This is a genomic window from Rhodobacter sp. 4.3.4, from assembly GCF_058724655.1.
Genome location: NZ_CM178967.1, coordinates 1,521,311 through 1,633,054 on the forward strand (window position 1 = coordinate 1,521,311; position 111,744 = coordinate 1,633,054).

Here is a 111,744-nt window from a genome sequence, read left to right on the forward strand (position 1 = left end):
GGCACCAGATAGCCCGCCCAGGTGATGGCTTTTGCGGTGATCGCCGCCTCGGGCTGGGATTTCGCGCCCAGAAGCCGCGGCGCAAAGGCCTGCACCGCGCCGTAAGCGATGATCCAGAGCGCCATGAAACCGCCGGTCAGAAAGAAGGCCTCGCGTCGGCCCTCGGCGGTGCCGTCGGACAGAACCGCCTGAAAATAAACGGGAAGCCCGACGACGAACCAGACATCGCGGGCGCCAAAGAGGAACATCCGCGCCAGTGACAGCCGGTTCACCTGCGGGTTTTGCGACCGCCAGCCGCCCCAGACCTCCGAAGATCTCATCCGCCCGGGCAGGCCCCTGGGCAGGAAGGCCACGACCGCAATCAGGATCAGGGCCAGCAGCGCCGCCATGCCCCAGATCGCCGGTTTGAAGCCGACAAGCGCCAGCAAGGCCGCGCCAAGGAAGAAGCCGAGCCCCTTCACCGCGTTCTTTGAGCCGGTCAGCACCGCCACCCAGCGAAAAAGCCCGCCGTCCCCGCTGGGCGCCAGAAGCTTGACGGCGGATTTCGACGACATCTTCGCCAGATCCTTGGCCACGCCCGAGACGCCCTGCACCGCCATCACGAAAGCGACCGAGGCGGGGATCGACCAGCCGGGGTCAAGTTGCGTCAGCGCGACCAGTGCCGCGACCTGCAGGCCAAGCCCGCCGTAAAGCGTGGCGGCCAGGCCGAAGCGCGCCGCCAGCCAGCCCGCGCCAAGGTTGGTGGCAATGCCCGCGACTTCATAAAGCAGGAAAAGCCAGGCAAGTTGCACGGCGCTGAAGCCCAGCCCGTTGAACTGCAACAGCACCAGCATCCGCAGCGCGCCATCGGTGAGCATGAAGGCCCAATAGGCGGCGGTGACGGCGGCATAGGCGCGGATCGGATTGTCGGACATGGCGGGTTCCAGTTCGGGCCGCCGGGGGCTGTCTGCCCCCGGACCCCCGAGGATATTTGAAGCAAGATAAAAGGAATATCAGAGGTTTGCGGCGACCATTCGGGCGATATCGGCGAGGCGGCAGACATAGCCCCATTCGTTGTCATACCAGGCGTAAAGCTTCAGCTGCGTGCCGTTCACCACCATCGTCGAGGGCCCGTCGATCACCGCCGAGCGCGGGTCGTTGGTGAAATCCGACGACACCAGCGGCCGGGTCTCGAAGCCGAGGATGCCTTTCAGCGGCCCCTCGGCGGCGGATTTGAGCAGGCTGTTCACGTCTTCGACCGTGGTCGGGCGCGCGAGTTCGAAGACGCAATCGGTCAGCGAGGCATTGAGCAGCGGCACCCGGACGGCATGGCCATTGAGCCGCCCTTTCAGCTCGGGATAGATCAGCGTGATCGCCGTGGCCGAGCCGGTGGTGGTCGGGATCAGGTTCATCAGCGCCGAGCGCGCCCGGCGCAGGTCTTTCGCGGGGCGGTCGACGATCGTTTGCGTGTTCGTCACATCATGCAGGGTGGTGATGGATCCGTGTTTGATTCCAAGCGCTTCGTGGATGACCTTCACGATGGGGGCCAGGCAGTTCGTGGTGCAGGACGCCGCCGTGATCAGCCGCTGGCTGCCATCGTAAAGCGCATGATTGACGCCATAGACAAGGTTCAGCGCGCTTTCGTCCTTGACCGGCGCCGAGACGACGACCTTGCGCACACCGGCATCGAAATAGGGCTGCACCTTCGCCGCGGTCTTGAAATGGCCGGTGCAGTCCAGCACCAGATCGACGCCCAATTCCGCCAGCGGCAGGGCTTCGAGCGTCTTTTCCCGCGTCAGGGAAATGCGCTGCCCATCGATCATCAGCCCGCCTTCGGAGGCGGAAACGGGGGTCGGCCAGCGGCCATGCACCGTGTCAAATTCCAACAGCAGCGCATGGGCCTCGGTATCACCCACCGCGTCGTTCAAAAGCACGATCTCGGCCCCCCGGCCCAGATCGACCAGCCGGCGCAGCAGCAGTTTTCCCATCCGGCCAAGGCCGTTGATCGCAAGTCTGGCCATGGCTCAGCCCTTTTCAAGCGCGATGCCGATCGCATCGATGCGGCTTTGCAGCGCAAGCCGGTCGAGCGTGTCGAAGGGCAGCGCGACAAAGGCGGTGATCCGCGCCCGCAGCGCGCCGTAGGTCTGCGCGAAGACGAGCGCCTTTTCCGCCTCGGTGCCGGTGGCCTTCACCGGATCGGGCAGGCCCCAATGGCCGGTGATCGGCTGGCCGGGCCAGGGCGGACACTCCTCGGCGGCGGCGGTGTCGCAGACGGTGAAGACGAACTCCATCCGTGGCGCGGCCGGGCCTTGGAATTCTGACAGATGTTTCGCGCGCAGCCCCGCGGTGTCATGGCCATTGCGGGTGAGCACCGCGAGCGCGAAAGGGTTGATCGTGCTGCCGGGCCTTGTGCCAGCGGAATGGGCGCTGAACTTGCCCGCCCCCAGATCGCGCAACAGCGCCTCGGCAAAGATCGAGCGGGCGGAATTGCCCGAGCAGATGAAGAGCACGTTGAACGGCGTATCGGGCATGAGATGTGCCTTTTGGAAGAGGGCTTTTGGCATGAGGTCGGGACGGGCCCGGCCCAGATCGAGGGCGAGATAGCCGATCAGGGCTTCGGTTTTGTGAAGGTCGACGGCGTAGAACAGCGACCGCCCTTGCCGGGAGACTGTGACCAGCCCGCAAGCGGTCAGATCGGCCAGATGATGCGACAGGGTGTTTGGCTTCAGCCCCAGCGCCGCGGCGATGTCCGTCGGGCGCACGCCCCGCGGCGCGAAGCGCATGAGCAACCGGAACACGGCCAGACGGCCGGGGTGGCCAAGGCAGGCGAAGGCCGCGGCGGCCTCGGGGGTGGGGTAAGTTTTTTCCATACTTCCTGAATAAAGGAAGTAATGATCCGATCCAGTGAAGTTTTCATGACAGTCGGGCGACAGGCGCCGCCGGACTGTTCAGATTGCGCCCGTTGCGGGGGCAAGGGCGTTCAGGCAGCTTTGCAGACGCAAGCCGGAGATCGCGTCACAGCGCGGCCCGGCCCGCCAGCAGCGCGGCTTCGAAACGGCGGGTGAAATCCTCGGCATCGCCAAGGGTGCGCTCCCAGGCGCCGGTCGCCAGATGCGCCTTGAGTGCCCCGAGCCGCGCCGGATCGGTGCCGATCGCCACCGCCAGATCCTCATAGCCCGCCAGATCCTCGGCAATGCAGTCGGGCAGGCCGATCGCGGTAAGCAGGCTTGCCCCCATCCGCGCGGCAAAGGCCCGGCCGCGGGTGGTGATCAGCGGCAGCCCCATGCGCAAGGCATCCGAGGCGATGGTGCCCGCGTTGTAAGGCGTGGTGTCGAGGAAAAGATCGGCCAAGGCCAGCCGGGCGCGATAGCGCGCCGGATCGGTGCGGGCGGCAAAGATCAGCCGCTCGGGCGCCAGCCCCGCCGCGGCCCAGCGCTCCGTCAGCGCCGCGCGCGATTGCGGGTTGTCGTCGATGATCCAGAGCACCGAACCGGGCACCCGGGCGACGATGCGGCACCAGGCGCCCCAGACCGCCTCGGTCAGCTTGTAATGATGCGAGACGCAGGTGAAGACCACGGCATCTTCGGGCAGGCCTTCCTCGGCGCGGCTGACGGCGGGCAATTGCGGCATGACGCCATCATTGGCCTGATAGCAGCCCGCGATCCGCAGCGGGCGGGGGCTGTAATCGGCCTCGCACTCGGGCGGCACGGTGACCGCGTCGCACAGCAGATAATCGAGTTCGGGCAGCGGCACCGGGCCGATATAGCCCAGATAGGTGACCTGCATCGGCGCCGGTTTCGCCCGCAAGATCGCCGGACGCGCGCCCTTGGTCAGCCCGTTCAGATCGATCAGGATGTCGATTTCATCGGCGCGGATGCGCGCGGCGGCGGCCTCGTCGGTCATCTCCTGGATCGGCACGTGATGGTCGAGCGCCGCCAGCACCCGGGCGCGCACGTCGCTGCCATCGTCGCGGGTCAGGTCATAGCCGTAAACCTCGAAGCGCGTGCGGTCATGGCGTTCCAGAAGCTCGGCGATCAGATAGCTCATCGCATGGCGGCAGAAATCCGAAGACAGATAGCCGATGCGCAGCCGGTCATGGTCATAACCGCCCGCGGGCGCCAGAAGCTGCGGCGCCGCAGGGATTTTGCGGCCGATCCAGCTGGCGCAGATTTCGGCCTGCCGCGCCGGATCATCGACCAGCGCCAGCGCCGCGAGGGGACCGGCATTGAGTGCCGCCATCTCCTCGGACAGGCCGGGCACGGCAAGCCCGGTCACCGGCCAGGCGGTGGTGCGCTGGCGGTTGTGCACCAGATGCTGGATCACGTCGGGCTGGTCGGGGTCGATCAACAGCGCCGCCCGCGCCTCCTCGATCGCCTCGCCCAGACGGCCGCGATCTTCGAGCAGCCGTGCCATCTGAATATGGATCTGCCGTCGCGCCTCGGCGGGGGGCAGGATCTCGCGCCAGACATTCAGCGCCGCGTCGGGGGCGCCTGCCGCCTCGAAGGCCAGCCCGCGGCCAAGCCCCGCCTGCCACAGCCCGGGCCGCAGCCTTTGCGCGGCCTCAAGCGCCGCCGTCGCCTCGACAGGTTTGCCCAGCCGCTGCAGCGCGACGCCCAGATTGTACCAGGCCGCCGCCGAGTCCGCATTCTGGCCATGCTGCAAAAGCCAGGCGCGATAAAGCGCCACCGCCTGCGCCGGGACCACGGCCTCGCCGATGCCCACCAGCCCCTCAAGCCCGAGGGCCGCCACCGCCCGCGCCAGATGCGGCGCCAGATCGCCCTCGGCGGTGAAGCCGCCGGGCTGGTGCAGCGCCGCGGCGATCGTCTGGGTGTCGCCGGGCAGGGGCAGGAACGGAACGACGGATGGCAAGGGCAAACTCCTTCTGGATGCCGACCTTCGCAGAGGCCTCGGCGCGAGCCTCGCATCGCAAGGTAAATACGCGGTAAAGAGCGGCGCTTTTCCCGCGGTTGAATTGAATGTGACCTAATTTTGCAAGGGTGCGCGCGCTGCGAAGGGGCGGATTTAACCGCTTCGTAACGGCTTGCGCGCAGGGTCCGGTGACATGCGTGGCCGAGAACCGGCCGATGCCCGTCGGCAAACGTTCCGACGGTGCAGAATGTTGATCCTTCAACCCGGGAACCTACCATGACTGCCATTTCTCTCATGACGACGGCCCAGATCGCGGCGCTGGAGACCTCCGCGATCGCGGCGCTGACGACGGCCGATGTCGCCTCGATGACGTCGGCGCAACTCGGCGCGCTGACCAGCGATCAGCTGCCGGTGCTTGGCACCGCCAATCTGCGCGTGCTGACCTCGGCGCAGCTGGCCGGTTTCTCCGCGACCCAGATCCCGACGCTGCTCGACACCCAGGTCGCGGTGCTGTCCACCGCGGGCATCAAGGGGCTGACCGCGGCGGCGATCGGCGCGCTCGGCTCGGATCAGGCGGCCGCTCTCTCCTCGGGCCAGCTGGCCGCGCTGACCACGACGCAGCTTCCCAACATCACCACGACCACCCTTGCGGGGCTGACGGCCACCGGCCTTGGCGGCTTCTCCTCGGCGCAGATCGCCGCGCTGAGCAGCGCCGCCGCCGCCGCGCTGACGGCCGAGCAGATCGGCGGTCTCACCACCGCCGCGGTCAAGGGGTTCGAGTCGGCCGAAATCGCCGCCTTCACCTCGGCGCAGCTGGCGGGCTTTTCCACCGCGCAGATCGCGGCCCTTGGCTCGACGCAGCTTGACGATCTGGCCACCACTCAGGCCTCGATGCTGAGCACCGCGCAGGTGGCTGCGCTGAACGCCGCGGCGGTCGCCGGGCTGTCCTCGGGCTTCATCGGTGCGCTGGACAGCGCCCGGGTCGCGGCGCTTTCGTCGAAGCAGGTTGCGGCGCTGACCTCGACGCAGATCGATGACATCACCACCACCGCGATCTCCAGCCTGACCACCGAGGCGGTGAAGGGGCTCGGCTCGGCCCAGGTGAGCGCGCTGACGAACGCCCAGGTGGGCCAGCTGACCACGGCGCAGATCGCCAACATGAGCGCCACCGCCGTCAAGGGCCTGTCCTCGGCGGATCTGGCCACCAACATGAGTTCGACCCAGGTTGCGGCGCTGACCACGGCGCAACTGGCCGCGCTGTCTTCGGCGCAGCTCGCGGGCGTCAGCACCGCCACCGTCGCCGGTCTGACCTCGGCGCAGGTCGGCGCGCTGAGCGCCACCGCCATCGCCGGGGTGACCACCGCGACCGTCGCCGCCCTCACCACGGCGCAGGTCAAGGGCCTGAATGACAAGCAACTTGCCGCCATGAGCACGGGTCAGATCGCGGCGATCGGGACGGCGGCGATCGATGATCTGAGCACGGCGGCGATCAAGGGCCTCGGCTCGGTGCAGGTCGATGCGATGACCACCACCCAGCTTGGCCAGCTGACCACGGCGCAGATCGCGCAGCTCACCACCGCGGGGATCAAGGGGCTTGCCTCGGCCGACATCACGGCGCTCAGCAGCACGCAGATCGGCGCGCTGACCTCGACGCAGATCGCGACGATGACCACCGCGCAGGTGGCCGGGATCGAAAGCGCCGATATCGCTGGCCTGAGCACCTCGGCGGTGAAGGGCCTGACCTCGGCGCAGATCGCGGCGCTCTCCGATGCGCAGGCGGGGGCGCTGAGCTCCACGCAGATCGCCCAGCTCTCGACGGCGGCGGTCAAGGGGCTGAGCACGGCCGACATGGCGGGGCTGACCACGGCCGAAGCGACGGTGCTGACCTCGGCGCAGATCGGCGCGCTCAGCTCGTCGCAGGTCCGGGCGATGACCACGGCGCAGATCGCCGCGCTGGGCACGGCGCAGATCAAGGGTTTCATCGCTGGCAACATGGTCGGCTTCGAAACCGCCGACATCGTGGCGCTGACCACCGCCCAGGCCGGGGCGCTGAGCTCGGTCCAGGTCGCGGCGCTGAGCACCGCGCAGCTGGCGGCGATGGAAACGGCTGATTTTGCCAAACTGTCGAGCGCGGCCGTCAAGGGCCTGACCGCGGCGCAGGTCACCGCGTTGACCACCGCGCAGGCGGCAGCGATCGGCACCGGTCAGATCTCCCAGCTCTCCACGGCGGCGATCAAGGGGCTTGAGACCGCCGATATCGCCGCCCTGGCGGGGGCCACGCTGGCGAAGATGACGACGGCGCAGATCGGTGCCCTGTCCTCGGCGCAGCTGACCGGTCTGACCACGGCGCAGATCAACGGCTCGCTGACGACGGCGCAGGTCAAGGCGCTGGGGACGGCCGCTCTGGCGGGGCTTGGCACCGATGATATCGTGGCGCTGACCGGGGCGCAGGCCGCCGCGCTGGGCTCGGCCCAGGTGAAAGCGTTGAGCACGGCGCAGATCAAGGCGCTTGAGGTCGCGGATTTCGCCCAGCTTGCGACGGCTTCGGTGGCGGCGCTGAGCACCGCTCAGATCGGCGCGCTCAGCACGGCTCAGGTCGATGCGCTGACCACGGCTCAGGCGAAGGTGCTGACGGCGGTGCAGGTGGCCGCGATGTCGACGGCGCAGATCGGCGCGCTCGAAAGCCAGGATTTCGGCACGCTGACCACCGCGGCGGTGAAGGGGCTCAGCTCGGTTCAGCTGGCGGCCTTGACCTCGGAACAGGGGGCGGGCTTCACCACGGCGCAGATCGCCAGCCTGAGTTCCACCCAGATCGGCGCGATGTCCGTTGCGGCGCTGAACGAGCTGACCACGGCCGCCGTTGCGGCGCTGGGCACGAGGCAGGTGGTGGCGCTGACCACGGCCCAGCTCAAGGATCTCGACGCCGGGATGCTTGGCGCGATGGAAACCGCGGATCTTGCGGCGCTGACCTCGACCCAGGTGGCGGCGTTCAGCGCGACCCAGCTCGGCTATCTGACCGACGAACAGCGTTCGGCGCTGCTGCTCTGATCCGATCCGACATCGACCGCTTCCGTTTCGGCGGAAGCGGTTTTCCCGATCCGGGGCTTCCGTCAGGAGGCCCCGTTTTCATATCCGGCCCCGACGGCGCCCCGACACCATCCGGCGCGGCGCTTCGGATCAGAATGCCGAAAGGCCCGGATCGGTTGATCCGGGCCTTCGCGGTCCTGAGGCTTCGCTTTCCGGCGCCGGGCGGGTCAGGCGGCGGCAAGCCGGGTGCCAACCCCCCAGAGCGCAAAGCGGCCATCGCGCTCGACGGTGACACCGGCAAAGCCGGCGCGGGTCAGGTGTTCGGTCAGCGAGCGCGCAGTAAAGCCGGTGCGGTGGCCCATGAAGATATTGCCCTCGGCCAGGGCAGGGCGGTAGCCGTAAAGGATGTCGAGCGGCGAGATCGGGCCGAGACCCGACATATAGGCGGGCTCTTCGAGCTGCCCCTCGGCGATCAGCGTCGCGACCTGCTGCAGATCGGGCATCGTCACCAGCACGAAGCCGCCCGGTTTCAGCACCCGGATGAACTCGGCCAGCGCCACCGGAACTTCATGCGGCGCCAGATGTTCAAGGTTGTGCGACGACCAGACCGCATCGACGCTGGCATCGGCGACGGCCGACATGTCGGTCAGGCTGGCGACGATATCGGGGGCCACGTCGGGATCGATGTCGAGCCGCAGCTCGCGCCAGCCAGAGAGCGGGAAATAGGCCTCGGGCAGTTTCGCCGGATGGGCAAGACCGCAGCCGACATGCAGCACGGTCCGGGTTTCGGTCATCGGCACCGCGGCGGCGGTTTCGATCGGGGTTGCGTCGGTCATGGGGTTCTCCTTCATGGGCGATCTGAAAAACGGGGCGGTGAGGCGATCACGGATCGCGCAGGGCTTCGGCCAATCCGCGCAGGATCGGTTCGAAGAAGGTGGACAGGACAGAGCGGGTGCCGGTGTGGATCTCGGCCGAGAGCGTCATGCCGGGCAGCAGCGTCGCCGAGGGCGGCAGGTTCTGCAGCACCGCGGCGGGATCAAGCGCCACATGCGCGGGATGTTGCGCCTCCGAAGCGCCCTGGGCGCGGTAGCTGGCATGGCCGACCTCGGTCAGGGTGCCGGTCAGCTGGCCATGTTCGCGCCAGGGAAAGGCGTCGATCTTGATCGAGACCGGATCGCCCGCCACGACCCGCCCGGCATCGGTCGAACGCAGCCCGATCTCGGCCAGCAGCGGCACATCGGTCGGCACCAGAACCACCACCGGATTGCCCGCCGCGATCAGGCTGCCGACGCCGCCCTCGGCGACGCGCAGCACCACGCCCGGACGGGGGGCGACCAGATCGGCCATCTGCCGCAGCGCCCGGGCCTTGGCGATCTGCTCCTTGACCACCTGCAGCCGCGGCTGCGCCTCGGCCAGCTGTTCGGTGGCGGTGCGTTTCAGGCCGGTCAGGAACATCCGGTGTTCGGCAATGGCGCGGTCGCGGCGGTCGCGCAATTCGGCCAGACGGCTTTCATGGGCGCGCTGATCGGCCTCGGCGCGCAGCCGCATCAGCCGCGCATCCAGCACCGCAAGCTGCGAGCCGCTTTGCCGTTCGGCGAGCGTGTTGCGCATCGCCTCGACCTCGCGCAAGATCGCAAGCTGCTCGCGCAGCCCCGCGCCATCGCGGGTCTCGGCTTCGATCAGCGCCTCAGCCGAGGCGATCTCGGCCTGCAGCGCCTCGGCTTTGGTGCGGCTTTCCAGCCGCCGCTCGGTCAGCACATCGGCTTCCGCGGCCAGCGCCGGGCCGGTTCCGGCCAACACGCCGCCCTCAAGTTCCGCCGTCAGCCGCGCGATCCGGGCCGCAAGCGCATCGCGCTCGGCCTCAAGCGCGGCCAGATCGGCCTCGGGCTGGGTCGGATCGAGCCGCGCCAGCAGTTGCCCCGCCACGACCACATCACCCGGACGCACCAGAAGCGCATCAAGCCGGGTGCTGGCAGCGGGGCGCAGCAGCAACGGCGGCTCGGCCGCGGCCAGCTGCCCCGGCGCCGTCACCACGACATCGACGCGCAGGATCGCGGCAAGCCCGATCAGCCCCGCCAGCAGCGCCGCCGCCAGAAACGGCCAGAGCCGCAACAGCACCGGCACCGGCTCGACCTGCACCCGGTCAAGCTCTTCCTGAAAGGCGATGGCCTCGCGGTCGATGGAGCCAAGCTGGATCATTCCGTTTGCCCCGCCTGTTGCAGCCACAGATGTCGATAGGTCGGCGAGCGCGCCAGAAGCACCGCATGGGGTGCGAAATCCTCGATCCGGCCACGATCCAGCACCAGGATCGCATCCGAATGCGCCAGCGAACTCATCCGGTGCGAGACCACGATCACCGTGCGCCCCTGCGCGATGGCGGCGAGATTGCGGTTCACCACCGCCTCTGATTCGGGGTCAAGCGCGCTGGTCGCCTCGTCCAGGATCAGGATTGGCGGATCGGCCAGCAGCGCCCGCGCCAGCGCGATGCGTTGCCGTTGCCCGCCCGACAGGTTCGCCCCGCCTTCCTCGACCGGGGTGTCCAGCCCCTGCGGCAGCCGGTCGATGAATTCCGCCGCCCCCGCCAGCGTCGCGGCGCGCAAGACCGCCTCGTGGCTGGCATCGGGACGGGCGAGCGCGATGTTTTCGCGCAAGGTGCCGCGGAACAACACGTTTTCCTGCAGCACGATGCCGACCGAGCGGCGCAGATGGTCCAGGTCGATGTGGCGCGCGTCGTTGCCATCGTACAGGATGCGGCCCGATTGCGCCGAGCCGATCCCCTGCAGCAGCCGCGTCAGCGTGGTCTTGCCCGAGCCCGAGCGCCCGACAATGCCGATCACCTGCCCGGCGGCGATGTCGAGGGTCAGATGATCCAGCGCAGGCGTCGCGGTGCCGGGATAGGTGAAGCACAGATCCTCGATCCGGATCGCCCCGCGCAGCGCCGGGCGGATCGGCCGCACCTCGGGGCCGCGCTCGGGCGGGTGGTCCATCACGCCGCGGAGCGTGCGCACGGCCAGCGCGGCTTCCTGCCATTCGTTGATCAGCCCGACGATCTGCACCAAGGGGCCGGTGACCCGCCCGGAGAGCATCATGAACGCGACCAGCGTGCCGACGCTGATCGAGCCCGACAGCACCTGTTCGGCGCCAAGGCCCAGAACCGCGACCTGCATCAGCCGCTCCATCAGCGAGGTCAGCGCGCTGACGGTGGCGGAAAGTTCCCCCACCTGCCACTGGCTGCGGATGGTGCGCGCCAGCGCCGTTTCCCAAAGCCCGCGCCGCGTGCCCTCCAGCACCAGCGCCTTCACCGTGCGCATGTTGTGCAGCGTCTCGACCAGATGCGCCTGCCGCCCCGCCTCGGCGTCGTAAAGCGCCGAAAGACGGCGCTGCAGCGCGGGCAGGAACAGCGCCAGAAGCCCCGCGATGGTCAGCGCAAAGCCCAGAACGACCAGCGTCATCAGCCCCGACAAAAGCGCCAGAAGCGTCAGCAGAACCGGCAAAAGCGCGGCATCCAGCATCGTCTGAAACAGCCGCCCGACCAGAAAATGCCTTATCTTTTCGGTCAGTTGCATGTTGCGGGCCAGAACGCCCGCGGCCGTCGTCTCAAACACCGACAAAGGCAGCGACAGCAGATGCGCATGCACCGCCGCCCCGATCCGCGCATCCAGCCGCCCGCCGCAGATCTGCATCAGACGCTGGCGCACATAGCTGAAGGCGGCATCGAACAGCACCAGAAACACATAGACCGAGAGCACCGCGGCCAGCGTGTTCCAGCTGTGCGAGGAAATCACGCTGTCGATCATCACCTGCATCAGGAAGGGCAGGGCAAAGGCGATCAGGTTGCCCGCCACCACCGCCACCGCGACGCCGCCAAACAGCGCGCGTTGCTCCAGCAGCGCCGGCACGAACCAGCCCAGGCCAAAGGGCCGCCGCGCCGAGGTTTCGGTCTTGCGCAGCCGCGCCAGAATCAGCCGCCCCGACCAGCGCGCCTCGAATTCGGCCTGCGGCAGGAACAGGATGCCCTCGCCCTCGCGCGCGGGGTCAAGGATGGCGGCATGCGGCCCGGTGGGCAGATCGATCGTATGGGCAAGGATGAACCAGCGGCCGTCCTTGCCCTCGCACAGCGCCGGATAAGCCGAGCCGAGCCCCTTCGCCGTGCGCCAGCTGCCGCCGCTGATCTGGCGGCTGCGAAAGCCCGCGCGCTGAAAGGTCGCCTCAAGCCGGGGGGCGATGCTGCCCTCCTCCAGCGCGGGGATTTCGGTGACCGGCAGGGTGACGCCGTGGTGCAGGCAGATCAGGAACAGGCCCCGCAACGCCGTCATCTGCGGCGAGCCGAGGGCGATGTCTTCCTGTTGGCGGGGCGAAAGCGCGTGAGTCATGCGGGCAAGCTACGCCAGCTTGATTAACAGCTTCTTTCTGCAAAAGAGATTCCGCCGCGATTTCGGGGGGCTGGCCGGGGCTGATTGCGGCGCCATGGGCCTCTTGCGGCTCTGGCCGAACCCGGGCCAATCGCGCTATGAGGGCGCAACCCCGACCCGCGTACGGCCAGGGATATCGACAGGACGGGAGGAACGCGATGACAGAGGATACGAGCAGGCTGGTGCTGACCTTGGCCACGATCGCCGCGATGGCGCTTGGCGCGGCGGCGCATTGGCTCTTTCCGGGGCTGGGCAATGGCTGGGTCGAGACGCTGGCGCTCGTCTCGGTCTTTCTGACCGGCGGGGTTCCGGCGGCCTATCGGGCGGTCGGTGCGCTGATCGAGGAACGCCAGCTGGACATCGACCTTCTGATGGTGGTCGCGGCGCTGGCCGCCGCTGCGGTGGGGGCGGCGCTGGAAGGGGCGGTGCTGCTGACGCTGTTCAGCCTGTCGACCACGCTTGAACACCGGGCGATGGGGCGGGCCCGCCGCGCCATCGAGGCGCTGATGGAACTGCGCCCCGACCGGGCGCTGAAGCGGCGCGGCGAGGACCTGGTCGAGGTGGCGGTGGAAACGCTGGTGCCGGGCGATGTGGTGATCTTGCGTCCGGGCGCGCGGGTGCCGGTCGATGGCGTCATCGTCCTGGGCGAGGGGGCGATCGACGAAAGCACGATCACCGGCGAATCCGTGCCGGTTCACAAGACCCCGGGGGCGCAGGTCTTCGAGGCCACGGTGAACCTGCATGGCGTGCTGGAAATCGAGGTGCGGCGCGAGCTGGGCGAAAGCACCGTGGCGCGGATGATCGCGCTGGTGACCGAGGCGCAGGCGGCGCGCTCGCCCTCGGAGCGGTTCTCGGCCTGGTTCGGCCAGCGCTACACCGTGGCGGTTCTGCTGGCCGCGGTCTCGGCCTTTGCCGCCTTCTGGGCGATCGGGCATGGCTGGAACGCGGCGCTTTACAAGGCGGCGACGCTGCTGGTGGCGGCCAGCCCCTGCGCCATCGTGATTTCGGTGCCCGCGGCGATCCTCTCGGCGCTGTCGGTGGCGGCGCGGGGCGGCGTTCTGTTCAAGGGCGGCGCGGCTTTGGAGACGCTCGCCAAGGTCGAGACCTTCGCCTTTGACAAGACCGGCACGCTGACCACCGGCAAGCAGGAGATCGTCGATATCCACTGCGAGGGCGAGGAGGCGCTGTTCCTGGCCCGTCTGGCCGGGATCGAGGCGCAATCCGAACATCCGATCGCCGCGGCGATCCGCGCCCATGCCGCCCGCCTCGGCATCACCCCGCTGCCGGTGCGCGAGGCCCGGGCCGTCCCCGGCGAAGGCATGGTGGCGGTCGATGACGAGGGGGTGATCTGGGCGGGCAATGCGCGGCTGGCGCAGCGGATGGGGGCGCGGGCGGCCGAGACGCTGGCGCTGCCCGAGGTGCTGGAAAACGCGCCGCGGACGCTGGTGCTTCTGGGGCGGGGCGCGAAGATCCTCGGCGGGGTGACCTGCGAGGACCGCCCGCGCGACAGCACCGCGGCCGGGCTTGCGGCGTTGCGGGCGGGCGGGGTCGGCCATGTCGCGATGCTGACCGGCGACCGGCGCGCGGTGGCCGAGCGGATCGGCGCCGAGCTGGGCATCGGCGCGGATGAAATCCACGCCGATCTGCGCCCCGAGGACAAGGTGAAGATCGTCGCCGATCTGACCGCGCGGGGCCGGGTGGCTTTCGTCGGCGACGGGGTGAACGACGCCGCCGCGCTGGCGCGGGCCGATGTCGGCATCGCGATGGGGGTTGCGGGCTCGGATGTGGCGCTGCAGGCGGCCGATGTGGCGCTTCTGGCCGATGACATCTCGCGGCTGTCGGAAGCGCACCGGCTGGCGCGGCGCACGGCGCGGATCATCCGGCAGAACCTGATCTTCGCGATGGGCGCGATGGCGGTTCTGGTGCTCTCGGGGCTGTTCTTCGAGCTGCCCCTGCCGATCGCGGTGATCGGCCACGAGGGCGGCACGGTGCTGGTGGTGCTCAACGGGCTGCGGCTTCTGGCCGATCCGATCCGCAAAAGCCGGGGCTGAGCCCGCGCCCTGATTCGGCGCCGCGCCGCGCGACCTTGCCGCGACCGGCCCGCCCGGTCCCGGGCGCGGTTTGGCCGCGGCCGTGCCGCGCCCCCGCCACCCTGTCGCCGCAGCGATGAAGAAAGCCGGGTCCGGGCAGGGCCGCGCTAAGGCTCTGTTCACCACGCCGCGGAACTTGCCCCGCAATCCCGGCGGTCCCGGCTTGTCGCACCGCCCCGCGACCGGCTAGGATCAGCGCCGGAAGCGGATCCTCCGGTGGCCATGAAGGCCCTTTCTTCCGCCGCGCCGAAGGCGTTCGCCCCTTTCCGTCGTCGTTGCCGACCGCCCGTCGGTCGCCCGGTCGCGTGCCGCACGCGCCCGGTCAGGAGTGCCCGGATGCCCCTTCCCACCTTCACCGAGGACCAGGCGGTCCAGCAGCTCATCCGCGGCTATTTCGGCGGCTACACCTATGGCTGGGCGCTCGATGCCTCCCGCACGCTGACCTATTCCTTCACCGCCTCGGTCAGCACCGCCGAGCGCGCCCTGATCGAAACCGCGCTGGACAGCTGGTCCGCGGTGTCGGGGATCACCTTCCTGCGCGTCACCAGCGGCGGCCAGATCGGCTTTCAGAACAGCGCCGCCGGGGCCTATTGCGCGATGAGCGGCACCGGCATCAACATGGTCGCCGCCACCGTCAATGTGGCCTCGTCCTGGTTCAGCACCTATGGCGGCACGCCGGGCAGCTACAGCTATCAGACCTATGTCCACGAGATCGGCCATGCGCTGGGTCTTGGCCATACCGGCAATTACAACGGCTCGGCCCGGTTCGCCAGCGATGCGCTTTACGCCAACGACAGCTGGCAGACCTCGGTCATGTCCTATTTCGCGCAGAGCGAGAACCCGAACACCGGCGCGAGCTATGCCTATCTGCTGACGCCGATGGCCTTTGACATCGCGGCGATGCGGGCGCTTTACGGCGCCCCGGCTGCCGTGCATGGCGGCAACACCACCTATGGCAGCGGCTCGACCGCGGGCGACGGGCTCGATTATCTGGGCACGGCCAACCACCGCGCCAATGTCGCCTTCACCCTGATGGACACCGACGGTATCGACACGCTGGATTTTTCCGCCCGAGCCGAGGCGGCGCGGATCAATCTGACGCCCGGGGCGATCTCGGATCTGTTCGGGCAGCGCGGCAATATGGTGATTTATACCGGCACGGTGATCGAGCATGTCCGCAGCGGCGCCGGGGCGGACCGGATCACCGGCAACACCGCCGCCAACCGCATCGCCGCAGGGGCGGGCAATGACACGCTTGCGGGTGGGGCGGGCGATGACACGCTCTCGGGCGAGGCGGGCGACGACCGGCTTGCGGGCGAGGGCGGCAACGATCTGCTGACCGGCGGCGCCGGGGCGGATATCTTCGCTTTCGGCACCGGCTTTGGCACCGACACCGTCGCGGATCTGGTCGCCAGCATCGATTATGTCGATCTCTCCGCCATCGCCGCGATCGCCGACTGGAGCGCGCTGCTGGCGCGGATGGCCGACACCGCCGCGGGCGTGCGCATCGCCACCGCCGAGGGCACGATCCTGATCTCGGGACTGCTGATCTCGATGCTGGACCCGACGCATTTCCTGTTTGCTGGCGGCAGCGGGGCCGGGGGCGGTAGTGGCGGCTCCGGCGGCAGTGTCGGGCTGGTGCTGGCGGGCAGCGCGGGCCGCGACACGCTTCTGGGCGGGCAGGGCGCCGACACGATCGACGGCGGCGCGGGCAATGACAGCATCACCGCGGCGGCGGGCAATGACAGCGTCACCGGCGGCGCGGGCAATGACACGATCCAGCTGCAGGACGGCGATGACATCTTCATCGACGGCACCGACACCGGCGCCGATCTGGTCTGGGGGGGCGCGGGGGCGGATGTGCTGACCAGCCGCGGCGGCGCCGACACGCTTTACGGCGAGGCGGGCGACGATCTTCTGCAGGCGGGGCCTGCGGGCGGTCTGCTCTCGGGCGGGCTGGGCGATGACACGCTGCAAGGCGGGACCGGCGCCGACCGGGTCAGCGACAGCGGCGGCGCCGATGTGGTGAGCCTTGGCGCGGGCAACGACAGCTACATCGGCACCGGCGACACCGCGACCGGGGGCGACAGCGTCTCGGGCGGCGACGGCAACGACCGGCTCGAGACCGGCGCGGGCCGCGACACGATTCTGGGCGGGGCCGGGCGGGACACGATCCTTGCGGGCGCGGGCAATGACAGCGTGAATGGCGGCGCCGATGCCGACAGCATCGATCTGGGGGCGGGCGACGACATCTTCACCGACAGCACCGATGCGGGCGCCGATACGGTTCTGGGCGGGCTTGGCAACGAGGTGCTGACCAGCCTGGGCGGGCGCGACAGTCTGGACGGCGGCGCGGGCAATGACAGCCTGACCGCCTCGGCGGCGGGGGGCGTGCTGCAGGGCGGTCTGGGCGATGACACGCTGCGCGGCGGCGCCGGTTCCGACAGCGCGGCCGATAGCGGCGGCAACGATCTGGTCGATCTGGGCGCGGGCAATGACAGCTATACCGCCAGCGGCGACAGCGCCGGCAATGCCGATACCGTGCGGGGCGGCGATGGCAATGACGTGATCAGCGGCGGCGCGGGCGCCGACAGTCTGGACGGCGGCAGCGGCGACGACCGGCTGGCGGGCAATGACGGCGCGGATGCGATCCTGGGCGGCGCCGGGCGCGACACGATCCTCGCGGGCGCGGGCAATGACACTGTCAGCGGCGGCGCCGATGCCGACAGCATCGATCTGGGGGCGGGCGACGACATTTTCACCGACACCGCCGATGCGGGCGCCGATACGGTTCTGGGCGGGCTTGGCAACGAGGTGCTGACCAGCCTTGGCGGTATTGACAGTCTGGATGGCGGCGCGGGCAACGACAGGCTGACCGCCTCGGATGCGGGTTCGCGGCTGGCGGGCGGGCTGGGCAATGACACGCTGCAGGGCGGCGCCGGGATCGATGCCGTGACCGACACCGGCGGCAATGATCTGGTCGATCTGGGCGCGGGCGACGACAGCTTCACCGCCTCCGGCGACAGCAGCGCCAATGCCGATACGATCTCGGCCGGGGCGGGCAATGACCGGCTCCTGGCCGGGGCCGGAAACGACCTGCTGCTGGGGGGCGCGGGCAACGACAGCCTGAGCGCGGGCGCAGGCAATGACCGGCTGACGGCGGGCACCGGCAATGACACGCTGACCGGCGGCCTTGGCAGCGATGTCTTTGTCTTCGCGACCGGCGACGGCGCCGACCGGATCACCGATTTCCGCATCGGCACCGACGACATCGACCTGCGCGGGGTGGCGGGGCTGGACAGTTTCGCCGATCTTGCGGGGCAGATGACGCAATCGGGCCGCGCCGTGGTGATCCAGCTCGACGGGCTGGTGATCACGCTCGACAATGTCACGACGGGCGCGCTGTCGGCGGGGGATTTCCTGCTCTGATCCGGGCCGCGCCCGCCCCCTTGCCAGAGCAGCCGAAACCCTGTAGCGGGCCTCTTTTCGTCAAAGGGGCCTGCGATGACCGACCTTGCGCTTGCGATCGACTTCGGCACGTCGAATTCCGCCGCCGCCCTCGTGCAGGACGGCCGGGTGCGTCGCCTGACGCTGGACGGCACCGCCGACACCCTGCCCACCGCGGTCTTCTTTCCGGCCGAGCCGGGGCCGATGCGGATCGGTGCCGCCGCCGTTTCGGCGCTGGTCGCGGGCGAGGAGGGCCGCTTCATGCGCGCGCTCAAAAGCGTTCTGGGCACGCCCCTGTTCCATGAACCCCGCCCGATCGGCGGGCGCCGCCGCACCCTGGCCGAGGTCGTCACCGCCTTTCTGGCGGAAACGAAAACCCGCGCCGAGGCGCAGACCGGCCTGTGCTTTTCCCGCGTGCTTTCGGGCCGTCCGGTGCATTTCCACGCCGATCCCGGCCGCGATGCCCGGGCGCTGGCCGATCTGACCGGCTGCCTCTCGGCGGCGGGCTTTGCCGAGATCGGTTTCTGCCCCGAGCCCGAGGCCGCCGCCCGCGCCTGCGCCGATCTGACCGGCACGACGCTTGGTCTGATCGTCGATATCGGCGGCGGCACCTCGGATTTCTCGCTGTTCCGGGTCAGCGGGGCCCGGGTCGAGATCCTGGCCAGCCACGGCATCCGGCTGGGCGGCACCGATTTTGACCGCGCCATCGCGCTGGATCACGTCATGCCGCTGCTGGGGCAGGGCGGGCAGCTCAGGCGCGAATTCGGCCCCGGTCTGCTGCCGATGCCGAACGAGATTTTCGTCGATCTGGCGACCTGGGCGAAGATCCCCTTCCTTTACACGCAAGACACCCGCAAAGCCGTGGCGCATCTGGCGAAATTCGCCGTCGCGCCGCAGCCGATCGCGCGTCTGGCGCGGGTGATCGAGGACGAGCTGGGCCATGATCTCGCCTTCGCGGTCGAGCGCGGCAAGATCGAGGCGAATGCGGGCAAACCCGGTGCGATGATCCGTCTGGGCAAGATCGAGCGCGGCCTTTACGCCGAGATCGACGCCGCCTCGATGGCGGCGGCGCTGGCGCGGGCGCGCGCCGAGCTGGATGCGGCCTTGGCGGAAACCTGCCGTCTGGCGGGCATCGCCCCGGCGGCGGTCGAGACGGCGATTCTGGTCGGCGGCTCCAGCCTGATGGGGCTGGTCGGGCAGGCTGTCGCGGCCGCCTTTCCGCAGGCCCGGCAGGCGCAGGGCGACGCGTTCACCGCGGTCGTCGACGGGTTGGCGCTGACGGCCGCGGGGGGATGATGTTTTGCCCGCTTGACCGTTTCGCCCGGCGGTCGCACAATCGTCACATACTGCCCGGTGTCTTGCCGGGCCGCGCGCGTGGGGCCACCGATCCCTGCCGTCGCGACCTGAGCAGGATGTCGTTCCGTTCCCTTGTCACAGGAGCCGTCCGATGCCCGAGGTCATGGTCCTGCCCGAACTGACTGCGACACCGATTGCCGGGTCCGATCCGGCTTTGGTCGCAGCGCTGGCCGCGGCGCATCTTCCGGTTGACGACCTGACCGATCCGGGGCGGAATTTCTTTGTCTTTACCGATGCTTCCGGGGCGATCTTCGGCTTTGGCGGCTATGAGCTGCCGGGCGATCAGGCGTTGATCCGCTCGATGGTCGTGCCCGAAACGGCGCGCGGGCGCGGCGTCGGCGCGGCGATTCTGGCGGCGCTGCTTGAGCGGGTCACGGCCGCGGGCGCGCGCGAGGCCTGGCTTTTCACCAAACATGCCGCGCCGTTCTTTGCGCATCGCGGCTTCCACGCCCGCGCCCGCTACGAGGTGCCGCCGCCGGTGCTGGCGACGAAACAGGCCAGCTCGGTCTGCCCGATCACGGCTGTGGTGATGAGCCGCCAGCTGCCGGTCTGACCCCGCCCCGCGCAAGCCTTTTGCGCGTTTTTTCGCCATGCACAGGCATGCAGGCAGGCGTCGTCGGCCCACGCCCCAATTTCGCCATATTTCTTAAGTTTCTTTTAACGAGAAGTTAAAGAGGAAACCACCCTTCCGCAAGTCGGCGGGCGGGCGGGCGCGGGCGAGGCCCCGCAACAGCAAGTCAGGCGGCGGACCCGCACACGGGCATAGCAATGACAACTTACAGGATCAGCGGTTACAGCGCCAGCTCAATCAGCTTCAGTGGCGGATCAAGCTTCAGGCTGGATCCGGGCTACGAATCGGCGATGCAGGCGATCACCATCACCGTCAACGACGATGACGCCTATTTCCAAGGATCGGCGACAGGCCAGATGGACCCCGGTCAGACCGCGGTGGTGACGACGGCGAGCGGCTCGGTGCTGGCCTCGGGGGCGGTGCGGCTGGGCACGGCCACCAGTTTCGCCACCACCTCGGGCAACTGGGCGCAGATTTACGATGTCTATGTCGGCAATACGCTGGTCGGTTATGTCTCGACCTCGGCGCTGACAGCGGGCGTGCAGATGTTCGTCACCGGCAGAGCCTCGGCGAATGCGATGGCCTACGACAGCCTTGCCAGCTCGAGCTACAATTCGGCGGCCTCCTCCTCGCTGGTGGGGGGCGCGGGCGATGATTCGATCCGCGCCGGGGCGGGCAATGATACGGTCACCGCCAATGCGGGCAACGACACGATCGATGGCGGCACGGGCAATGACCTGCTGTGGGGAAATGCCGGCAACGACCTGATCCTGGGCGGCGCCGGCAATGACATGCTGGACGGCGGCGCGGGCGATGACACTTTGGCGGGCGGCGCCGGGGCGGATTGCATCAACGGCGGCACCGGCATGGATTATGTCGATTATTCCGCCAGTTCCGGCGCGGTGACGATCGATCTGTCGCGCTGGACGGCGGCGGGGGGCGATGCGGCGGGCGACAGTCTGACCGGCGTCGACGGGGTGATCGGCTCGGCCTATGACGATTCCCTCGTCGGCTTCGACGATGCCGTCTACAGCGGCAGCGACGTTTACACGAACATCTTTTACGGCGGCGGCGGCAACGACACGCTTGATGGGCGTGGCGGCAACGACATCCTTTATGGCGGCGACGACAACGATCTGATCCTGGGCGGCAGCGGCGACGACACGCTGTCTGGCGATGCGGGCGATGACCGGCTTGCGGGCGGGACCGGGTCGGATGTGCTGACCGGCGGCAGCGGCGCCGATACCTTCGTCATTGACGGGCAAAGCGGCACCGACCGCATCACCGATTTCGATTTCGTCAAGGTCGGAGCCAAGACCCGCGACCAGCTGGATGTTTCGGAGCTGCGCACCGATCAGGGCAAACTGGTGAACTGGGACGATGCGGTGATCGTCGCCGATGCCAATGGCAATGCGGTGATCACCTTCCCGTCGGTGACCGGCGGGCCAAGGATCACCCTTGTCGGCACCCCGGCCGATCAGATCAGCCGACCGCTTCTGCATGCGATGGGGGTGCCCTGTTTCACCGCTGGCACCCTGATCGAGACGCCGCGCGGCCCGGTTCCGGTCGAGACGCTGCGCCCGGGCGATCTGGTGGTGACCCGCGATCACGGCGCGGTGCCGGTGCTCTGGTCCGGGGGGCGGAGGCTTGATGCGGCCGATCTGGCGGCGGAACCGGGGCTTTTGCCGGTGACGATCCGCGCAAATGCGCTGGGGCGGCACGGGGCGCTGCTGTTGTCGCCGCAGCATGCGGTTCTGGTGCTGACCGATCAGGGCGAGCGTCTGGTCCGCGCGCGGCATCTGGCCGAGCTGAACGACCCGCGCTTTCGCATCGCGCGCGGCAAGCGTCGCGTCAGCTATCACCATATCCTGCTGGAGCGGCACGGCATCGTCACCGCGAACGGGCTGGCCTGCGAGACGCTTTACCCCGGGTCGATGGCGCTGGCGGCGCTGGGGCCGGTGGCGCGGATCGAGATTGCGCTGGCGCAGCCCTGGCTGGCCGGGGTGGTGCTGGGCACCGCCGATCCGCTGGCGGTCTATGGCCCGACCGCGCGGCCTTTGGCGCTGCGGCGGGGCCTGCGGCTGCTCGATCCGGCGGCACGGGCCGCGCGGTGCGTCGCCTGAGCCTCAGGCGAAGGCCGCCGCCAGCACCAGCCAGCCGCCGATTTCGGCCAGCTGCTGCGCCGCGCCCAGCACGTCGCCGGTCTGCCCGCCGATCTTCGCCCGCGCGACCTGCATCAGCCCAAGCACCAGCGCACCCTGCACCACAAGCAGCGGCACGACCGGCAGGCCCAGACCGAAAGCGGCGCCCATCGCCATCGCGCCGCCCGCCAGCACCCGTTGCCAGGCCGCGCCCGAGGCATAGCGGCCCATGCCCTCGGGCCGGGCCGCGGGCAGCGCCGCCATCAGCACCCCGCAAGCCGCCCGCGACAGGATCGCAAGCCCGATCAGCCCCGCCATCGCCAGCGCGGGCGAAGCCGCAGCCAGCGCCGCCACCCCCTGCCAACGCAGACCGAGCGACAGCACCAGCGCCGCGACGCCATAAGAGCCGATGCGGCTGTCGCGCATGATCTCGAGCCGCCGCACCCGCTCGCGCCCGCCCCAGAAGCCGTCGGCCACATCGGCCAGACCGTCTTCATGCAGCGCGCCGGTGATGATGACCTGCAGCGTCACCGCCAGACCCGCCGCCAAAACGGGCGGCAGGCCAAGCGCCAGCGTGGCGAAAAGGGAAAGGGCAGAGATCGTCCCAACCACCAGCCCGGCCAAGGGATAGGCCCAGACCGATTGCGCCAGCGTCGGCACCGGATCGGCCAGGCGCGGCATCGGCAGGCGGGTGAGCAACAGCACCGCCAGATGCGCCTCGGCAAGCCGCGCCCTGAACCAGCCCCGCTCCATCAGGCGCTGATGCCCGCTTCGGCATAGGTCACCATGCCGTTGTGGCATTCGAGCGCCGCCCGCACGATGCCAAGCGCCAGCGCCGCGCCGGTGCCTTCGCCTAGCCGCATTTCCATCTGCAACAGCGCGCGCTTGCCCATCGTGGTCAGCACCTTCTGATGCCCCGGCTCGGCCGAGGTATGGCCGACGACGCAGTGATCCAGAAGCCGCGGATCGACCTTGAACAGCGTCGAGACCGCGGCGGTCGAGATGAACCCGTCAAGGATCACCGGGATCCGCGCCGCCCGCGCCCCCAGAACCGCGCCGCACATCGCGGCGATCTCGCGCCCGCCAAGCGCGGCGAGCGTCTCCATCCCGCCCAGACCGCCATGCAGCGCCAGCCCCTTGTCGATCGCGGCGATCTTGCGCGCGATCCCGGCCGCATCCGAGCCGGTGCCCGGGCCGACGAAATCCTTGGCGGTGCCACCATAAATCGCCGCCGCCAGGGCCGCCGCGATGGTCGAATTGCCGATCCCCATTTCGCCGATGATCAGCGCATCCGCCGTCGGGTCCACCGCGCCCGCGCCCACATTCAGCGCCGCCACCGTCTCCGCCTCGGTCATCGCCGGACCTTGGGTGAAATCCTGCGTCGGCCGGTCCAGCTCGAGCGAGATCACCTGCAGATCCGCCCCCGCCGCACGGCACAGCTGGTTGATCGCCGCCCCGCCCATCTCGAAATTCTTCACCATCAGATGCGTGACTTCCTGCGGGAAGACGTTCACGCCCTGCGCGCAGACGCCATGGTTGCCCGCAAAGCACAAAGCCTGCGCCTTGGTGATCGTCGGTTGCGCCGTCGCCCGCCAGGCCGCCCAATGCAGCGCCAGCTCTTCAAGCCGACCCAGCGAGCCCACCGGCTTCGTCAGGCTGTTTTGCCGTGCAAGCGCCGCGGCGCGGGCGGTCTCATCGGCCATGGGCAGCCGGTCGGCCAGGGTGGAAATCTCGGCAAAGGAATGGAGTTGCAGCATATTTATTTCACCTTCATTGGCAGGCCCGCGACGGTGAAGACGACTTCGTCCGCCGCCGCCGCGACCCATTGGTTGAGATGGCCCGCATGGTCGCGGAACGTCCGGGCGAGGCGGTTGTCGGGCACGATGCCCAGCCCCACCTCGTTGGTGACAAAAACCACGGGTGCCCTCAGTTCGGGCAGAACCGCAAGAAGCCGCTTTGCCGCAGCCTCCCAGTCATGATCGCCCAGCATCAGGTTCGTCAGCCACAGCGTCAGGCAATCGACCAGCCGCGGCGCATCGTCGGTTTCGCGCAAAGCCGTCACAAGATCGAGAGGTTCCGCCCGCGTCACCCATTCCGGGCCGCGCCTTGCCTGATGCGCGGCGATCCGCTCGGCCATTTCGTCATCCCAGATTTCCGAGGTGGCGATGTAATGTGCGGGCTGACCCAGCGCCAGCGTGCGGGCCTCGGCGTAGCTGCTTTTGCCCGAACGGGCGCCGCCGGTGACGAGAAGGGTGAAAGCCATGAAGCGTTGCCTCTTGTTCCTTGCGGCGGAAAAAAGCAGAAACGGCGGCGGACCGAAAGGAGAAATGCGACGATGGCGGCGGATGTCACGACCGAGCTTTGGCTGATCCGCCATGCGCCCGCGGTTCATGGGGGGCGGCTGGCGGGGCGGCGCGATGTGCCCTGCGATCTGCCGGGCGACGAGGTGCTTGACGCCGTGCGGGCCGCGGTGGGCATGGCAAGCGTCGTGTGTTCGCCCGCCTTGCGCTGTCAGCAGACGGCGGCGGCGCTCTGGCCCGGGGTCGAGCCGCGGCTTGATCCGCGGCTGTGGGAGCAGGATTTCGGCGCCTGGGAAAACCGCCCGTTCGAAGAGCTTCCCGACATCGGCCTGATGCCCTTGGCCGAGGTGGCCAGGCATCGCCCGCCGGGCGGCGAGAGCTACGCCGAGCAATGCGCCCGCGTCGCGCCGGTGCTGCGCGAGCTGGCGGGGCAGGGCGGGCGGGTGGCCGTGGTCGCCCATGCGGGGGTCGTGCGCGCGGCGCTGTCGCTGGCGCTTGGATCGGTGCCTGCGGGGCTGGCCTTTCAGGTGGCGCCCCTTTCGGTGACGCGGCTGGTTGCGGTGCCGGGCGGGCTTTGGTCGATCGCGGGCGTGAACCGGGTTTTCGGATGAGACCCGCGCTGCACATTCCCGGCCATTTCGGCGAGTGGCTGCAGGGCCGCCTTGGCGCCGGGGGGCCGGTGGTTCTGGCGACCCTGCCTGCGCCCGCGCTGGGGCTTGATCTGTGCTACCGGCCCGGCCCGGGGCTGTCGCTGCGGGGCGCGGGGCTGACGCCCTGGCGGGCGCGGCGGTTTCTGGAGCTGCTCGGGCTTTCCTTGCGCGGGCGCATCGTGCTGCGCCCGCTGGTGGCGCCGGGGCTGGGGACCGGGGTCTCCACCGCCTCGCTGGTGGCGCTGGCGCGGCTGGCGGGCTGGGACGGGGCGCCCGGGATCCTCGCGCGGGCCTGTGTGCGCGCCGAGGGGGCCTCCGATCCGCTGATGTTTGCCGCGCCGGAACGGCTTTTATGGGCCTCGCGGCAGGGGCGGGCGCTGGCGGCGTTGCAAGCACTGCCGCGCTATGAGGTCTTGGGCGGATTTCAGGGCGGCCCGGCCCGGACCGAGGCCGCCGACAGCGCTTTTCCTGATGTCAGTGACCTTGTGGCGCGCTGGCAGCGGGCGCAGGGTCTTGCCGATTTTGCCGCAATCGCCACCGAAAGTGCCGCGCGCTGCAGCGCGTTGCGCGGCCCCGCGGGCGAGGTTGCGCCGCAGCTGGCCGCCGATCTGGGCGCGCTTGGCTGGCTGCGGGCGCATACCGGGGCGGCGCGCGGGCTGATCTTTGCGCCCGGCACGGTGCCTGCGGGGGCAGAGGCGGTGTTGTGCGCGGCGGGCTGGCGCGGTTTGCTGCGGATCAGGGGGGGCGGGCGATGAATTTTGCCGCGATGATGGTTGTGGCGCTGGTGATCGATCTGGCCTTTGGCTGGCCCGACGCGCTTTACAAACGCATCGGCCATCCGGTGACCTGGATCGGCGCGCTGATTGCGCGGCTGGAAAAGGGCTGGAATTTCAAGGGCCGCCTGCGCCGTCTGCGCGGGGTGCTGGCCGCTTTGGCGGTGATCGGAACCACGGTGGTCATCGCATTGGCGGTCCAGCTTTGGCTGCCTGCGGGCTGGCCGGGGGTGCTGATCGGCGGCCTGCTGGCCTGGCCCTTCGTCGCGCTGCGCTCGATGCATGATCACGTTGCGGCGGTGGCAAAACCGCTGATCGCGGGTGATCTGCCCGGCGCGCGGCAGGCCGTCTCGATGATCGTCGGGCGCGATCCGAGCCAGCTGGATCAACCGGGCGTCGCCCGTGCCGCGCTGGAAAGCCTGGCCGAGAACAGCTCGGACGGCATCGTCGCGCCCTTGTTCTGGGGCTGCGTCGCGGGGCTGCCCGGCATTGCCGGCTACAAGGCGATCAACACGCTCGATTCGATGATCGGCCACCGCACCGACCGCTATGAGGAATTCGGCTGGGCCTCGGCGCGGATCGATGATCTGGTGAACCTGATCCCGGCGCGGCTGACCGGGCTTTTCTTCGTGCTCGCCGCGCCCTGCCGGGGCCGCGCGCTGGCGGTGATGCAAAGCGACGCCCGCTCGCACCGCTCGCCCAATGCGGGCTGGCCCGAGGCGGCGATGGCCGGGGCGCTGGCGATCCGCCTGTCGGGGCCGCGCATCTATGCCGACCGCGTGGCCGAGGAACCGTGGCTGAACGGCACCGCCCCCGATCCGACGCCCGCAGACCTGGCCCGCGGGCTTGCGCTTTATCGCCGGGCAATGGCAGGGATGGCGCTGGCTATCGGCCTTGTGGCCCTTTTCTGGAGTGTCTTGTGATGCGCGATCATGGCGGAAACTGCGACGCGGCCAAGGCGCAGTATGGCGGCGCGGACTGGATCGATCTGTCCACCGGCATCAACCGCCAGCCCTGGCCGGTGCCCGATCTGCCCGCCCATGTCTGGACCGATCTGCCGACCGCGACGGCCAAGGCGGCGCTTCTGGACGCCGCGGCGGCGGCCTTTGGCACCCCGGCGCCCGGGGTGGCGCTGGCCGGGGCGCAACAGGCGATCCAGCTCATTCCGCGGCTGTGGGCGCCGGGGCGGGCGCGTGTCCTTGGCCCGACCTACAACGAACATGCGGCGGCGCTGCGCGCGGCGGGCTGGCAGGTCGAGGAGGTCTCGACCCTTGGCGCGCTGGCGGGGGCCGATCTGGCGGTGGTGGTGAACCCCAACAACCCCGATGGCCAGCGCCATCCGGCCCCGGCCTTGCGCGCGCTGTCGCTGCAGGTCGGGCGGCTTGTCGTGGACGAGAGCTTCGCCGATGCCTCGCCCGAGGCTTCGGTCACCGCGAAAGCCAGCCGCCGGATGCTGGTGCTGCGCTCGTTCGGCAAGTTCTACGGCCTGGCCGGGCTGCGGCTGGGCTTTGTCTTTGCCGATGCGGCGACGGTCGCGGCGCTGTCCGAGATGGCCGGTCCCTGGCCGGTCTCGGGCCCGGCGCTGGAGATTGGCCGCCGGGCGCTCCTCGACCGCAACTGGGCGATGGCGACGGCGCTGCGGCTGGGCGGGGAAACGATGCGGCTCGATGCGCTGGCGGCGCGGGCGGGCTGGCGGCTTGTTGGCGGCACGGCGCTCTTTCGCACCTATGCCACGCCCGATGCGGCGGCGGCGCAGGACCGCCTGGCCCGCGCCCGGATCTGGTCGCGGGTCTTTCCCTATGCGGCGGAGTGGCTGCGCCTGGGGCTGCCGGGCCATGAGAGTGAATGGATGCGACTGGAAAAGGCTTTGACGGATGAACTTTGAACAGACCCACCGCGACGCGCTGACCGAAGTGCTGCGCTGGCGCCGCGACGTGCGCCATTTCCGCCCCGATCCGATCGCCGAGGAGGTGATCGACCGGCTGCGCGCGGTGATGGACATGGCGCCCTCGGTCGGCAATGCCCGGCCCTGGCGGGTGATCCGGGTGGAAAGCCCGGCGATCCGCGCCGAGGTGCTGGCGAATTTCAACGCTGCGCGCGATGCGGCCGGGTCAGCTTACGCGGGCGATCAGGCCGAGGCCTATGCGAAGCTGAAACTGCAAGGCATCGATCAGGCGCCGTTGCAGCTTGCCGTCTTCACCCATCGCGATCCGCAAGCGGGGCATGGGCTTGGCCGCGCCTCGATGCCGGTGACGCTGCAGCAATCGACGGCGATGGCCATTCATACGCTCTGGCTCGCCGCGCGGGCAGAAAATCTGGGGCTCGGCATGGTTTCGGTGCTCGATCCGAAAGCGGTCGAGCGGCTTCTGGACACCCCGCCCGACTGGGAATTCGTCGCCTGGCTCTGCATCGGTGTGCCCGAATTCACCGATGACACGCCGCTTCTGCACCGCGCCGGCTGGCAGGAAAACCTGCCGACCGAATGGGAGCTGCGTTAACGCGCGAGCCGCAAAAGCCCGGTCACGTCCAGATGCGTCTCGACGTGATCGGCCAGTGCGTCCAGCGCCGCCTCGACCCCCGCGGCATGGCTTTGCCCCGAAGCTTTCACGCCCAGACCTTGCAGGAAGGCGGCGCGGAACGCATCCGCCGCGAAAAGCCCGTGCAGATAGCTGCCGATGACCCGGCCACTGGCCGAGATCGCCCCCTCGGGCTGACCGTCGACGATGGCGAAGGGCCGGGCGCGGTCGGGGCCGTCGGTGCGGCCGATGTGGATTTCATAGCCCTCGACCGCCAGCCCTGACCCCGCATGGGTGGCCCTGGTGCGGGTCAGCCGCTTGTCGGGCGTCATCACCGTCTCGACGTCGAGCAGCCCCAGACCCGGGGTGGTGCCCGCGGGCCCCTCGATCCCCTCGGGATCGGCGACGGTCCGGCCCAGCATCTGATAGCCGCCGCAGATGCCCAGCACATGGCCGCCGCGCCGGACATGCGCCATCAGGTCGATGTCCCAGCCCTGATCGCGCAGGAAGGCCAGATCGCCGCGGGTGGATTTCGAACCGGGAAGGATCACCAGCCGCGCCTCGGCCGGGATCGGCTGGCCGGGCTGCACCATCACCATCCGCACGCCGGGCTCGGCCGCGAGCGGGTCGAGATCGTCGAAATTCGCGATGCGCGAGAGCGTCAGACAGGCGATCACCGTGCCTTCGGTCGCGGGACCCGAGGCAATGTCGAGCGCATCTTCGGCGGGCAGCCTGTGGGCGAGCGGAAACCACGGCAGCGTGCCGAAGCCGCGCCAGCCGGTGCGGGCCCCGATCAGCCGGTAGCCGTCGTCGAAAAGCGTAACATCGCCGCGGAACTTGTTGATCAGAAAACCGGAAATCATCGCGGCATCGGCGGGGTCAAGCACGGCCTGCGTGCCGACGATCTGCGCGATGACGCCGCCGCGGTCGATATCGCCCACCAGCACGACGGGCACATCGGCGGCGCGGGCAAAGCCCATGTTGGCAATATCGCCCGCGCGCAGATTGACCTCGGCCGGGCTGCCCGCGCCTTCGACGATCACCAGATCATGCGCCGATTTCAGGCGCTGGAAGCTTTCCAGCACCGCGCCCATCAGCTGCGGCTTGAGTGTCGCATAGTCCCGCGCCCGGGTGGTGGCGAGCCGCTTGCCCTGCACCACGACCTGCGCGCCAACGTCACTTTCGGGCTTCAGCAGGATCGGGTTCATGTCGGTCACCGGCTCCAGCCCGCAGGCCAGCGCCTGCAGCGCCTGCGCGCGACCGATCTCGCCGCCATCGGCGGTGACGGCGGCATTGTTCGACATGTTTTGCGGCTTGAACGGCGCCACCGTCAGCCCGCGCCGCCGCGCCGCCCGGCACAGCCCCGCCACCAGCATCGACTTGCCGACATTCGAGCCCGCGCCCTGGATCATCAAGGCGGTCACGAGACCCTCCCGGCGCGCGTGCTGAGCTTGCGGGAGCCTCCGGCGGGGATACTTAGGGGCAAGATAAATGAAAGATCAGAAGCGCAGGGGCGCCGCGCCTTGGGCCGCTTGCGCGGGGAAGACGCGGCGCTTTTACCTTGCACGGTCATCGGGATCCCTCCCTGTACCGTAAGACAAGTCTGCCAGAACATGGTTAGCAATTCCTTAACGTCTCCTTAACGTCCGGCCTTTATCTTGCCACAAATATCCCGGGGGTCCGGGGGCAGCGCCCCCGGCCTTGAGATCAGAATTCAACCCCCGGCTGGCCCTTGATCCCTGCCCGGAACGGGTGCTTCACCTGACCCATCTCGGTCACCAGATCGGCCGCCTCGATCAGCGCCTCGGCGGCGTTGCGGCCGGTCAGCACCACATGGGTCATCTCGGGCCGCTCGTCGCGCAGGAAGGCCAGCACCTCCTCGACATCCAGATAGCCATAGCGCAGCGCGATGTTGATCTCATCAAGCAGCACCATGCGGATCTGCGGATCGCGGATCAGCTCCTTCGCCTTTTCCCAGCCCGCGATGGCCGCCGCGATGTCGCGCTCGCGGTCCTGGGTTTCCCAGGTGAAACCCTCGCCCATCGCATGGAACTGGCACAGATCGCCGAAATGCGTGGTCAGAAGCCGCCGCTCGCCGGTATCCCAGGCGCCCTTGATGAACTGCACCACCGCGCAGGGCATCTGATGTGCAATGCAGCGCAGAATCATCCCGAACCCGGCCGAGCTTTTGCCCTTGCCCGAGCCGGTATGAACGATGATCAGCCCCTTTTCGCCGGATTTTCCCGCCATGATCTTGTCGCGGGCGGCTTTCTTCTTCGCCATCTTCACCGCATGGCGGGCCAGTTCGTCCGGTCCAGTCTCGGGGCTGTCGTTTTCGGGCGTCATCGGGGCGGTCCTCGCGCTTGACAATAGATCGCGTCTTGGCCACTCAGGGCAAGCGCTGGTTTCTGTCCTATGACAGGCGAAGAGGGAATGTGAAGGGAATTGCGACGGCTTGGCCGCGAAACCCGACCGCAGCCGCCCCCGCGACCGTGACCGGAGAGGGCGCCCCGAGGCCACTGGCAACAGCCGGGAAGGCGGGGCGACCGTGAGGGGCCCCCCTCGCATCCGCAAGCCGGGAGACCTGCCAGCGCATGGATTTCGGGCGGACGGGGTGTTCCGCGACCGGGGGCAGGGCGCGTGCGCTCTCACTCTGGCCGTTCCCCCAAACCCATCAGGAGGGGCAATGGCCACCACGCTGCATGTCTGCACCACCTGTCGCGGCACCGCCGCGGCCGATCTGACGCCGCGCCCGGGGGAGAGCCTGCATGCCGCGCTTTCCGCCTTGCCCTGCCCCGAAGGCGTCACCGTGGTCCCGGTCGAATGCCTTTCGGCCTGCACCCAGGGCTGCGCCGTCGCGCTGTCCGGGCCGGGCAAATGGTCCTATGTCTATGGCCGTCTCGACGCGCAGGACGCCGAAACGATCCTTTCCGGCGCCGCCCGGTTCGAGGCCGCCGAAAAGGGCCTGATCCCCTGGCGCGAACGCCCGGAGATCTTTCGCAAGCAATGCCTTGCCCGTATTCCGCCGCACATCATCCCCCCGCAGGAGTGACCCATGTCCGATCTGACCAAAATCCCCGTCACCGTGATCACCGGCTTTCTGGGCGCGGGGAAGACCACGCTCATCCGCCATCTGATGGCGAACCCCGAGGGCCGCAAGCTTGCCGTTCTGGTCAATGAATTCGGCACCGTCGGCGTCGATGGCGAGATCCTGCGCCAATGCGCCGATGAAAACTGCCCCGATGAAAACATCGTCGAGCTGGCCAATGGCTGCATCTGCTGCACCGTCGCCGATGAATTCATCCCGACGATCGAGGCGCTGCTGGCCCGTCCGACCCGTCCCGACCATATCCTGATCGAGACCTCGGGGCTGGCGCTGCCGAAACCGCTGCTCAAGGCCTTCGACTGGCCCGCGATCCGTTCGAAGATCACCGTGGATGGGGTGATTGCTGTGGCCGATGCCGAGGCCGTCGCCGCGGGCCGCTTTGCCCCCGATGTGGCCGCCGTCGATGCCCAGCGTCAGGCCGACGAGAGCATCGACCATGAAACGCCGCTCTCCGAGGTCTTCGAGGATCAGATCGCCTGCGCCGATATCGTGCTTCTGTCGAAAGCTGATCTGGCCGGGGAGGCGGGTCTTGCGAGCGCCCGCGCGCTGATCGAGGCGGAACTGCCGCGCAAGCTGCCGATCCTGCCGCTGACCGAAGGGGTGATCGATCCCAAGGTGATCTTGGGCCTTGGCGCCGCCGCCGAGGATGATCTGGCCGCGCGGCCCAGCCATCACGACGATCACGGCGAGCACGAGCACGACGATTTCGACACGGTGGTGATCGAGTTGCCCGAAATCTCCGATCCGGCGGCACTGGTGGCCGCGATTGAACGGCTGGCGCGCGAGCAGAACATCCTGCGCGTCAAGGGACACATCGCGGTTGCGGGTAAGCCGATGCGGCTTTTGGTGCAGGCCGTGGGCGAGCGGGTGCGGCATCAATATGACCGGCCCTGGGGCACGGAGGCCCGCCGTTCCGCACTGGTGGTGATCGCGGAACATGACGATGTCGACGAGGCCGCGATCCGCGCCGTGCTGCTGGATGGGGTTTCCGCCTGATGCATGTCGTCTTCCGCGAAAGCCATGGGCTCGAGGAAACCGCGGTGCCGACCGATCTGGGTCAGCGCCCGGCGGATCTTGTGGTGCTGTCGCTCTCCGACAGCGATCTGGGGGCTTTCGCGGCGGGCTGGAAACGCGCGGGCGGGCGGCTGCCAAGCCTGCGGCTGGCCAATCTGGTGGCGCTGAAACATCCGATTTCCGTCGATACCTATGTCGAAAACACGCTTTCCGGCGCCAAGGGCATCCTGATCCGGCTGATCGGCGGCGAGGCTTACTGGCCCTATGGTCTGGCCTCGGTGCAGGATCTGTGCCGACGCAAGGGGATCGCGCTGGCCGTCCTGCCCGCCGATGGCCGCCCCGATGACCGGCTGGATGCGCTCTCGACCCTGCCGGTCTCGACGCTGCGCCGGCTCAAGGAACTCTGCGATGCGGGCGGCGCGGTGGCGGCGCAGGCGGCCCTGGCGCAGCTGGCCCTGGCCTCGGGCCTTTATGCGCCCCCGGTGCCGGGCGAGAAGCGCCTGCCCGACTGGGGCTTTTACGACCCCGCCGAAGGCGTGATCCCCGCGCCCGAGGGCGATGGCCCCCTGGCGCTGGTCAGCTTCTACCGCTCTTATCTGACCGCCGCCGATACCGCGCCCATTGATGCGCTGATCCATGGCCTGCGCGCGCGCGGTTTCGCGGCTTGTGGCCTTTTTGCGCCCTCGCTCAAATCCGAGGGGCTGGGCGATGCGCTGCAGGCCCGGCTTGACGGTCGCCGCCCGGCGCTTGTCGTCAACGCGACCGCCTTTTCGGCGCAAGGCGCGGATGGCACGACCCCTTTTGACCGCTACGATGTGCCGGTGTTTCAGGTCGCCCTTTCCACCGCCCGCAAGCGCGACTGGGCCTTGGCCGACCGCGGCCTCTCGCCTGCCGATCTGGCGATGCATGTCGTGCTGCCCGAGGTCGATGGCCGTCTTTTCGCCGGGGTCGTGTCGTTCAAGGCGCCCGAGCCGCGCGACCCGGATCTGGAATTTTCCCGCTTCGCCCATCGACCCGATCCGGCGCGGGTGGCGGCCGCGCTCGATCGCATCACCCTTTGGCACCGGCTGGCTGAAACGCCCACTGCCGCGCGCAAACTGGCCGTCGTGCTGTCCACCTATCCCGGCCGGGCCTGGCAGATGGCCCATGCGGTGGGGCTGGATGCGCTCGCCTCGACCGAGGCTTTGCTGGCCCAGCTTGCGACCGAAGGCTATGCGATTGCCCCCGGTGCCGCGCTTGAGACCCTGGCGAGCGAGCGTCTGACCTGGCCGCTTTCCGACTATCGGACCGCGCTCGACACCCTGCCCGAAAAGCTGCGCGCCGATCTGACCGCGGCCTGGGGGCCGCCCGAGGCCGACCCTGCCTGCGCCGACGGTGCCTTTCACTTCGCCGCCCTGCGCCGCGGCGCCGCGCTGATCGCGCTGCAGCCCGAACGGGGCCATGTGCAGACCCGCGACGGCGAGTATCACGACCTGTCCCGAGTGCCGCGGCATGGCTATGTCGCCTTTTATCTCTGGCTGCGGGCCTTGGGCATCGACGCGCTTGTGCATATGGGCGCGCATGGCACGCTCGAATGGCTGCCGGGCAAGGCCGTCGCGCTGTCGGACAGCTGCTGGCCCGAGGCACTTTGCCCGCTGCCGGTGATTTATCCCTTTATCGTCAATGACCCGGGCGAGGCTGCGCAGGCGAAACGGCGCCTCTCGGCCGTGACGCTTGGCCATCTGCCGCCGCCCTTGTCCACCGCCGCCGTGCCCGAGGGGATGGCGCGGCTCGAACGGCTTTTGGACGAATATTCCACCGCCGACGGGCTGGACCCGGCCCGGCGCGACCGGCTGATCTCTGACATCCGCGACGAGGCCCGCGCGAGCGGCGTCGAAGACGATCTGGGCATTCCCGCCACCGCCTCGGCCGCCGAAGCGATCACCCGCATCGACCGTTTTGTCTGCGATATCAAGGAGAGCCTCTTTGGCGACGGGCTGCATGTGCTGGGGCAGGGCGCCTGCGGGGCCGAAGAACAGGCGGGGCTTTCGGCGGCTTTGGCGGGCAAACGGGTGCCCCCCGGCCCCTCGGGCAGCCCGGCGCGCGGGCGCGCGGATGTGCTGCCGACCGGGCGCAACCTGTTCTCGGTCGATCCCCGGGCGGTGCCCAGTCGTGCCGCTTACGCGCAAGGGGTGAAACTGGCCGAGGAGCTGCTGCGAAAGCACTTGCAGGATCATGGCGACTGGCCGAAGGGGCTGGTGGTCGATCTTTGGGGCTCGGCCACGATGCGCACCGCGGGCGAGGAATTCGCCATGGCGCTGCATCTGGCGGGGCTGAAACCGGTCTGGGACGAGGGCGCGGCCCGGGTCTCGGGCGTCGAGGTGATCCCGCTTGCGCTTCTGGGGCGCCCGCGCATCGATGTGACCCTGCGCGTCTCGGGCCTTTTCCGCGACATCTTCCCGGGCCTTGCGCAGCTCTTCGAGACCGGCGCCGAGGCATTGGCGACGCGCGAGGAAACGCCCGAGGACAACCCCTACCGGGCTGCGGCCCCGCGCGTCTTCGGGCCGCGTCCCGGGCAATACGGGCTGAACATGGGCCCGGCACTGGACGCCTTTACCCCCGAAGCCCGCGCAAGGGCCGGCGAGGCCTGGCTCGCGGCCTCCTCCTACACGATTGACAAGAAAGGCGAAATCCGCTCCGACCGGGCGGGGCTTGAGGCCCGCCTGCTGGGGGCGGACAGTTTCGTGCATGCGCAGGATCTGCCCGAAAGCGATATCCTGCTGGCCTCGGATTACGCCGCGCACGAAGCCGGGTTTGCCGCCGCCCTTGCGCGTCTGGGCGCCGAGGCCCCGGCGCTTTATCATCTGGACGCCACCGACCCGAACCGGCCCCGCGCCCGCTCGCTGCCCGAGGAAATCGCCCGCGTCGTGCGCGCGCGCGCCGCGAACCCGGCCTGGGCCGATGGCATGATGCGGCACGGCTTTCGCGGCGGGGCCGAAATCGCCGCGACGCTCGACCACATGGCGGCTTTCGCGCATCTGGCCCAGGTCGTGCCCGCGCATCTTTTTGACCTTTACCACGAGGCGACGCTGGGCCGCGACGAGGTGCGCGACTTTCTGGCCCGCGAAAACCCCGAGGCGCTGGCGGCGATGCGCGATCTGTTCCAACGCCTGGCCGAGGCGGGCCTCTGGCTGACGCGGCGCAATTCGATTGCGGCAAGCCTCGAGGAAAGGCTAGAAGCGCGCCAACCCGAAGGATGACCCCGATGCCCCATGAGTATGAAAAGGACGGCGCGAAGATCTACGTGCAATCCTTTGCCACGATCCGCGCCGAGGCCGATCTGGCCCGCTTCACCCCCGAGGAAGAGGTGGTGGTGGTTCGCATGATCCACGCCGCCGGGATGGTCGGGCTGGAGCGCCACGTCCGTTTCGCGCCCGGCATGGCGATTGCCGCCCGCGCGGCGCTGGAGGCGGGGGCGCCGATCCTGTGCGATGCGCGGATGGTCTCGGAAGGCATCACCCGCGCCCGTCTGCCCGCGGGCAACGAGGTGATCTGCACGCTGCAAGACCCCCGCGTGCCCGCGCTGGCGCAGGAGATGGAAAACACCCGCTCGGCTGCGGCGCTGGAGCTTTGGCGGCCGAAGCTTGCGGGCGCGGTGGTGGCGATCGGCAATGCGCCGACGGCTTTGTTCCATCTTTTGAACATGTTGGAAGATCCGACCTGCCCGCGTCCGGCGGCGATCATCGGCTGTCCGGTGGGTTTCATCGGCGCGGCGGAATCAAAAGCCGCGCTGGCCGTGGCCAATCCGGTGCCCTGGGTCATTGTCGAGGGGCGGCTGGGCGGCTCGGCGATCACCGTCGCGGCGGTGAATGCGCTCGCCTGCCGGAAGGAATAGTCGATGGGACGCATCCTTTGTGCGGGGCTCGGGCCGGGCGACCCCGATCTGATCTCGGTGCGGTCCGACCGCGCCATTCGTGCCGCCACCGACATTGCGCATTTCCGCAAGGCCGGGCGGGCCGGTCAGGCGCGGCGGATCGTCGAGGGGATGCTGCGCCCCGATGTCGTCGAACATGCGATGGAATATCCGGTCACGACCGAACTTCCCTTCGACAGTCCCGACTATATCGAGGCTTTGGCACGGTTTTATGACGATTGGGCGTCGCGGCTTTCGGAACTTTCGAAAACCCGCGATATTGTCGTGCTCTGCGAGGGCGATCCCTTCCTGTATGGCTCGTTCATGCATCTTTACACCCGCCTGCAGGGCCGCGCCGAGGTCGAGGTGATCCCCGGCATTCCCGGGATGGTCGGCTGCTGGTGGGCGACGGGCACGCCGATCACCTGGGGCGACGATGTGCTGACCGTGATGGCGGGCACCTTGCCCGAGGCGGATCTGGTTGCGCATATGAGCCGGTCGGATGCGATCGTGGTGATGAAGACCGGGCGCAACCTGCCGAAAATCAAGCGGGCGCTTGCGGTTGCGGGGCGGCTTGACGCCGCTTGGCTGGTCGAGCGCGGCACGATGCCGAGCCAGCGCATCGCGCGGCTGGTCGATGTGGCCGAGGAGGATTGCCCCTATTTCGCCATCGTGCTGGTGCACGGGCAGGGGCGGCGGCCGGAACTGGGGGATGAGAGATGAGCGGTTGGGTCACGGTTGCCGGGCTTGGACCCGGGCGCGAGGATCTGGTGACGCCCGAGGTCACCGCGGCCCTGGCCGAGGCGACCGATATCGTCGGCTACATCCCTTACGTCGCCCGCATCGCCCCGCGCGAGGGGCTGATGCTGCATCCGACCGACAACCGGGTGGAGCTGGACCGCGCGACGCATGCCCTTGACATGGCGGCAGAAGGTCGGCGCGTGGTGGTGGTGTCTTCGGGCGATCCGGGGGTCTTTGCCATGGCTTCGGCGCTGTTCGAGGCGCTGGAAGCCCATCCCGAATACGCCGGAACCGAGATCCGCATCCTGCCCGGCATCACCGCGATGCTGGCGGCGGCGGCGGCGGCCGGGGCGCCCTTGGGGCACGACTTCTGCGCCATCAATCTTTCTGACAATCTCAAACCTTTCGAAATTCTCGAAAAGCGGCTGCGGCACGCGGCGCGCGGCGATTTCGCCATGGCCTTTTACAATCCGCGTTCGAAATCGCGCCCGCATCAATTCGCCCGCGTGCTGGAGATCCTGCGCGAGGAATGCGAGCCCGGGCGGCTGATCCTGTTCGCCCGCGCCGTGACCACGCCCGAGCAGGCGATCACCACGGTCGAACTGCGCGACGCGACGCCCGAAATGGCCGACATGCGCACCGTGGTTCTGGTCGGCAATGCCGCGACGCGCCGGGTGGGCCCCTGGGTCTATACCCCGCGCGGCGTCGCGCCGTGATCGGCCAGCCAGCCCATCACCCCCGCGAGCGTCGCGCGAACCTCGCGCGCGGGGACGTTGGGCCGGTCAATCAGGATGACCGGCAGGCCAAGGCTGCGGGCGGCGATCAGTTTCGCCTCGGCCCCCGCGCCCCCGGCATTCTTGGCGACGATATGGGTGATGGCTTCGCTGCGCAGCAATTCGCTATCCCCTTGAAGCGTAAAGGGGCCGCGGGCGATCACCGCGCGCGCATCGGGCAGGGGCAGCGGTGCTTCGGGCGGATCGACCAGCCGCAGCAAATAGTGATGCTGCGGTGCGGCGGAAAACGCGTCCAGATGCTGTTTGCCAATGGCAAGGAAGACCCGCGCGGGGGCTTGCGGCAGGGCGGCGACGGCGGCGGCCAGATCGGGCACATGGGTCCAGCGGTCGCCCTCCTGCGCCGTCCAGGGCGCGCGTTCAAAGGCGCAAAGGGCCACGCCGGTCTGCGCACAGGCCGCGACGGCATTGCTGCTCATCTGCGCGGCAAAGGGGTGGGTGGCGTCGATCACATGGGTCACGCCCTCGCGCGTCAGGTAATCGACCAGCCCCGCCACGCCGCCAAAGCCGCCGATGCGCGTGGGCAGCGGCTGGGTGACGGGCGCACCGGTCCGGCCCGCATAGGAAAAGACCGCCTCAAAGCTCTGATCTGCAAGGGTTTTCGCCAGGCGGCTGGCTTCGGTGGTGCCGCCAAGCACAAGGAGGCGTGTCATGTCTGATCCGTGGTTGAGCATCGTGGGTCTGGGCGAAGATGGCCTTGATGGGCTGCCTTTGGCAAGCCGTCAGGCGCTGGAAAAGGCCGAGGTGATCTTTGGCGGGCCGCGGCATCTGGAGCTTGCGGCGGCGGGCAGCCGCGGGCGGGCCTGGCCCGTTCCGTTTGATATCGCGCCGGTTCTGGCCTGCCGCGGCCGGGCGACGGTGGTTCTGGCCTCGGGCGATCCGTTCTGGTTCGGCGCGGGCTCGATGCTGGCGGAGCGGCTTTCCCCCGATGACTGGCGGGCCTTTCCGGCGCCCGGGGTGGTGTCGCATCTTTGCGCGCGGCTGGGCTGGCGGGCCGAGGAGGTCACCGCGCTGGGTCTGCATGCCGCGCCTTTTGGCCGGTTGCTGCCGGTGCTGGGCCGCGGCACCCGGGCCATCGTGACGCTGCGCGACGCCGCCGCCGTGGCCGATCTGGCGGGCTGGCTGGTCGCTAACGGTTTTGGCGCGGTGCGGATGGGCGTGGCGGAGCGGCTGGGCGGTCCGGCCGAAATGCTGCGCAGCATTGCCGCGCAAGACTATGATTTGACGGATGTTTCCGCGCCGGTCACGGTGGCGCTCGATGGTGCGGATCTGGCCCCCGGCGCCGGGCTTTCGCAGGTGCCGGGGCGGAGCGAGAGCGCCTTTGCCCATGACGGGCAGATCACCAAGGCGCCGATGCGGGCTTTGACGCTGGCCGCGCTGGCGCCGCGGCGCGGCGAATTGCTGTGGGACATCGGCGGCGGGTCGGGTTCCGTCTCGGTCGAATGGTGTCTGGCGGGCGGACGCGCGATCACGATCGAGCCGCGCCCCGACAGGATCGAGAATATCCGCAAGAATATAGACACTTACGGGCTTTCCCCGCGGATGCGGGCGGTTCATGGCACGGCCCCCGAGGCGCTGGCGGATCTGCCCGCACCGCAGGCCGTCTTCATCGGCGGTGGCGGGTCGCGGGCGCTGTTCGACCGGCTGTGGGAGTTGCTCGCCCCCGGCACCCGGATCGTCGCCAATGCGGTGACGCTTGACTCCGAAACCCTGCTTGCCGATCTGCACGCCCGTCATGGCGGTCAGCTTTGGCGCATCGACCTTGCCGAGGCGCAGCCGCTGGGCCGGATGCGCGGCTGGGCGCCCAGCCGTCCGCAGCTGCAATGGAGCGGGCGGCGGTGATTGTCGCGGGGCTTGGATTTCGCAAGGGCACCGCGCCCGCCGCCTTTGCGCAGGCGCTTTTGGCTGCGGGGCGCGTGGATGCCCTTGCCACCGCGCGCGAAAAAGCACATGAGCTTGCCGCCGCCTGTCCGGGCTTTCGGGTGATCGGCGTCGATGTGGCGGGGGTGGCGACCCCCACGCGCTCGGACCTTGTGCTGGCGCGCAAGGGCACCGGATCGGTGGCAGAGGCGGCGGCGCTGGTCGCAGCAGGCAAGGGGGCGCGGCTCGTGCTGCCCCGACAGGTGATCGGCGGGGTGGCCCTTGCCGTGGCGGAGGGAGAGGACGAATGACGGTGCATTTCATCGGCGCGGGGCCGGGGGCGGCGGATCTGATCACGATCCGGGGCCGTGATCTGATCGCGTCCTGTCCGGTTTGCCTGTATGCCGGAAGCCTTGTGCCCGAGGCGCTGCTGGCGCATTGCCCGCCCGGCGCCAAGATCGTCAACACCGCGCCGATGAGCCTTGATGCGATCATCGACACGATCGCCGAGGCCCATGCCGCGGGGCAGGATGTCGCCCGGCTGCATTCGGGCGATCTGTCGATCTGGTCGGCGATGGGCGAGCAGCTGCGCCGGTTGCGCGCCTTGAACATTCCCTATGATGTGACCCCCGGCGTGCCGTCCTTCGCCGCCGCCGCCGCGACTTTGGGGGCGGAACTGACGCTTCCCGGGGTGGCGCAATCGGTCATTCTGACCCGCACCTCGGGGCGGGCCTCGGCCATGCCCGAGGGGGAGACGCTGGAGAATTTCGCCCGCACCGGCGCGGTTCTGGCCATTCACCTCTCGGTGCATGTGCTTGACGAGGTTGTGCAAAAGCTGGTGCCGCATTACGGCGCCGATTGCCCTGTTGCCATCGTCTGGCGCGCGAGCTGGCCCGATCAGCGGGTGGTGCGCGCGACGCTGGCCACGCTGCAGACCAGCCTTGGCGCCGAGCTGGAGCGCACGGCGCTGATCCTTGTGGGCCGGTCGCTTGCGACCGAGGATTTCGACGAAAGCCGCCTTTACGCGGGCGATTACGACCGCCGCTACCGCCCCTTGGGCACCCATCCGCGCTTCCCGGAGGGCACAGAATGAGCGGCTTTGTCTCCTTCGTTTCCTCGGGGCCCGGCGATCCCGAGCTGTTGACGCTGAAAGCCGCCGACCGGCTGGCCAAAGCCGATGTGGTGCTGTTTGACGATCTTTCCGCCGGGCCGATCCTTGGTCATGCGCGCCCGGGGGCCGAACTCATCGCGGTCGGCAAGCGGGCCGGGCGGCCCTCGCCGAAGCAGGATCATGTGAACCGGCTGCTCGTCGATCACGCGCTGACCGGTCTGCGGGTGGTGCGGCTGAAGTCGGGGGATTCGGGGCTCTTCGGGCGGCTCGAGGAGGAGCTGGACGCGCTGACCGGCGCGGGCATCCCCTATGAGATCATCCCCGGCGTGCCCTCGGCCTGCGCTGCCGCCGCCGCGGCCGGGCTGCCGCTGACCCGCCGTCTGACCGCGCGGCGGGTGCAATTCGTCACCGGCGCCGATGTGACGGGCGATCTGCCCGAGGGGCTGAACTGGGCGGCTTTGGCCGACAAGGGCGCGACGACCGTGGTTTTCATGGGCAAGCGCACCTTCCCGAAGCTGGCTGCCGATCTGATCGCGCATGGGCTGGCCCCCGACACGCCCGCGCTGCTGGCGGAAGCCGTGGGCCATCCCGAGCAAAGCGTGACCCGTTCGACCGTCGCGGAGCTGGCGGCACGCCTTGCCGCCGAACGCTCCGACAAGCCCGCGCTCATTCTTTATGGTCCGCTTTACGCGCCGGAGGCCTGAGATGATCGAGCTTTCCCTGATCGGCATTGGCACCGGCAATCCGCGCCACATCACCGGGCAGGCGGTCGATGCGATGAATGCCGCCGATCTGATCCTGATCCCGCTCAAGGGCGCGGACAAATCCGATCTGGCCGGGCTGCGCCGTCAGATCTGCGCCGCGCATCTGACCAACCCGGCAACGAAAGTGGTCGAGTTCGCGCTGCCCGTGCGCGATGCGTCGAACCCTTCCTATCGCAAGGGCGTGGACGACTGGCACGATGCCATCGCCGAGGCCTGGCTGGCGGAGATCTCCGCGCATGTTCCGGGGCTTGGCGGTCGGGTGGCGCTGCTGGTCTGGGGCGATCCCTCGCTTTACGACAGCACCTTGCGCATCGCGGAACGCCTCAAATCCCGCCTTGATCTGACCACAAGGGTCATCCCCGGCATCACCGCGATCCAGGCGCTGTGTGCCGCCCATGCGATCCCCCTGAACGAGATCGGCGCCCCGGTGATGATCACGACGGGGCGGCAATTGCGTGACCACGGCTGGCCCGCGGGCACCGATACGGTCGTTGCGATGCTCGATGGCGAGTGTTCCTTCCAGAGCCTGCCGCCCGACGGGCTGACGATCTTCTGGGGCGCCTGTGTGGCCATGCCCGAGGAGGTGCTGATTTCAGGGCCGCTGGCCGAGGTCACGGCGCAGATCCTGCAGGCCCGGGCCGATCTGCGCGCCCGCCATGGCTGGGTGATGGATATCTACCTGCTGCGTCGCAATGCGCCCAAGGCGTGACGCTTCCCGGCCTTGACCTCGCCCCGTCGCGGGGCTACTCCAACGGGCGATGGTTCCCAACTGGACGGGATTAATAGGGAACACGGTGAGGATTACCCATCAGGGGCCTAATCCGTGGCTGCCCCCGCAACTGTGAGCGGCGAGACGACGGTCGAATGCCACTGGCCCCCCCGATCCACCGGGGAGACTGGCCGGGAAGGTGACCCGAGTTGATCGAACCGCAAGTCAGGAGACCTGCCATCGCTCTGGCGTCGCAAGCCTTCCCGGGGCGGGGTGTCTCCGGTCAATCCGAAAGCGGCGCGTTCGATGTGGAGTTGTTCGCATGCATATCATGGAGGGCTATCTGCCCGTCACCCATGCCATTGGCTGGTCCCTTGCCGCCGCCCCCTTCGTCGTCGCGGGCGCGGTGAAGATCCGCAAGATCGTCGCCGAGCGTCCTGAGGCCCGGATGACCCTTGCCGCCGCGGGGGCCTTTGCCTTCGTGCTCTCGGCGCTGAAAATCCCCTCCGTCACCGGCTCGTGTTCGCACCCGACCGGCACCGGGCTGGGCGCGGTTGTCTTCGGCCCCTCGGTCATGGCGGTGCTTGGGGTGATCGTGCTGCTGTTTCAGGCGCTTCTGCTTGCCCATGGCGGTCTGACGACGCTGGGCGCCAACGCCTTTTCCATGGCAATCGTCGGGCCCTGGGTGGCCTTTGGCGTCTATAAACTGGCGGGCAAGGCCGGGGCCTCGATGGCGGTGGCGGTGTTTCTGGCCGCGTTCCTGGGCGATCTGGCGACCTATGTGACCACCTCGCTGCAGCTGGCGCTGGCTTACCCCGATCCGGCCTCTGGCTTCATGGGCGCGGCGGTGAAATTCGGCTCGGTCTTCGCGCTGACGCAGATCCCGCTGGCGATTGCCGAGGGCTTCCTGACCGTGATCGTCGTCGATGCCCTGGCGGGCAAGGTCGATGACAAGGACAAATTGCGCATTCTGGCCGGGGAGGCACGCTGATGAGCAGCAAACGGACTTTGTGGCTGCTGGCCGGAACCGTGGCGCTGGTGGTGGTGCCGCTTCTGATGGGCGGCGAATTCGGCGGCGCCGACGGGCAGGCGGCCGAGCTGATCGAGGCGACCGTGCCGGGCTTTGCCCCCTGGGCCGATCCGCTTTGGGAGCCGCCGAGCGGCGAGGTTGAAAGCCTGTTCTTCGCGCTGCAGGCGGCGCTTGGCGCCTTTGTCGTGGGGCTGGTGATCGGGCGCCGTCAGGGCGCCACCAAGGCCCGCGAGGAAAACGCCCCCGCCGCCCGGTCCGTCCCCGCAGAATGAGCCTCGCCTCGATCGATCGGGTCGCCGCGCAAGGCCGCTGGCGCAACCGCCCGCTGGCCGAGAAAAGCCTGATCGGTCTTGGGTTTCTGGCTTTGGCCGTGACCGTGCCGCCCTTTCCCGGGGCGGTTCTGGTCACGGGCGCGATCCTGGCCTTCACCTTTCTGGGCGCCCGGGTGCCTTTGCGCTTCTGGGCCTCGGTCGCAGTGCTGCCGCTGGGGTTTCTGACCACCGGGGCGGCGGTGCTTCTGCTCCAGATCGGACCGGAGGGCATCGCGCTTGCCCCGGACGGCCCGGCCAAGGCCGCCGCCCTGGTGATGCGCGCCACGGCCGCGACCTGCTGCCTTCTTTTCCTGGCCACCACCACGCCCGCCGCCGATCTGCTCTCCGGTCTGCGTCGCTGGCGCGTGCCGGCAGAACTCATCGAGATCGCGCTTTTGACCTATCGCTTTGTTTTCATTCTGGCCGAGGAAGCCGCGGCGATGACCACCGCGCAGCGCGCCCGCCTCGGCCATGCCACCCGGCGGCGCTGGCTGCGGTCGAGTGCGCAGGTGATCGCGGCGCTTTTGCCGCGCGCGCTGGCCCGCGCCCGGCGTCTGGAAACCGGGCTTGGCGCGCGCAACTGGCAGGGCGAGATGCGCGTCCTCTCCACCCGGCCCGCGGCCTCGCCCCTTGTGCTCGGCCTGATCCTGACCCTGCAAGCCGCGATCCTTGCGGCCGGAGTGTTGCTGTGACCCCGATCCTGGCCGCCGAGGCCCTGACCTACGTTTTCCCGGGCGGCGTGAAAGCGCTTGATGATCTGTCGCTTGCCGTGCCGCAGGGCGAAAGCCTGGCCATCCTTGGCCCGAATGGCGCCGGGAAATCGACGCTGCTTTTGCATCTGAACGGCACGTTGCGCCCGCAATCGGGCCGGGTTCTGCTGGGCGGCACCGCCACCGGCCATTCGCGCAAGGATCTGACCGACTGGCGCCGCCGCGTCGGTCTGGTGCTGCAGGATGCCGATGACCAGCTGTTTGCCGCGACGGTTTTCGAGGATGTCTCTTTCGGGCCGCTGAACATGGGTCTGTCCGAAGCCGAGGCCCGCGCCCGGGTTGAAGAAGCGCTTGCGGCGCTGTCGATTTCCGATCTGCGCGACCGGCCGACCCACATGCTTTCGGGCGGGCAGAAGCGGCGGGTGGCGATTGCGGGCGCGGTGGCGATGCGCCCCGAGGTGCTGTTGCTCGATGAACCCACCGCCGGGCTTGATCTGGCGGGGACCGAGCAGCTTCTGACCCTGCTGCGCGGGCTGCGCGCCGCGGGCATGACGCTGGTCTTTTCCACCCATGATGTCGAACTGGCCGCCGCTTTGGCCGACCGGGTGGCGCTCTTCCGCGCCGGTCGCGTTCTGGCCGAGGGGGCGGCCGAGGCCGTGCTTTCCGACCGCGCGACGCTGGCACAGGTGGGGCTGCGTCCGCCTCTGGTGATCGACCTTGCGCTGATGGCGCGCGATCACGGCCTTCTCGCCCCCGAGGCGGCGCTGCCGAAGACGCGCGACGATCTTGCGGCGCAGATGGCGGGCTGGACCCGGCGTTAGCCCGGTTTTCCTGGCCCGCGCCTTGCGTTACCCTGCTGTCATGGATCAGACGCCCGCCCCCCAGCCCCCCTTGCCCGCCTCGGTCGGTGTCCTTGTCATCGGTGCGGGGCTGGCCGGGCTTTGCGCCGCGATCGAGGCGGCGCGGGCGGGCGCTTCGGTGCTGGTTCTGGATGCCGCGCCGCCCGAAAGGCTGGGCGGCAATGCAAGGCACGGGCGCAACATCCGCATCGCCTCGGACACCGAGACGCCGTTTCAGCGCGACAGCTACCCGGCCGAGGAGTTCGAGCGCGATCTGCTGCGTGTCGGCGCGGGTGATCCCGCTTTGGCCAAGGTGCTGGCCGAAGGCTCGCGCGATCTGGCGGACTGGCTTTTGGCGCAGGGCGTGCGGCTGGAACCCTGGGCCGAGGGCAATCTGCCCTATTCTCGCCGCACGGTGTTTTTGCGCGGCGGCGGGCAGGCCTTGACGAATGCGCTTCTGGCCCGGGCGCGGCGCCTGGGCGTCGAGATCCGCGCCGGGATCGCGCTGGATCAGCTGCCGCCCGAGGCCCTCGATCCGGCGCATGACGGCCCGCTGAGTGTCGCGATCGGCCCGCATCGGATCACCGCGCAGGCGCTGGTTCTGGCCTCGGGCGGCATCGGGGCGAACCGCGCCTGGCTGGCGCAGACGCATGGCGCCCGCGCCGATCACATCGCCAACCGCGGCACGCCCGAACAGCTGGGCGGCCCGCTGTTGCAGGCGCTTGCGCAAGGCGCCTCAGTGGCGGGATTGCCCGGCGATGGCCATGTCGTCGCCGTCGATCCGCGCGCGCCCTTCCACGATGCGGGCATCGTCAGCCGGGTGGACGGGATGCAGCACGGGATCGTCGTCGGCGCCGATGGCCGCCGCTTCGCCGATGAAGGCGCGGTCAGAGGCCCCGAGCGGCATTCGGTCTGGGCGCGCAAGCTGCTTGCCCGTCCCGATCCGCGCGCCTGGATCATTCTGGGCGCCGAGGCGGCGGGCAAGCTGCCGCCGATGGCCTATCCGCCGCTTTGCGCCGAAACCCCCGAGGCTTTGGCGGCGCTGTGCGGCATCGACCCTTCGGGGCTGGCGCAGACGCTGAACCGCCCGCTCGATCCGCCGCGCACGGGCGAGATGGCGCCGCTGGTCGCGCCCTTCCACGCGCTGCCGATGATCCCCGGCATCGGCTTCACCCGCTACGGGCTGGTGGTGGACGCCACCGCCCGGGTGCGCCTGGCCACCGCCGTCGCGCCGCGACTTTTCGCAGCCGGAACAAATATTTGCGGGGCGATCCTGGGGCAGGGTTATCTGTCGGGCGCGGGGCTGACCATCGCCGCCGTCTTCGGCCGCATCGCCGGGCGCGCGGCGGCCAAGCTTGCGCCAAAGGTCCGTTCGCGGCCGCAGCCGCGCCCGCCAATCTCCGTCCCGCCCGCGCCCGGGACCGACCCCTTTGCCGAGGCGAAACGGGCGCTCAACCTGTGCAACAGTTGCGGCTTTTGCACCGGGCTTTGCGCCGTCTTTCCCGCCGCGCAGGGCCGCCCCGATCTGACCCGGGGCGATCTGCGCCATCTGGCGCATCTGTGCCACGATTGCCGGTCCTGCCTGCATGATTGCCAATATGCCGCCCCGCATGCCTTTGCGGTCAACCTGCCCGCGACGCTCTCTGCCCTGCGCCGTGCCGACTACCGCGAGCCGTTGGGCCTTGCGAAAGCCGTCTTTGCGCTTGGCTGCGTTCTGCCGCCGCTTTTGCTGCTGATCCTGCAACCGCTCGAGCGGGTCTTTTCCAGCCACACCGGCCCCGGCGCCTTTTACGCGCTGATCCCGCATCCGGTGATGGCGGGGGCGACGGCGGCGGTGATGGGATTTGCCGCGCTTGTGCTGCTGTTGCGGCTGGCGCTGTTCTGGCGGGCCGGGCGCGGGCCGGTGCCGGTTGACGGGCGTGCCTTGCGCGAGGGGCTGATCGCGGCGCTGAGCCTGCGCAACCTTGGCGATTGCGAAGATCGCCACGGCCCCGCCGGGCGGCTGCGCCGGGTTGCGCATCATCTGCTGGCGGGCGGCTTCGGGCTGACCTTTCTGGCCACGCTCGCCGGGTTCGTGCTGCACAAGCTGGGCCAGCCTGCGCCCTATCCCTGGCTCAGCGCGCCGGTGATCTTCGGAACATCTGGCGGCGTTGCGATGCTGGCGGGGCTGGCGCTGATGTGGCTGCGCCCCGATCCGCTGAAGACCCCCGCGATGGCGCGGTCCGACCGCTTCCTTCGCCTGCAACTGGCGACGCTTGCGGGGACGGGGCTGGCGCTTCTGGCGCTGCGCGACAGCCCGGCGATGGGGCTGTTGCTGGCGCTGCATCTGGGCACGGTGGCGGGGGCGGCGCTGTGCCTGCCCTTTGGCAAGCTCTCGCATGGCGGCTGGCGGCTGATCTCGCTGATCCGGGCCGCCGCCGAGGCGCGGGCGCGGCTTGACAAGGCCCGCCCCCGCGCCGCATCAGGGCGCGTCGGCACGGGAGGGGAAAGATGAGCGAGGGACCGAAAGGGCTTGCGATTGCCGCCCCCGCCTCGGGGTCTGGCAAGACAACGCTGACGCTGGGGCTTTTGCGGGCGCTGACCCGGCGGGGGCTGCGTGTGCAGCCGTTCAAGAACGGTCCCGACTATATCGACCCCGCCTTTCACGCCGCCGCCGCCGGGCGGCCGAGTTTCAATCTGGATGGCTGGGCGATGGACCGGGCCTTGCTGGACACGCTGGCGGGGCAGGCGGCGGGGGCCGATCTGGTGATTTTCGAAGGCGCGATGGGGCTTTATGACGGCCCGCCCGATCCGGGCCGGTGCGGGCGCGGCGCCAGTGCCGAAATCGCGCGGATGTTTGGCTGGCCCGTCGTTCTGGTGCTCGACGTCAAGGGGCAGGGGCAGTCGGCGGCGGCCACCGCGCTTGGCTTTGCCCGCCACCCCGAGGCGCCGCCCCTGGCGGGGGTGATCCTGAACCATGTCGCCAGCCCGCGGCACGAGGCGATGATCCGCGCCGAGATGGACCGGCTCGGCCTGCCGGTTCTGGGCGCGCTGCCGCGCCGGTCGGATCTGACCCTGCCCGAGCGGCATCTGGGTCTGGTACAGGCCGAGGAACAGGCGGGGCTTGACGCGACGCTTGACGCGCTGGCCGAGTTTGTCGCCGCCCATGTGGATCTGGACGCGCTTTTGTCGGCGGCGGGCGCGGGTCCCGCGCCCGGGGCCGGGGCCTGGCCGGTGCCGCCCGCGGGGCGGATCGCGCTGGCCCGCGACGCCGCCTTTTCCTTTGTCTATCCGCATATGCTCGAGGCCTGGCGGCGGGCGGGGGTGACGGTGCTGCCGTTCTCGCCCCTGGCCGATCAGGCGCCCGATGCCTCGGCCGATCTGGTCTGGCTGCCGGGCGGCTATCCCGAATTGCACGCCGGTCGGATTGCCGCGGCCACGCGGTTCAAGGCGGGCTTGCGCGCCTTCGCCGAGACGAAACCGGTGCATGGCGAATGCGGCGGCTACATGGTTCTGGGGGCGTCGCTGGTCGATGCCGAGGGCAGGGCGCATGCGATGGCGGGGCTTCTGGGGCTGGTCACCAGCTATGAAAAGCGGCGCTTGCATCTGGGCTACCGGTCGGCGGATCTGCTGGCGCCTGTGCCGGGATATGACGCGGGATCAAGGCTTTACGGGCACGAGTTCCATTATTCGACGATCCTTGATCAACCCGATGCGCCCTTGGCGAAGGTCTGCGATGCGGCGGGCGCTCCGGTGCCCGAGACCGGATCGACGCGGGGCCATGTGACGGGCAGCTTCTTTCATCTGATCGCGGCGTAGCCGCGTCCGAGCGGTGGTCAGTTCCGCGCCAGCTCGGCTTCCGCCCCGGCGCGATACCAGGCGCGGATCGCGGCGCGGTCCTCGGGCGTCATGACATTCGCTGCGCCGGGCGGCATCGCCGTCGTCAGCCCGGCGAAGATGAAGACGGGTTCCGCCGCCCGCGCCACCGCCTCGGGCGTGTCGAGAAGCAGACCTTTCGGCGCGGCCAGCATCCCCTCGTAGGCCGGTTCGCGCGTGTGGCACATGGCGCAGTTCGCGGTGACAAGGCTTGCGACCTCATCAAACCCCGGGGCTTGGGCAAACTGCAAAGCCGTGCCGGAAAGCGCCGCCTCTGCCTCGGGGGTGTCCTTCGGGCCAAGGGTCGACAGCCAGACGCAGAGGCCAAAAAGCAGCAAAGTCGCCGGGATCGTCCAATACGGCGCTGGCTTGCGCGCGTGGCGGCTGTTGAACCAATGCCGGATCGTCACCCCCATCAGGAAGACCAGCGCCGCGATGACCCAGGCCCAGCTCGTCGCAAAAGCAAGCGGCGCGTGGTTCGACAGCATGAAGAACACCACCGGCAGCGTCAGGTAATTGTTGTGCATCGAGCGCAGCTTGGCGATTTTCCCGTATTTCGGATCGGGGGCGCGGCCCGCCATCAACTCGGCCACCACGATCTTCTGGTTCGGAATGATGATCAAAAACACATTCGCCGTCATGATCGTGGCGGTATAGGCGCCCAGATGCAGAAAGGCGGCGCGGTCGGTGAATATCTGCCCATAGCCCCAGGCCATGCCGGTCAGCGCCACGAGCAGAGCCGCCATGAAAGCCACCGGGTAATTGCCCAAGGGCGATTTGCAGGCGGCATCATAGATCAGCCAGCCCAAGCCCAGCGAGGCCGCCGAAAGCGCCATGCCCTGCCAGGGCGCCCAGGCGATCTTGGCCGGATCGATCAGGAACAGATCCGCCCGGTGCCAATAGACGAGCATCAGCAGCGCCGCGCCAGAAAGCCATGTGGCATAGCTTTCCCATTTGAACCAGGTCAGATGCTCGGGCATCCGCGCGGGCGCGACCAGATATTTGCGGATGTGATAAAAGCCGCCGCCATGCACCTGCCATTCCTCGCCCGCGGCGCCCTTGGGCAGATCGGGGGCAGAGCGCAGCCCGAGATCAAGCGCGATGAAATAGAAGGACGAACCGATCCAGGCGATGGCGGTGACGACATGCAGCCAGCGCATCGCGAATGTGGCCCAGTCCCAGATCAGTGCGGCATCCATGCATATCTCCTTTCGCTCAGGCTAGCGGGGCGCGGGCGGCGTCTCCAGCGCAAAAGCGACGGGGCGGCGTCGCCCCTTGCACTTGCCCGATTTTGCGCCTTTCCTGCGCGGGGATGGCTGCGGAGGAAGCGATGGACCGGCTGAAGATCGAGCCCCTGACGGCCGAGGCCTTCGCGCCTTTCGGCGATCTGATCGACGTGCTGGGGCCGCCCGACCGGCTGATCAATGCCGGGCTTTGCGGGCGCCATCACGATCTGGCGCGGCTTGATTTCGATGCCGAGGGCCGGGCGGGGATTTCGCTCTTCGCGGCGCAGGCGCGGGCGCTGCCCCTTGTTCTGGATCTGCTCGAGCGTCATCCGCTGGGCTCGCAGGCCTTTCTGCCGCTGGATGGTGTGCCGTTTCTGGTCTGCGTGGCCGAGGATGCGGGCGGCGTGCCGGTGCGGTTGCGCGCCTTTCTGACCGTGCCGGGGCAGGGGGTGAATATCCTGCGCAACTGCTGGCATGGGGTGCTGGCGCCGATCGGCGCCCCCGGGCGTTATGCCGTGGTGGACCGGATCGGGCCGGGGGCGAATTTGCAGGAATATCCCCTGCCGGTGCCGGTCCTGGTCGAGGGCTAGCGCCTCAGCCCCAGCCGAGCGCCACCGCCAGATGATAGGTGACGAAACACGCCACCCAGGCCAGGGCGAACATGTAGGCAACCGTCACCCACATCCATTTGCCCGATCCCGTCTCGCGCCGGATCACCGCCAAGGTCGAGATACATTGCGGCGCGAAGATGAACCAGACAAGGAAGGAAAGCGCCGTGGCAAGGCTCCATTGCGCCGAAAGAAGCGTGCCCAGCACCGCCTCGCCGCCGCCCCCGGACACGGCGTAAACGGTGGCCAGCCCGGCCACGGCGATCTCGCGCGCCGCCATCGCGGGGACGATCGCCACCGCCATCTGCCAGTTGAAGCCGATCGGCGCCAGGACCGGTTCGAGCAATTTGCCGATCCCGGCGGCGAAGCTGTACAGGATCGCCGGTTCGGTGGCGCCCGCGGGCGGTTGCGGGAAGCTGGCAAGCGCCCAGATCACCACGGTCATGGTGAAGATCGTCGTGCCCGCGCGTTTGAGGAAGGCCGAGGCGCGGGTGAGAAGCCCGATCAGCACCGAGCGCGGCTGCGGGATCTTGTAATCGGGCAGATCAAGCATGAAGGGCGGCGAGGGCTCGCCGCGCGCGAAAACGAACTTCGCCGCGGCGGAAACGGCCAGCGCCGAGACGATCCCCGCGCCGTAAAGTCCAAACATCACAAGCCCTTGCAGGTTGAAGATGCCAAGGATCGAACGCGCCGGAATGAAGGCCGAGACGATCAGCGTATAGACCGGGATCCGCGCCGAACAGGTCATCAGCGGCGCCACAAGGATGGTGGTCAGCCGGTCGCGCGGATTGTCGATGACGCGCGTCGCCATGATGCCCGGAATGGCGCAGGCGAAAGAGGACAGCAGCGGGATGAAGGCCCGGCCATGCAGCCCGGCGCCGCCCATGATCCGGTCCATCAGAAAGGCCGCCCGCGCCATGTAGCCAAGGTCTTCCAGAAGCAGGATGAACAGGAACAGGATCACGATCTGCGGCAGGAAGATCACCACCCCGCCGACGCCGCCGATCACCGCATCGACAAGGAAACTTTGCACCAGCCCCGCGGGCAGATGGGCGCGGATCAGATCGGCCGCGGCGCCGAAACTGGCGTCGATCAGATCCATCAGCGGCGCGGCGCCGCTGAACACCGCCTGAAACATCACGAACAGAAGGCCAAGCAGGAAAACCAGCCCGAAGACCGGATGCAGCAGCAGCCGGTCGATGCGATGGGTCAGCGTGTCATGTTCGGGCGGCAGCGTCACCGCGCGGGCGATCAGCCTGTCGGCGGCACGGTGGCTGAGCCGCAGATCGGCCGCGTCAGGCGGCGCCCAGAGGTTCGGTCCGGCTTCGGGCACGCCCTCGGCCAGCGTCGCGTCGAGCGTGGCCAGAAGCGCGTCCAGCCCGCCCTTGCGCACCGCGGTCGAGCTGACGACCGGCACGCCCAGTTCCGCCTGCAACGCGGCGCGGTCGATCTCGATCTTCCGGTGCCGGGCAATGTCGATCATGTTCAAAACGACGATCATCGGCAGGCCGGTCGCCACCAGCTCCATCGCCAGCCGCAGCCCCGAGCGTGGCGCGACGGCATCGACGACGACCAGCATCAGCTGCGGCGCGGGTTCGGCCGGATGGCGGCCAAGGACGACATCGCGCGTCACCGCCTCGTCGGGCGAGCGCGCGCGCAGGCTGTGCGTGCCGGGCAGGTCGGTCAACGCGATGCGCCGCGCGCCGGGGGTGGTAAACAGGCCCAGCTTGCGCTCGACGGTGACGCCGGCATAGTTGCCGACCTTTTGTCGCGCGCCGGTCAGCGCGTTGAACAGCGAGGTCTTGCCGCAATTGGGCGGCCCGACAAGGGCGAGGCGGTAGAGATCGGGTGCGGGCATCGGGCTCAGGATACGAGAATCGCCATCGCCTCGCGGCGGCGCAGCGCGACAGTGGTGCCATTCACCCTTACCGCGATCGGGTCGCGCCCGAAAAGCCCCTCATGCAGGATCGTCACCCGGGCGCCCTCGATGAAGCCAAGCTCGATCAGGCGCCGCTCCATTTCCGCCGCGGGCAGGCTGACGGAATGATCGGTGGCGGCGATGTGGAAGACCTGACCCGAATAGCCCTTGTGCAGCACGCCCAGCGGTCGGTGTTCGGCCAGAGGACCCGCCATCGGCTGCGGAAATTCGGACGGGTTCAACATCACTGCGGTCCTTGCGGCTGAGTCGGGAAGATCCCGCCTTGCGTGGCGCGATCATTCCCAGTCCGCTCCGAAGGGTCAAGGCATAGCCGTCCTGCCCGGCCGGGCATGTGCCGCGAAACCCTTTCGGCACCCGGCCTGATGCCGCGCGAGACGGTCGAACAGGGGCGAAAACGCTTGCGGGCGGGCAGCGACAGGGCGTCGCGGTGGCACGGGCGGCGGCCTTCGGTGCGACGGGGTTCCTTGGTGCGGAACCGGCCGCCGCGCAGGGGGCCACGAAAGCCACCGGCTGCGGCAGCCGCGCCCGGATCTGCGGCCAAGGCCCGTCCCATCCTTTTGATTTTCCACGACATGCCGCCTGTCCTTGAGGGGGGCCTGCCGCATCCGTCTGCGCCGTCCGGGGCGGTGGTGGTGCGGGATCGGGCCTGCGGCGCCTGCGCTGCCCGATGCGGTGGCGCAGAGGGCCGGCGCCCGGGCGCCCGAGACCCCCGCCGCTGCAGGCCTGCGACAAAAAGCATCACCTCTGGCCCGGGGCGGCCCCGGGCTTTCTCTTGCTCTGGCCCCGCCGCCTATCGCAGATTGTGCGTCTGGCCGATGCGACGAGACGGCAGATTGGAATATCGGGAGTTGCGATGAAACTGGTTCGCTTTGGAGAGAAGGGCGCCGAGAAGCCCGGTCTCCTGCACGTCGACGGCACGATCCGTGATCTGTCGCGCGTGGTGCGTGATATCGACGGCAAGGCGCTGAGCGAGGAAGGCCTGTCGAAACTGTTCTGGACCGATGCGGGCAAGCTGCCGATCATTCCCGAGGGGGTGCGTCTGGGCGCCCCGGTTGCCGGGACGGGCAAGCTGATCGCGATCGGTCTGAACTATGCCGATCACGCCGAGGAGGCCGGGCTGACCGTGCCGCCCGAGCCCGTCGTCTTCATGAAGGCGACCTCGGCGATCTGCGGCCCCGATGACGATGTCGAGGCGCCGCGCGGCTCGGAGAAGCTCGACTGGGAGGTGGAGCTGGCTTTCGTGATCGGCACGCGGGCGAAATATGTGGCCTTGGAAGACGCGATGGACCATGTCGCGGGCTACATGATCTGCAACGATGTCTCCGAGCGCAGCTTCCAGATCGAACGCGCGGGGCAATGGGTCAAGGGCAAGAGCCATGACAGTTTCGCGCCGCTGGGGCCGTGGCTGGTGACGAAGGACGAGATCAGGGACCCGCAGGCGCTTGATCTGTGGCTCAATGTGAACGGCGTGCGGCGGCAGACCGGAACCACGGCAACGATGGTCTATGGTGTTGCTTTCCTTGTGCATTATCTGAGCCAGTTCATGACGCTGGAGCCCGGTGACATCGTCACCACCGGCACGCCGCCCGGCGTTGGCATGGGGATGAAGCCGCCGAAATTCCTGCATCCGGGCGATGTGGTCGAACTGGGCATCACCGGGCTGGGCAGCCAGCGGCAAGTCGTGGTGCAGGCATGAGCGCCGCCGCCGGGGCTTTCGCGCGTCTGAGGGCGGGCGATGCCCGGCGGCGGACCGAGTTCACCGTGCCCAGGCGCCGCGCGGTGCTCAAGCGGCTGGCGTCCGAAATCCGCGCCCGCGAGGCCGAGATCATGGCGGCCTTGGCTGCCGATCTGGGCAAGCCCGCGGTCGAGGTGCGGATTTCGGAAATCATCCCGATCCTGTCAGAGATCCGCCACACCTCGCGGCATCTGAAGGCTTGGGCCCGGGTGCGGCGGGTGGCTCCGACGCTCTCGATGATCGGCACCCGCGCGACGATCCGGCCCGAACCCAAAGGCACGGTGCTGATCATCGCGCCCTGGAACTATCCGCTTTGTCTGGCGCTTGGCCCCCTTGTCAGCGCGATCGCGGCGGGCAATGCGGCGGTGGTGAAACCCTCCGAACTGGCGCCCGCCACCTCGGCGCTGATCGCGAAACTCGTTGCCGCCTGCCTGCCCGAAGATCTGGTCACTGTCGTCGAAGGCGGTGTCGAGACCGCGACCGAGCTTCTGGCGCTGCCCTTTGATCATATCTTCTTCACCGGCTCGCCCGCCGTGGGCAAGGTGGTGATGGCGGCGGCGGCGAAGACGCTCGCCTCGGTCACGCTGGAGCTGGGCGGCAAGTCGCCGGTCATCCTTGGCCCCGATGCCGATCTGAAACAGGCGGCGCGGATGGTGGCCTGGGGCAAGTTCCAGAACGCCGGGCAGACCTGCATCGCCCCCGATCACGTCTTCGTCCCCCGCGCGCAGGAAGAGGCCTTCACCAAGGCGCTACGCGCCGAGATCGCGCGGATGTATGGCGCGCGCCCGCAGGCCTCGCGCAGTTTTGCCCGGCTGATTGGCGCGAAACATTTCGAGCGGCTGCGCGGGATGGTCACCGAGGCTGTCGGCCATGGCGCCACCCTGATCGCGGGCGGCGAGGCCGAGGCGGCCAGCCGCTATCTGGCGCCGACTGTGCTGGCCAATGTGCCCGCCGATGCGCGGCTCATGCGCGAGGAAATCTTCGGCCCCGTCTTGCCGGTGATCGCCTATGACGATCTGGACGCTGTTCTGGCCGGGATCGAGGCGGGGGAAAAGCCGCTGGCGCTTTATGTCTTTGCCCGCGACCGGCGGCTGATCGCGCGGATCTGTGCCGCCACGACCTCGGGTGCGGTCGGCGTGAATGTGACGCTGGCGCATTTCCTGCATCTCAATCTGCCCTTTGGCGGGATCGGCCATTCGGGGCTGGGCGCGGCGCATGGGCGCTGGGGCTTTGCGGCATTTTCGCATGAAAAACCGGTGCTTGAGAACCGTTTTGCGGTGCTGGACCCGTTGATGCCGCCCTATGGCAAGCTTGCCACCCGGCTGGCGCGGATCGTGCAGGCGCTGGTCGGCTGAACTCCCCTGAATGCTGCAACTGCGAAGGTGACTTTGCTGCAGAGCAGCGCTACACTCAACCTGCGCGATACCGCCGCCGGACCTGAATCGGCGGGGCGCGGGTGAAACTGGTGTGCATGCCTGCAGGGGGACTCGATGACAGAGCCGACGCCGAAGGATCAGACGCAGCAGGAGGCGGCCGCCAATCCGGCCGCGCCAGACACGGATCAGGCCGCGCTGGCCGCCAAGCAGGCGGCCGCGAAGGAAGCGGCCGAGAAAGAGGCTGCGGCCAGGGAGGCTGCGGCCAAGGAAGCCGCAGATCGCGCCGCGGCAGCTGAGGCGGCAGCGAAGGAAGCCGCCGCGAAAGAGGCTGCCGCAGAGGCCGCCCGCCAGGTTGCGGCGAAGGCGGAGGCCGCGCAGCGGGAGGCGGCGAAGGCCGCTGCCCGGGAGGCCGCCGCCAGGCCGAAGCCCGCCGCGGCGCCGAAAGCCGCGACCGGCCCGAAATCCTCTGCCAAAGCCGCCGCCGAACCGGTCGTGGAAAAGGTCACGCGGACCTCGGAAACCGAGGTGGCCTTTGCGCTTGGCGGGCTGGCGGGCAACAATGCGCATGGGGCAGGGTTCCTGCAGGCGGCGCTGGAAGGGGGCGTGCATCCGCGGATGATTTCCTGCACCTCGGGGCAGATCTACTGGGTCTGGCGCTATCTGCAGGCGCTGGCGGGTGGCGAGAGCCTGGAAACCCATCTGGCCGAGCAGATCGAGACCCTGCAGCCCTTTGGCCAGCGCGACGCCGATCTGATGCATATGGCGCTGTTTGGCAAAAGCGGGGTGTTCCGGCCGTCGCTGTTCGAATGGCCCTTTGACGTGATGCAAAACCTTGCGCGCAGTCTCGATGCGGTCTCGCGCGCGGGGGGAGAGGTGTTCTGGCTCAAGGAGATGATGAGCCTGACCCCGGCGCGCACGCTGGTGCCGCTCTTCCCCGACAGCTTTTTTGAGCAGATCGCGCAGGCCTTCAACGACACCGGGATCGGCATTCTTTTCAATGCCTATGACCCGCGCGAGGGGATCGAATATGTCCATGCCAACCCCTCCGCGCTGGCACAGCTGGGCATTGCCCCCGGCGGCCGCAAAAGCTGGCGCAGCCGCACCATCTATACCAAGATCACCGCGCAGGCGGTGCGCGACGGGCTTTGGCTTTACGAATACGGCTTCGAGGGCGGGCAGGAGGGCGGTTTCGGCGCGCTCGATGGCGCCTATTACCGGCCGGTGCTTTTGTCCGAACTCTCCTGCGCCCGCACCATCCATGTCGTGCGGCCGGTCAACCGCAAATGGCTGGGGCCGCTGCCCGACAGCAAGCTTTCGCTCGAGGACATGAAGACCGAGGTCGCGTTCAACGGTATCTATGCCGCCGAGCGTGACCGGATGCTGATGGTCAACCGCTGGATCGCGGCGGGGATCCTGCGCGATCCGCGCTTTGCCCCGATCGAGATCTATGAGATCGAGATCGAGACGCAGCGCAGCTTCTTCGACTATGTCTTTGAAAGCATGGAGGTGTTCGAAAACGCCCGCGAACAGGGCCGCGAGGCGTTTTCGGGCGGGCTGGCCCCGGCTGAATAGCCCGCCCGCTTGCCCCGCCCCCTTGCCCCCGCCGCCATTTCGGCCCAAACCAAGGCAAAGCGCGGGAGGCGGGCATGGGCGAGACGAAGGGCGGCTGGAAACTTTGGGCAGTATTGGCGCTGCCGCCGCTGTTCTGGGCGGGCAACTTCATCGTTGCCCGCGCCTCGCGCGGCGAGTGGCCGCCGATCGCGCTGTCCTTCGGGCGCTGGTCGATCGCGCTGATCGCGCTTTTGCCCTTTGCCTGGCCCTGGCTGCGCCGGGACTGGCCGCTTTACCGGCGCTATTTCGGGCGCATCCTGCTGTTGACGCTGCCCGGCGTCGCGGCCTTCAACTCGCTCGTCTATTGGGGGCTGCAGACCTCGACCGCGACGAACGGGATGCTTTTGAATTCCACCATTCCGCTGCTGATCATGGCGCTGGGGGCGCTGTTCTGGGGCCAGAGGCTTGGGATTTGGGCGATCCTTGGGCTGATCGTCTCGACGCTTGGGGTGGCGGTCGTCATCTTGCAGGGCTCGTGGGAACGGGCGGCGGCGCTGGATTTCGCGCGTGGCGATCTGATCATCTTCGCCGCGATGGTGGCCTGGGCGCTTTACACGATGGGGCTGAAGACCTTCCCCGCCGAGGTGAACCGCATCGGCCTGCTGGCGGTGCAGATCGCGCTGGCGCTGCCGATCCTTGCGCCGTTCCTGGCCTTCGAAATCGCCGCGGGCCGGGTGCCGGTCTGGACGCCGCCCTCGATCGCGGCGCTGGTCTATATCGGCATCGTGCCCTCGGTTCTGGCCTATCTCTTCTATACGAAGGCGGTGGAGCTGGCAGGCCCGGCGCGGGCGGGGCAGTTCATCCACCTGCTGCCGGTCTATGGCGCGATCCTCTCGGCGGTCTTCCTGCAGGAACCGCTGCACCTTTACCATGCGGCAGGTTTCGGGCTGATCCTGACCGGCATCGTGCTGGCGGGGCGGAAATAGCCGGGCTCCCGGGCGGGGATTTCGCTTGCATTGCGGGGGGGGAGCGCCTAGAAGGCCCGGACTTCCGCGATGACATGAACCGGCGACGCCTCTCGTGGTGGGCTGCGGAAGTTCTGGCCCCCTATGAAGCCGCCTTGTGAAACAGGAGCCTACATGCCGCTTTACGAGCATGTCCTCATTGCGCGTCAGGACCTTTCCAACGCGCAGGCCGAAGGCCTGATCGAACACTTCTCGACCGTGATCGGCGACAACGGGGGCAAGGTCCTCGGCACCGAATACTGGGGCGTGAAGACCATGGCCTACAAGATCAACAAGAACCGCAAGGGCCATTACGGCTTCCTGCGCACCGACGCGCCCTCGGCCGCCGTGCAGGAGATGGAGCGTCTCGCCCGTCTGCATGACGACGTGATGCGCGTGCTGACCATCAAGGTCGACGGCCATGACGAAGGCCCCTCGGTGCAGATGCAGAAGCGTGACGACCGTGGCGACCGCGAAGAGCGTGGCGACCGTGGCGATCGTGGCCCGCGCGGCGACCGTGGCCCCCGCGAAGATCGCGGCCCGCGTCCCGAGCGTCGTTGATCCGAGGAGAGTGACCCATGGCTACCAAACCCTTCTTCCGTCGCCGCAAGGTTTGCCCGTTCTCGGGCGATAACGCGCCGAAGATCGACTACAAGGACGTTCGTCTGCTGCAACGCTACATCAGCGAGCGCGGCAAGATCGTTCCCGCCCGTATCACCGCCGTCTCGGCCAAGAAACAGCGCGAACTGGCGCAGGCGATCAAACGCGCCCGCTTCCTCGCCCTGCTTCCCTATGCCGTGAAGTAAGGAGACCTGAACATGCAAGTCATCCTTCTGGAACGTGTGGCCAAGCTTGGCCAAATGGGCGACGTGGTGAAAGTGCGCGACGGCTACGCCCGCAACTTCCTTCTGCCGCAAGGCAAGGCGCTGCGCGCCAACGACGCCAACATCAAGAGCTTCGAAGCCCGCAAGGCGCAGCTGGAAGCCCGCAACCTCGAGACCAAGAAAGAAGCCGAAGCGGCCGCCGCCAAGCTTGAAGGTCAGAAGTTCGTGGTCATCCGCTCGGCTTCGGACGCCGGGGCGCTTTACGGCTCGGTCACGCCGCGCGACGCCGCCGAAGCGGCCACCGCGGGCGGCTTCTCGGTGGACAAGCGTCAAGTGGCGCTGAAAGCCCCGATCAAGGAGCTGGGTCTGCACGAAGTGCACGTGATCCTGCACCCGGAAGTCCAGGCGACGATCACCATCAACGTCGCCCGTTCGGCCGAAGAAGCCGCCATTCAGGCGGCCGGCAAATCGATCCAGCAGCTGGCGGCGGAAGCCGATGCGGCGGCGGAATTCGAAATCGCCGAGCTCTTCGACGAAGTCGGCGCTGCCGCCTCGGACGACGAATAAGACCCTTCCCCCGGGAAGTGTTGCAACCGCGCCCCTCGGGGCGCGGTTTTGTTTTGGCCGCATGGGTTTCGCGCGGCGGCGAAAAATGCACAAAATTTGACGAAACTGTTTCCCATTTTCGCCTGAATTACACCTCAGGGTTGCATGGCCCCGGTCGGGGCATGGTCAAGTGGTCACGAGTGGCAGGGGCGCTGCCCGGTTCCGGGCCCGGTTCCCGGATCGGGCGGCGCGGCACCTGCAAGGAGGAAGCGATGGAATTCAGGATTGCGGCGATGGTGCTGTTCGGGATGACCCTGAGCATTCTGCATGCCGAAGGCGATCGGCTGGGGGTGCTGGATCGGTTCTGGCCCGATTTCGGCCCGCGCACCCTGGTGCAGATCTCCGAAACCCCCGGCAGCGTGCGGTCATCGTTCGATCCGGTGGCGCTGCCCGAGCCGCCGGTGCCGCGCCCGGTGACGGCGCCCCGATTCGTCCGCGTCGAGTGAGGCCCGCGATGAAAAAGGCCGCCCCGAGGGGCGGCCTTTCCTGTCACTGTCCGGTGACGATCAGAGCTCGTCCAGCGCTTCGATGGCTTTTTGCAGCTCTTCCTTGCTGACCTCTTTCTCGGTCACGGCAGCGCCCGCGACGATGAAATCGATCACTTTTTCTTCGTAGAGCGGGGCGCGGATCTGCTGTTGCATCTGCGCATTGCCCTTGACGAATTCGAAGAATTCGCGCTCGTGGCCCGGGTATTGACGCGCCGCGGCCAGAACCGCCTGCGTCATCTCGGCGTCGGTCACTTCGATCTTCTCGTTGCGGCCAAGCTCGGCGAGCAGCAGGCCCAGACGCACGCGGCGCTCGGCCAGCGCCTTGTGCTCTTCGGTCGGCTCCACCGTGCCATGGTCATGGCCGTGGTGATCCGGGTTTTCCTCGTGCCAGAGCTGGTGCGCGATCTGACCGGCTTCGGCCTCGACCAGCGACGGCGGCAGATCGAATTTCACCTGCGCATCCAGAATGTCGAGCAGGGCGCGTTTCAGGATCGCCCGCGAGGCGCCCTTGTATTCCGCTTCCAGACGCGAGGCGACCTGGCCCTTCAGCGCTTCCAGATCGGCGGCGCCGAATTTCTTCGCCAGCTCGTCGTCGATCTCGGCCGGTTTCGGGGCCTTCACCGCATGGACGTGGCATTTGAAGGTGGCTTCCTTGCCCGCCAGATGCGCGGCGCCGTATTCGGCCGGGAAGGTCACTTTCACTTCCACATCTTCGCCCGCTTTCGCGCCGACGAGCTGATCTTCAAAGCCCGGGATGAACGAGTTCGAGCCGAGCACCAGCGGATATTCCTCGCCCTTGCCGCCTTCGAAGGCTTCGTCGCCGAGGAAGCCCTCGAAATCGATCACGACCTGATCGCCGTCCTTGGCCTTGCTGCCTTTCTTGCGGTCTTCGAAGGCCTGCGCCGATTTCGCCAGGTTTTCCAGCGCTTCGGTCACCGAAGCCTCGTCTGCCTTCACCACCAGACGCTCGAGCGTGACGGTGCTGCGGTCAAAGGCCGGGATCGGCGGCAGGGCTTCATAGGAAACGGTGAACACCGCGTCGGTGCCCGGTTTCCAGTCCTTGCCGTTTTCCATCTCGACCTTCGGCTGCAGCGCCGGACGGTCGCCCGATTGTTCGAGCAGGTCCTTGATCGCGCCATCGACGGAGTCGTTGAGCACATCGCCCAGAACCCGGTCGCCGAAGTTCTTGCGCAGCATCGCCATCGGCACCTTGCCCTTGCGGAAGCCCTTGATCTCGACTTCGGGCTGCACCTCGATCAGCTTTTCGGTGACTTTCGCATCCAGTTCGGCGCCGGTCAGCGTGATCGTGTAGCCGCGCTTGAGGCCTTCGTTGAGGGTCTGAGTGACCTGCATGGGGTTTCCTCTGGTTCGGGCGCGCCGAAAAGACGCGCTCAGGCAAATTTCAGCCGTCCTTCTAGGGGCTGGCGACCTTGCTGGCAAGGCGAAAAGCCGCGGCACGTGCAGGCCCCGATGGCTTTGGCGCGATCAGGCCCGGGCGCAGGGGCGAGGCGGTGGCCGGGCACCGGATGTCACCGCCGCGCGTCCCGTGCCGTGGAAGACCGGCAAGCGCCCGGCGGTCAGGCGCGGGGGGCTTGTGGCAACAGCTGCTGCACGGCGCTTGCGAAAGCGGCCACATCGCCCAGGGGCGCGCTGGCGCTTGCCCCGGCACACAGCCGTCGCCACAGCGTCTCGTCCTCGTCCAGCAACGCCATGAACCGCGCCAGGGCCTCGGGGTTGTCGGGCTCGAAGACAAAGCCGTTTTGCCAGTTGCGCACCAGCGCATCGCGCGCCCCCGCCACGTCCGAGATCAGCACGGGAAGGCCCATCGCCTGCGCTTCGATGACGACATTGCCGAACTGTTCTTCGATGCTGGGCAGGATCAACGCCAGCCCCTGCGCAAGCACGCGCGCCACGCCCTCGGATTGCAGGAAACCGTGAAAGACAACCCGGTCCGTGAGCCCGAGCGCGGCCACCCGAGACCGCAGCTCTGCCTCGCCCGCGCCCGAGCCGCACAGATGCAATTTGCGCGCAGATGCCGGGCGCAGGGCGACGTAGCGGGCAAAGGCGTCCAGCGCCATCGGCAGGTTCTTCTTCGGAACGAAACGCGCGACGATGATGAAATCACGCGCCCCGAAGGCCGTTCCGTCCGGTGCGGGGGGGGCTGCGGCAGCGGCCCGGATGCGGCTGACCGAAAGCGTGTTGTATTGCGCCACGACCGGACGCTTCCTCAGGCCAAGGAAGCGAATATATTCTGCGGACCGTCGTTCAGAGGAGATCGCGCCGTGATACGGGCGCATGAAGACCGATTTCAGCCACTCCCGAAAGACATTCCGGGGATAGTCGTCAAATTTCGAGCATCCCATCGTGAAGACCCGACGGCCGCTCAGGCGCAGGTAAAGGGCCAGACAAAGCACCTCGGGGCGTTCGTAATGGCACAGGAACCAACTGTCGGCCTGCAGCCGCCGTGCCGCGCCGATCAGGGCGCGCAGGCGGCCGAAGAAGCCGGGGATACGTTCGGCAAACAGCGTTTCCTTGCGAAAACTCTCGCGGCTTTCGCTGAGCCAGTCATAGGTTTCGTCGGTACGGCGAAACTCCAGCCCGATGCAGTCGATGCCGTCCCCCATCGCCTTTGCCACCGCATCCACCCGGTCGGCGTGCATCGGACCGAAATTGTTCCAGAAAAAAACGATACGCTGCACCGCGTCGCCTTGTGCCATTGCCGCCTCTCCAATCTCTGGCGAACCCGGAAGAACGGGGTTCAGGAATTCGCCGGGATGTTGGAGCAAATCCCGGTGAAGTGCAAATGGCATCGCCCGCGGCCGCAGCGGATCAGCGCAACACCAGCGCCCGCAGCCGCGGACGGGCAAGCGACGGCCACCACCCCGGCGAGACATTTTGCGCCTCGCGCGTCTCGCTGCTCAGGTCGTCATAGGTCAGGGTCACGGTGCAGGTGGCGGTGATGCCCAGAAGTCCGGCCAGATCGGCTGCGCGCGTCGCCGCTGCCCCCGCGGTGGCGACGTAGCTTGAGGCGCTGGCGCCGGTCTCAAGCTGCGCCCCCCAGGCATAAAAGCCCGAGCTTCCGTCCCCCGCGAAAGCCTGATCTCCGGCAAAAAGACCTGTGTTCGCCTGCAGATAAACCCCGTTCGTCGTGACCGCCGCGACCCCGGTCAGCGCCACGCGCCACCACCCGTTCGGCAGCGCGGTGACGGTGAAAGGCCCCGGTCCCGTGCTGACATAAGCCCCGGTTGTCAGATCGACCGCAAGCCGCGCGTTCAGCATCGAGCTGCAGTTGACATAGACATATCGCGTCCCCGCCGCCTTGAGGTAAACCGAGAACGTATAGGTTGTCCCCAGCGTCGGCGCGTGCATCTGCATGACCCGGTGCAAGCCGTTGCCCGCGGTGCTGACCAGCCGCGTTGCCGTCACCGACCCGTCCGGGGCCACGCCACTGTCTTCGGTGATCGTCAGCCGACTGCCGTCATTCGTCCAGGGCCACAGGCTCAGATCCTGCGAGCGCGGCAACAGGTTCGTCGCAGCGGCTTCCAGCAGCAGGCCGCGCAGGCTGCCGCTCAGCGGCGCATGATCGAAGCGCGGCACATGCGCCGCCGCGCCGACCAAAAGGCCCGCCGCATCGTGGCATGTCGCGCCGGAGGCGCGCGCAAAGCTCATCACCGCGCTGCGCGCCACGGCGACCCCGGCCTTGCGATAGTTCCCCGCGATGAAGTCGAGTTCCGCGATCGGCAGGCCGCCGATCCGGCGCGGCCCCTCGGGCCGCATCCGGAAGATCGATTGAAGCGACAGGTCGGGCACGTATTTCATGCCAGCACCAGGGCATGGATGCCGGTCGCGGTGGTTCCGGTGGCCAGCACGCGCACCACCCCCACGGGCAGATAGGAATAATCCGCCACGCTCAGCGCGCGCGTTTGCCCCGCCACGGTGATCAGCGCGAGGGTGCCGCCGCCCTGCACATAAAGCGAGGTCGCCACGGCGGCCAGATCGGTCGAATCGCTTGGCGTCACCGGCAGGATATCGGTCACCGGTCCTGCCAGCGAGGGTTCACGTTTCTTGAAGGGATTGGTGGTCATGGGCGCCTCTCGAGTGCGAAGGTTGATCCGCCGCGAGGCTGTTGGAACTTCGTTAAGAAGGCTTGAGGGGGGCGGGCGATGGAGGGATTTTGAGCTTTTCACCCGGAAAAAATGCAAAATAGATTAGTATTCCAAGGAATATAGATTTTTCGAGCTGTGTTGCAGCCGTCCCATCCAAGAAAAGAGTGGGGAAAAAAAGAAGGATTGCGAGTAGCCTTGTCGATCGCAGAGGTTTCTCTTCCGTGGAGAAGCTAGAGATTGCAGCCCACAGACCAGAAACCAGCATGATAAAGAAAACAAGCCAGCCGAAAGTGACGACGGAATATGCAAGCAGGGAATCTCGAATGAGGGAGACGTTGAACGCATAGTATTCGTCACCTCCCCAAATTGACCAGGTGACGAAATTCGAGTCGTTTATGATGCCGTTTGGCAGGATATAATACTCGAATTGTTCGAAGAAATAATTAATTCCTTCAACCCTGAGGGATTCGCTTCTGCCCATTGTTCCGGTGCCGGCAATGTATGACTGAAGCTCATTGAGCTTTGAAACCCCCTGAATGTATCTGCTTTCGGAAGAGTTCATGATCTCCCAGATTTTTCCACCGATTTCTGGCAGAAGCGGAATTGTTACAATGAAAAGCAAGAGTGCCAAGGCGGCATTCTTGTTCATTGAAACTGAAATGTTCATCCGCGAAAGCTGAATCTTTATGAAGTTCGTTGAGAAGAAATACAAGAAAAGAAGCAGGGAGAGCGCGGCATAGCCATAATTCTGCCGAACAAATGAAAGGGCGGCGATTCCGGAAACGATGAAGGCAGTTAACAGGCCAAGAGCGTATTTTCCCCGCAGCAGCAAAATTTGCACAAGTATTGGCAAAATGAAGAAGGGGATGGGAACTTTGGAGCCCTCATCGTCCTGCAATTTTAATAGTGCGCCGATGGCGAATAAAATCATGGCAGAGAAAAGAAAAATTAAAAAGAACTCAAGGGTTGCTTGCCCGCCATGTTTGCGTCTGACGGTCGAAGCTAGGGAAATTCCGAAGGCGAGACATATCAAACTACGGAGGCGCGCATAGGATTGGAAAATTTCGGTGTCATGTCGCAGCGCTCCCAATATTGCAAAGAAACCTGCGAAAAATACAAGAATCAAGAATTTCTTGGACTTGATCGCATCTAAAAATATCGCGCGAACCTTTCCGCGCGTAAAATAAAGTGCAACGGCAAAAATAGCGAAAAAAATCTCGGGGAAGAAATGACTGCCGATTCGGAAAAAGTATTTAGATGCGAGCATGTTGAATGGGATGGCAAAAGCCATGATCAACGCGCGGTCGGTTGCATTTGAAAAATAGATCGGCATCTCTTCATTTACTCCGCGCCGAAGTCTCGTCGAGACAGCGGCGGCACATCCAGCGGCAAATGCAGCCCTCTGCGGCGATCTCCGACAGACAGATCAGCCATGCCCTGCCTCCCCATCTGCCGCGCGCCGCGTCCGGAACGACCGCGCCCACAGCAGATACGACAGACAGCGCGCGGCAAGGCGCATTCGTGTTGCGGCGGTGTTGGTATAGGTTTTGCCCGACGACCCCGACAGCCCCTCGATGATCGGAGCGGGCCAGATCGTTACCGCGTCCGAGCTTTCCCCCGTCATCGCCTCGGCATAGGCATGTTCAAGATAATGCCCCGCGTTGTCGCGTACCGAAACGTAGCAGCGTGCCAATCGCTCGGAAAAGAAGGATTTTGACACGATGTAAAACCGCGTGTCGACATAGCTCACCTGACGGCGGCCGGACAAAAGGAACGCGGCCCGGCCATCGAAATGCCTTGCGCAGGCCTCGAAATTTGTGACCCATAACTTTCCCGTGCATTTTGCAAAAGCCGGGGCGTTTTTCAGGATCGTGCTCTTCTCAAGCGCATAGGAAATGATCTCGCCTTCTCCGTAGCCCTTGCCATAGCGCCCCACGGCCTCGGCATCATTTTGAAAAGACAGACATTCGATGGTCAGTCCCGGCCGATTTGGCAAGATATGCTGAACCGCCGCGGTGAAATCGAAATTCGATCCGTCACAGATGACGATCCTGCGCACGCAGGGCAGCATCGCCCAGTGTTTCACAGACAGAAGGATCGCCTCTTCGCGCCGGGCGGCATCGGTCAGCGCGGTCTGTTCCGCGGCGACATGGACAGCGGTCGTCAACAATATCGGAATGTCCGGGACGGTCGCCTTGCCCGGCAAAAGACGCGAAAATGGTTCGAGACGTTTTCCGATGCTGCGGCGCAAGGTTTTCATGTCGTGCCCTCCGTCAGCAGCCTTTCGTTCACCCATCTGATGTAAAGCCCCGCAGCGCCAATTCCCAGGGCGACGCCCGCCACCATGCCCCAGTCCCGCCCCGCCGTGCCCGCTGCCGCAAGGCAAAGCGTCATCACGGCCAGGGCAAGGACCGCGCTTTGGATATTGCCGCGCATCCGGCCAGAGGCCATGCCCAGAACAAAGGCCGGGGCGCCCAGCCCGTTGCACAGGAAACCCACCGCCAAAAGCGCGGCAAACAGGCTGAACTGCGGCTCCAGACGGCCCAGCCAAAGCCAGGACACCAGCGGCGAGGCCAGAACCACCGCCCCAAGCACAAGCGCCGTCACGGTCAGGCTGCGCCGCAACATGCGCTGATACAGATGCCGTGCCGCCTCGAGGTCGGAGGCCATCAGCCGGGTCAGCGCCGGCACCGAGGCCTGCACCCCCGACACCACCGCATTGCGCGGCAGGGCGATCAGCTTGTAGGCGAGTTCGAACAGCCCAAGCAGCTCAAGCCCGCCAAAGCGGCCCAGCAGGATCTTGGCAAAAGGTTCGAAAAACCCGTTCAGCAGGTTTGCCAATTGGGCTTTGACGCTGAACCCCAGCATCTCGCGCAGCACCGACAGCGAGGCCTGAACCGGCAGCAGCGGGCCGGTCCGCCCGGTGATCTGGCGCATGCCCCAAAGGAAGCCGCCCCAGCCGCCCAGCAGCATCAGGCCATATTGCGCGATCTGCCCCCAGGCCAGCGCCGCAAGGCCGATCTTGCCGACCAGGGGCACCACCACGACAAGTTGCAAAACCGTTCCCGCAACGCTCAGCCAGGCCGCCACATAGCCGCGGTGGATCGCCCGGAGCGCGCCAAGCGCCAGACCGGAGAGGTTTTGCAGCAGGAAACCCGCGAAGAGCAGCGGCAAGATCGCGCGCGCGATTTCCACGTCGGCCTCGCTTCCCGGGACGATATGGCGAAGGTTCGCCGCATAAAGCGCCCAGCCCGCCGCCGTCAGCAGCAGGAACAAGGCCGCATTCAGCACGAAAGCCGTGTCGATATGACGGCGCACCTGCTCGGGCTCCTCGGCCGGGTCGAGGGCTGCCGCAAAGCGCACCGCGGCGTTTGCCATCCCCACATCCCCAAGCCGGATGAGGAAGATCCAGGCCATCAGGTTGGACCAGAGCCCCACCGCCCCCAGCCCGCCATGCAGCACCACCAGCCGATAGCTGATGAAGGTTACCGCGATGGTCGCGGCAAAGGCGATCACTGATGTGACGACGTTGCGCCGAAGGTGGAACGGATCAGCCATCTTGGGCGTCGATCCCGGCCGTCGCATCGCGGCGCACAGCCAGCTGCAGGGCGTCGCTCAGCACCGCAAGGCTGCGTTCGCGGAACCGTTTCGCCGCGCGTCGTCCGCCCTCGGCATCGCCTGCGGGCAGGGCGCTCAGGCTCAGGGGGGCATCGACCGCGCCCTCGACGGCGAGACAGGGCCGCGCTTCCTGCCGACACAGGGCTTCGCTCAGCGATCCTGCGCGCACCACGACGGGGCAGCCGAACTGGACAGCGCGCCCCAGAATGCCCGAGGCCTGATCATAAGCGGGATCGTAGCAGCACCAGACGGCACTGGCTGCGGCATAGGCCCCCAAAATCTCGCCATCGCTGACAAAACGATCGACGACCAGCGCCCCAAGCTTTTCAAGCTCGGCCTTTTGCGCCGCAAGCGTCGGGTCGATCCGGCCCGCGACCACGATCTGCCAGCCCTCGGCCGTCAGCGCGCGGGCGGCCGCGGCCAGCCGAACGAACCCCTTGCCGCGCGATTGCAGCCCCAGCGCGACGAGCACCGGTCTGCCCGCTGCCGTCTCGCGGATCTTGCCGCAGAACGCCGCCGCATCGGCATCGGAACAGTCCTTGCCCTGTCGCAGCGCATCGATCACGGCGAAATCCCTGTCCTCCATATCCCAAAGCTGCAGATCATGGACCCAGCCATCCGCAACCGCGGCGAAATCCGGCCGCAAGGAAAAGGGGATGATGGTGAGGGTCGTCACCCGGGGCATCTTCTTGAGCAGTTTCAGCAGGTTGCGCTTGAGGCTCAAGCGCAGGCCGCCGCCATCCAGCGCCGGTCCGGGGCGAAACAGCAACCCCACCGTGCGCCGTCCCAGCAGCTGCCGGAGCAGCGCAGAGGCGACATAGCCCAGGCTGCTGTCTTCGACCATCAGAAAGAACATCGGGCCGCGGTGATGGATCTGCAGCCCCGCGCGGCACACCGTCCCCCCCCCAGAGCCGTTGCACGAAATCCTCGAAAGAGCCGCGATGGCCGCCCCGGGAGCCGCTGAAAAGGATCGGTTCCCCGTCAGACATGCTTCGCCTGTGCCTGCAGAAAATCCGCATAGGCATCTGCGATCCCCTCGGCCAGCGGCCTTGCCCGGTTCCAGCCCATGGCGTGCAGACGCCCCGAGTCCATCAGCTTGCGCGGCGTTCCGTCCGGTTTGCTGGCGTCAAAGCGCAGCTGCGCCGCGTAGCCCACGACCTTTGCGATGGTCTCGGCCAGTTCGCGGATCGTCACCTCGACCCCCGAGCCGACATTGACATGCGCGTCGCCGGAATAGTTCCTGAGCAGGAACACCAGCGCATCGGCCAGATCGTCGCAATGCAGGAATTCGCGCAGCGGCGTGCCCGAACCCCAGACCACCACCTCCTCGGCGCCCGAGACCTTCGCCTCGTGGAACTTGCGCAACAGCGCGGGCAGAACATGGCTGGTGTTCAGGTCGTAATTGTCGCCCGGCCCGTAAAGATTGGTCGGCATCGCCGAGATCCAGTCACGCCCATATTGCCGGCGATAGGCCTGCGTCAGCCTGATCCCGGCGATCTTGGCGATCGCATACCATTCGTTGGTGGGCTCCAGCGGGCCGGTCAGCAGCGCCTCCTCGGGGATCGGCTGCGGCGCAAGTTTGGGATAGATGCAGGACGAGCCCAGAAACAGCACGCGGCTGACATCGGCCTCATGCGCGGCCTGCAGCACATTCGCTTCGATCATCAGGTTCTGATACAGGAAATCGACCGGAAAGTCGTTGTTGGCCTTGATCCCGCCAACCTTGGCCGCCGCCAGCACGATCGCATCGGGGCGATTGGCCGCCATCCAGGACCGGACCTGCGCCTGATCGACCAGATCGACGACATCGCGCCCGGCGGTGATCACCTCGCAGCCCTCGACCGCGAGACGCCGCGCGACCGCGCCGCCCACCATGCCGCGATGCCCCGCAACCCAGATGCGCTTGCCCTTCAGATCGTAGCTCATTTTGTCCTCGTCGCAGTGTCGTTGTCCGGCCTCGTCGTCAGGCCGCCGAAAAGCGCAGCGATCGTGCGCTGCCCTTGCGTGATGTCCCGCGCATGCCGTTCCCGGGCGCTAACGCGCAGCTGCGCCCAGTCGGCCGGTCCGAAGCTCAGCAGTTTGTGCAGCGCGCCCTGCACGGCCGCGGCGAAATCGTCTTCCGCCGGAACCACGGCCAGACAGTTCCGCACCTGATCGCGGATCGCCCCGCGATCAAAGGCGATCACCGCCACCCCGCTGGCCAGCGCCTCGTAGATGACCGTGGGCTGCGCCTCGTGCCTGTATCGGGTGGGGAACAGAAAGATGTCAAGCGCATCGAAGAACCGCCGCTTGTCGGCGTCGTAAAGCGGACCAAGCCAGGTCAGGCCCCCCTCTGCCTGCGCGGTCATGACAAGCTCCTTGTCGCTTTCCGAACGGATGGGGCCCGCCAGCACCATGCGCAGCCGGTTTGCCGAGGCGTCGCGGTGCAACAGGCGGGCCGTTGCCACGAAATCATGCAGGCCCTTGTCGGCATCGAGATTGCTCAGCAGCCCAAGGGTGATCGGCCGCCCGGCCGGCGCCGGGGCGGGCGGCTTTTCACCCCCCGCAGGCACGAAGATCGCGTTGGGCAGGATCGCTGTCTGCAGCCCGTCCCCATAAAGGGCGCAAAAGCTCTCGCGCATCGCCTCGGCCAGAAACACATGCGTCAGGCGCGGCCCGCCGATCCGGCACAGCATCGCCATCAGGCGCATGTGGCGGTTGATATAGGCGTAGGAATGATGGTGCAGCGCCACGTTCAACCCGGCGCCCCGCGCCAGGGCGGCATGAAACAACGTGTAAAGCAGACCCCAGCCGGCGTTGCAGCCCAAAGACAGCTGGTGCTGGCCGCGCGCAGGGGCCCGCACCACCTGTCCGCCGGCGCGGAGATTGCGCAGGATCTGCGCGATATGGCGGAGCAGGGCAGGTTTCAGCGCCGAAGCCGTATTCACCCGCATGACACCGGGCGACGCCTCCAGCTGCGCCGCCAGCGCCCGCGTAATCTCGGCAAAGCCGTGCACCGGAGGGGGGAAGGGGCCGATCATCAGAACCGGAGATTTTTCAGGCATCGTCATCTCTCCCCGCAGATCGACAGACCGGAAAGCGTCGCCGGAACCCGCCACCAAAGCTGCACGCCCAAGCCGCCGCGCCCGCGCAACCCGGGCGGAACCCTGAAGGGCGAGAGATCCTGATAACGGGTCATTCCTGCGGGCCACCCGTCCTGAAGAAGCCTGCGCCGGATGGGGTCTTGCGAAGGCATACGTCTTTCGGGCAGCCGCGCGCAGCCGCCGGAAAACGCGCCTTTGCGGGGAATTGCCCGGCAATCAAGCCCCTCATTGCGCGGTGTCCCGGACGAAGGCATATTCGCGCCCGCCCTCGGAGACGTGATACAGCCGATATCCCACGCTCTGCAATTGCGCGACCGCGGCGAGCGTTTGCTGCGGGGTGCAATCGTGCATGCCATGATGGAATTCGACGCACAGCTGGTCGGGCAGGGGGCCGTTTTCAACGATGTCGGTAATGGCTGCATATTCCGATCCCTCGATATCCATCTTGAGCAGATCGATATGCGCAACGCCGATTTCCTGAACGATTTCCCGTAAGGCGCGCACAGGCAGTTCGACCGCAGCCGCATCGTGGCGTTTCGACGTGGCCGAGAAGGACACATGACCGGGATTTTCCGGTGCGGCAAAACGCAGGATTTCGGTACGATCCGAGAGACCGACCGGGTGAAAACGGAATTGCGGCGGCAAAGACTGGTGGCCCACCCAATCGCGTGACTTCGGTGTCGGGTCGAAGGCATCGACCCGACATCCGAAACGGTCGATCACCGCAAGATCGAAGCTGATGTCCTCGCCGACGCCAAAGCTCAGAACGCGGCTCCCGGGGGTCAAGGAGCCGTCGATGACCGGCCAGCCGCCGTAATCGCTGCCCAGAACCTGATAGCTCCGCGTCACCTCGGGGCGATGCAGCGGAGGACGAAAAGCCCGCTTGAGCTTGCGAAACAGCGTTTTTACGGACATGACCTTGGCTCTCCTTTTGGTTATTCGGATATGCTTCTAAGGTCAGTCGCGCGTCAGCCTGCGTTTGACCCCCCCTGCCATTCAAAGCGCAGATGATGCGCTGCCGTCCTTACCCCTCCACGCTCACCGGCACATCCAGCCCATGCGCCTTGAGCAGTTTCAGCCGTTTCGCCGCCTTCAGATCCTCGACCACCATCTCAGAACACATCTCCTGCGCGGTGATTTCCGGCTCCCAGCCCAGCTTCTGCTTCGCTTTCGCCGGATCGCCCAAGAGCGTCTCCACCTCGGCGGGGCGGAAATAGCGCGGGTCAATGCGCATCACCACATCGCCCACTTTCAGCGCCGGGGCCTTGTCGCCCTCGATCGCGGTGACGGTGGCGATTTCACTCACGCCCTCGCCGCTGAACTCCAGCGTCAGGCCCAGTTCCGCCGCCGTCCAGCGGATGAACTCGCGCACCGAATATTGCTTGCCGGTGGCGATGACGAAATCCTCGGCCGTGTCCTGCTGCAGCATCATCCACTGCATCCGCACATAGTCCTTGGCATGGCCCCAGTCGCGCAGGCTGTCGATGTTGCCCATGTACAGGCAGGGTTCCAGCCCCTGGGCGATATTGCACAGGCCCCGGGTGATCTTGCGGGTGACGAAGGTCTCGCCGCGGCGCGGGGACTCGTGGTTGAACAGGACGCCGTTGCAGGCATACATGCCATAGCTCTCGCGGTAGTTCACCGTGATCCAGTAGGCATAGAGCTTGGCCACCGCATAGGGGCTGCGCGGATAGAAGGGCGTCGTCTCGCGCTGCGGGATTTCCTGGACCAGGCCGTAAAGCTCGGAGGTGGAGGCCTGATAGAAGCGGGTCTTGCTTTCCAGCCCCAGAAACCGGATCGCCTCCAGCAGACGCAGCGTGCCGATGCCATCGACATCGGCGGTGTATTCGGGCGCCTCGAAGCTGACGGCCACATGCGACTGCGCGCCAAGGTTGTAGACCTCGTCCGGCTCCACCTCGCGCAGGATGCGCGTCAGGTTCGAGGTGTCGGTCAGATCGCCGTAATGCAGCTTGAACCGGGCATTGTCGACATGCGGGTCTTCATAGATGTGATCGACCCGCGCAGTGTTGAACAGCGAGGCGCGGCGTTTGATCCCATGCACCTCATAGCCTTTTTCCAAAAGGAATTCAGCCAGATAGGACCCGTCTTGCCCGGTGATCCCCGTAATCAGCGCTTTTTTCATTTTTGTTTTCCCGGTTGGTCACTGCGCTTTTTAACTTGCGCGATCAGATATTCGAATTGATCCAGAATTGTTTCACGGTTCATATGGGTCTGGATAAAGGCTTGGCCATTGCGTCCCATCTGAAGCTGCCGGTCTGGATCCCCAAGAAGGTTCGTGACGGCATCGAAGAGAGCCGCATCATCCCCGGGCGGCACACATAAACCTGCGCCAGAGCGCGCGGCAAGCATGTCAAGCGGGCTGCCCGGCTGCGCGATACAGATGAAGGGCCGCCCTGCAGCCATGATCGAGAACAGTTTGGAAGGGAGCGCATAATTCGCGACATTGGCTGCTTGCGGGACGAGGTGAATATTCGCCGCCTGCAAGGCCGCCGTAAACTCGTCTGCAGGAACCAATGGCAGGAACTGCACGTTGGATATGCCGCGCGCCCGAACCTCCTCTGCAATCCTCTCTCGCTCTGACCCGTCCCCCCGCATCACGACGTCAACGTTGATTGCGCTGTCGGAAAGGCTCTTGAGCAGCGGCAGCAACTGGTCAATGTTCTGCTTCTTGCCGAAATTCCCGGAGTATAGCAGGCTCGGACGTGTCTTCGGGTCAATCGGGACCTCCGGTGCAACTTTTCCCCAGATCGAGATCACCTCGATGGGGCGGTTGCAGCCGATGTCACGCAATTCCTCAGCCATGCCTTCGGTTAAAACGACCACGCGGGCGGCAAAATTCAGCCCGATCCTTTCGACAAGTCGCATCACCTGCAGCATCCCGCTGCTGCGGGTTATTCCGAGAGAGCTCGCCAAGCCGCTTTCGATGTCATGCACCACAGCCAGAATGGGGGCCCGGGTCAGCAGTTGCACCGCTTTTGCACCGTAAAGCGTCAAGACGCTGGGCACATAGGCGACAATGACATCGGTCTTGCGAAAACGAAATGTGAGGGCACCTTTGAGCATATGGGCCAAGAAACGGAGATCGTTCTTGATCCTGTCCTTGAAGCCTCCGGCACCGCGCGCGTTGACGGCGACCCGTTCTATCCGCACACCCGACTCGGTTTCTTGATCCCGTGCGCCATCAGCCCACGCACTGAAGGGTTCAATTGACGGATAATGTGGACGAAATGCGACCGCACGCACCTCATGACCACTTTCCGCAAGGTGGAATGCCAAGTCGGTACAGTATGGGGCGGAACCGATTTCTTCGGGCCAAAAATATGGCGCCAGATACAGGATCTTGGTCATGTTTGTGCGCCCCAGGCGGAGTAGCTTCTATGGTTTGCAGGCATCACAAGAACTTCCCGTTCCCTTGCGCCCGCCATTCCCGCAGGCCGGCTTCAAGCCGGTCCCGGGTGGCAAGCCCCACCTGTTCCGCCCAGCCGGGCAGGATATTGGTCGAGACCATCAGCTTTTCGATACGCTCGGGATGGATGCCAAGCCCCGTTGCGGAAATAGGACGCAACAGCCCCGCCACGGTCTTGAGCGCCGCCGCCGGAACCAGCTTTGTGCGCGCCTTCGGAAAAGCCACCTTGCGGAAGGTCTCGACGATTTCTTCGATCGTGTAGCGGTTGGAGAAGGCGCCGTTGAACAGGATGTAACGCTCCGGTCGCCCTGCCGCTTCCAGCATCCAATCAAGCAGGTCGCCGACATAGATGCAGGATTTGATCGTGTCGCGGCGTCCCGGATACAGAAAAATCCCCCTGCTCAGCATCTTGGCAAGGCGGGTGAAGTTGCCACCCTCGCCCAGACCAAAGACCACGGCCGGGCGTGCGATCACCAGCTTTCGCACCGGATCAGCCTGCACCCAATCGTGGTGGATTTCCTCGGCCATCCGCTTGGAACGACCGTAATCCGATGTCGGGGCAGGGGGCGTCGTTTCATCCTTGGCGATCTCGTTGGGGCCATAGACCGAGATCGAACTGGTGAAGACGATCTGGCGGGTGCCATGCCGCTGCGCGAAACGCGCAATCTGGATCGCGCCGTTCACGTTGGTGCCGTAATATTCCCAAGGTTCGTGGCCCGGCGTCGTATGGACCGCCGCGAGGTTGAAAATCAACGGCACCGCGCCATCGAGATGCAGCCCAGACAGGTCGCGCACATCGGCGATCCGATAGTCGACGCCGGTAACCGGACGTTTTGGTTAGCGGATGTCGATGCTGACGACCTTCTTCGCCCCCATCGAGCGCAGCCGCTGCATCAGATGCGTGCCGATGAAACCGGCCCCCCCAAAGACGACCAGGGTCTCTTCAAGGGACTCTGTCAGTAGGCTGCCGGTCATTGTGTGATCCCCCCGAGATCGCTCATGTCTGCCCTCATCCCTTCGCCCCCTGGCCGCGGGCATAGACATCGTCATAGCGCACGATGTCGTCCGCGCCCAGATAGGCCCCGGTCTGCACCTCGATCATCACCATCGGCAGCTTGCCCGGGTTCTCCATCCGGTGCACCGAGCCGAGGGGCACATAGACCGACTGGTTTTCCGTCACCAGTCGCACGGTGTCATCCACCGTCACCCTGGCCGTGCCCTGCACCACGATCCAGTGTTCCGCGCGGTGGTGATGGCTTTGCAGGCTCAGGCTGGCGCCCGGATGCACGACGATGCGCTTGACCTGAAACCGCGGCCCCAGCGCCAGCGTTTCGAAATAGCCCCAGGGGCGGTGATCCTTCGGGAATTGCACCGCCTGCGCCGCCTTGCGGGCCTTCAGCGCATCGACGGCCTTCTTCACCTCCTGCGCGCGGGACATGTCGGCGACCAGAACCGCATCATTCATCGCCACGGCGATGATGTTCTTCAAACCGATGCCGACCAGCTCCACCCCCTCGCTTTCCGAGCGCAACAGGCTGTCCTGGCACTCGATCGCGGTGGCGCCCTCCGAGGTCGCCACCCCCGCGCTGTCCTGCGTCTGTGCCGCCCAGACCGCATCCCAGCCGCCAAGGTCGGACCATGCGCCGCTGAAGGGCACGGCGGCGAGGTTCGGCGCCCGCTCCATCACTGCATAATCAAGCGAAATCTCGGGCGCCTTCGCCCAGGGCCCGGGGGCAAGGCGCAGAAAGCCCAGATCGGCGCGGGCATCGTCGACGGCGGCGCGGACCGGGGCCAGAACCTCGGGGGCATGGGCTTCGAAAGCGGCGATCATGTCGGCGGCGCGGAACAGGAAGATCCCGGCATTCCAGAGGAAATTCCCCGCCGCCAGCATCGCCTCGGCCCGGGCGAGGTCGGGCTTTTCGACAAAGCGGGTCAAGGCTACCGGCGCACCCTCGGCCCCGGGCGGCACTGAGAGTTCCAGATAGCCATAGCCGGTTTCCGGGCGCGAGGGCGTGATGCCGAAGGTGACGATCTGGCCTGCCGCCACCGCCGCCATGCCGCGCCTCACCGCCGCGCGGAACGCTGCCGCGTCGGGGATGGCGTGATCGGAGGGGGCGACCAGCAGCACCGCCTCGGGGTCCTTCTCGATCACATGCAGCGCGGCGGCCAGCACGGCGGGGGCGGTGTTGCGCCCCTCGGGTTCGATCAGGATCGCGCCCGGATCAATGCCGATCTCGGCCAGTTGTTCGGTGACGATGAAACGGAAATCGCTGTTCGTCAGCACCAGCGGCGCGGCAAATTCCGGCCCGCACAGACGCAGCGCCGAGGCCTGAAACAGCGTCTGATCCCCCAGAAGCGGTACGAATTGTTTCGGATAACTCTTACGCGACAACGGCCAAAGGCGGGTGCCGGAGCCGCCGCACAGAATCGTCGGATAGATCATCGAATAGCCCCCTTGGGAATGCAGGGACGGAAGCACAAATGCCGCAGTGCCGCAAATGTTAATTGGGAATTAACTTAACCGCCACGGCGGCCATCACCGACTTGAGCAGATTTTCGGCATCCGCGGCGGTGTCGGCCTCGGTATAGATGCGAAACTCGGGCGCATTGCCGGAGGGGCGCAGATGCACGATCCGGCCGCCCGCGAGGCCCATCCGCAGCCCGTCGGTGCGATCAAGCGACTCCTCCCGGCCAAAAGGCGCCAGAAAGGCCGCCCGTGCCGCGGCATCGCCGGACAGATGCGCCAGAAAGGCTGCGCTCGCCTCGGTCGGGGTGTCGGTCAGCCGGTCGGCGGCGGTGACCCGGGCGGGCAGGGCCGCCACCAGATCGGCCAGGCTGACGCCCGCGCGTTTCGCCGCCACAAGCGGCGCCAGCATCGGCAGCACCGCATCGCGGGTCATCAGCGCGGGCAGGGGGCCTGCCGGTCCCGTCGCGGCAAAGCCGAGCAGAAACCCGCCATTCGCCTCGAAGCCCACCACCTGCGCGGCGGGGTCCTGCGCCAGCGCCGCCTCCATCGCCGCGATGACAAAGGGCGAGCCGATCCTGGTTCGGATGACGGTTTCAAACTCGGGCATCAGCTCGACCATCGAATTCGACGAGACCGGGGTGCAGATCACCTTGGCGCCCAGAAGCCGCGCGCAAAGCACCCCCAGCACGTCGCCCGCGATCACCCGGCCCGTCGCATCGGCCAGCATCGGCCGGTCGGCGTCGCCATCGGTGGACAAGATCGCATCCAGCCGATGCGTCGCGCCCCAACCGGCCAGCTGCGCCCGGGTCTCGGGATCGACCGCCTCGGTATCGACGGGAATGAACCTGTCCGACCGCGCCAGCCGGATCACCGTGGCGCCAAGCGCCGCAAGGATGTCGTGCAGAACATCCCGCGCCACCGAGGAATGTTCGTAAAGCCCCAGCCGCAGCCCCGAAAGCGCCCCGGCACCAAAGCCAGTCACCGCGCGCGAAAGATAAGCCCGGCCCGCGTCCGGCAAAAGCTGCAGCGGACCGGGGGCAGGGGCCGGAGATGCCGTTCCCAGCGCCGCCAGAATCGCCGCCTCGTCCGCCTTGGAAATTTCGCCCGTGGGCAGATAGAATTTCAACCCGTTGCGATCGGCGGGAATGTGGCTGCCCGTCACCATCACCGCCGCCGCCCCGGCCGCCATCGCCACCTGCGCCAGAGCGGGCGTCGGCAGCGCGCCGCAATCGGTGACGGCCAGCCCCGCCGCCCGTGCCGCGGCGATCACATCCGCGGCGATGCGCGGCGAGGAGGGGCGCAGATCCTGCCCGACGAACAGCCCGGTCCCGGTCGGGCAGGCGGCGACAAAGGCCGCGACATGAGCGCCGACCAGATCGGGCGTCAACTCGACCACCAGACCGCGCAGACCGCTTGTTCCGAATTTCGGTGCCATGGACTTTCCTTTCGTCGGTTGCGTCCTTTTAACCAGCCGGTTCCGCCGCTGTCGAGGGTGCGGGCTGCGGGCCGGGGCGCGATCCGCGGCGCGCTGCGGCCGCTTCAAACCGCCGCCTGTTCCGCCATCCCCAGATTTCGGCGTGCTCGCCGCTATTTTGACCGCAGTCCTGTTGCCCCCTACACAGGGGCCGCGCGAGTTGCTAAAAGCGGTGGCAGTGCGGGTGTGGCGAAATTGGTAGACGCACCAGATTTAGGTTCTGGCGCCTTGGCGTGGGGGTTCGAGTCCCTTCACCCGCACCATCTTGAAAACACTGGTCCTTTTCGGCCCGGCCCTTTCTTCCCCGGTGACCTTCGCTCCGGTTTCGCACTTGGTTTCGCACTTTCACGTTCTGTGCTTGTTCTGTTCGCGGCGCTGCTGCGCCTCCTTCGACGCCCGTTTCTGGCTTGCCTGAGCCCGGTATTTCGCGACCATCGCAAGGGTCTTGTGCCCGGTGACGGCCTGGATCTCGGCATCAGAGCACCCGGCCTCGGCCAGTTCCTTGGCCGCCGTGTAGCGCCAGCCGTGTTGCACGAGGCGTTCCTCACCCGTCCTCGCGCCGATCTTGTCGCGCACCAGTTCGGCCTCGCGCTGCGCCTGCCGCTTGCCAATGTGCTCGGTCAAGTTCTTGGCGAGGATATGCCGTCCGGTCTTGGGCAGGGCTTTCAGATAGGATCTCAGCCGCTCGGGACAGAAGACCTCAATCTTGGCGCCGGTCTTCTCTTGCACGACGCGCATGAATTCACCGTCGAAGTCGGCCCATTCCATCGCGACGCAATCCCCGATGCGCTGGCCGGTGCCGATCATCAACTCATAGATCGTCCGCGCGGTCGTGAGATTATGTTCCTCGCAATACCGCTCATAGGCGCGCAACTTGTCTTCCGGCCAAGCGGCATATTCGCCCCCTTTCAGCTTGGGGATGTCTTCGACGGGGTTTCGCTCGATCCATTCCAGATCGACCGCATGGCGGCACAGGATCGACAGTACCGCGATCCTTTCGTTCGCCTTTGACCATGTGTCTTGCAAAGCATTGCGAACCGCCAACGCATCCTTGCGCCGAAAGGCCCGCATGTCCTTGGCCCCGTTCTTTTCGCGGATCGCTTCGCAATGGCGCCGGTAGTTCGCTTGCGTGCCCTTGCTCAAGGAACGAAAGCTGGGCGACGAATAGTAGCTGACAATCAGCTTGTCCCATGTCGTCTTGGCCGGAGCGTTCCGCTTGCCGCTGCGACAGGCCCAATACTCGCGGAAGAAATCCTCGGAATCGGGGTTAGAGGGCAAACGACGACGGAACTTCCCTTTTCGGAAATAGATGTAGTCTCGCCCCTTGACGGTCTTGAACTCGAGGTATGGCAGGTCAGGTCGTCTCACGGCTCGAACTCCTCATGCTCGACATTCGTGCCATGAAGTGCAGCATCGAGACCCGTCACGATCGGGCAGCTACACGCCGCAGCAGACAAACTGGCGCCGCGTCTCGACCCGGGTCTCGATCATCGAATGGCGGTTCATGAGGCGGGACACGTGCTGGCGGGCTACCTGCTGCGGCGCCCGATGCCGATCTCGGTGCGTCTGACATCGCAGGGCGGCGCCGTGATCAGCCCCAGGCAGCAGTTTCACACGATCGATACCGCATCTGCGGAACTCACGTTTTTGTTGAGCGGGCGGATGGCGGAGATCCTCGTTTTTGGCGATGTGTCGAGTGGCGCGGGCGAAGGCCCGCAAAGTGATCTTGCCCAGGCAACGCGCCTCGCCATGCAACTTGAGCGGCAATGGCATCTGTCTGACGATGGTCTGGCCTGGTTTGACGTCGATGCCTCTGCGCTATTGCTGGCAGATCCGCGGCTGCAGGGCCGCGTGGAATCGCGCCTTCGGGCGGCAGAGACCGAGGCGATGCATCTTCTGTCGCAAAATTTCAAATATATTCATCGCCTTGCGAGGGTTCTTCTGCGCGAGAGGGAACTTGATGCCAACTGGATCCGTCGCATTCTGGCCGGAATCGACCACGAAGAACGACCCGAGGTCGGAGCAGAAATCATTCCGTTCCCGCTGCTGCCCAAGGAGGATTGACTGACAAAAGCAGGACACCGCATCGGTCATGACTTCGCACGGTGGCTTCGTCAGGGGAAAGCCCCGGCGTCCGCCCGGTGTCTGATCCCGCATTTCCCAGGCCTGAATGACAGAGCTGGCCTTCGGAAGGCGCGGACACCCGGTCTTTTGCATGGCGAGGCCTGCCACGTTCACGTCTGGAACACATAAGACCCCGGCGCCGCCTCGAGCGCGGGCAGACCGAATTGGGGGGCCCCAAGCTCTGCGCGTCCCGTCACCACGCCGCTGCTCTGTCCCGAAAGCCAGCCCGCCCATTCCGGCCACCATGAGCCCGACCTTTCGGCACTGGTCTCCAGCCAGTCATCAGGCCCGACATAGAAGGCCCCTTCTGGCCGGTGCGAGACGCGGTAACGGTTGCGCGGATTACCCGGTTCGTTCACGATTCCACTGTTGTGGCCGCCGCTGGACAGGACGAAGGTCACGTCGCAATCGGTGAAAAGCTGCGTCTTGTAGACCGATCGCCAAGGCGCGATGTGGTCTGTCTCGGTCGCCACGACGAACATCGGCGTCGCAATGTCCTTGAGCGCGATCACCCGCCCCTCGACGGCGAAACGCCCCGCGGTCAGACGATTTTCGAGAAACAGCCCCCGCAGATATTCCGAATGCATCCGCGCGGGCATCCGCGTGGTGTCGGCCAGCCAAACGCCCATGTCGGTATGCACCTCCTGACGCCCCAGCCAGTAGCGTTGCACCGCCCGCGACCAGATCAGATCCTCGGACCGGATCGCCGAAAAGGTGCCCGCCATCTGCGGCCGGTCCAGATAGCCCTGATCCCACATCATGTCCTCGAGAAAGGCCACCTGGCTTTCGTCGACGAACAGCAGCAACTCGCCCGCCTCGGCGAAATCAACCTGAGCCGCCATCAGCGTGATCGAGGCCAGCCGGTCATCCCGATCCCGCGCCATGGTGGCCGCCGCAATGGCCAGGATCGTGCCGCCAAGACAGTATCCCACGGCATGAACCTTGCGGTCCGGCACGATGGCGGTGACGGCCGCCAGCGCCGCCATCACGCCATCCTTGCGATAATCCTCCAGCGACAGTTCCGCCTGTTCGGCCGTGGGATTGCACCACGAGATCGCGAACACCGTGAAGCCCTGTCCGACAAGGTAATTCACCATCGAATTCCGGGGCGACAGGTCAAGAATGTAGTATTTCATGATCCAGGCCGGAATGATGAGGATCGGCTCCGCCTGAACCTCGGCGGTCCGGGGCGCATACTGGATCAGTTCGAACAGCGCGTTGCGAAACACCACCCGACCCGGCGTGCAGGCCAGATCCTCGCCGACCCTGTAGCCCTCCGGGGCAGGATCGCGGGTCTGGGTCAGGGTCTTGATCGCGTCATGCACGAAATTGACGGCCCCTTCGGCCAGATTGCGCCCCTGCGACTGGACGGTGGTCTCGAGGATCTCGGGGTTCAGGGCCGGAAAGTTCGAGGGCGACATCACGTCAAGCGTCTGGCGAGCCATGAAACGGGTGCGGTCGGCATCCTCGGGCCGCAGACCGCGCAGATGGTCGGTCGCAAAATCCCACCAATCCTGCGCGGCCAGAAAGGACTGCTGCCACAGGCTGAAGGGCGGCTTCTGCCAGCCGGGGTGGCGAAAACGGTGATCGAAGGGCTTGGGAGCGAAGGGCGGCGTCTCCTCGCCCTGCGCGCCTGAAAGATGCGACATCAGCCTGAACATGTTGCGCTGTGCGCGTTCGATCAGCTCGAGCTGACGGCCCGGAGCCTGGCTCATGTGCTGCGCCCAATCTGTCCAGGCTTCGATGAAGGAATGGGTAGAAATGCCTGCGCTCATCCGGGCCCTGGCGGCGCGCGCAGCCCGGTCAAGGTTCTGGTGCGGATGATCCAAACCGAAGTCCGACCGATCGGACGCTCGTGTGACGGGGGCGACCGGACCCGTTGGCACGACCGGCGCAGACAGATCCTTGGGCATCGAGGACGGACCACGGGGCGATTTTGTCATCTGCCAACCTCCCGATCAAGAACCGCGAAGCACAAACCATGCCGCTGACCGACATGCCCAGTTTCTCCGAGGCCAGAACGTTCGGACCATCCTATGCATGCCCGGCGCCCCGCGCCATGATCGAGCGCAAGTCCGCAGAACGAACGCCCCTCTCAGAAAACCAGATCGGCGGCATAGCCGGAGAGAACCCAGTCCGGCAGCAGCGCCTCGGCCCGAGCAAGACGTCCGGCGGCAAACAGCAGAACCAGACGCGGGGGCTGGTTCAGGCGGGAGTTGTCAAAAACCATGCCCCGGTCGGCCTGCAGCACGGCTTCCCGGATCAGCGGTTGGCCGCGCGTGTAGCGGTCACGGATCTTCGCTTCGGGCACATCATGGCCGCCCTCCTCGGTGCGGGCGCGCACGCGGGCAACGGACAGATCCGGGTCCTCCACCCCCACATGCATGACAATCACCATGTAACCGCGCGCCTGCGCCTCGGTGATGATCGCAAGCTTCGAGGGGTGCGAAAAGACCGTCTCCGTCGCGAAACTCCGCTTGGCCGCCAGCAGTTCTGCCCGGCGCTCGGCCGCGATCTCGGCGGCGCGATAGGAGGCTTGCATCGACAGGTCCCGCAGCTCGTCGCGCTGGATGAGGTCGGCATTGATGAAGGGCCCGGCAAAGCTCGGCGCGACACGGGTCTGATAGAGCGTGGATTTCCCCGCCCCGTTCGGACCGGCAAGCAGGACGAGAGCGGGCCTCATCTTGCCGCGTCAGGCCCGGCATGAACAAGATTTCCGGCCGCATCAAGGCCAACCCCCCGACCCAGCTGGCGCCGCTCGGCGAAGAAGGCCTGTTCCGTCGATGCGGGGGCGGACATCTTTTCCGTAAAGGCATCAAGCCAGGCGATCGCCTCTTCCTCGCGCAGCTCGACCGGATCAAGGTGCCCATCCAGCGCCGCCGTCACCCGCGCATGATCATAGGCTCCGGATTGCTCGATCGCCTTGCCAAGGCGGAGCCAATGGGTGATCTGACCCGCCACGGAGCGGCTGTGCAGATCTGCCTCGCGCCGAACGGCGGCCATGACGTCATCGGCAAGCTTCACGGATTGAGCCATCGGGTCCTCCCTGCTTCAGGAAAGGTAGCATTTTGCCACCCGAAAATCAAGGATGGCGACCGGACGTCGTCCCGGTGGCGCGTGCCAGGCCCTGCCAGACCGGATTTCAAGCGATCCCCGCGCAGAACGGCGGTTTCGCACATTCACCTTGCGTTCCCGCTCTGTCTTGCGAAACAAAAACGCCAGTGCCTTGTTCTTCCACGCAGTTCGTGAATTTTAGGTTCTGGCGCCTTGGCGTGGGGGGGGCGAGTTCCTTCGCCCGCAAATCTTGAAAACATTTGCCCTTTTCAGCTTGGCCGCTGTTTCTCCGGCGGCCTTCGCGCAGCTCTTTTCCTGGCTCAAATACGCCCTGTCGCGGGGGCAGGCTGCGGGTCAGAGGTTCAGCGCGCGAAAGACCTTGGGCAGTTCTTCGGGCAGGTCCTCGGCGATCAGGCCGGGGCCGAAGCTCAGCGCGGCTTCGACATGCAGCCAGGCGCCGGTGCAGGCGGCCTCGAACGGGCCCAGCCCGCGCGCCATCAGCCCGGTGATGATCCCCGCCAGCACGTCGCCCGATCCGGCGGTGGCCAGCCAGGGCGCGGCGCGGGCGCCGGTGGCGCTGTGCAGCGCCGCTTCGCCCGAGGGCTGGGCGATCGCGGTTTCGGGGCCTTTCAGCAGCACCGTGCAATTGATCCGCGCCGCGGCCTGACGGGCGGCCTCGACCTGCGGCAGGGTGGCGTCCTCCAGAGCCTGGGCAAGATCGGGAAAGAGGCGGCGGAATTCGCCCAGATGCGGGGTGATCACCACCTGATCGTGCATCGCGTTGAACAGCGGGGCAGGGTCGGCGGTGAAGGCGGTCAGCGCATCGGCATCAAGCACGGTGGGACGGCGCAGCCAGAGCGCGGCGGGCACCATTTCAAGCGCCCGCGGCAGGCCCAGGCCCGGGCCGAGGCACAGCGCATTCAGCCGCGGGTCCTGAAAATGGCCGCGCAGGGAATAGGCATCGGGCAGGGCGGTCAGCATGATCGCAGTCAGCTGCGCCGCATTCTCGGCCAGGCTGATCTGCGGGCAGGCGAGCGTCACCAGCCCCGCCCCGACCCGCAGCGCGGCCCGCGCGGCCAGACGGGCGGCGCCGCCCTTGCCCGGGCTGCCGGCCAGAACCAGCGCGTGGCCGTGATCGTATTTATGCGCCGCAGGCGATTTGGCGAGGCGGGAACGCATCTCCTCGGTCAAGGTGATCTGGCGGAACATGGCCCCTCCGGCGCGGTCGTTTTTTCCAACCCTGGCACGGGAAGGTGAGAAAAGCGTGAAGATCCGCCTAAAGGCCGATCGGTTTGACGATGACGCCGATGCCCTCGGCGCGCAGCTGCGCATGCAGCGGCTTTTCGCGGTGGAAGGTGACGGCCAGCGAACAGGGCGCCGCGGGCCAGCCCGCGGCATCGGCGCGCGCATCGGCATCGCGCCCCGAGGGCAGGTCGATCGCCAGCACCGGCCGCCCCGCGCTGGCCAGCGCGGCGAAGATCGGCCCGAAACCGGTCAGCGGCCGCGTCAGGCCAAGGCCGAACAGCGCATCGACGACCAGATCGGCGCCGCTGAAATCGGGGGCGGCGGGCAGGGGGGCAATCGTGCCGATGCGCCGCCAGCGGTCGTGATTGGCGCGGGCGTCGGGGGGCAGGCGCTCGGGCTCGCCGTAAAGATACAGCGTCACCTTCCAGCCGCGCCGACGCAGCAGCCGCGCCACCACGAAGCCGTCGCCGCCATTGTTGCCCGGCCCGCACAGGATCACCGCATGGCGCATCCCCTCGGCGGGCAGGCGGAAGGCGGGCCAGGCCTCGGTGATCGCCTCGACCACCGCGGCGCCCGCGCGTTCCATCAGCGCAAGCCCGCTGGCGCGGCCGGAGGCAATGGCAGCTCTCTCAAGGCTGCGCATTTCATCACTCGTCAGGATTTCCGTCATTTGCCGCCTAAAAAGTTTACATTCCGCACAATAAATGTGCCAGCTGCCCAAATCATCATCGCCGTCCCGGGAATCCCCGGGCGCGACGCCTGCGCCAAAAGCTAGCCGATTGCGGGGCGGCGTGGAAAGTGGTGAGACGAGGGCGCAAGATCGAAAGGGGGAGTCGGCATGAAGAAGGTCGAGGCGATCATCAAGCCGTTCAAGCTCGATGAAGTGAAGGAAGCGCTTCAGGAGGCCGGAATTCAAGGGCTGAGCGTGATCGAGGTGAAGGGGTTCGGGCGGCAGAAGGGCCATACCGAGCTTTATCGCGGGGCCGAATATGTTGTCGACTTCCTGCCCAAGGTGAAGATCGAGATGGTGCTGCCCGACGAGATGGTCGATATCGCCATCGAGGCCATCGTCGGCGCCGCCCGCACCGAAAAGATCGGGGACGGGAAGATTTTCGTCTCCTCCATCGAACAGGCGATCCGCATCCGCACCGGCGAGACCGGCGAGGACGCGGTCTGAGACTTCCGGATTTCGGGCGATGGCCCGGCACCCCATGCTCAACGAAAGGGTAATTTGCAAATGAGCGCAGTCAAAAAGGCTCTTGATCTGATGAAGGCGGAGGAGGTCGAATATGTCGACATCCGCTTCTGCGACCCGCTTGGCAAGCTGCAACACGTGACGCTGGTCGTCGATCTCGTCGACGAAGACTTCTTCGAGGAAGGCTTCATGTTCGACGGCTCGTCGATCGCGGGCTGGAAGTCGATCGATCAGTCGGACATGAAACTGATCCCGGACGCCTCCTCGGTCTATATCGACCCCTTCTATGCCGAAAAGACCATGTGCGTGCATTGCAACGTGGTCGAGCCGGACACCGGCGAGGCCTATTCGCGCGACCCGCGCGGCACCGCGCTGAAGGCGGAAGCTTACCTGAAAGCCTCGGGCATCGGTGACACCGCCTATTTCGGGCCGGAAGCCGAATTCTTCATCTTCGACGACGTGCGCTACTCGGTCACCCCGGCCAAGGTCTCCTATCAGATCGACGCCGAAGCGGCGGCCTGGAACACCGATGCCGAAGTCGAGATGGGCAACCTCGCCCACCGCGCCGGCCACAAGGGCGGCTACTTCCCGGTGAACCCGGTCGATGAAGCCCAGGACCTGCGCGGCGAGATGCTCTCGACGATGAAGCGCATGGGCATGAAGGTCGACAAGCACCACCACGAAGTGGCGACCTGCCAGCACGAACTCGGGCTGATCTTCGGCGGTCTCACCGAACAGGCCGACAACATCCTGAAATACAAATACGTCATCCACAACGTCGCGCATGCCTATGGCAAGACCGTGACCTTCATGCCCAAGCCGATGAAGGGCGACAACGGCTCGGGGATGCACGTCAACATGTCGATCTGGAAAGACGGGAAGCCGCTCTTTGCCGGGGACAAATATGCGGATCTGTCGCAAGAAGCGCTCTACTTCATCGGCGGCATCCTGAAACATGCCAAGGCGCTGAACGCGCTGACCAACCCGGGCACCAACAGCTACAAGCGTCTGATCCCGGGCTTCGAGGCTCCGGTGCTGCGCGCCTATTCGGCCCGCAACCGTTCGGGCTGCGTCCGTATTCCGTGGACCGAGAGCCCGAAAGCCAAACGCGTCGAAGCCCGCTTCCCCGATCCCTCGGCGAACCCCTATCTGGCCTTCGCCGCGCTGCTGATGGCGGGTCTGGACGGCATCAAGAACAAGATCGACCCGGGTCCGGCCTCGGACAAGGATCTTTACGATCTGCCGCCGGAAGAACTGGCCGCGATCCCGACCGTCTGCGGCTCGCTGCGCGAGGCGCTGACCGAGCTCGAGAAGGATCACGACTTCCTGCTGGCCGGTGATGTCTTCACCAAGGACCAACTGGAAGGCTACATGGCGCTGAAGTGGCAGGAAGTGTATGCTTACGAGCACACCCCCCACCCGGTGGAATATCAGATGTACTATTCCTGCTGATTGGCGGGATGGTTCGGGAAAGGGCGCCCCTGGGCGCCCTTTTCTTTTGCTGCGATGCGACTGCGACTCTTTGCGTATTTGAGCCAAGGAAAAACCCGGCGCTTTTTCTTGGTTCAAATACGCCGCGGGGGTCCGGGGGCGCGAAGCCCCCGGCGCTTCCGGTTGCTCCGGACGCTGCGTCAAGTTAGAGAAGGCCAGATTTGTCAAGGAGGCGGGCATGAGCGTGGCATGGGTGTTCCCCGGTCAGGGGGCGCAGACGATCGGGATGGGCAAGGCCTTGGCCGAGGCCTATCCGGCGGCGAAGGCGGTCTTCGACGAGGTCGACGCGGCTTTGGGCGAAAAGCTGAGCGCGCTGATCTGGGAGGGCGAGATCGAGCGGCTGACGCTGACGGCGAATGCGCAACCGGCGCTGATGGCGACCTCGCTGGCCGCCGTTGCGGCGCTGAAATCGGAAGGCATCGAGGTGGGGCAGGCGGCCTTTGTCGCCGGGCACAGCCTTGGGGAATATTCGGCGCTCTGTGCGGCGGGGGCCTTGAGCCTGGCCGATACGGCGCGGCTGTTGCGCATCCGCGGGGAGGCGATGCAATCGGCGGTGCCGGTGGGCGTGGGGGCGATGGCGGCGCTGTTGGGGCTGGATTTCGCCACCGCGGCCGAGGTTGCGGCGGAGGCGGCGCAGGGCGAGGTCTGTCAGGCGGCGAATGACAATGATCCGGCGCAGGTCGTGGTGTCGGGCCACAAGGCGGCGGTCGAGCGCGCGGTCGAGATTGCCAAGGGCAAGGGCGCGAAACGGGCGGTGATGCTGCCGGTCTCTGCCCCCTTCCATTGCGCGCTGATGCAGCCTGCCGCCGACCGGATGGCCGAGGCCCTGACGGCGGTGACGGTCTGCGCGCCTGTCGTGCCGGTGGTGGCAAACGTGCGCGCCGAGGCGGTCTGCGACCCCGAGACCATTCGTCAGCTGCTGGTGGAGCAGGTCACCGGATCGGTGCGCTGGCGCGAGTCGGTGCTGTGGATGGTGGGCCAGGGCGTGAGCGATTTTTGCGAGATCGGCGCGGGCAAGGCGCTGTCGGGCATGATCAAGCGCATCGCCAAGGACACGGTGCAGAAGGCTGTCGGCACGCCCGAGGATGTGGCGGCGCTGAAAGGCTGAGGACGCTGGGGGCTTTGCGCCCCCGTTCGGCGGGGAAGCCTTCCACTGGAAGGCTTCAAAGCACCCGCCTCACCCCGCAGGATATTTATGGCAAGATGAATGCCATCGCAGGAAGGGCTTGCAGATGTTTGATCTGACTGGAAAATCGGCGCTGGTGACCGGCGCTTCGGGCGGCATTGGCGGCGAGGTGGCAAAGGCGCTTTATGCGGCCGGGGCCAAGGTGGCGCTGTCGGGGACGCGGGTCGAGCCGCTGGAGAAGCTGGCGGCGGAACTGGGCGAGCGGGCCTTTGTCTGCCCCGCCAACCTCTCGGACCCGGCCTCGGTCGAGGCGCTGCCGAAGGCGGCCCTTGAGGCGATGGGCTCTGTGGATATCCTTGTGAACAACGCCGGGATTACCCGGGATAACCTGTTCATGCGGATGTCGGACGAGGAATGGGCGAGCGTGATCGATGTCAACCTGACCGCGTCGTTCCGGCTGATGCGCGGGGTGCTGCGCGGCATGATGAAGGCGCGCTGGGGGCGGATCGTCAATATCACCTCGGTCGTCGGCCAGACCGGCAACCCGGGGCAGGGCAATTATGCCGCCGCCAAGGCGGGGCTGACCGGCATGTCGAAATCGCTGGCCTATGAGGTGGCAAGCCGCGGCATCACGGTCAACTGCGTCGCGCCCGGATTCATCGCCACGGCGATGACCGACAAGCTGAACGATGAGCAGAAGGCGAAGATCCTGACGCAGATCCCCGCCGGGCGCATGGGCGCGGCCGAGGAAATCGCCGCCGCTGTTCTCTATTTGGCCTCGCCCGAGGCGGGCTATGTCACCGGCACGACGCTGAGCGTCAACGGCGGCATGGCGATGATCTGAGGCCGCTGGTGTGACGAGTTGCCCCTGCCGCAAGGGCAGGGGCGAAAGCAAAACGGCTTGCCTTGCGGTTTGACTGTGATATGAGCGGCGGGGACGAGCGGGGGGTTCGCCTCGGCTCGCGGCAGCCCCGGCAAACCGGTGTTGAAGCCGCTCGAACGAGCACTGACAGGATGGGTTTCGGCCCCCTAAACGAGGAAGAAACATGAGCGACATCGCAGATCGCGTGAAAAAGATCGTCGTGGAGCATCTGGGCGTGGAAGAGGACAAGGTCACCGAGACCGCCTCGTTCATCGACGATCTTGGCGCCGACAGCCTTGACACCGTGGAACTGGTGATGGCTTTCGAAGAAGAATTCGGCATCGAAATCCCGGATGATGCGGCGGAAACCATCCAGACCTTTGGCGATGCGGTGAAGTTCATCACCGAAGCCGCCTGAGGCTTGCAAGCTTTCCGGCTTGACGAACGGCGCCCTTTGGGGCGTCGTTTGCATTTGGAGGGGCGCGATGCGGGTGTTTGTCGGGATCTTGCTGCCCGAGGCGCTTTGGGGCGCGGTGGCGGCGCTGCAGGCGGAGCTGGGCTGCGGGCGCCCGGTGCCCGAGGAGGCGCTGCATCTGACGCTGGTCTATCTGGGCGAGGTCGATCTGCCGGATCTGGAGCGGCTGCACGAGGCGCTGTCGGCGCTGCGCTTCGCGCCCTTCGAGGTGACGCTGGCGGGGCTTGACGTGATCGCAAGCGGCGAGCGCGGCCGGGTTCTGGCGCTGAATCTGCGGCCAAGCCCGGAGCTGGAGGCCTTGCAGGCGAAGCTGGCGCAGGCGGTGCGGCGGGCGGGGCTGGAGCTGGAGCGGCGCCGGTTTCGGCCGCATGTGACGATTGCGCGGTTCAACGCGGGGCTGGGCGAGACCCAGGCGGCGCGGCTGGGGCATCTGCTGCAGAGCCGCGGCGATGTGGTTTTACCGCTGTGGCGGGTGGGCGGTTTTGTGCTGATCCGGTCGCATCTGACGCGCGAGGGGGCGGAGTATGAGGTGCTGGCCGACTATCCCGAGCCTTTGATGTGAACGGGCGCAGGCGAAGTGACGCCTGCGGCGGCGCATGACGTTGCACGGCTTTTGCGGCCCGTGTAGAAGCGCTTAACGAAACGCGAGAGGGGTTTGCGATGCGTCGGGTTGTCGTCACGGGTCTGGGTCTGGTCACGCCGCTGGCTTGCGGGGTCGAGGAAACCTGGTCGCGGCTTCTGGCTGGTCAGTCGGGGGCGGGGCCGATCACGCGCTTTGACGCCGCCAATGTGGTGACGAAATACGCCTGCGAAGTGCCGCGCGGCGATGGCAGCGACGGCACCTTCAATCCCGATCAGTGGATGGAGCCGAAAGAGCAACGCAAGGTCGACGAGTTCATCCTGTACGGCGTCGCCGCCGCGGTGCAGGCGGTGAAGGATGCGGGCTGGGAGCCCGAGGACGAGGAAGCCCGGTGCCGCACCGGCGTGATGATCGGCTCGGGCATCGGCGGGCTGCAGACGATTGCCGAAACCGCGGTGCTGATCAAGGAGAAGGGGCCCAAGCGCGTCAGCCCGTTCTTCATCCCGGCGGCGCTGATCAACCTGGTCTCGGGGCAGGTGTCGATCCGCTTCGGCTTCAAGGGGCCGAACCATGCGGTGGTGACGGCCTGTGCGACCGGCGCCCATGCGATTGGCGATGCGGCGCGGCTGATTGCGCTTGGCGATGCCGATGTGATGGTGGCGGGGGGCGCCGAAAGCCCGATTTGCGAGATCGGCATTGCCGGGTTCAACGCCTGCAAGGCGCTCTCGACCAAGCGCGCCGACGATCCGAAAGGGGCCTCGCGGCCTTGGGATGCGGACCGCGACGGCTTTGTCATGGGCGAGGGCGCGGGTTGTGTCGTGCTTGAGGAATACGAACACGCGAAAGCGCGTGGCGCGAAGATCTATGCCGAGGTGCTGGGCTATGGCATGTCGGGCGACGCCTATCACATCACCGCGCCGTCGGAGGATGGCGATGGCGGTTTCCGGGCGATGACGGCGGCGGTGAAGCGGGCGGGGATCGATCCGGGCGAGATCGACTATATCAACGCGCATGGTACCTCGACCATGGCTGACACGATCGAGCTGGGCGCGGTCGAGCGGCTGCTGGGCGAGGCGGCCTCGAAGGCGACGATGTCCTCGACGAAATCGGCGATCGGGCATTTGCTGGGCGCGGCGGGCGCGGTCGAGGCGATCTTCTGCATTCTGGCGATCCGCGATCAGGTGGCGCCGCCGACGCTGAACCTGGACAACCCGGCGGTGGAGGCGCAGATCGACCTGGCGCCGAAGGCGGCGGTGAAGCGCAAGATCGACGTGGCGATGTCGAACAGCTTCGGCTTTGGCGGCACCAATGCGGCGCTGATCCTGGGCAAGGTGCGCGGATGATGTGGCGCAACATCGTCTCCAACTTCCTGACCTTGTTGATTGTTCTGATGGTTGTGTTGGGGGGGGTGGTGACCTGGGCGAAGCGTCAGTATGACGGGCCCGGCCCGCTGGCGGCGGGGATGTGTCTGCGCGTCGAACCCGGCGCGAAGTTTCGCGACGTGTCGGAAACGCTGAAGGAAAAGGGCGCGATTTCATCGGCTTATATCTTTCGCGCCGGGGCCGATTACGAAAAGAAGTCGGGCAGGCTGAAGGTGGGGTCCTATCTGATCGCGCCGGGGGCCTCGATGGCGGGGATTGTCGATCAGATCACCGCGGGCGGGCCGTCGAGCTGCGGCACCGAGCTGAATTACCGCATCGGGGTGAATGGCCGGCAGATGATCCTGCGCGCGCTGGACCCGGCGGTGGGCGATTATGTCGAGGTGGCGAAATTCGATCCGAAGCTGGAGCCGGCGCCGGAGGGCTTTGCCGGGCAGGCGGCGCAGTCGGATGTGCGGCTGCGGGTGACGCTGGCCGAGGGCGTGACCAGCTGGCAGGTGGTCGAGGCGCTGAAATCGGCCGATTTCCTGACTGGCGAGGTGGCGAAGCTGCCGCCCGAGGGGAGCCTTTCGCCCGACAGCTACGAGATGAAGCGCGGCGCGAAGCGGGCGGATCTGATCGCCGAGATGACCGAGCGGCAAAAGGCGGTTCTGGCCGAGGCTTGGGCGGCGCGGGCGCCGGGGCTGCCCTACAAGACGCCCGAGGAGGCGCTGGTGATGGCCTCGCTTGTCGAAAAGGAAACCGGCGTCGCCGCGGAGCGCGCCAGGGTGGCGAGTGTCTTCGTCAACCGGCTGGCGCAGGGGATGCGGCTGCAGACCGATCCGGCGGTGATCTATGGCGTGACCAAGGGGCAGGGCGTGCTGGGGCGCGGTTTGCGGCAATCGGAGTTGCGGCGTGAGACGCCCTATAACACCTATGTCATCGACGGGCTGCCGCCGGGGCCGATCTGCAACCCGGGGGCAGAGGCGATCCGCGCGGCGCTGAACCCTGATTCGACGAAATACCTGTATTTCGTGGCGGATGGCACCGGCGGGCATGCCTTTGCCGAGACGATCACCGAGCATAACCGGAACGTCGCGCGCTGGCGGGAGATCGAAAAGACCCAAAAGCCGGTCGCAAGTGACGGAAACTGAAGGAAAACCCCGGCACTGTCCGGGGTTTTTGTTTTTCAGCGGGCGCAACCGAGAATTTAGTACTTGACTTTTCGAACGCCCTAAGGTAGTAATTTGGCATGCTAGGAGAGGTGGGTAAGCGCAACGGGAAACCGTTTGCGCTTTTTTCATTTCGCTCGTGCGGACAGGCATGAGAGGCGGGTCACGCAAAACATGGATATGGGGTTCAAGGGTGGGGACGCTCCTCCGGTGGATTTGCTGGAGGAGACGGAGGAGCTTTATCGGGACATTGCCGGGGAACTAGCTTTGGCGATGAAAGGGGTTCGCCAGGGCGAGGTGAAGGAGGCCAAGGCCGCCGCGCAGGCGGTCAAGGACCTTCGCACGGCATTCCAGATGGTGATGGAAGAAAGGGCGCGTGTTGAAAAACTTCGCAGACAAGTTGCCGGTGTCGGGGCCGGACGCGAGCTTGACCTCGATTCTGCCCGGGCTGAGATCGGGCGCCGCCTGGCTTGCCTGCGCGACGCCGCAGGAGGTTGACGCCTTTCTGGAGGGGCTGGGCGACAATGCGCTTCTGGCGCTGCCCTGGATCTTCGAATTCTGGGCGTTGCCGCATCAGCTGCCCCCGGTGGGGGCGTGGAAAAGCTGGGTGATCATGGGCGGGCGCGGCGCGGGCAAGACCCGGGCCGGGGCGGAATGGGTGCGGATGCAGGTCGAGGGGGCGGGTCCGGCCGATGCCGGGCCCGCGCATCGGGTGGCGCTGGTGGGCGAGACCTTCGATCAGGTGCGCGATGTGATGATCTTTGGCGAGAGCGGGATTCTGGCCTGCTCTCCGCCCGATCGGCGCCCGGAGTGGGAGGCGACGAAGCGGCGGCTGGTCTGGGCGAACGGGGCGACGGCGCAGGCCTATTCGGCGCAGGAGCCCGAGGCGCTGCGGGGGCCGCAGTTCGACGCCGCCTGGGTCGACGAGCTGGCGAAATGGAAAAAGGCCGAGGAGACCTGGGACATGCTGCAATTCGCGCTGCGGCTGGGGCGGCATCCGCAGCAGGTGATCACCACGACGCCGCGCAACGTGACGGCGGGGTTCGAATTCGACGTGCCGGTGCGGTTTGATACCGACCGGATCGCGGTTTCGGTGCAGTCGTTTCAGGCGGGGGATCTGCCGCAGGTGCCGGTGGTGGAGGTGCGGATCTGATGGCCTATCCTGAGGAGTTGAAGGCGCATCTTGCGCAGGGGGTGACGACGCTGGCGCGGGCCTGGGCCTTGGCGCGGACCGACGGGCGGGTGCTGGGCTTCACCGATCATGACCGGGTGCTGCGCTTCGAGGGGATCGCCTTCGAGCCGGGCAGCGGGATGACGGCGAGGGCGGTGCAGCAGGGCACCGGGCTTTCGGTCGACAATACCGAGAGCTACGGCGCGCTGAGTTCCGAGGCGATCACCGAGGCCGATATTCTGGCCGGGCGCTATGACGGCGCCGGGGTCACGGTCTGGCTGGTGAACTGGGCCGAGCCGGGGATGCGGGCGGTGATCTTTCGCGGCCATCTGGGCGAGGTCTCGCGCGGTGCCGGGGCGTTCACCGCCGAGTTGCGCGGGCTGACCGCGGCCTTGGGGCTGGAGCAGGGGCGGATCTATCACCCGCGCTGCGCCGCAGTGCTGGGCGATGGCACATGCCGGTTCGATCTGACGAAGGACGGCTATGTGCTGGAGGCGGTGCTGGGCGCGGTCGAGGAGGCGGTGGTCTTGCGCATCGACGAGGGCGCGGGGTTCGAGGATCGCTGGTTCGAGAAGGGGCGGCTTGTGGTGCTGGAGGGCGCGGCGGTGGGGCTGGTGGGCGTGGTGAAGAACGACCGGCTGCAGGCGGATGGATCGCGGATCATCGAGCTGTGGCAGCGGCTGGGCGCCGATCCGGTCGTGGGGGATCGGGTGCGCCTTGAGCCCGGCTGTGACAAGCGCGCCGAGACCTGTCGGCTGAAATTCGACAATTTCCTGAATTTTCGGGGGTTTCCGCATATTCCCGGGGAAGACTGGCTGGTGTCCTATCCGGTGCAGAGCGGCACCAATGACGGCGGGAGCCTGTTCCAATGAGCGCGCTTGGGCTGCGGGCGGTGGCGATCGCGCGGGACTGGATTGGCACGCCTTACCGGCATCAGCTCTCGGTTCAGGGGGCGGGGACGGATTGTCTGGGCCTGTTGCGCGGGGTCTGGCGGACGCTTTATGGCGCCGAGCCGGAGCTGGTGCCGCCCTATACGGCCGATTGGTCGGAGCCCGCGCGCGAGGAAGTGCTGTGGCGGGCGGCGGCACGGCATCTGGTGGCCTTGCCCACCGGCTCGGGGCCCGAGAGCCCGGGCGAGGTGCTGCTGTTTCGGATGCGCACGGGATCGGTGGCGAAACATCTGGGCATTGCCGCCGAGATCGGCGCCGGGGCGAGTTTCGTGCATGCCTATGCGGGGCATGGCGTGGTCGAAAGCCCGCTGTCCGAGCCCTGGGCGCGGCGGATCGTGGCGCGGTTTCAATTTCCGGAAGGGGTCAGGTGAATGGCGACGATACTGCTTTCGGCGGCGGGGGCCGCGATTGGGGGCGGCTTTGGCGGCACGATCCTTGGCCTGTCGGGGGCGGTGATCGGGCGGGCCGTGGGGGCGACGCTGGGGCGGGTGATCGACCAGCGGCTTCTGGGGTCTGGTTCGCAAAGTGTCGAGACCGGGCGGGTTGACCGGCTGCGGCTGACGAGTGCGGCCGAGGGCGAGGCGGTTGGGCGGCTGTGGGGGCGGATGCGGGTCGCGGGGCAGGTGATCTGGGCGACGCGGTTTTTTGAAACCGCCCAGGTGGAGAAAAGCGGCAAGGGCGCGCCGCGGGCGACGGTGACGCGCTACAGCTATTCGCTGAGCCTGGCGCTGGCCTTGTGTGAGGGAGAGATCCTGCGTGTGGGCCGGGTCTGGGCGGATGGGACCGAGATCGAGGTCTCAAGCCTGAACATGCGGGTTTACCGGGGGGGCGAGGATCAGCTGCCCGATCCGAAGATTGCGGCGGTAGAGGGGGCGGAGGAGGCGCCGGCCTATCGCGGCATCGCCTATGTGGTGATCGAGGATCTGCAGCTGGCCCCCTATGGCAACCGGGTGCCGCAGTTCACCTTTGAGGTGGTGCGCGCGGCGCAGGGCGCGCTGGCGGAGGCCGAGCCCGATCTGACGCGGGGGCTGCGGGCGGTGGCGCTGATCCCGGGGACGGGGGAATATGCGCTGGCGACGACGCCGGTCTATGTCGGCACCGGGACCGGGATCACCGCGACGCAGGGGGTGGCGAACCAGGCTGCGCCCGGCGGGCAGACCGATCTGGTCGCCGCGCTGCAGCGGTTGGACGAGGAGCTGCCCAATTGCGGCGCGGTGTCGCTGGTGGTGAGCTGGTTCGGCGATGATCTGCGCTGCGGGGCTTGCGATGTGAAGCCCAAGGTGGCCTCGCGGCAGGAGGAGGGGGTGAACATGCCCTGGCGGGTGGCGGGGCTGGAGCGGGCGAGTGCCGAGGAGGTGCCGCGGCTCTCGGGACGGTCGGTCTATGGCGGCACGCCTGCGGATGCGGCGGTGATCGAGGCGATCGGCGCGCTGCGGGCGGCGGGCAAGGCGGTGACCTTTTACCCGTTTATCCTGATGGAGCAGCTGGCGGGCAACGGCCTGCCCGACCCCTGGAGCGACGCGACCGGGCAGCCCGCGCTGCCCTGGCGGGGGCGGATCACGCTTTCGGTGGCGCCGGGGCGGGCGGGCAGCCCGGACGGGACGGCGCTGGCAGAGGCGCAGGTGGCGGGGTTCTTTGGCGCGGCAGAGCCGGGGGATTTCGCGATTTCGGGCGGGCAGGTCGTCTATTCCGGCCCCGAGGAATGGTCGATGCGCCGCTTCATCCTGCATTATGCGCATCTGTGCAAACTGGCGGGGGGCGTTGACGCGTTCTGCATCGGCACCGAGATGGTGGCGCTGACGCAGATCCGCGGCCCGGGCAACAGCTTTCCGGCGGTGGCGGCGTTCCGCCAGCTGGCGGCAGAGGTCAAGGCGATCCTCGGGCCCGGCTGCAAGATCGGCTATGCCGCCGACTGGTCGGAATATTGGGGCTATGCGCCCGGCAATGGCGACCGGTTCTTTCATCTGGACCCGCTTTGGGCGGATGAAAACATCGACTTCATCGGCATCGACAATTACCTGCCGCTGTCGGATTGGCGCGACGGCGAGGAACACGCCGATGCGGGCTGGGGCTCGATCTATGCGCTTGATTACCTGCGCGCCAATATCGAGGGCGGCGAATATTATGACTGGTATTATGCCGCGCCCGAACATCGCGCAGCGCAGATCCGCACGCCGATCACCGATGGCGCGCACGGTGAGCCCTGGATCTGGCGGGCCAAGGATCTGCGCAGCTGGTGGCTGAACGACCATCACGAGCGGGTGGGCGGGGTGCGGTCCGAGGTGGCGACGGCCTGGGTGCCGCAGTCGAAGCCGATCTGCTTCACCGAAATGGGCTGTGCGGCGATCGACAAGGGCACGAACCAGCCCAACAAGTTTCTGGACCCGAAAAGCTCGGAATCGGGCCTGCCGCATCATTCCGGCGGGCGGCGCGACGAGCTGATCCAGATGCAATATCTGCGCGCGATGACAAGTTACTGGGGGGAGGCGACGAGAAACCCGGTCTCGGCGGTCTATGGCGGGCCGATGCTGGACATGAGCCGGGCGCATGTCTGGGCCTGGGATGCCCGGCCTTGGCCGCAATTTCCGCTTAACACCGCCTTGTGGTCGGATGGCGAGAATTACGCGCGCGGGCACTGGATTTCGGGCCGTGCGGTGGCGCAGCCGCTGGCGAGCGTGGTGGCCGAGATCTGCGGCGCGGCCGGGATCACCGAGATCGACGTGAGCGGGCTTTACGGGCTGGTGCGCGGCTATACGATGCCGGGCGATCAGACCGGACGGGCGGGGCTGCAGGCGCTGATGCTGGCCTATGGCTTTGAGGCGCTGGAACGCGACGGCAAGTTGTTGTTTCGGATGCGCGACGGGCGGGTGGATGCCGATCTGGCCGCGGCGGATCTGGCGCTGGGCGAGGGCGAGGCGGTCGTCGAGACGGTGCGGGCGGCCGAGGCCGAGATTGCGGGCCGCGTGCGACTGGCCTATGTCGAGGCGGAGGGCGATTTTGAGGTGGGGGCGGTCGAGGCGGTCTTTCCTGATGCGGTGGCGGGGGCGGCGGCGGGATCGGAATTGCCGCTGGCGCTGACCCGGGCGCAGGCGCAGGGGATTGTCGGGCGCTGGCTGGCCGAGGCGCGGGTGGCGCGCGATACGGCGCGGTTTGCGCTGCCGCCGTCGCGGGCGCATCTGGGCACGGGCGATGTGGTGCGGCTGGATCTGCCCGAGGGCAAGCGGCGCTACCGGATCGACCGGGTCGAGCAGGCGGGGCTGCTGCAGGTCGAGGCGGTGCGGGTCGAGGCCGGGATCTATGCGCCCGCCGACGAGGTCGAGGACCCGGCGAGCCTGCGCCCCTTTGCGGCGCCGGTGCCGGTGCGCGCGGTCTTTCTGGATCTGCCGCTGATGAAGGGCGACGAGAATCCGGTGGCGCCGCATCTGGCGGTGACGGCGACGCCCTGGCCGGGGACGGTGGCGGTCTGGTCCTCGGACGAGGATGCGGGCTATGCGCTGAACGCGACGCTTGGCACGCGGGCGGTGATCGGGCAGACGCTGACGCCGTTGTTTCGGGCGCCGCCCGGGGTCTGGGACCGGGGCGCGGCCCTGCGGGTGAAGCTGGCCAGCGGGGCGCTCGAGTCGGCGACGGCGCTTCGGGTGCTCAACGGCGCGAATGCGATGGCGATTGGCGATGGCAGCTCGGACAAGTGGGAGGTGTTTCAATTCGTCGAAGCGGCGCTGGTCGAGGGCAAGGTCTGGGAGATTTCGCTGCGGCTGCGCGGGCAGCTGGGCACCGATGCGCTGATGCCCGAGGTCTGGCCCGAGGGCAGCGTGGTGGTGGCGCTCGATGGCGCGCCCGAGCAGATCTTGCTGCCCGCCTCCGCCCGCGGGCTGGCGCGGCATTACCGGATCGGCTCGGCGGCGCGGTCTTATGACGATCCGTCCTTCCTGCACCGGATCGAGGCCTTTGCGGGGGCGGGGCTGCGGCCCTTCAGCCCGTGCCATCTACGCGCCACGCCGGGGGCGACCGGCTGGGACTTTCGCTGGCTGCGCCGGACACGGATCGATGGCGACAGCTGGCAGGGCTATGAGGTGCCTTTGGGCGAGACGACCGAGCTCTATCTGGTCCGGGTGCTGGAGGGGACGACGGTGAAGCGCGAAGTGACGGTGGGCGCGGCAAGCTGGAGCTATCCGGCGGCGCTGCAGGCGGCGGACGGCATTGCCGGGGCCTTCACGCTGGAGGTGGCGCAGGTGTCCGACGTTTACGGTCCGGGGCTGGCGGCGCGGATCACCGTGGGGGCCTGAGGTGTGCGGCCGATCCTGATCGACGATCTTCTGATCGCGGCGCGGGCTCTGGCCTCGGTGGCCGCCCCCGAGCGTCCGGCGCGGCTGGCACAATGGTTGCGCGAGGCGCATTGGGCCGATCTTTACCGTAAGCGGCTGGCGCGGGCGCATCCGCTTTGGGGCAACGGCTCGCTGATGGGGCGGGCCTTGCGCGAAGCGGGGCGGCGGGGTTTGCGCCCGGACCGGGCCGAGATCGACGCCCTGGCCGAGGTGATCGCGGCGGTGCGGATATGGCGCGCGCGGGGGCTTTGCAGCGCCGCTGAACGGCTCTATCTGAGAGAGGCAGCCTGTGCTAGGCTGACCCAAAGTCAAGGAGAGAGCCATGTCCAAAATCCGTGCCAAGGTCGCTGCCATCGATCCGGTATGGATGCGGATCTGTGAGGAGGCGCATGACGCCGTGGGGCAGGAACCCCTGCTGGGCGCCCTCATCCATGCCGGGCTTTTGCACCATGCGACGATGGAAAAGGCGCTGGCTTACCGGTTTTCGCTCAAACTCGCCTCGGGCGAGATGAGCGAGCAATTGCTGCGCGAGATCGCCGATGACGCCTATGGGTCCGACCCCGGTCTGGGGGCGGCGGCGCGGGCGGATCTGGTGGCGGTGCATGACCGCGACCCGGCCTGCCACCGGTTCTTGCAGCCGATCCTGTTCTTCAAGGGCTATCAGGCGCTGCAAAGCTATCGCATCGCGCATTGGCTGTGGCGGCAGGGGCGCAAGGACATGGCCTATTTCGTGCAGATGCGCACCTCGGAGGCGTTCGGCGTCGACATCCATCCGGCGGCGCGGATCGGGCGCGGGGTGATGATCGACCACGCCCATTCGATCGTGATCGGTGAAACCGCGGTGGTGGGCGACAATGTCTCGATGCTGCATTCGGTGACGCTGGGCGGCACCGGCAAGGAAGAGCAGGACCGCCATCCGAAGATCGGCAATGGCGTGCTGATCGGGGCGGGCGCGAAGGTGCTGGGCAATATCCATGTCGGCGACAATTCGCGGATTGCGGCGGGCTCGGTGGTGCTGGCCGATGTGCCGCGCTGCAAGACCGTGGCCGGGGTGCCCGCGAAGATCGTCGGCGAGGCGGGCTGTGCGCAGCCCTCGGTCAACATGGATCAGCAATTGCGCGGCTGCGACTGCCAGGGCTGAACCGGGCATGGCGGGGCTGACGCGGATCAAGGCGCTGCCCTACCGGATCGTCACCAGGCTGGCGGGCGACGCGATTTCGCTGTTCGCCCGCATCCTGACCGCGCCCCGCGCGATCTGGGCGGGATCGGAGCCACGGCATGGGCCGCGGGTCTATTATTCCAACCATACCTCGAATGCGGATTTCGTGCTGATCTGGACGGTGCTGCCGCCGGTGCTGCGCCGCCGCACCCGGCCGGTGGCGGCGCTGGATTACTGGTTGGCCTCGCCGCTGCGCGCCTTTGCCGGGCGCGACGTGTTCCGCGCCGTGCTGATCGACCGCCGCCCCGAGGCGCGGACCGAAGATCCGGTGACGCAGATGACCTCGGCGCTCGATGCGGGATCGGCCCTGATCCTGTTTCCCGAGGGGCGGCGGAATACTTCGGAGGCGGCGCTCTTGCCGTTCAAATCGGGGCTCTTTCATCTGGCGCGGCAACGCCCCGGGGTGGATCTGATCCCGGTCTGGATCTCGAACCTGAACCATGTGATGCCGCGCGGCAAGGTGATCCCGGTGCCGCTGATCTGCACCGTTACCTTCGGCGCGCCGATCCGCATCGCGCCCGATGAGCCGAAGGAGCGTTTCCTGATCCGCGCGGCGGCGGCGCTGGCGGAATTGGGGGCGGCACGATGACCAGCCTTGCGCCTGCGCTGTTCGGCCTTGGAGCCATCCTCGTTCTGGCAACGCTCCTGGGCCAGCTGCTGCGCGAGGCGATCGCGCCTGACGGATCGCATCCGCTGATCGAGACGATGAATGCCCGGATCGCCGCCTGGTGGGCCTTTGCCGTGCTGATGGCCCTGGCGCTTCTGGCGGGCAAGGCGGGGGTGATCGGGCTGTTCCTGCTGGTGTCGTTTTCGGCACTTCGGGAATTTCTGACATTGACGACAAAGAGCATCGCCGATCACTGGACTTTGGCGGCAAGTTTCTTTCTGGTTCTGCCGTTGCAATATCTGTTCGTCGCGGCCGGGTGGCAAAGCCTTGCCGCCCTGTTCGTTCCTGTGCATGTCTTTCTTTTGCTGCCGGTCATCTCGGCACTGCAGGGGCGGCCCGAGCAGTTCCTGGCCCGGGTGGCCGAGACGCAATGGGCGGTGATGATCTGCATCTATTGCGTCAGTTACATTCCGGCGCTGCTCTGGCTGCCGATCCCGGGGTTTGAGGGGCGCAACCTGCTTCTGATCGCCTTTCTTGTCCTGGTGGTGCAGACCTCGGACATTGCGCAATTCGCCATCAGCCGCGGCATCGGACGGCGGCTTGTCGCGCCGTCGCTCTCGGCCTCGAAGAGCTGGGAGGGGACGGTCGGCGGCATTCTGGCGGCGGTTCTGGTCGGGGGCGCCTTGAGCTGGCTTACCCCGTTTTCCCAGCTGCAGGCGATGGGGATGAGCCTCCCCCTCGCGCTGATGGGGTTCTGTGGCGATCTGGTGATGACGGCGATCAAGCGCGATAAGGGCGTGCGCGACTGGGGCCATCTGATCGCACCGCATGGCGGGTTTCTGGACCGGCTCGACAGCGTGATCTTTGCCGCGCCGATCTTTTATCACCTGACCCGGGTTTTCTGGGCCACCCCCTGAAACGCAAAGGCGGCAGGGTTTCCCCTGCCGCCATGTCGCGGATTTCGCAAAGCTCAGGCCAGCATCGCCATCGGGTTTTCCAGATTGGACACGATCGCGGCCAGAAGCTCCGCCCCTAGCGCGCCATCGATCACCCGGTGATCGACCGAGAGCGTCAGCGCCATCATCGTCGCCACCTCAATCGTGCCCGAGGCCGAAACGACCGGCTTCTTCACCCCCGCGCCCACGGCCAGAATCGCGCCATGCGGCGGGTTGATCACCGCATCGAAGCTTTCGATCCCCATCATCCCCAGATTTGAGATCGCGAACGAGCCGCCTTGGTATTCGTGCGGCGCGAGTTTCCGATCGCGCGCGCGTTTCGCCAGATCCTTCATCTGCGCCGACAGCTGGCTCAGCGATTTTGCCTCGGCATCCTGCAGCACCGGGGTGAAGAGCCCCCCCTCGACCGCGACGGCCACCGCCACATCCGAGGCCTGCATCTGCAGCACCCGATCCCCGGCCCAGACCGCATTCGCCGCCGGCACCGCCTGCAAGGCAAGCGCCGAAGCCTTGATGATGAAGTCATTCACCGAAAGCTTGACCCCGCGCGCCGAGAGTTGCCGGTTCAGCTCCTCGCGGAAGCGCAGCAGCGCATCCAGACGCACCTCGCGGCGCAGATAGAAATGCGGGATCGTCTGTTTCGCCTCGGTCAGCCGCGCCGCAATCACCCGGCGCATGCCATCGAGCGGGATCTCGGTATAGGCGCGGCCCTCGTAAAGCTTCGCAACCGTCGCGGCCGAGACGGGTGCCGGGGCAGGGGAAGTGACAGCGACCGGGGCCGCAGCCGCAACAGGGGCGGGTTTCGCCACCGCGCCTTCAACATCGGCCTTGACGATCCGCCCATGCGGACCCGAGCCTGAAATCGCCGCCAGATCCAGCCCCTTGTCCGCCGCGATCCGCCGCGCGAGCGGCGAAGCGAAGATCCGCGCGCCCGCCGCCTTCGGCACGACCGGCGCCGCGGGCGCCGCCAGCGCGGGCGCTGCAACCGGGGCAGGGGCCGCGGCTTTCGGCGCGGGTGCAACTTCGGCGCTGCCGCCTTCCTCGATCAGCACGGCGATGGCGGCATTCACCTTCACCCCCGCCGTGCCCTCTGCCACCAGAAGCTTGCCGATCACGCCTTCATCGACCGCCTCGAATTCCATCACCGCCTTGTCGGTCTCGATCTCGGCGATGATCTGGCCCGATTTGACCGCATCGCCTTCCTTGACCAGCCATTTTGCCAGCGTGCCTTCCTCCATCGTCGGCGACAGCGCGGGCATCAGGATTTCCACAGCCATCTTTCCCTCACCGATAGCAGACACGTTTCACCGCCGCGACAACCTCGTCCGAGGTCACCAGCGCCAGTTTCTCAAGGTTCGCCGCATAGGGCATCGGCACGTCCTTGCCCGTGCAGTTGATCACCGGCGCATCGAGATAATCGAAGGCGCGCTCCATGATCACCGCCGAGAGATGGTTGCCGATGCTGCCAACGGGCCAGCCTTCCTCGACCGTGACGCAGCGGTTCGTCTTCATCACCGAGGCCAGAACCGTGTCGTAATCAAGCGGGCGCAAGGTGCGCAGATCGATCACCTCGGCACTGATGCCCTCGGCCGCCAGCTTGTCGGCGGCCTCCAGCGCATGGGCCATGCCGATGCCGAAACTGACCAGCGTCACATCCGTCCCCTCGCGCCAGATCCGGGCCTTGCCGAAAGGCACGGTGAAATCGTCAAGCACCGGCACCTCGAAGGAGCGCCCGTAAAGGATTTCATTCTCAAGGAAAATCACCGGGTTCGGATCGCGGATCGCGGATTTGAGCAAGCCCTTCGCATCGGCCGCCGAATAGGGCATCACCACTTTCAGACCCGGGATCTGCGCATACCAGGCGGCATAATCCTGGCTGTGCTGGGCCGCAACGCGCGCCGCAGCCCCGTTCGCCCCGCGGAACACGATCGGACAACCCAGCTGACCGCCCGACATGTAAAGCGTCTTCGCCGCCGAGTTGATGATCTGGTCGATCGCCTGCATGGCGAAGTTGAAGGTCATGAACTCGACAATCGGTTTCAGCCCGCCAAAGGCGGCGCCGACCGCAATCCCGGTGAAGCCATGCTCGGTGATCGGCGTGTCGATCACCCGTGCCGCGCCGAATTCATCCAGCAGCCCTTGGGACACCTTGTAAGCGCCCTGATATTCGCCGACTTCCTCGCCCATCAGAAAGACGGTCTGATCGGCCCGCATCTCTTCGGCCATCGCTTCGCGCAACGCCTCGCGCACCGACATCGTCTTCATCGCCGTGCCTTCCGGCCAATCGGCCGAGGCTTTCGACACCACCGGCGCCGCCGCGACGGGGGGCGCCACAACCGGGGCAGGGGCCGCAACAACCGGCGCCGCCTTCGGTGCAGGCGCCGCTTCCACACCCTCGCCCGAAAGCCGCAGGATCGGCGCGTTCACCTTCACCCCCGAAGTGCCCTCGGCCACCAGCAGTTCAACCACCGTGCCCTCGTCCACCGCCTCGAATTCCATCGTCGCCTTGTCGGTCTCGATCTCGGCCAGGATCTGGCCCGATTTGACCACATCCCCCGCCTTCACCAGCCATTTCGAAAGCCGGCCCTCTTCCATCGTCGGAGACAGCGCGGGCATCAACACGTCAATTGCCATCGTTCTCTCTCCTCAGGCGTAAATATCGGTCCAAAGCTCGGTCAGGGCGGGTTCGGGGCTTTCCTTGGCAAACTCCGCCGCCTCGTTCACGATCGCCTTGATCTCGCGGTCGATGGCCTTGAGGTCCTCATCCGTCGCCTGACCCGAGGAAATCAGCAATTCCCGCACGTTTTCAATCGCATCGCGTTCGTCGCGCATCTTCTGCACTTCCTCGCGGCTGCGGTATTTCGCCGGGTCCGACATCGAATGGCCGCGGTAGCGATAGGTCTTCACCTCCAGAATGAACGGCCCCGCGCCCGAGCGGCAATGCGCGACCGCCTTTTCCGACGCCGCCTTCACGGCGAGCACATCCATGCCATCGACGATCTCGCCCGGAATGCCGAAGGCCTCGCCGCGGGTGTAGATATCGGGCGTCGAGGTCGAGCGTTTCTGCGCCGTCCCCATCGCATATTGGTTGTTTTCGATGACGAAAATCACCGGCAGCTTCCACAAAGCCGCCATGTTGAAGGTCTCGTAGACCTGGCCCTGGTTCGCCGCGCCGTCGCCGAAATAGGCGAAGGTCACATTGTCATTGCCCAGATATTTGTCGGCGAAGGCCAGCCCCGCGCCCAAGGGCACCTGCGCGCCAACGATTCCATGCCCGCCGTAGAAATGCTTTTCCTTCGAGAACATGTGCATCGAGCCGCCCTTGCCCTTCGACAAGCCGCCCTCGCGCCCGGTCAGTTCGGCCATCACCCCCTTGGGGTCCATGCCGCAAGCCAGCATGTGGCCGTGATCGCGATACGAGGTGATGCGCTTGTCGCCCGGCTTCGTCGCGGCCTCCAGCCCCACGACCACCGCTTCCTGCCCGATGTAAAGGTGGCAGAAGCCGCCGATCAGGCCCATGCCGTAAAGCTGACCCGCCTTTTCCTCGAACCGGCGGATCATCAGCATGTCACGGTAATATGTGAGCAATTCTTCCTTCGAGACATTGGGGCGCGCTTGCGCCGCGGTCTCGGGGGTCTTGCGTGTCGCCATCGGACAGCCTCCCAGGTCGTGATAGTTCAACGTTAAACCATTCCCTACAGCATGCGACGAAAAGATGCAATCGCGCGCAAGCAAAACGCCCGCACGAGGGCGTGCGGGCGCGAAAACAGGCTTTAAGATCGCTTAACGGATCACGATTTCATCGCCGCGCAGCGTGCCCAGCACCTCGCGCGCGCGTTCATCGAGCAGATCAAGGTCGAGATAATCATCCGAGAGCCGATGCGTCAGATTCGCCATCCGCGCCTTTTCGGCCTGCAGCTTGTCGCGTTCGACCGTCAGCCGCTCGATCTCGGCATCGACCTGGACGCGGTGAAAGATGCCGTTCGGCCCCTGCATCGCGGCAAAGGCGAAGTTCAGCCCCAGCACGGTGGCTGCGGAATAGAAGACGAAGGGAACGACCCGCGGGCCTTTCGGGAAATTCATGCTCTGCCTTTCCTGCCGCCTCTGCCGGGCGCTTTCGCAACCATGCCACAAAGGCCGCGGCGTGAAAAGGGGCGCAAACAAACGGGCCCCCGATGGGGGCCCGCAAGATCGTGTCAGCGCAGATCAGCCCGCGCCCAATCAACCGGCGATCGAGGCGCGGTAGATGCTGTCGATCGCCTCGCCCAGCGCGGCGTCGAATTCGGCATCGGTCATCTGCGCGGTCAGCCCCTCGGTCAGCGCGCGGCTGAACGAGGCGATCATGCCCGTGTTGCGGGCGAGAATCGCATTCGCATCGGCGCGCGCATAGCCGCCCGAGAGCGCCACGACCTTGATCACATTCGGATGCTGGACGAGCGGCAGATAGAAATTGTCCACCGTCGGCAGGCTCAGCTTCAGCATGACGGGCGAGGAGACGGTCTCCAGCCCGGCCAGCAGCGCATCGCGCAGCAGCGCCTCGGCCTCGATCTTGTCGGCGATCGAGATCGTCACCTCGGGTTCCAGGATCGGCACCATGCCCGCGCCCAGAACCTGCTCGCCCACTTCGAACTGCTGCTTCACCACCGCGGCAATGCCCATCGGATCGGCGGCCGAAATCACCGACCGCTCCTTGGTGCCGAAAATCCCGGCCTCGGCGGCACGCTCCAGAAGCGCATCCAGCGTCGGCATCGGTTTCAGCATCTGGCAGCCGTTCTTTTCCTCTTCCAGACCCTTGTCGATCTTCAGGAAGGGCACGACCCCGCGCTTTTCCCACAGATAGGTGGCGGTCGGGATGCCGTCGATATCGCGGTCCATCGTCTGTTCGAACAGGATCGCGCCCACCACCTTGTCGCCGGTAAAGGCGCCCGACTTGATGATCCGCGCCCGCATCGCATGGATCAGGTCATACATCTCGGCTTCGTTCGAATAGGCGTCTTCGGTGATGCCATAGAGCCGCAGCGCCTTCGGCGTCGAGCCGCCCGACTGGTCAAGCGCGGCAATGAAGCCCTCGCCCTTGCGCATGTGTTCCATCATCGTCTTCGCCATCTTCGACCCCCGATCCTGGGCCCGGGCCATCCCGGGCAGTGACTTTTGCAATTGCAGCCCCCGGTTAAACCCTTGTGGCTATCGATGCAATTCCGGTTCCGCTAACAGCCGCGGCAGACATGAAAAAACGGGGTGCCGCGGGGCACCCCGTTCCGTCTTCTCCCGAAGCCCGGGCTTATTTCATCAGCGCCGCGACGCCGGGCAGTTCCTTGCCTTCCATCCATTCCAGGAAGGCCCCGCCCGCGGTCGAGATATAGCTGAAATCCTCGGCTGCACCGGCCTTGTTCAGCGCCGCCACGGTGTCGCCACCGCCCGCAACCGACACCAGCTTGCCCGCCTTGGTCAGATCGGCCGCCTTCTGCGCCGCCGCATTCGTCGCCGCGTCAAAAGGCGCGATCTCAAAGGCGCCCAGCGGCCCGTTCCAGATCAGCGTCTTGCTGGTTTCGAACACCTTGGCGATTTCCTCGACCGATTTCGGCCCGGCATCGAGGATCATCGCATCGGCCGGGCAATCGGCATTGCCGACGACCTCGTTTGCCGCGCCTGCCTTGAACTCGCGCGCCACCACCACATCGGCGGGCAGGTGAATCGCACAGCCCGCAGCAGCCGCCTTTTCCAGGATCTCGCGCGCGGTTTCCGCCATCTCGTGTTCGGCCAGCGACTTGCCCACATCGATCCCCTGCGCGACAAGGAAGGTGTTCGCCATGCCGCCGCCGATCACCAGATGATCGACCTTGGTGACAAGGTTGCCCAGCAGGTCGAGCTTGGTCGAGACCTTGGCCCCGCCCACCACCGCCGTCACCGGCCGCACCGGATTGCCCAAAGCCGCTTCCAGCGCCTTCAGCTCGGCCGCCATCAGCCGCCCTGCCGCCGCGGGCAGGATATGCGCCACGCCTTCGGTCGAGGAATGCGCGCGGTGCGCCGCCGAAAAGGCGTCGTTCACATAGACCTCGCCCAGCGCGGCCATCGCGGCGCTCAGTTCCGGGTCGTTCTTTTCTTCACCGGCATGGAAGCGGGTGTTTTCAAGCAGCAGCACCTCGCCCGCGGCCAGCGCCGCGACCGCGGTCTTGGCCGGGCCGCCGATGCAGTCTTCGGCGAATTTCACCGGCACGCCCAGCGCCTTGGCCAGTTCCGGCACCAGCGGGCGCAGGCTCATTTCCGGCACCGGCTTGCCCTTCGGGCGGCCGAAATGCGCCAGCAGCACCGGCTTGCCCCCCTTGGCGAGGATGTCCTTGACCGTGGGCGCGATCTTCTCGATCCGCGTCGCATCGGTCACCACCCCGTTTTCCACCGGCACGTTGATATCGACGCGCACGAGCACCACCTTGCCCGCAAGATCCATCTCGTCGAGCGTTTTCCAAGCCATATCCGTTCTCCAATTGTGGGTCGCAAGGCGGGGGCCGTCCACCTGCGGCTCGCGCAAAATTGCCCGGATGTGACGGGGTCGTCAACGCCTTGCGGTCCCGCAAGGGGCGAAAACCCGCCCGGCTGCGACGATATTCCCGCGTCGCTTTGCCCTTTTCACCGCCGCCCGCAGCCCCTAAGTTGCGCCCAGACCAAATGCAGGAGAGCCCCATGGCCGAGATCAAGGATCCCGAAAACACCATCATCATCACCCTCAAGGACGGGCCGGTGGTGATCGAGCTTCTGACCGATGTGGCGCCGCTGCACTGCGAACGGATGAAGCAGCTCGCCCGCGACGGCGCCTATGACAACGTCGCCTTCCACCGTGTGATCGACGGCTTCATGGCGCAGACGGGCGATGTCGAACACGCCAATATGGAAAAGGATTACAACCCCCGTCGCGCTGGCACGGGTGGGTCGCAATATCCTGATCTGAAAGCGGAATTTTCCAAGGTGCCGCATGCGCGCGGCAGCCTTGGCGCGGCGCGGTCGATGAACCCGAACTCGGCCAACAGCCAGTTCTTCATCAACTTCGCCGACAACAGCTTCCTCAACGGCCAATATACCGTCTACGGCCAGGTGATCTCGGGGATGGAATTCGTTGACAAGATCGCCCGCGGCGAGCCCCCGGCGAACCCTGACCGGATGATCACCGTGCGGGTGGCGGCCGATGCGTAAGCTGCTTCTCGCCACGGCACTGGCCTTTGCGGCCACGGCGGCGCTGGCGCAGGATGGCACCACCGCGCCCGACGGCCCCGGCCCGAACCTCGTGCTCGAGATCGGCGGCTCGGTCTCGGGCAAGGTGGTGATCGACCTGACGCCCGATGTCGCGCCCCAGCATGTCGAGCGCATCACCCAGCTGGCCAATGAACATGCCTATGACGACGTGGTGTTTCACCGCGTGATCGAGGGCTTCATGGCGCAGACGGGTGACGTGCAATTCGGCAAGCGCGGCGGCGATCTGTCGATGGCGGGGATGGGCGGGTCGACATACGGCGACCTTCCGGCGGAATTCTCGAACCGCTCCTTCGCCCGCGGCATGGTCGGCATGGCCCGCTCGGCCAGCCCCGACTCGGCCAACAGCCAGTTCTTCATCATGTTCGACGCCGCGCCGCATCTGGATGGCCAATACACGATCGTCGGCCATGTGGTCGAAGGCATGGATCTGGTCGACAAGCTGAAAAAGGGCGCGCCCCAGCTGAACGGTCTGGTCGAAGACCCCGATTACATCGTCAAGGCCACGATCGAGTGAGACGGGTGCAAGGGGCGGCGCAGGGGGGCGCTGCCCCCCTGACCCCCCGGGATATTTAAGGCAAGATGAAATGGAAAAGGGCGCTCCGCTTGGGGCGCCCTTTCATCTTGCGACAAATACCTCGGGGGCGTGGGGGCAGCGCCCCCACCGCGTCTTCAGCCCAGAGAAACCAGCGCATGGCGCTTCTTGCCTGCGCTCAGCTTCACCGGCTGGGCCAGATCGGCGGCCGAGAACATCCGCCCCGCGTCAAGGCAGATTTCGTCGTCGACCTTGAGGCCGCCTTCGGAAATCAGCCGCTTGCCGTCCTTGCCGGTCTTCGCCAGCCCCGAGCGCACGACGAGCTGCGCCAGGCTGATCCCCTCGGCCACTTCCTCGGCGCCCAGCACCAGCCGCGGCAGATCCTCACCGATGCCGCCCTTCTCGAAGACCTCGCGCGCGGTGGCCTCGGCCGCCGCCGCCGCCTCGGCGCCATGCAGAAGCGTCGTCACCTCATTGGCCAGAATGATCTTGGCGCCGTTGATCTCGGAGCCTTCCAGCTTGCCCAGCCGCTCGCATTCCTCGACCGGCAGGTCGGTGTAAAGCTTGAGGAACCGCCCCACATCGGCATCGGTCGTATTGCGCCAGAACTGCCAGAATTCATACGGGCTCAGCATCTCGCCATTCAGCCAGACCGCGCCACCCTGAGACTTGCCCATCTTGCGCCCGTCCGAGGTGGTCAGAAGCGGCGTCGTCAGCCCGAAGACCTCGCGATCCAGCACCCGGCGCGTCAGATCGACGCCGTTGACGATATTGCCCCACTGATCCGAGCCGCCCATCTGCAGCAGGCAGCCATAGCGGCGGTTCAGCTCCAGGAAGTCATAGGCCTGCAGAATCATGTAGTTGAATTCAAGGAAGCTCAGGCTCTGTTCCCGATCCAGCCGCGATTTCACCGAGTCAAAGCTCAGCATCCGGTTGACCGAGAAATGCCGCCCGATGTCGCGCAGGAATTCAAGGTAGTTCAGATTGTCCAGCCATTCGGCATTGTTGCGCATCATCGCGCCATTGCCGTCGTCCTTGTAGTCGAGATAGCGCGCAAAGACCCGCTGCATGCCCGCGATATTCTCGTCGATCCGCTCGGGCGTCAGCAGCGGCCGTTCCTCGGAGCGGAAGCTCGGATCGCCCACTTTCGTCGTGCCCCCGCCCATCAGCGTGATCGGCTTGTGCCCGGTCTTCTGGAACCAGCGCAGCAGCATGATGTTCAGAAGGTGCCCGACATGTAGCGAGGCCGCCGTGGCATCATAGCCGATATAGCAGGTCACCATGCCCCCCGCCAAAGCGGCGTCAAGGTCCTGAAGATCGGTGCAATCGGCCAGAAATCCGCGCTCGATAATGACGCGCAGGAATTCCGATTTCGGATGATAAGTCATCGTGCTTGTCCCTTCGCTGGTGCCATGCGTATATCGGCGCAAGCGCAAAAGGGGAAGAGATGTTGAAAACAGGCGCAAAACCCGGGCCGGTCTGGTGCCTTGGCACAATGTCGGGAACCTCGCTCGATGGCGTCGATGCGGCGGCGCTTTTCACCGATGGCCATGCGATCCTTGATTTCGGCCCCTCCGCCTATCGCCCCTATACCCCCGCCGAGCGCGGCACGATCCATCAGGCGCTTGGCCGCTGGCAGGGCCAGGATGGCGTGGCCG

104 protein-coding genes, 1 tRNA gene and 2 riboswitches (2 of these 107 only partly in view) are annotated in these 111,744 nt (G+C 66.9%); of the genes, 59 read left to right on the forward strand and 46 right to left on the reverse strand.

Annotated features, from left to right (window positions below):
* The 4 genes from arsJ to AC4PTB_RS07420 all read right to left on the reverse strand — a co-directional run.
* Window positions 1-914 carry the 5' portion of an organoarsenical effux MFS transporter ArsJ gene (gene arsJ / locus AC4PTB_RS07405; protein ID WP_492192371.1) on the reverse strand. 352 nt of this gene lie to the left of the window's left edge, so the window shows 914 of its 1,266 coding nt (coding positions 1-914); its start codon is at window positions 912-914; the stop codon falls past the left edge of the window.
* A 78-nt stretch (window positions 915-992) separates the two neighbouring features.
* A complete protein-coding gene (locus tag AC4PTB_RS07410) occupies window positions 993-2,000 on the reverse strand; it encodes an ArsJ-associated glyceraldehyde-3-phosphate dehydrogenase (RefSeq protein WP_492192372.1) in 1,008 nt (335 codons plus the stop codon).
* A gap of 3 nt (window positions 2,001-2,003) precedes the next feature.
* On the reverse strand, window positions 2,004-2,849 hold the full coding sequence (locus AC4PTB_RS07415; RefSeq protein ID WP_492192373.1) for a metalloregulator ArsR/SmtB family transcription factor: 846 nt from the start codon (window positions 2,847-2,849) through the stop codon (window positions 2,004-2,006).
* Between the two features lie 145 nt (window positions 2,850-2,994).
* Window positions 2,995-4,848 (reverse strand): O-linked N-acetylglucosamine transferase, SPINDLY family protein, encoded by a 1,854-nt coding sequence (locus AC4PTB_RS07420; RefSeq protein WP_492192374.1) that lies wholly within the window; start codon window positions 4,846-4,848, stop codon window positions 2,995-2,997.
* 294 nt (window positions 4,849-5,142) lie between these two features.
* On the opposite strand from AC4PTB_RS07420, the gene AC4PTB_RS07425 reads away from it, so the two are divergent.
* Window positions 5,143-7,896, forward strand: coding sequence for a beta strand repeat-containing protein (locus AC4PTB_RS07425; protein WP_492192375.1), 2,754 nt, complete (start codon window positions 5,143-5,145; stop codon window positions 7,894-7,896).
* A gap of 206 nt (window positions 7,897-8,102) precedes the next feature.
* Here AC4PTB_RS07425 and AC4PTB_RS07430 read toward each other — a convergent pair whose 3' ends face one another.
* From AC4PTB_RS07430 to AC4PTB_RS07440, 3 genes are read right to left on the reverse strand one after another with little or no spacing between them, the layout of a single operon-like run.
* Window positions 8,103-8,711: a class I SAM-dependent methyltransferase gene (locus AC4PTB_RS07430; protein ID WP_492192376.1), complete on the reverse strand. Its 609-nt coding sequence runs from the start codon at window positions 8,709-8,711 to the stop codon at window positions 8,103-8,105.
* Window positions 8,712-8,757: 46 nt separating this feature from the next.
* A complete protein-coding gene (locus AC4PTB_RS07435) occupies window positions 8,758-10,074 on the reverse strand; it encodes an HlyD family type I secretion periplasmic adaptor subunit (RefSeq protein ID WP_492192377.1) in 1,317 nt (438 codons plus the stop codon).
* Window positions 10,071-12,248: a peptidase domain-containing ABC transporter gene (locus AC4PTB_RS07440; RefSeq protein WP_492192378.1), complete on the reverse strand. Its 2,178-nt coding sequence runs from the start codon at window positions 12,246-12,248 to the stop codon at window positions 10,071-10,073. The genes AC4PTB_RS07435 and AC4PTB_RS07440 overlap by 4 nt, the downstream gene beginning before the upstream one ends.
* Window positions 12,249-12,445: 197 nt before the next feature.
* Between AC4PTB_RS07440 and AC4PTB_RS07445 the strand changes: the two genes are divergently transcribed.
* The 5 genes from AC4PTB_RS07445 (at window position 12,446) to AC4PTB_RS07465 (ending at window position 21,874) form a co-directional block, all read left to right on the forward strand.
* Complete coding sequence (locus AC4PTB_RS07445) at window positions 12,446-14,338, forward strand: cation-translocating P-type ATPase (protein WP_492192379.1); 1,893 nt, start codon at window positions 12,446-12,448, stop codon at window positions 14,336-14,338.
* A gap of 375 nt (window positions 14,339-14,713) precedes the next feature.
* On the forward strand, window positions 14,714-17,806 hold the full coding sequence (locus AC4PTB_RS07450) for a M10 family metallopeptidase C-terminal domain-containing protein (protein ID WP_492192380.1): 3,093 nt from the start codon (window positions 14,714-14,716) through the stop codon (window positions 17,804-17,806).
* A 75-nt stretch (window positions 17,807-17,881) separates the two neighbouring features.
* The gene (locus AC4PTB_RS07455) at window positions 17,882-19,120 is read left to right on the forward strand and encodes an Hsp70 family protein (RefSeq protein WP_492192381.1); all 1,239 of its coding nucleotides are present in this window, start codon (window positions 17,882-17,884) and stop codon (window positions 19,118-19,120) included.
* Between the two features lie 151 nt (window positions 19,121-19,271).
* Window positions 19,272-19,733, forward strand: coding sequence for an arsenic resistance N-acetyltransferase ArsN2 (gene arsN2 / locus AC4PTB_RS07460; RefSeq protein ID WP_492192382.1), 462 nt, complete (start codon window positions 19,272-19,274; stop codon window positions 19,731-19,733).
* A gap of 215 nt (window positions 19,734-19,948) precedes the next feature.
* A complete protein-coding gene (locus AC4PTB_RS07465; protein ID WP_492192383.1) occupies window positions 19,949-21,874 on the forward strand; it encodes a Hint domain-containing protein in 1,926 nt (641 codons plus the stop codon).
* Between the two features lie 3 nt (window positions 21,875-21,877).
* Here the strand turns inward: AC4PTB_RS07465 and cobS are convergent, their stop codons facing one another.
* From cobS to cobU, 3 genes are read right to left on the reverse strand one after another with little or no spacing between them, the layout of a single operon-like run.
* Window positions 21,878-22,645 carry an adenosylcobinamide-GDP ribazoletransferase gene (gene cobS / locus AC4PTB_RS07470; protein WP_492192384.1) on the reverse strand — a complete coding sequence of 256 codons (768 nt, stop codon included), beginning with the start codon at window positions 22,643-22,645 and terminating at the stop codon, window positions 21,878-21,880.
* Window positions 22,645-23,649, reverse strand: coding sequence for a nicotinate-nucleotide--dimethylbenzimidazole phosphoribosyltransferase (cobT, locus tag AC4PTB_RS07475; protein ID WP_492192385.1), 1,005 nt, complete (start codon window positions 23,647-23,649; stop codon window positions 22,645-22,647). The genes cobS and cobT overlap by 1 nt, the downstream gene beginning before the upstream one ends.
* A gap of 2 nt (window positions 23,650-23,651) precedes the next feature.
* Window positions 23,652-24,155 carry a bifunctional adenosylcobinamide kinase/adenosylcobinamide-phosphate guanylyltransferase gene (cobU, locus tag AC4PTB_RS07480; RefSeq protein ID WP_492192386.1) on the reverse strand — a complete coding sequence of 168 codons (504 nt, stop codon included), beginning with the start codon at window positions 24,153-24,155 and terminating at the stop codon, window positions 23,652-23,654.
* Between the two features lie 72 nt (window positions 24,156-24,227).
* Here cobU and AC4PTB_RS07485 point away from each other — a divergent pair, with 72 nt between their 5' ends.
* The 5 genes from AC4PTB_RS07485 to bluB are packed head-to-tail and all read left to right on the forward strand — an operon-like array spanning window position 24,228 to window position 28,113.
* A complete protein-coding gene (locus AC4PTB_RS07485; protein WP_492192387.1) occupies window positions 24,228-24,803 on the forward strand; it encodes a histidine phosphatase family protein in 576 nt (191 codons plus the stop codon).
* Window positions 24,800-25,597 carry a propanediol utilization protein gene (locus AC4PTB_RS07490; RefSeq protein WP_492192388.1) on the forward strand — a complete coding sequence of 266 codons (798 nt, stop codon included), beginning with the start codon at window positions 24,800-24,802 and terminating at the stop codon, window positions 25,595-25,597. The genes AC4PTB_RS07485 and AC4PTB_RS07490 overlap by 4 nt, the downstream gene beginning before the upstream one ends.
* Window positions 25,594-26,538 (forward strand): adenosylcobinamide-phosphate synthase CbiB, encoded by a 945-nt coding sequence (gene cbiB / locus AC4PTB_RS07495; RefSeq protein ID WP_492192389.1) that lies wholly within the window; start codon window positions 25,594-25,596, stop codon window positions 26,536-26,538. The genes AC4PTB_RS07490 and cbiB overlap by 4 nt, the downstream gene beginning before the upstream one ends.
* Window positions 26,538-27,500 (forward strand): threonine-phosphate decarboxylase CobD, encoded by a 963-nt coding sequence (gene cobD / locus AC4PTB_RS07500; protein ID WP_492192390.1) that lies wholly within the window; start codon window positions 26,538-26,540, stop codon window positions 27,498-27,500. Before cbiB ends, cobD begins: the two co-directional genes overlap by 1 nt.
* On the forward strand, window positions 27,490-28,113 hold the full coding sequence (gene bluB / locus AC4PTB_RS07505; protein ID WP_492192391.1) for a 5,6-dimethylbenzimidazole synthase: 624 nt from the start codon (window positions 27,490-27,492) through the stop codon (window positions 28,111-28,113). The genes cobD and bluB overlap by 11 nt, the downstream gene beginning before the upstream one ends.
* Here the strand turns inward: bluB and AC4PTB_RS07510 are convergent.
* Complete coding sequence (locus AC4PTB_RS07510) at window positions 28,110-29,555, reverse strand: cobyric acid synthase (RefSeq protein ID WP_492192392.1); 1,446 nt, start codon at window positions 29,553-29,555, stop codon at window positions 28,110-28,112. The two genes, bluB and AC4PTB_RS07510, sit on opposite strands and share 4 nt — an antisense overlap.
* 283 nt (window positions 29,556-29,838) lie before the next feature.
* Entirely contained in the window at window positions 29,839-30,477 is a 639-nt protein-coding gene (cobO, locus tag AC4PTB_RS07515; RefSeq protein WP_492192393.1) for a cob(I)yrinic acid a,c-diamide adenosyltransferase, read from the reverse strand.
* Window positions 30,478-30,516: 39 nt separating this feature from the next.
* A riboswitch (cobalamin riboswitch) is annotated at window positions 30,517-30,737 on the forward strand.
* A gap of 80 nt (window positions 30,738-30,817) precedes the next feature.
* Between cobO and AC4PTB_RS07520 the strand changes: the two genes are divergently transcribed.
* From AC4PTB_RS07520 to cobJ, 6 genes are read left to right on the forward strand one after another with little or no spacing between them, the layout of a single operon-like run.
* Window positions 30,818-31,183: a DUF1636 family protein gene (locus tag AC4PTB_RS07520; RefSeq protein WP_492192394.1), complete on the forward strand. Its 366-nt coding sequence runs from the start codon at window positions 30,818-30,820 to the stop codon at window positions 31,181-31,183.
* A gap of 3 nt (window positions 31,184-31,186) precedes the next feature.
* Window positions 31,187-32,233, forward strand: a complete 1,047-nt coding sequence (cobW, locus tag AC4PTB_RS07525; RefSeq protein ID WP_492192395.1) for a cobalamin biosynthesis protein CobW — start codon at window positions 31,187-31,189, stop codon at window positions 32,231-32,233.
* Window positions 32,233-35,490 (forward strand): cobaltochelatase subunit CobN, encoded by a 3,258-nt coding sequence (cobN, locus tag AC4PTB_RS07530; RefSeq protein ID WP_492192396.1) that lies wholly within the window; start codon window positions 32,233-32,235, stop codon window positions 35,488-35,490. Before cobW ends, cobN begins: the two co-directional genes overlap by 1 nt.
* Before the next feature lie 5 nt (window positions 35,491-35,495).
* Window positions 35,496-36,125, forward strand: coding sequence for a precorrin-8X methylmutase (locus tag AC4PTB_RS07535; protein WP_492192602.1), 630 nt, complete (start codon window positions 35,496-35,498; stop codon window positions 36,123-36,125).
* A gap of 3 nt (window positions 36,126-36,128) precedes the next feature.
* A complete protein-coding gene (gene cobI, locus AC4PTB_RS07540; RefSeq protein WP_492192397.1) occupies window positions 36,129-36,866 on the forward strand; it encodes a precorrin-2 C(20)-methyltransferase in 738 nt (245 codons plus the stop codon).
* Window positions 36,863-37,600, forward strand: a complete 738-nt coding sequence (gene cobJ, locus AC4PTB_RS07545) for a precorrin-3B C(17)-methyltransferase (protein WP_492192398.1) — start codon at window positions 36,863-36,865, stop codon at window positions 37,598-37,600. The genes cobI and cobJ overlap by 4 nt, the downstream gene beginning before the upstream one ends.
* On the opposite strand, the gene AC4PTB_RS07550 is transcribed toward cobJ, so the two are convergent.
* Window positions 37,573-38,328, reverse strand: coding sequence for a cobalt-precorrin-6A reductase (locus AC4PTB_RS07550; RefSeq protein ID WP_492192399.1), 756 nt, complete (start codon window positions 38,326-38,328; stop codon window positions 37,573-37,575). The genes cobJ and AC4PTB_RS07550 overlap by 28 nt on opposite strands.
* Between AC4PTB_RS07550 and cbiE the strand changes: the two genes are divergently transcribed.
* The 11 genes from cbiE (at window position 38,327) to AC4PTB_RS07605 (ending at window position 48,807) form a co-directional block, all read left to right on the forward strand.
* On the forward strand, window positions 38,327-39,517 hold the full coding sequence (gene cbiE, locus AC4PTB_RS07555) for a precorrin-6y C5,15-methyltransferase (decarboxylating) subunit CbiE (RefSeq protein ID WP_492192400.1): 1,191 nt from the start codon (window positions 38,327-38,329) through the stop codon (window positions 39,515-39,517). The two genes, AC4PTB_RS07550 and cbiE, sit on opposite strands and share 2 nt — an antisense overlap.
* On the forward strand, window positions 39,499-39,846 hold the full coding sequence (locus AC4PTB_RS07560; RefSeq protein WP_492192401.1) for a cobalamin biosynthesis protein: 348 nt from the start codon (window positions 39,499-39,501) through the stop codon (window positions 39,844-39,846). Before cbiE ends, AC4PTB_RS07560 begins: the two co-directional genes overlap by 19 nt.
* A complete protein-coding gene (gene cobM / locus AC4PTB_RS07565; protein ID WP_492192402.1) occupies window positions 39,843-40,628 on the forward strand; it encodes a precorrin-4 C(11)-methyltransferase in 786 nt (261 codons plus the stop codon). The genes AC4PTB_RS07560 and cobM overlap by 4 nt, the downstream gene beginning before the upstream one ends.
* Entirely contained in the window at window positions 40,625-41,350 is a 726-nt protein-coding gene (gene cobA / locus AC4PTB_RS07570) for a uroporphyrinogen-III C-methyltransferase (RefSeq protein WP_492192403.1), read from the forward strand. The genes cobM and cobA overlap by 4 nt, the downstream gene beginning before the upstream one ends.
* 1 nt (window position 41,351) lies before the next feature.
* The gene (cobF, locus tag AC4PTB_RS07575) at window positions 41,352-42,119 is read left to right on the forward strand and encodes a precorrin-6A synthase (deacetylating) (RefSeq protein WP_492192404.1); all 768 of its coding nucleotides are present in this window, start codon (window positions 41,352-41,354) and stop codon (window positions 42,117-42,119) included.
* Window positions 42,120-42,152: 33 nt separating this feature from the next.
* A riboswitch (cobalamin riboswitch) is annotated at window positions 42,153-42,375 on the forward strand.
* Between the two features lie 66 nt (window positions 42,376-42,441).
* The gene (locus AC4PTB_RS07580; protein ID WP_492192405.1) at window positions 42,442-43,110 is read left to right on the forward strand and encodes an energy-coupling factor ABC transporter permease; all 669 of its coding nucleotides are present in this window, start codon (window positions 42,442-42,444) and stop codon (window positions 43,108-43,110) included.
* Entirely contained in the window at window positions 43,110-43,421 is a 312-nt protein-coding gene (locus AC4PTB_RS07585; protein ID WP_492192406.1) for an energy-coupling factor ABC transporter substrate-binding protein, read from the forward strand. The genes AC4PTB_RS07580 and AC4PTB_RS07585 overlap by 1 nt, the downstream gene beginning before the upstream one ends.
* A complete protein-coding gene (gene cbiQ, locus AC4PTB_RS07590; RefSeq protein WP_492192407.1) occupies window positions 43,418-44,152 on the forward strand; it encodes a cobalt ECF transporter T component CbiQ in 735 nt (244 codons plus the stop codon). The genes AC4PTB_RS07585 and cbiQ overlap by 4 nt, the downstream gene beginning before the upstream one ends.
* Window positions 44,149-44,991, forward strand: a complete 843-nt coding sequence (locus AC4PTB_RS07595) for an energy-coupling factor ABC transporter ATP-binding protein (protein WP_492192408.1) — start codon at window positions 44,149-44,151, stop codon at window positions 44,989-44,991. The genes cbiQ and AC4PTB_RS07595 overlap by 4 nt, the downstream gene beginning before the upstream one ends.
* A gap of 40 nt (window positions 44,992-45,031) precedes the next feature.
* On the forward strand, window positions 45,032-47,503 hold the full coding sequence (tcuA, locus tag AC4PTB_RS07600; protein WP_492192409.1) for an FAD-dependent tricarballylate dehydrogenase TcuA: 2,472 nt from the start codon (window positions 45,032-45,034) through the stop codon (window positions 47,501-47,503).
* Window positions 47,500-48,807 carry a cobyrinic acid a,c-diamide synthase CobB gene (locus tag AC4PTB_RS07605; protein ID WP_492192410.1) on the forward strand — a complete coding sequence of 436 codons (1,308 nt, stop codon included), beginning with the start codon at window positions 47,500-47,502 and terminating at the stop codon, window positions 48,805-48,807. The genes tcuA and AC4PTB_RS07605 overlap by 4 nt, the downstream gene beginning before the upstream one ends.
* A gap of 17 nt (window positions 48,808-48,824) precedes the next feature.
* Here AC4PTB_RS07605 and AC4PTB_RS07610 read toward each other — a convergent pair whose 3' ends face one another.
* On the reverse strand, window positions 48,825-50,063 hold the full coding sequence (locus tag AC4PTB_RS07610) for a urate hydroxylase PuuD (RefSeq protein WP_492192411.1): 1,239 nt from the start codon (window positions 50,061-50,063) through the stop codon (window positions 48,825-48,827).
* Window positions 50,064-50,194: 131 nt separating this feature from the next.
* Between AC4PTB_RS07610 and AC4PTB_RS07615 the strand changes: the two genes are divergently transcribed.
* Window positions 50,195-50,680, forward strand: a complete 486-nt coding sequence (locus tag AC4PTB_RS07615) for an ureidoglycolate lyase (protein ID WP_492192412.1) — start codon at window positions 50,195-50,197, stop codon at window positions 50,678-50,680.
* Between the two features lie 4 nt (window positions 50,681-50,684).
* Here AC4PTB_RS07615 and feoB read toward each other — a convergent pair whose 3' ends face one another.
* Together feoB and AC4PTB_RS07625 are read right to left on the reverse strand one after the other, a co-directional pair.
* On the reverse strand, window positions 50,685-52,556 hold the full coding sequence (gene feoB / locus AC4PTB_RS07620) for a ferrous iron transporter B (protein ID WP_492192413.1): 1,872 nt from the start codon (window positions 52,554-52,556) through the stop codon (window positions 50,685-50,687).
* Window positions 52,557-52,561: 5 nt separating this feature from the next.
* On the reverse strand, window positions 52,562-52,861 hold the full coding sequence (locus AC4PTB_RS07625; RefSeq protein ID WP_492192414.1) for a FeoA family protein: 300 nt from the start codon (window positions 52,859-52,861) through the stop codon (window positions 52,562-52,564).
* Between the two features lie 629 nt (window positions 52,862-53,490).
* Here AC4PTB_RS07625 and AC4PTB_RS07630 point away from each other — a divergent pair.
* From AC4PTB_RS07630 to AC4PTB_RS07665, 8 genes are all read left to right on the forward strand, one after another.
* Window positions 53,491-54,333: a fumarylacetoacetate hydrolase family protein gene (locus AC4PTB_RS07630; RefSeq protein ID WP_492192415.1), complete on the forward strand. Its 843-nt coding sequence runs from the start codon at window positions 53,491-53,493 to the stop codon at window positions 54,331-54,333.
* Window positions 54,330-55,727, forward strand: coding sequence for an aldehyde dehydrogenase family protein (locus AC4PTB_RS07635; protein ID WP_492192416.1), 1,398 nt, complete (start codon window positions 54,330-54,332; stop codon window positions 55,725-55,727). Before AC4PTB_RS07630 ends, AC4PTB_RS07635 begins: the two co-directional genes overlap by 4 nt.
* Before the next feature lie 135 nt (window positions 55,728-55,862).
* Complete coding sequence (locus AC4PTB_RS07640) at window positions 55,863-57,320, forward strand: hypothetical protein (RefSeq protein ID WP_492192417.1); 1,458 nt, start codon at window positions 55,863-55,865, stop codon at window positions 57,318-57,320.
* Window positions 57,321-57,394: 74 nt separating this feature from the next.
* Window positions 57,395-58,285: a DMT family transporter gene (locus AC4PTB_RS07645; RefSeq protein ID WP_492192418.1), complete on the forward strand. Its 891-nt coding sequence runs from the start codon at window positions 57,395-57,397 to the stop codon at window positions 58,283-58,285.
* 153 nt (window positions 58,286-58,438) lie between these two features.
* A complete protein-coding gene (rpsF, locus tag AC4PTB_RS07650) occupies window positions 58,439-58,864 on the forward strand; it encodes a 30S ribosomal protein S6 (RefSeq protein WP_492192419.1) in 426 nt (141 codons plus the stop codon).
* A 17-nt stretch (window positions 58,865-58,881) separates the two neighbouring features.
* Window positions 58,882-59,109: a 30S ribosomal protein S18 gene (gene rpsR / locus AC4PTB_RS07655; RefSeq protein WP_013067733.1), complete on the forward strand. Its 228-nt coding sequence runs from the start codon at window positions 58,882-58,884 to the stop codon at window positions 59,107-59,109.
* A 12-nt stretch (window positions 59,110-59,121) separates the two neighbouring features.
* On the forward strand, window positions 59,122-59,694 hold the full coding sequence (gene rplI, locus AC4PTB_RS07660; RefSeq protein WP_492192420.1) for a 50S ribosomal protein L9: 573 nt from the start codon (window positions 59,122-59,124) through the stop codon (window positions 59,692-59,694).
* Window positions 59,695-59,945: 251 nt separating this feature from the next.
* Window positions 59,946-60,179 carry a hypothetical protein gene (locus tag AC4PTB_RS07665; RefSeq protein WP_492192421.1) on the forward strand — a complete coding sequence of 78 codons (234 nt, stop codon included), beginning with the start codon at window positions 59,946-59,948 and terminating at the stop codon, window positions 60,177-60,179.
* A 60-nt stretch (window positions 60,180-60,239) separates the two neighbouring features.
* Here AC4PTB_RS07665 and tig read toward each other — a convergent pair whose 3' ends face one another.
* The 17 genes from tig to AC4PTB_RS07750 form a co-directional block, all read right to left on the reverse strand.
* On the reverse strand, window positions 60,240-61,574 hold the full coding sequence (gene tig / locus AC4PTB_RS07670; protein ID WP_492192422.1) for a trigger factor: 1,335 nt from the start codon (window positions 61,572-61,574) through the stop codon (window positions 60,240-60,242).
* A gap of 224 nt (window positions 61,575-61,798) precedes the next feature.
* A complete protein-coding gene (locus tag AC4PTB_RS07675) occupies window positions 61,799-62,938 on the reverse strand; it encodes a glycosyltransferase (RefSeq protein ID WP_492192423.1) in 1,140 nt (379 codons plus the stop codon).
* 112 nt (window positions 62,939-63,050) lie between these two features.
* Entirely contained in the window at window positions 63,051-64,040 is a 990-nt protein-coding gene (locus tag AC4PTB_RS07680; RefSeq protein ID WP_492192424.1) for a phage head spike fiber domain-containing protein, read from the reverse strand.
* Window positions 64,037-64,306, reverse strand: a complete 270-nt coding sequence (locus AC4PTB_RS07685; RefSeq protein ID WP_492192425.1) for a spike base protein, RCAP_Rcc01079 family — start codon at window positions 64,304-64,306, stop codon at window positions 64,037-64,039. The genes AC4PTB_RS07680 and AC4PTB_RS07685 overlap by 4 nt, the downstream gene beginning before the upstream one ends.
* Window positions 64,307-64,358: 52 nt before the next feature.
* Window positions 64,359-65,660 (reverse strand): hypothetical protein, encoded by a 1,302-nt coding sequence (locus tag AC4PTB_RS07690; RefSeq protein WP_492192426.1) that lies wholly within the window; start codon window positions 65,658-65,660, stop codon window positions 64,359-64,361.
* Window positions 65,661-65,753: 93 nt separating this feature from the next.
* Window positions 65,754-66,587, reverse strand: coding sequence for a hypothetical protein (locus tag AC4PTB_RS07695; protein WP_492192427.1), 834 nt, complete (start codon window positions 66,585-66,587; stop codon window positions 65,754-65,756).
* Entirely contained in the window at window positions 66,584-67,885 is a 1,302-nt protein-coding gene (locus tag AC4PTB_RS07700) for an oligosaccharide flippase family protein (protein WP_492192428.1), read from the reverse strand. Before AC4PTB_RS07700 ends, AC4PTB_RS07695 begins: the two co-directional genes overlap by 4 nt.
* A complete protein-coding gene (locus AC4PTB_RS07705) occupies window positions 67,878-68,801 on the reverse strand; it encodes a hypothetical protein (RefSeq protein ID WP_492192429.1) in 924 nt (307 codons plus the stop codon). The genes AC4PTB_RS07700 and AC4PTB_RS07705 overlap by 8 nt, the downstream gene beginning before the upstream one ends.
* A gap of 125 nt (window positions 68,802-68,926) precedes the next feature.
* Window positions 68,927-69,871: a GDP-L-fucose synthase gene (gene fcl / locus AC4PTB_RS07710; protein WP_492192430.1), complete on the reverse strand. Its 945-nt coding sequence runs from the start codon at window positions 69,869-69,871 to the stop codon at window positions 68,927-68,929.
* Window positions 69,868-70,989, reverse strand: coding sequence for a glycosyltransferase family 4 protein (locus AC4PTB_RS07715; protein WP_492192431.1), 1,122 nt, complete (start codon window positions 70,987-70,989; stop codon window positions 69,868-69,870). The genes fcl and AC4PTB_RS07715 overlap by 4 nt, the downstream gene beginning before the upstream one ends.
* A 264-nt stretch (window positions 70,990-71,253) precedes the next feature.
* Entirely contained in the window at window positions 71,254-71,943 is a 690-nt protein-coding gene (locus AC4PTB_RS07720) for an FkbM family methyltransferase (protein ID WP_492192432.1), read from the reverse strand.
* Window positions 71,944-72,052: 109 nt separating this feature from the next.
* Window positions 72,053-73,171, reverse strand: coding sequence for a GDP-mannose 4,6-dehydratase (gene gmd / locus AC4PTB_RS07725; protein ID WP_492192433.1), 1,119 nt, complete (start codon window positions 73,169-73,171; stop codon window positions 72,053-72,055).
* A complete protein-coding gene (locus tag AC4PTB_RS07730) occupies window positions 73,168-74,397 on the reverse strand; it encodes a glycosyltransferase family 4 protein (RefSeq protein WP_492192434.1) in 1,230 nt (409 codons plus the stop codon). Before AC4PTB_RS07730 ends, gmd begins: the two co-directional genes overlap by 4 nt.
* A gap of 43 nt (window positions 74,398-74,440) precedes the next feature.
* Window positions 74,441-75,250, reverse strand: coding sequence for an NAD-dependent epimerase/dehydratase family protein (locus tag AC4PTB_RS07735; RefSeq protein WP_492192435.1), 810 nt, complete (start codon window positions 75,248-75,250; stop codon window positions 74,441-74,443).
* Between the two features lie 42 nt (window positions 75,251-75,292).
* A complete protein-coding gene (locus tag AC4PTB_RS07740) occupies window positions 75,293-75,430 on the reverse strand; it encodes a hypothetical protein (protein ID WP_492192436.1) in 138 nt (45 codons plus the stop codon).
* 34 nt (window positions 75,431-75,464) lie between these two features.
* A complete protein-coding gene (locus AC4PTB_RS07745; RefSeq protein ID WP_492192437.1) occupies window positions 75,465-76,898 on the reverse strand; it encodes a mannose-1-phosphate guanylyltransferase/mannose-6-phosphate isomerase in 1,434 nt (477 codons plus the stop codon).
* A gap of 58 nt (window positions 76,899-76,956) precedes the next feature.
* Window positions 76,957-78,357: a phosphomannomutase gene (locus AC4PTB_RS07750; RefSeq protein WP_492192438.1), complete on the reverse strand. Its 1,401-nt coding sequence runs from the start codon at window positions 78,355-78,357 to the stop codon at window positions 76,957-76,959.
* 219 nt (window positions 78,358-78,576) lie between these two features.
* Here AC4PTB_RS07750 and AC4PTB_RS07755 point away from each other — a divergent pair.
* Window positions 78,577-78,659 (forward strand) — tRNA-Leu (locus tag AC4PTB_RS07755).
* Window positions 78,660-78,741: 82 nt separating this feature from the next.
* On the opposite strand, the gene AC4PTB_RS07760 is transcribed toward AC4PTB_RS07755, so the two are convergent.
* Window positions 78,742-79,764: a site-specific integrase gene (locus tag AC4PTB_RS07760; RefSeq protein WP_492192439.1), complete on the reverse strand. Its 1,023-nt coding sequence runs from the start codon at window positions 79,762-79,764 to the stop codon at window positions 78,742-78,744.
* Between the two features lie 126 nt (window positions 79,765-79,890).
* On the opposite strand from AC4PTB_RS07760, the gene AC4PTB_RS07765 reads away from it, so the two are divergent.
* Window positions 79,891-80,460, forward strand: a complete 570-nt coding sequence (locus AC4PTB_RS07765; protein WP_492192440.1) for a M41 family metallopeptidase — start codon at window positions 79,891-79,893, stop codon at window positions 80,458-80,460.
* A 170-nt stretch (window positions 80,461-80,630) separates the two neighbouring features.
* On the opposite strand, the gene AC4PTB_RS07770 is transcribed toward AC4PTB_RS07765, so the two are convergent.
* The 5 genes from AC4PTB_RS07770 to AC4PTB_RS07790 form a co-directional block, all read right to left on the reverse strand.
* Window positions 80,631-82,295 (reverse strand): PHA/PHB synthase family protein, encoded by a 1,665-nt coding sequence (locus tag AC4PTB_RS07770; RefSeq protein ID WP_492192441.1) that lies wholly within the window; start codon window positions 82,293-82,295, stop codon window positions 80,631-80,633.
* A gap of 320 nt (window positions 82,296-82,615) precedes the next feature.
* A complete protein-coding gene (locus AC4PTB_RS07775) occupies window positions 82,616-83,203 on the reverse strand; it encodes an ATPase (protein ID WP_492192442.1) in 588 nt (195 codons plus the stop codon).
* Window positions 83,200-83,556, reverse strand: a complete 357-nt coding sequence (locus tag AC4PTB_RS07780; RefSeq protein WP_492192443.1) for a TA system antitoxin ParD family protein — start codon at window positions 83,554-83,556, stop codon at window positions 83,200-83,202. The genes AC4PTB_RS07775 and AC4PTB_RS07780 overlap by 4 nt, the downstream gene beginning before the upstream one ends.
* A gap of 372 nt (window positions 83,557-83,928) precedes the next feature.
* Window positions 83,929-84,783, reverse strand: coding sequence for an NAD(P)H-hydrate dehydratase (locus AC4PTB_RS07785; protein ID WP_492192444.1), 855 nt, complete (start codon window positions 84,781-84,783; stop codon window positions 83,929-83,931).
* 67 nt (window positions 84,784-84,850) lie between these two features.
* Complete coding sequence (locus AC4PTB_RS07790; protein ID WP_492192445.1) at window positions 84,851-85,462, reverse strand: NAD(P)H-hydrate epimerase; 612 nt, start codon at window positions 85,460-85,462, stop codon at window positions 84,851-84,853.
* 195 nt (window positions 85,463-85,657) lie between these two features.
* On the opposite strand from AC4PTB_RS07790, the gene AC4PTB_RS07795 reads away from it, so the two are divergent.
* From AC4PTB_RS07795 to AC4PTB_RS07875, 17 genes are all read left to right on the forward strand, one after another.
* On the forward strand, window positions 85,658-85,996 hold the full coding sequence (locus AC4PTB_RS07795; RefSeq protein ID WP_013067397.1) for a P-II family nitrogen regulator: 339 nt from the start codon (window positions 85,658-85,660) through the stop codon (window positions 85,994-85,996).
* A gap of 60 nt (window positions 85,997-86,056) precedes the next feature.
* Window positions 86,057-87,466, forward strand: a complete 1,410-nt coding sequence (gene glnA, locus AC4PTB_RS07800) for a type I glutamate--ammonia ligase (RefSeq protein WP_492192446.1) — start codon at window positions 86,057-86,059, stop codon at window positions 87,464-87,466.
* Between the two features lie 217 nt (window positions 87,467-87,683).
* Window positions 87,684-88,613: an ACP S-malonyltransferase gene (gene fabD, locus AC4PTB_RS07805; RefSeq protein ID WP_492192447.1), complete on the forward strand. Its 930-nt coding sequence runs from the start codon at window positions 87,684-87,686 to the stop codon at window positions 88,611-88,613.
* Between the two features lie 124 nt (window positions 88,614-88,737).
* Window positions 88,738-89,475: a 3-oxoacyl-ACP reductase FabG gene (gene fabG / locus AC4PTB_RS07810; protein WP_492192448.1), complete on the forward strand. Its 738-nt coding sequence runs from the start codon at window positions 88,738-88,740 to the stop codon at window positions 89,473-89,475.
* 202 nt (window positions 89,476-89,677) lie between these two features.
* Complete coding sequence (locus AC4PTB_RS07815) at window positions 89,678-89,911, forward strand: acyl carrier protein (protein ID WP_013067402.1); 234 nt, start codon at window positions 89,678-89,680, stop codon at window positions 89,909-89,911.
* Between the two features lie 67 nt (window positions 89,912-89,978).
* Window positions 89,979-90,530, forward strand: a complete 552-nt coding sequence (gene thpR, locus AC4PTB_RS07820) for an RNA 2',3'-cyclic phosphodiesterase (protein ID WP_492192449.1) — start codon at window positions 89,979-89,981, stop codon at window positions 90,528-90,530.
* A gap of 98 nt (window positions 90,531-90,628) precedes the next feature.
* Window positions 90,629-91,891 (forward strand): beta-ketoacyl-ACP synthase II, encoded by a 1,263-nt coding sequence (fabF, locus tag AC4PTB_RS07825; RefSeq protein ID WP_492192450.1) that lies wholly within the window; start codon window positions 90,629-90,631, stop codon window positions 91,889-91,891.
* The gene (gene mltG, locus AC4PTB_RS07830) at window positions 91,891-93,060 is read left to right on the forward strand and encodes an endolytic transglycosylase MltG (RefSeq protein WP_492192603.1); all 1,170 of its coding nucleotides are present in this window, start codon (window positions 91,891-91,893) and stop codon (window positions 93,058-93,060) included. Before fabF ends, mltG begins: the two co-directional genes overlap by 1 nt.
* A 192-nt stretch (window positions 93,061-93,252) precedes the next feature.
* Window positions 93,253-93,576 carry a hypothetical protein gene (locus tag AC4PTB_RS07835; RefSeq protein ID WP_492192451.1) on the forward strand — a complete coding sequence of 108 codons (324 nt, stop codon included), beginning with the start codon at window positions 93,253-93,255 and terminating at the stop codon, window positions 93,574-93,576.
* Window positions 93,506-94,231, forward strand: a complete 726-nt coding sequence (locus AC4PTB_RS07840) for a terminase large subunit domain-containing protein (protein WP_492192452.1) — start codon at window positions 93,506-93,508, stop codon at window positions 94,229-94,231. The genes AC4PTB_RS07835 and AC4PTB_RS07840 overlap by 71 nt, the downstream gene beginning before the upstream one ends.
* Window positions 94,231-95,121 carry a phage/gene transfer agent baseplate hub protein gene (locus AC4PTB_RS07845; protein WP_492192453.1) on the forward strand — a complete coding sequence of 297 codons (891 nt, stop codon included), beginning with the start codon at window positions 94,231-94,233 and terminating at the stop codon, window positions 95,119-95,121. Before AC4PTB_RS07840 ends, AC4PTB_RS07845 begins: the two co-directional genes overlap by 1 nt.
* Window positions 95,118-95,570: a C40 family peptidase gene (locus AC4PTB_RS07850; RefSeq protein ID WP_492192454.1), complete on the forward strand. Its 453-nt coding sequence runs from the start codon at window positions 95,118-95,120 to the stop codon at window positions 95,568-95,570. The genes AC4PTB_RS07845 and AC4PTB_RS07850 overlap by 4 nt, the downstream gene beginning before the upstream one ends.
* A complete protein-coding gene (locus AC4PTB_RS07855) occupies window positions 95,571-99,485 on the forward strand; it encodes a baseplate multidomain protein megatron (RefSeq protein ID WP_492192455.1) in 3,915 nt (1,304 codons plus the stop codon).
* A 3-nt stretch (window positions 99,486-99,488) separates the two neighbouring features.
* The gene (locus AC4PTB_RS07860; RefSeq protein WP_492192456.1) at window positions 99,489-99,905 is read left to right on the forward strand and encodes a DUF7742 family protein; all 417 of its coding nucleotides are present in this window, start codon (window positions 99,489-99,491) and stop codon (window positions 99,903-99,905) included.
* Window positions 99,847-100,665, forward strand: coding sequence for a serine O-acetyltransferase (gene cysE / locus AC4PTB_RS07865; protein ID WP_492192457.1), 819 nt, complete (start codon window positions 99,847-99,849; stop codon window positions 100,663-100,665). The genes AC4PTB_RS07860 and cysE overlap by 59 nt, the downstream gene beginning before the upstream one ends.
* 7 nt (window positions 100,666-100,672) lie before the next feature.
* On the forward strand, window positions 100,673-101,332 hold the full coding sequence (locus AC4PTB_RS07870) for a lysophospholipid acyltransferase family protein (protein WP_492192458.1): 660 nt from the start codon (window positions 100,673-100,675) through the stop codon (window positions 101,330-101,332).
* Window positions 101,329-102,267, forward strand: a complete 939-nt coding sequence (locus AC4PTB_RS07875; protein WP_492192459.1) for a phosphatidate cytidylyltransferase — start codon at window positions 101,329-101,331, stop codon at window positions 102,265-102,267. The genes AC4PTB_RS07870 and AC4PTB_RS07875 overlap by 4 nt, the downstream gene beginning before the upstream one ends.
* A 53-nt stretch (window positions 102,268-102,320) precedes the next feature.
* On the opposite strand, the gene AC4PTB_RS07880 is transcribed toward AC4PTB_RS07875, so the two are convergent.
* From AC4PTB_RS07880 to AC4PTB_RS07905, 6 genes are all read right to left on the reverse strand, one after another.
* On the reverse strand, window positions 102,321-103,583 hold the full coding sequence (locus tag AC4PTB_RS07880; RefSeq protein ID WP_492192460.1) for a pyruvate dehydrogenase complex dihydrolipoamide acetyltransferase: 1,263 nt from the start codon (window positions 103,581-103,583) through the stop codon (window positions 102,321-102,323).
* A gap of 7 nt (window positions 103,584-103,590) precedes the next feature.
* A complete protein-coding gene (locus AC4PTB_RS07885) occupies window positions 103,591-104,940 on the reverse strand; it encodes a pyruvate dehydrogenase complex E1 component subunit beta (protein WP_492192461.1) in 1,350 nt (449 codons plus the stop codon).
* 12 nt (window positions 104,941-104,952) lie between these two features.
* Complete coding sequence (pdhA, locus tag AC4PTB_RS07890; protein WP_492192462.1) at window positions 104,953-105,957, reverse strand: pyruvate dehydrogenase (acetyl-transferring) E1 component subunit alpha; 1,005 nt, start codon at window positions 105,955-105,957, stop codon at window positions 104,953-104,955.
* Window positions 105,958-106,089: 132 nt separating this feature from the next.
* On the reverse strand, window positions 106,090-106,389 hold the full coding sequence (locus AC4PTB_RS07895) for an FtsB family cell division protein (RefSeq protein ID WP_492192463.1): 300 nt from the start codon (window positions 106,387-106,389) through the stop codon (window positions 106,090-106,092).
* A 138-nt stretch (window positions 106,390-106,527) separates the two neighbouring features.
* Window positions 106,528-107,412: a fructose bisphosphate aldolase gene (locus AC4PTB_RS07900; RefSeq protein WP_492192464.1), complete on the reverse strand. Its 885-nt coding sequence runs from the start codon at window positions 107,410-107,412 to the stop codon at window positions 106,528-106,530.
* 175 nt (window positions 107,413-107,587) lie between these two features.
* Window positions 107,588-108,778 carry a phosphoglycerate kinase gene (locus AC4PTB_RS07905; protein ID WP_492192465.1) on the reverse strand — a complete coding sequence of 397 codons (1,191 nt, stop codon included), beginning with the start codon at window positions 108,776-108,778 and terminating at the stop codon, window positions 107,588-107,590.
* Between the two features lie 209 nt (window positions 108,779-108,987).
* Here AC4PTB_RS07905 and AC4PTB_RS07910 point away from each other — a divergent pair, with 209 nt between their 5' ends.
* Together AC4PTB_RS07910 and AC4PTB_RS07915 are read left to right on the forward strand one after the other, a co-directional pair.
* Window positions 108,988-109,494, forward strand: a complete 507-nt coding sequence (locus AC4PTB_RS07910) for a peptidylprolyl isomerase (RefSeq protein ID WP_492192466.1) — start codon at window positions 108,988-108,990, stop codon at window positions 109,492-109,494.
* Window positions 109,487-110,068 (forward strand): peptidylprolyl isomerase, encoded by a 582-nt coding sequence (locus tag AC4PTB_RS07915; protein WP_492192467.1) that lies wholly within the window; start codon window positions 109,487-109,489, stop codon window positions 110,066-110,068. The genes AC4PTB_RS07910 and AC4PTB_RS07915 overlap by 8 nt, the downstream gene beginning before the upstream one ends.
* A gap of 155 nt (window positions 110,069-110,223) precedes the next feature.
* On the opposite strand, the gene tyrS is transcribed toward AC4PTB_RS07915, so the two are convergent.
* Entirely contained in the window at window positions 110,224-111,474 is a 1,251-nt protein-coding gene (gene tyrS / locus AC4PTB_RS07920) for a tyrosine--tRNA ligase (protein ID WP_492192468.1), read from the reverse strand.
* 59 nt (window positions 111,475-111,533) lie between these two features.
* Between tyrS and AC4PTB_RS07925 the strand changes: the two genes are divergently transcribed.
* On the forward strand, window positions 111,534-111,744 hold the 5' portion of the coding sequence (locus tag AC4PTB_RS07925; RefSeq protein ID WP_492192469.1) for an anhydro-N-acetylmuramic acid kinase. The gene runs 932 nt beyond the window's last position; 211 of the gene's 1,143 nt are visible here — the first part of the coding sequence; the start codon lies at window positions 111,534-111,536; the stop codon falls past the right edge of the window.

Coding starts and splice junctions, on each gene's coding strand:
- AC4PTB_RS07410 (WP_492192372.1), bottom strand. CDS start 2,000: ATGGCCAGACTTGCGATCAACGGCCTTGGCCGGATGGGAAAACTGCTG.
- AC4PTB_RS07415 (WP_492192373.1), bottom strand. CDS start 2,849: ATGGAAAAAACTTACCCCACCCCCGAGGCCGCCGCGGCCTTCGCCTGC.
- AC4PTB_RS07425 (WP_492192375.1), top strand. CDS start 5,143: ATGACGACGGCCCAGATCGCGGCGCTGGAGACCTCCGCGATCGCGGCG.
- AC4PTB_RS07430 (WP_492192376.1), bottom strand. CDS start 8,711: ATGACCGACGCAACCCCGATCGAAACCGCCGCCGCGGTGCCGATGACC.
- AC4PTB_RS07435 (WP_492192377.1), bottom strand. CDS start 10,074: ATGATCCAGCTTGGCTCCATCGACCGCGAGGCCATCGCCTTTCAGGAA.
- AC4PTB_RS07440 (WP_492192378.1), bottom strand. CDS start 12,248: ATGACTCACGCGCTTTCGCCCCGCCAACAGGAAGACATCGCCCTCGGC.
- AC4PTB_RS07445 (WP_492192379.1), top strand. CDS start 12,446: ATGACAGAGGATACGAGCAGGCTGGTGCTGACCTTGGCCACGATCGCC.
- AC4PTB_RS07450 (WP_492192380.1), top strand. CDS start 14,714: ATGCCCCTTCCCACCTTCACCGAGGACCAGGCGGTCCAGCAGCTCATC.
- AC4PTB_RS07455 (WP_492192381.1), top strand. CDS start 17,882: ATGACCGACCTTGCGCTTGCGATCGACTTCGGCACGTCGAATTCCGCC.
- arsN2 (WP_492192382.1), top strand. CDS start 19,272: ATGCCCGAGGTCATGGTCCTGCCCGAACTGACTGCGACACCGATTGCC.
- AC4PTB_RS07465 (WP_492192383.1), top strand. CDS start 19,949: ATGACAACTTACAGGATCAGCGGTTACAGCGCCAGCTCAATCAGCTTC.
- cobS (WP_492192384.1), bottom strand. CDS start 22,645: ATGGAGCGGGGCTGGTTCAGGGCGCGGCTTGCCGAGGCGCATCTGGCG.
- cobT (WP_492192385.1), bottom strand. CDS start 23,649: ATGCTGCAACTCCATTCCTTTGCCGAGATTTCCACCCTGGCCGACCGG.
- cobU (WP_492192386.1), bottom strand. CDS start 24,155: ATGGCTTTCACCCTTCTCGTCACCGGCGGCGCCCGTTCGGGCAAAAGC.
- AC4PTB_RS07485 (WP_492192387.1), top strand. CDS start 24,228: ATGGCGGCGGATGTCACGACCGAGCTTTGGCTGATCCGCCATGCGCCC.
- AC4PTB_RS07490 (WP_492192388.1), top strand. CDS start 24,800: ATGAGACCCGCGCTGCACATTCCCGGCCATTTCGGCGAGTGGCTGCAG.
- cbiB (WP_492192389.1), top strand. CDS start 25,594: ATGAATTTTGCCGCGATGATGGTTGTGGCGCTGGTGATCGATCTGGCC.
- cobD (WP_492192390.1), top strand. CDS start 26,538: ATGCGCGATCATGGCGGAAACTGCGACGCGGCCAAGGCGCAGTATGGC.
- bluB (WP_492192391.1), top strand. CDS start 27,490: ATGAACTTTGAACAGACCCACCGCGACGCGCTGACCGAAGTGCTGCGC.
- cobO (WP_492192393.1), bottom strand. CDS start 30,477: ATGACGCCCGAAAACGACAGCCCCGAGACTGGACCGGACGAACTGGCC.
- AC4PTB_RS07520 (WP_492192394.1), top strand. CDS start 30,818: ATGGCCACCACGCTGCATGTCTGCACCACCTGTCGCGGCACCGCCGCG.
- cobW (WP_492192395.1), top strand. CDS start 31,187: ATGTCCGATCTGACCAAAATCCCCGTCACCGTGATCACCGGCTTTCTG.
- cobN (WP_492192396.1), top strand. CDS start 32,233: ATGCATGTCGTCTTCCGCGAAAGCCATGGGCTCGAGGAAACCGCGGTG.
- AC4PTB_RS07535 (WP_492192602.1), top strand. CDS start 35,496: ATGCCCCATGAGTATGAAAAGGACGGCGCGAAGATCTACGTGCAATCC.
- cobI (WP_492192397.1), top strand. CDS start 36,129: ATGGGACGCATCCTTTGTGCGGGGCTCGGGCCGGGCGACCCCGATCTG.
- cobJ (WP_492192398.1), top strand. CDS start 36,863: ATGAGCGGTTGGGTCACGGTTGCCGGGCTTGGACCCGGGCGCGAGGAT.
- cbiE (WP_492192400.1), top strand. CDS start 38,327: ATGTCTGATCCGTGGTTGAGCATCGTGGGTCTGGGCGAAGATGGCCTT.
- AC4PTB_RS07550 (WP_492192399.1), bottom strand. CDS start 38,328: ATGACACGCCTCCTTGTGCTTGGCGGCACCACCGAAGCCAGCCGCCTG.
- AC4PTB_RS07560 (WP_492192401.1), top strand. CDS start 39,499: ATGGAGCGGGCGGCGGTGATTGTCGCGGGGCTTGGATTTCGCAAGGGC.
- cobM (WP_492192402.1), top strand. CDS start 39,843: ATGACGGTGCATTTCATCGGCGCGGGGCCGGGGGCGGCGGATCTGATC.
- cobA (WP_492192403.1), top strand. CDS start 40,625: ATGAGCGGCTTTGTCTCCTTCGTTTCCTCGGGGCCCGGCGATCCCGAG.
- cobF (WP_492192404.1), top strand. CDS start 41,352: ATGATCGAGCTTTCCCTGATCGGCATTGGCACCGGCAATCCGCGCCAC.
- AC4PTB_RS07580 (WP_492192405.1), top strand. CDS start 42,442: ATGCATATCATGGAGGGCTATCTGCCCGTCACCCATGCCATTGGCTGG.
- AC4PTB_RS07585 (WP_492192406.1), top strand. CDS start 43,110: ATGAGCAGCAAACGGACTTTGTGGCTGCTGGCCGGAACCGTGGCGCTG.
- cbiQ (WP_492192407.1), top strand. CDS start 43,418: ATGAGCCTCGCCTCGATCGATCGGGTCGCCGCGCAAGGCCGCTGGCGC.
- tcuA (WP_492192409.1), top strand. CDS start 45,032: ATGGATCAGACGCCCGCCCCCCAGCCCCCCTTGCCCGCCTCGGTCGGT.
- AC4PTB_RS07605 (WP_492192410.1), top strand. CDS start 47,500: ATGAGCGAGGGACCGAAAGGGCTTGCGATTGCCGCCCCCGCCTCGGGG.
- AC4PTB_RS07610 (WP_492192411.1), bottom strand. CDS start 50,063: ATGGATGCCGCACTGATCTGGGACTGGGCCACATTCGCGATGCGCTGG.
- AC4PTB_RS07615 (WP_492192412.1), top strand. CDS start 50,195: ATGGACCGGCTGAAGATCGAGCCCCTGACGGCCGAGGCCTTCGCGCCT.
- feoB (WP_492192413.1), bottom strand. CDS start 52,556: ATGCCCGCACCCGATCTCTACCGCCTCGCCCTTGTCGGGCCGCCCAAT.
- AC4PTB_RS07625 (WP_492192414.1), bottom strand. CDS start 52,861: ATGTTGAACCCGTCCGAATTTCCGCAGCCGATGGCGGGTCCTCTGGCC.
- AC4PTB_RS07630 (WP_492192415.1), top strand. CDS start 53,491: ATGAAACTGGTTCGCTTTGGAGAGAAGGGCGCCGAGAAGCCCGGTCTC.
- AC4PTB_RS07635 (WP_492192416.1), top strand. CDS start 54,330: ATGAGCGCCGCCGCCGGGGCTTTCGCGCGTCTGAGGGCGGGCGATGCC.
- AC4PTB_RS07640 (WP_492192417.1), top strand. CDS start 55,863: ATGACAGAGCCGACGCCGAAGGATCAGACGCAGCAGGAGGCGGCCGCC.
- AC4PTB_RS07645 (WP_492192418.1), top strand. CDS start 57,395: ATGGGCGAGACGAAGGGCGGCTGGAAACTTTGGGCAGTATTGGCGCTG.
- rpsF (WP_492192419.1), top strand. CDS start 58,439: ATGCCGCTTTACGAGCATGTCCTCATTGCGCGTCAGGACCTTTCCAAC.
- rpsR (WP_013067733.1), top strand. CDS start 58,882: ATGGCTACCAAACCCTTCTTCCGTCGCCGCAAGGTTTGCCCGTTCTCG.
- rplI (WP_492192420.1), top strand. CDS start 59,122: ATGCAAGTCATCCTTCTGGAACGTGTGGCCAAGCTTGGCCAAATGGGC.
- AC4PTB_RS07665 (WP_492192421.1), top strand. CDS start 59,946: ATGGAATTCAGGATTGCGGCGATGGTGCTGTTCGGGATGACCCTGAGC.
- tig (WP_492192422.1), bottom strand. CDS start 61,574: ATGCAGGTCACTCAGACCCTCAACGAAGGCCTCAAGCGCGGCTACACG.
- AC4PTB_RS07675 (WP_492192423.1), bottom strand. CDS start 62,938: ATGGCACAAGGCGACGCGGTGCAGCGTATCGTTTTTTTCTGGAACAAT.
- AC4PTB_RS07680 (WP_492192424.1), bottom strand. CDS start 64,040: ATGAAATACGTGCCCGACCTGTCGCTTCAATCGATCTTCCGGATGCGG.
- AC4PTB_RS07685 (WP_492192425.1), bottom strand. CDS start 64,306: ATGACCACCAATCCCTTCAAGAAACGTGAACCCTCGCTGGCAGGACCG.
- AC4PTB_RS07690 (WP_492192426.1), bottom strand. CDS start 65,660: ATGCCGATCTATTTTTCAAATGCAACCGACCGCGCGTTGATCATGGCT.
- AC4PTB_RS07695 (WP_492192427.1), bottom strand. CDS start 66,587: ATGAAAACCTTGCGCCGCAGCATCGGAAAACGTCTCGAACCATTTTCG.
- AC4PTB_RS07700 (WP_492192428.1), bottom strand. CDS start 67,885: ATGGCTGATCCGTTCCACCTTCGGCGCAACGTCGTCACATCAGTGATC.
- AC4PTB_RS07705 (WP_492192429.1), bottom strand. CDS start 68,801: ATGTTCTTTCTGATGGTCGAAGACAGCAGCCTGGGCTATGTCGCCTCT.
- fcl (WP_492192430.1), bottom strand. CDS start 69,871: ATGAGCTACGATCTGAAGGGCAAGCGCATCTGGGTTGCGGGGCATCGC.
- AC4PTB_RS07715 (WP_492192431.1), bottom strand. CDS start 70,989: ATGCCTGAAAAATCTCCGGTTCTGATGATCGGCCCCTTCCCCCCTCCG.
- AC4PTB_RS07720 (WP_492192432.1), bottom strand. CDS start 71,943: ATGTCCGTAAAAACGCTGTTTCGCAAGCTCAAGCGGGCTTTTCGTCCT.
- gmd (WP_492192433.1), bottom strand. CDS start 73,171: ATGAAAAAAGCGCTGATTACGGGGATCACCGGGCAAGACGGGTCCTAT.
- AC4PTB_RS07730 (WP_492192434.1), bottom strand. CDS start 74,397: ATGACCAAGATCCTGTATCTGGCGCCATATTTTTGGCCCGAAGAAATC.
- AC4PTB_RS07740 (WP_492192436.1), bottom strand. CDS start 75,430: ATGACCGGCAGCCTACTGACAGAGTCCCTTGAAGAGACCCTGGTCGTC.
- AC4PTB_RS07745 (WP_492192437.1), bottom strand. CDS start 76,898: ATGATCTATCCGACGATTCTGTGCGGCGGCTCCGGCACCCGCCTTTGG.
- AC4PTB_RS07750 (WP_492192438.1), bottom strand. CDS start 78,357: ATGGCACCGAAATTCGGAACAAGCGGTCTGCGCGGTCTGGTGGTCGAG.
- AC4PTB_RS07765 (WP_492192440.1), top strand. CDS start 79,891: ATGGCGGTTCATGAGGCGGGACACGTGCTGGCGGGCTACCTGCTGCGG.
- AC4PTB_RS07770 (WP_492192441.1), bottom strand. CDS start 82,295: ATGAGCGCAGGCATTTCTACCCATTCCTTCATCGAAGCCTGGACAGAT.
- AC4PTB_RS07775 (WP_492192442.1), bottom strand. CDS start 83,203: ATGAGGCCCGCTCTCGTCCTGCTTGCCGGTCCGAACGGGGCGGGGAAA.
- AC4PTB_RS07780 (WP_492192443.1), bottom strand. CDS start 83,556: ATGGCTCAATCCGTGAAGCTTGCCGATGACGTCATGGCCGCCGTTCGG.
- AC4PTB_RS07785 (WP_492192444.1), bottom strand. CDS start 84,783: ATGTTCCGCCAGATCACCTTGACCGAGGAGATGCGTTCCCGCCTCGCC.
- AC4PTB_RS07790 (WP_492192445.1), bottom strand. CDS start 85,462: ATGCGCAGCCTTGAGAGAGCTGCCATTGCCTCCGGCCGCGCCAGCGGG.
- AC4PTB_RS07795 (WP_013067397.1), top strand. CDS start 85,658: ATGAAGAAGGTCGAGGCGATCATCAAGCCGTTCAAGCTCGATGAAGTG.
- glnA (WP_492192446.1), top strand. CDS start 86,057: ATGAGCGCAGTCAAAAAGGCTCTTGATCTGATGAAGGCGGAGGAGGTC.
- fabD (WP_492192447.1), top strand. CDS start 87,684: ATGAGCGTGGCATGGGTGTTCCCCGGTCAGGGGGCGCAGACGATCGGG.
- fabG (WP_492192448.1), top strand. CDS start 88,738: ATGTTTGATCTGACTGGAAAATCGGCGCTGGTGACCGGCGCTTCGGGC.
- AC4PTB_RS07815 (WP_013067402.1), top strand. CDS start 89,678: ATGAGCGACATCGCAGATCGCGTGAAAAAGATCGTCGTGGAGCATCTG.
- thpR (WP_492192449.1), top strand. CDS start 89,979: ATGCGGGTGTTTGTCGGGATCTTGCTGCCCGAGGCGCTTTGGGGCGCG.
- fabF (WP_492192450.1), top strand. CDS start 90,629: ATGCGTCGGGTTGTCGTCACGGGTCTGGGTCTGGTCACGCCGCTGGCT.
- mltG (WP_492192603.1), top strand. CDS start 91,891: ATGTGGCGCAACATCGTCTCCAACTTCCTGACCTTGTTGATTGTTCTG.
- AC4PTB_RS07835 (WP_492192451.1), top strand. CDS start 93,253: ATGGATATGGGGTTCAAGGGTGGGGACGCTCCTCCGGTGGATTTGCTG.
- AC4PTB_RS07845 (WP_492192453.1), top strand. CDS start 94,231: ATGGCCTATCCTGAGGAGTTGAAGGCGCATCTTGCGCAGGGGGTGACG.
- AC4PTB_RS07850 (WP_492192454.1), top strand. CDS start 95,118: ATGAGCGCGCTTGGGCTGCGGGCGGTGGCGATCGCGCGGGACTGGATT.
- AC4PTB_RS07855 (WP_492192455.1), top strand. CDS start 95,571: ATGGCGACGATACTGCTTTCGGCGGCGGGGGCCGCGATTGGGGGCGGC.
- cysE (WP_492192457.1), top strand. CDS start 99,847: ATGTCCAAAATCCGTGCCAAGGTCGCTGCCATCGATCCGGTATGGATG.
- AC4PTB_RS07870 (WP_492192458.1), top strand. CDS start 100,673: ATGGCGGGGCTGACGCGGATCAAGGCGCTGCCCTACCGGATCGTCACC.
- AC4PTB_RS07875 (WP_492192459.1), top strand. CDS start 101,329: ATGACCAGCCTTGCGCCTGCGCTGTTCGGCCTTGGAGCCATCCTCGTT.
- AC4PTB_RS07880 (WP_492192460.1), bottom strand. CDS start 103,583: ATGGCTGTGGAAATCCTGATGCCCGCGCTGTCGCCGACGATGGAGGAA.
- AC4PTB_RS07885 (WP_492192461.1), bottom strand. CDS start 104,940: ATGGCAATTGACGTGTTGATGCCCGCGCTGTCTCCGACGATGGAAGAG.
- pdhA (WP_492192462.1), bottom strand. CDS start 105,957: ATGGCGACACGCAAGACCCCCGAGACCGCGGCGCAAGCGCGCCCCAAT.
- AC4PTB_RS07895 (WP_492192463.1), bottom strand. CDS start 106,389: ATGAATTTCCCGAAAGGCCCGCGGGTCGTTCCCTTCGTCTTCTATTCC.
- AC4PTB_RS07900 (WP_492192464.1), bottom strand. CDS start 107,412: ATGGCGAAGACGATGATGGAACACATGCGCAAGGGCGAGGGCTTCATT.
- AC4PTB_RS07905 (WP_492192465.1), bottom strand. CDS start 108,778: ATGGCTTGGAAAACGCTCGACGAGATGGATCTTGCGGGCAAGGTGGTG.
- AC4PTB_RS07910 (WP_492192466.1), top strand. CDS start 108,988: ATGGCCGAGATCAAGGATCCCGAAAACACCATCATCATCACCCTCAAG.
- AC4PTB_RS07915 (WP_492192467.1), top strand. CDS start 109,487: ATGCGTAAGCTGCTTCTCGCCACGGCACTGGCCTTTGCGGCCACGGCG.
- tyrS (WP_492192468.1), bottom strand. CDS start 111,474: ATGACTTATCATCCGAAATCGGAATTCCTGCGCGTCATTATCGAGCGC.